Origin of the sequence: Flavobacterium sp. DG2-3 (assembly GCF_030730925.1) — a bacterium.
GTDB lineage: Bacteria > Bacteroidota > Bacteroidia > Flavobacteriales > Flavobacteriaceae > Flavobacterium.
Genome location: NZ_JAVAMB010000021.1, coordinates 1 through 85528 on the forward strand (window position 1 = coordinate 1; position 85528 = coordinate 85528).

The window sequence follows — 85528 nt, forward strand, 5'->3', positions numbered from 1 at the left end:
CTTGTGACTTTTACAACCGAACTTGCTCCATCTTCGTCGGTAAAAGTAATATCGCCTGAAGTTAGATTTTGAGTTTGAGAAGTCAGGGTTTCGTTGGCTTTAATTATCGGAATAATTTCATTTACAACATTCGTAGTATTAAAAATAGTCGTAGCATTATTAATTACACTGCTTGGGACATCAATTAATGAAGTTGTTCCTTTTTCGTTTGTATACGTATACGTTCCGTTTGCATTATCAACTAAAGTTGTAGTCGTTTCTAAATTTTTAATAGCCTGAGTTAAATCCAGCTGCGTAATATTTCCAGCTTCATCTTTATAATCGATATGAACATTATCGGGATTCATTGCAATTGTTGTCAGTACATCAGTATGATTTGAATCAATTGTAGTTTGAACTCCTTTTTCATTGGTATACGTATAAGTTCCGTTTGAATTATCAATCAAAGTTGTAATAGATTCTACATTTCGAACCAAAGTTTGAAGATTAATAACCGTTCCGTTTTTATGCTCGTCTACATAAGTTAGTGTATTTGCGGCAGCATCGTAAACCAAAGAAGTAAGCGTTTCATTAGCGGGAATATCTATCACAGTAATTGTTCCATCTTCACTTTTATACGTATAAGTTCCATCGCCATTATCAACTAATGTCGTGACTACCTGATTAATAAAATTTTGATCTGTTATAATTCTGTGCCATTTATTGTTATACCAATAATAATAACCAGGTGTAATACTGCTTGCCGTATTGGTATTATAAACCAAAAGACTTTCGATATTTCCGCTAGTAATTGTAGAAGTATCTGTATTGCTTTGCAGTGAAACTCTTGGAATCAGAATTCCTTTGTTTGATGCTACAATATCTAATTGAGCAGAATTATTAGGAGTGAAAGTTCCGACACCAACTTGCGAATAAACATCTGTAGTAGAAATTAATACTACCATCCAGAAAAGGAGTAATTTTATTTTCATTCGATCCGATTTTAAGTTTCTAAAATGATAAAAGCAGAAAATCCATTCTAAAACAGACTTGCATTTTAAACATCAAAAATGTTTAACAATCAATTATCAAAAGGGTACTCAAAAATACGAATCAACTAATCTACAATGTGTTATAAAACAAAAAAACATGTTTCACTTTTTAAAATGCAACATGTTTTTGTAAGAATTACAGCTTTATTTACATAAAAACCGAAGCAAAAAAAGTTTACCTCGGTTTTTATTATTCTAAATTTATAATGTTTAAAGCTTATAATGATTCATCAGCATTTTCTCGTACATTTTATCTGGAAGCGCTCGTTTTAAGACAATCGAAAACTTTTGCATAAATGCTCCTACTTTATAATGCACATTTGGCTTTTTAGTCTGAATGATTTTGTAAACTGCTTCGGCCATTTCATTCGGATTACTTCCTGCATCAACATGATCGTTCATTGTTGCCAAAACATCTCCGTAAACTTTTTCATAAGCAGAATCTTTAATAACTGGCGCGTGGTAACGTCCCGCTGCAATATTGGTTGCAAAATCTCCAGGCGCAACATTCGTGATTTCAATTCCGAAAGATTTAACCTCCATTCTTAAAGCTTCCGTAATTAATTCTAAAGCTCCTTTTGAAGCGGAATAAACGCTTCTATACGGCAATCCCATATAACCTGCAATCGAAGTTATATTTATAATAAGTCCCGAATTCTGTTTACGCATTTGCGGAAGCGCCGCTTTCATCACCTCAATTGGCCCGAAAAAATTAGTTTCAAAATTATTCCTGATTTCTTCGGTTGGAATTTCTTCCAAAGGTCCTGTAATTCCAACTCCAGCATTGTTAATTACAATATCTAATCTTCCAGAAGTTTCAATAATTCTGCTAACGGCAGTTTTAATAGAATCAGAATTTCGAACATCTAAAGCAACTAATGGAAAAATAGAATTTAAAACTTTCTCAGGATTTCTGCTTGTTCCGTATACAACGAAACCTTTTTGGTGTAAAAATTCACCAATCGATTTTCCAATTCCAGATGATCCTCCGGTTATTAAAACGACTTTACTCATTGTTAGTTAGCTATTAAGAGTTAAATATATTTTACTGGTTAAAAAGTGTACTTTTTATATACTTTTAATTTAACCGCAATCCCGATAGCTATCGGGATTGCGGTTAAAAAAAATCCCAGCAGGGTAAAAATAAAAAAATCTTCCATAAAGGAAGATCACAAATTAAATAATTCTAAAAATAAAAAATGGCAAGCGACCTACATCGCACCGCTCAACCACGTACCCTTGCTATGTTCCCATCCTGGGGGAGTCTGCAGGAGCTGGTCGTGTAGGACTTGCCGGTGCAAATATACAACCTTTTTATATTTTTGCAAGACCTTTGCGGCAATAAAAATATCGTCGTATATTGCCTTATTCAAATTTTAAACTATGAAAAAATATAACTTCCTAGCTGTCATTTTATTAGGAATCACATTAATTGGATGTGGAGAAAAAAATAAAGGTGAAAATTCTTTATTTACTATCGATGATTCTGCTTTTCCAGCTCATCTTACGCAAAAAGAAGCGCTTAATATTGGAATTTTAAACCCAAAATCAAAAGAAATTGACAGCGTTGCCTACTTCGTAAACGACCAAAGAGTTGGAGGCACAAAGGGTGCTGAAAATTTTAGATTTGAATTAATAGATCAAAAATTGGGTTATCAGTACCTAAAAGCTAAAGTTTATTTTGGAGGAGATTCTTCTGATGCTACTGCTAGAATTGAGGTAGTTTCAGACATTGAGCCAAAATTATTAAAATATAAAATTGTAAATACTTTTCCGCATGACAAAAAAGCATTTACAGAAGGTTTAGAATTTTATAAAGATACTTTATACGAAAGCACTGGACAAGAAGGAGCTTCCTTTATAAAAAAATATGACTATAAAACTGGAAAAGTTTTCAAACAAATTGATCTTGACCAGCAATATTTTGGAGAAGGAATTACATTTATAAATGATAAATTATTCCAATTAACTTATAAGAATAAAAAAGGTTTCATTTACAACGCTAAAACTTTAAAGCTTGAAAAAACCTTTGATTATGAAAAAGATATCGAAGGATGGGGAATGACAAATGACGGAAAACATATTTATCAGACAGATGGAACTGAAAAAATTTGGAAAGTTAATCCAGCTACTCAAAAAATGATTGATTATATCAACGTTTATTCAGGTACTTCAAAAATTAAAGCCGTTAATGAAATTGAATGGATTGACGGGAAAATCTATGCAAATGTATGGTTTAAAGATGCTATTGCTGTTGTAAATCCAAATTCGGGAGCTGTTGAAGGTATTTTAAACTTATCTGATTTAAGAAAAACAATGATAGATATTACAAAAGATGATGTTTTAAACGGTATTGCATATAATCCTAAAACTAAAACTATTTTTGTAACTGGTAAAAACTGGAGCAAAATGTTTGAAATTACCGTTTCAGAATAAAAAAAACATACAAATTAAAACACGAATTTCACAGATTTCACGGATTAGTTAGTGATAATTTGTGAAATTTGTGTTTTATAACAATTCCTACCAATGATCACATTAATCACAAACATACAAGAGCTATTACAAGTTCGCGAAACTTCAATCGCTAAAGTTTCAGGTTCTGAAATGGCAATTCTTCCCACTATTAAAAATGCTTTTTTAATTATAAAAGACCATTTAATTGAGGATTTCGGCTCAATGGACGACCTTCCAAAAATCAATGCTGACGAAACTATTGATGCTACAGGAAAAGTGGTTCTTCCGTCATGGTGCGATAGCCACACTCATATTGTTTATGCTGGAAATCGCGAACAAGAGTTCGTTGACCGCATCAACGGACTTTCTTACGAAGAAATCGCGAATCGTGGTGGCGGAATTTTGAATTCGGCTAAAAAGCTAAACGAAACCTCAGAAGAAGAAATTTACGAACAGTCAAAAATTCGTCTAGAAGAAGTAATGCACTTAGGAACTGGTGCCGTTGAAATTAAATCTGGCTACGGATTAACCATTGAAGGCGAACTAAAAATGCTCCGCGTAATTAAAAAACTGGCAGAAAATTATCCAATTTCTATAAAAGCTACTTTTTTAGGCGCACATGCTTTTCCAACACATTATAAAGAAAACAAAGTAGGTTATATTGACGAAATCATTACTAAGATGATTCCTGAAATTGCCAAAAACAAACTGGCAGAATATGTAGATGTTTTCTGCGAAAGCGGTTATTTTTCTGTAGAAGAAACCGAAAAAATCATGAAGGCCGGAATCGACTTTGGTTTAAAACCAAAAATCCACGTGAATCAATTTAATTCTATTGGCGGTATTCAGGCTGGAATTAAATTTAATGCACTTTCTGTAGATCATCTCGAAGTGATGAATCCAGAAGACATTCAGGCATTAAAAGACACAGAAACAATGCCTGTTGCTCTACCTTCTTGTTCTTATTTTTTAAGTATTCCGTATACGCCAGCGCGCGAAATGTTAAAAGCGGGTCTTCCTCTAGCATTGGCAACCGATTTTAACCCTGGTTCTACTCCATCTGGAAATATGAATTTTGTTGTAGCAACGGCTTGTATCAAAATGAAAATGACGCCAGAAGAAGCAATTAACGCTGCCACCATAAACGGCGCTTATGCTATGGGACTTTCAGAAACTCACGGAAGCATTACAAAAGGCAAAAAAGCCAATTTAATCCTGACAAAACCAATTTCTTCTTATTATCAGATTCCGTACGCTTTTGGTAGCAACCTTATCGAATCTGTTTTTGTAGAAGGCAAAATTTTAAAATAACTTTTTGCTTTCAGTCAATTTTTAAATTATTATTCCATAAAAAAAGGTCTGCAAAAAACTGCAGACCTTTAATATCTTAAGTGGTATTTTTCCCTTCGGCTTATCTTAAACTGAAACTAGTTTTAGAAACTAATTCGTCATTATCAAATACATTGATAAAGTAAGTTCCTTTAGCAAAATCTTTTCCAGGAAGATCTTCACTAACTTGAACAGTTTTGTTTTCATACTTTACAGTAGTTTTAAAGCTGTAAGTCAATGTGTTATCTCCAAAACTTTCTGTTTTCTTTTCGCCTAAAACATTGTTTTTAGCATCGATAACTTGAACATAATACGTTTTGTCACCAGATTTTGCAATTTGGTTTTCAGCAATTGTAAAACTAACTTTCAAAACATCAGCACGGCTTGCTTTATCAGTTTCGATTTGTTTACCAGAGCTTTTCAATTTGTAAGCTGAAGTTTTTGTGTTTAACACAGATAATTTAGAACCTTTTTCTACAGTTTTAGCTAATTCTTCGTTTTGACCAACTAATACTTCGTTATATTTCTTAGATTCTCCTAAAACTACAATAGTACTGTCTCTTTGAGTAGTTAAAACACCATTTTGTTTTTTCAACTCATCGTTTTCAGCAACTAAAGTTTTCATTTTACTTTGCATTGCCTGAACTTGAGATCTGTATTTAGAAACATCTCCTTTAGACTTGTTCAAATCATCCATCAAAGCTACTACTTTGTCTCTCTCTTGGATTAATTCGTCAGACATCGAAGTATTTTCAGCAATTGCAGCATCGTAAGTTGCTTTTAGCTCCTGTAAATCTTTCATTACAGATTCTTTTTCTGTTAATGTAGTGGTAAGTTCTGTCTTAACTACATCACTATCAGACGATAGTTTAAAAATATACACTAAGCTACCAATAAGTAGGACTGCTAAAACTGCGATTACCGCCTTTAGACTTGAATTGTTGTTCTTTGGGTTTTCCATATTTAAAAAATTTTCTTTAATAACAAATTTAAGAATTAATATAAGGTAATAACGTAAGTTTCTACAATTATATTATTTTTGGAAAATAAATTTTTTTCATGGAAAAATTAATCCCTTTCACTATAAATGATTTAGCAAAAATCACAAATCACAGAAGTGGTGAAATAAAGTTCGGAGAAAAAATGATTGTCATTCCTTCTGGAGTTGACAAGGTTGATTTTATTAAAGAAAGCGAAGCAAAATATGTACTTTTAGGAATTCCTGAAGATATTGGCGTGCGTGCCAACTACGGAAGACCTGGAGCGGCTTCTGCATGGCAATCTGCTATAAAAAGCATTGCTAACATTCAGCACAATCGTTTTTCTAAAGGAAGCAATATTATTATTTTAGGCCATATTAATGTTGCTGATGAAATGCGTGAAGTAGAAAACTTAGACTTCAACGACATTGACGACAGATCAAAATTAAGCCAGCTGGTTGAAAAAATAGACAAAGAAGTATCTCATATTATTTTTACGATAATTAAAGCTGGAAAAACACCTATTATTATTGGCGGAGGCCATAATAATGCTTACGGAAATATTAAAGGTGCCGCTCTTGCGAAAGGAAAACCTATAAATGCAATCAATTTTGATGCGCACTCGGACTTTAGAATTTTAGAAGGCCGTCATAGCGGAAACGGATTCTCTTATGCTTACGAAGAAGGTTTTTTAAGGAAATATTTCATTTTCGGACTTCATGAAAATTACACTTCAAAAAGTGTTTTAGATATTATTAAAAAACTGGAAGACCGCGTTCGTTATAATACATACGATAGCGTTAACATTAGAAAAGAAAAAGATTTTAATCGTGAAATGATTACCGCTTTGGATTTTGTGAAAAATGACGCTTTCGGAATAGAGATCGATCTGGATGCAATTCCGAACATTGCCAGCAGTGCCATGACCATAAGCGGATTTTCAGTTGAAGAACTGAGACAATTTGTTTCTTTCTTTGGCGAACATAAAAATGCGACTTACCTGCATATCTGCGAAGGAGCGCCAGATTTAGACAATTCTCCAAACAATAATTTAATTGGTAAATTAATTGGCTATTTGGTAACTGATTTCATTAAAGCCAACATCGAAAAAGATTGATTTAAAAATTGATTCCAGATACGAAGAAGATTGGTTTTGCCAAATAAAAGCCAATTCAAACAAACGATTGACTGAATAAACTTATCTTTGCACGGCATTTTAGAATTAAAACTAAAATAGTTAATCACCTAAGATATGTTATTCGAAGATCTATCACTTTCAAAAAGTATACAAAAAGCCGTATTTGAAGAAGGCTATTTAAATCCGACCCCAATTCAGGAAAAATCTATTCCAATTGTTTTGGCTGGCCGTGATTTAATTGGCTGTGCGCAGACCGGAACAGGAAAAACAGCGGCTTTTGCTATTCCAATTATACACCAATTACACCGCATTGTAGGTTCATCAAAAAAAACAAAACTGATTCGCGCGCTTGTGGTTACGCCTACCCGCGAACTGGCAGTACAAATCGGACAAAGTTTTGATACTTATGCCAAATATACCAATTTAACACAGCTGACTATTTTTGGAGGAGTTTCTCAGAACCCGCAAGTAGACGCTTTAAAAAACGGAGTCGATATTTTAATTGCTACTCCTGGGCGTTTATTAGACCTTCACAAACAAGGTTTTCTTGATTTTAATCACTTGCATACTTTAGTGCTTGATGAAGCCGATCAGATGCTGGATATGGGTTTTATAAACGATGTCAAAAAAATCGTAAAACTGACTCCTAAAAACAGACAGACTTTACTTTTCTCTGCTACAATGCCAATTGCAATTCGCGAACTGGCAGAAATGTTTTTGCAAGATCCAGAAAAAGTAGAAGTTTCTCCCGTTTCTTCTACAGCAGAAAATGTAGAACAGCGTATTTATTTTGTAGATAAAACTGAAAAAAGAAACTTATTATATAGTTTGATTAAAGAAGAAAATTTATCAAACGTGCTTGTTTTCTCGAGAACAAAACATGGCGCTGACAATGTTGTAAAAGCGCTTCGCAAAAAAGATATTCCTGCAGAAGCCATTCATGGCGATAAGTCTCAAAACGCAAGACAAAGAGTCTTAGACGCTTTCAAAAATAAAGAAGTTGGTGTTCTTGTAGCTACAGACATTGCTGCACGTGGAATTGACATTGAACAACTTCCGTATGTTATCAATTTTGATTTGCCGAATATTCCTGAAACTTACGTTCACCGTATTGGCCGTACAGGTCGTGCGGGAAACGGCGGTATTGCTATTTCTTTCTGCGGAAAAGACGAACTTCCTTATTGGAAAGATATTCAGAAACTGATTAAAGTAGATGTAAAAACGATTGCCGATCATCCGTACCAATGGCATTCTGGAAGTCCAGAAGCAGGAGAAAAACCTAAAAACTCCAACAGAAGCGGTGGCGCTCACAAATCGAGAAAATCGGATAATTCTAAGAAAAACAAAAAACGCTGGTATTAAACAGCGTTTTTTTCGTTTATAAGGAAATTGATTATTTTAAATAATTTAACTGGCTCAAAAGGTTTAATTATAATATCATTCATTCCCGACGAAATCGCTTCATCTGTAATTTCATCTTTATCAAAAGCTGTCAGAGCCACAATTGGCGTTTCTATACCGAGAAGACGTATTCTTTTAGTAGTTTCAAATCCGTTCATTAAAGGCATATTAATATCCATTAAAATCAAATCAAAGGTTTCTTCTTCTAAAATTTTAAGTGCTCCAAAACCATCATCTACCACTTTGCAGGCATAATTGTTCTTTTCGATAATCTTTTTGGTCACCAGCTGGTTAATTAAATTATCTTCAACCACCAAAATTTTGTAGATTTCGCTCGAAGTCAGATCTACTTCAATCTCATCAATAATACTTTTCGTTTTGGCTAAATCGTGTTCAAAAGCGATTGTAAACGAAAATGAAGTTCCTTTTCCTAAATCGCTGTCTAAAGAAATCGTACTTCCAAAAAGCCCAAGCAATCTTTTTACAATGCTAAGCCCTAAACCTGTACCTTGATAATCTTCATCTTTTCTGCCAACCTGAACAAACTTTTCAAAAATCTTATTCTGGTCAACAAGCGCGATTCCAATTCCGTTATCTTTTATCAGGAAATCTAAATAATATAGTTTTCCTTCAACTTTATTAAGTTTTACAATAATTTCAACTTGTCCGTCTTTGGTAAATTTCAAAGCATTGCTCACCAAGTTCATTAAAATCTGAGCCAGTCGCAACTTGTCTCCAATTAAATATTCTGGAATGCACGGATCAATATCAATAGAAATCCTATTATTATTTTTTTGCGAAAGAAAAGAAAGCGAATTCTTGATTACTGTAATTTCATCGGTAATATTAAAAGTCAGGTTTTCAAGTACGATTTTATTTTCTTCAATTTTATTGATTTGCAGAATATCGTTTACTAACGACAATAGATATCTCGCAGAAAATTTCAGAGAACTCAAATGCTGGCTTCTTGAAATCTCTTTGTGTTCTTCGAGCAGCATATTGGTAATCCCGACCACTCCATAAAGCGGTGTGCGCAATTCGTGGCTTATAGTAGATATAAATTGCGTTTTGAGCAGAGAAGCTTCCTCTGCAATTTCTTTTGCTTGCAGAAGCTCTAAATTGTGCTTTTTCTTGTATCTGATGTTTCTTATCAGCGTGATAATTAAAATTAAAAGAATCAGCGAAATCAAAATAAATAGAATTACAATGATTTTTGATTTTCGCAAACTTTGAGACTGCTCTACTTTTTCACCCTCAACTTTATCGATCTGTCTTTTGTATTCATCCAATTCCAAACTCAAACCTGCCTGCGACGCTTTTTTAAGCTTTTTAGCATCATACAATTTATCAGAAAGGCTATAATGATTTACAAGCGCATCGTAAGCTTCTTTATGCTTATTGATTTTATTTAAAAAATGAGAATATTCTAAATAAGCATGCGCCAAATCTGTTTTCTCCTGACATCTTTTTCCTGCTTCTATTGCGCTCAAAAAATGAGCATTTGCCGCTTTATTATCATTTTTGTGACTAGCATAAATCCCATTTAGCATATCTACAATAACTTCTGTAGATCCGTCATTGTATTTTAATTTGGTGCTATTGACATATTTCAGAAAAAGAGACCCCTGCTTATAATTTTCAATATCAAAATAAGCCCAAGCAATATTGACATTCGTAAAATAAACTTCTTTCAGATCATTAATTTTCAAAGCGTAGGCAACCGCTTTTTTATAATAGCGAATTCCTTCGTCAAACTGTTTCTTTTCGAAACAAAACATATTCCCCAGATTATTATAGAGATTACATTTTAAAGTATCATTGTTAGTTTTATTGGCGTAATACAGTCCTTTTTTATAGAAAAAAACAGCTTTATCAAACTCTGTCAATTCATTATAATTGGCCGCTATAATATTATACGAACGAGCAATAAGACAATAATCTTTTTTTGCGGTTGCAGCATTTAAAGCCGTTCTGGAATAAGTAAGTGATTTTTCGAAATTAGATTCCCTAAAATTTAAAAGTGCTTTTTTTACAATCTTATCGATCTTAGGATCAATATTACAATTAGATTGCGAGATCGCCGAATTGGCAAAGCAATTCAGAGCAAAGAGTAAAAGTAAAAAAATCCGTATTTGGGGCATTAATCGGCTAGTTTGATCAAATATACACTTTAAAATAAAAAAAAGCTGTATTTCATAAAAAAATACAGCTTGTCAAAAATTATTTCGATAACTAAGAAAAAAAATTAAATCTTAGTGCTATTATTATTCTTTGTTTTCCTCCCATTGTCCTACAACAGAAGTCGCTAATGCATTTCCTAATACATTGGTTGCACTTCTAAACATATCACAGAAATGGTCAATTGGAAGAATCAATGCAATCCCTTCAATCGGAATATCAAACATACCGCAAGTTGCAGCCACAACAACCAAACTTGCGCGAGGCACACCCGCAATACCTTTACTGGTAAGCATTAAAACCAAAAGCATTGCCATTTGTGTTCCTAAATCTAAATGCACATTGTAAAATTGAGCAATAAAGATACTGGCAAAAGTCATGTACATCATACTTCCGTCAAGGTTAAACGAATAACCAAGCGGCAACATGAAAGAAACGATTTTATCTTTTACGCCAAAACCTTCTAATTCTTCCGTCAATTTAGGGAAAACTGCTTCACTACTCGTTGTTCCGAAAGCAATTGCTAGAGGTCCTGTAATTCGTCTTAGTAATTCAGTCATTCTTCCTTTAAGGAAAATATATCCGACCGCAATCAAAATAATCCACAGCGTACTGATACCAATTAAAAACGAACCGAAAAATTTAAAGTATGTGATAACCAATTCTTCTGCATCACGTATAGCAAACACACCCGCAATGGCACCAAAAACTCCAATTGGCGCAAATTTCATTACGTAGTTTACCATTTTTAAAACAATATGCGATAATTTATCAAAGGCTCCAATAATTGGTTTTACCGTTGGCCCTAAAGAAGCTGCCGCTAATCCGAAGAAAATAGAGAAAACTACAATCTGCAGGATTTCATTAGTTGCCATTGCTTCGACAATACTTTTTGGCACAATGTGCTCAACAAAATTATCGAAAGAAAGATTTTGCGTTTTACCCGTAACTTCAGAAGCTGCCGCCATATCGACATGGTCTAGTTTTAAACCAACACCTGGTTGCAAAACATTTACGTAAAACAATCCGATTAAAAGCGAAATAAATGAAGCTGTAAAAAACCACCCAATAGCTTTTCCTCCAATTCTTCCAACAGTTTTAATATCACCCAATTTCGCAATTCCTACTACCAAAGTAGTAAAAACTAAAGGCGAAATAATCATTTGCACCAAACGGATAAAGATGGTTGCCAACATTTTTATTTTACCACTAAATAACTGCGCGGCTTCAGGCGAAATGGTATTATGCAGTATAATTCCTAAAATGGCTCCAAGAACCATCGCAATTATAATCTGCCCTGTTAATCCCGAAAGAAATGATTGTTTTTTAGTTTCTGTAACTTCTTGCATTAAATTATTTTTTAATTATTAAAATATAAGACCCTCACTGTCTTACCTTTTATTAATATGTTTTGTTGATTAAATAAAAATCTGCCAAAACAATTGCTGCCATCGCTTCTACGATAGGCACTGCGCGAGGCACTACACACGGATCATGACGTCCTTTTCCTGTCATTGGTGTAATGTTACCTTTATTATCTAAAGAATCTTGAGTCTGCATAATAGTTGCAACCGGTTTAAAGGCAACTCTGAAATAAATATCCATTCCGTTGCTTATACCGCCTTGAATTCCGCCTGATAGATTTGTTTTTGTACTTCCGTCAGGATTGTATAAGTCGTTGTGTTCACTTCCTTTCATTTCAGACCCAGAAAAACCGCTTCCGTATTCAAAACCTTTTACTGCATTAATAGAAAGCATTGCTTTTCCTAATTCTGCATGAAGTTTATCAAATACAGGCTCTCCTAAACCAACCGGAACATTCTGAATCACGCATGTTACAACACCTCCAACAGTGTCTCCCTGCTTGCGGATATCACGAATATATTCTTCCATTATCGCTGCCGATTTTTCATCTGGACAACGTACTGGATTGCTTTCTATTTTAGAAAAATCCAATTCTTGGTAAGGCGTTTCTAAATGAATTGGCCCAACAGAAGAAACATAAGCATTAATCTTAATTTCAGGCAACATCTGTTTTGCAATTGCACCCGCTACCACTCTACTTGCTGTTTCTCTTGCAGAACTTCTTCCGCCGCCTCGGTAATCACGCAAACCATATTTCTGGTCGTAAACGTAATCGGCGTGGCTTGGTCTGTAATTATCTTTTATATGAGAGTAATCGTCTGATTTTTGGTTGGTGTTCGGAATAATGAAACCTATTGGAGTTCCTGTAGTTTTTCCTTCAAATATTCCTGATAAGAATTGAACGCTGTCTGGTTCTTTTCTTTGAGTAACAATTGCCGACTGACCTGGCTTTCTTCTTGCCATATCTACCTCAATTGCTTCAAAATCTAATTGTATTCCTGGAGGACATCCATCAATAATACCGCCTAAAGCTTCACCGTGAGATTCTCCAAATGTTGTTACTTTATATAATGTGCCGAAGCTGTTTCCTGCCATTGTGTTTTGTTTTGAGCAAATGTAAGTTTTATGAATTAAATTAAAAAATTTAAAACTGGTATTATTAACGAAACATTAAATGGGATAAAAATTACAATTTGGTAAAAATATCCTCTTTTTAATAACCTTTTAATAAAGTCAAATTTCACAAACTTTCTTTCATTTGTAAAACTTCAAATCAAGAAAAATTGAAAAAAAGAAACGTCGAATTGGTCATTCTTTCTGATGTTCATTTAGGAACTTACGGAAGTCATGCTAAAGAATTAAACAACTATCTTTCAAGCATTAAACCCAAAACTCTAGTCTTAAACGGCGATATAATCGATGCTTGGCAGTTTCGAAAATCTTACTTTCCTAAAGCCCATTTGCGAGTGATCCAGCGCATTATCGGAATGGCTTCTAAAGGAACAAAAGTGTACTATATTACTGGAAATCACGATGAGATACTTCGAAAATTCAGCGATATGAATATGGGAAATTTTGCTCTTGTTGATAAATTAGTTTTAGAATTGGACGATAAAAAAGCTTGGATTTTTCACGGAGATGTTTTTGATGCTTCGGTTCAGCACTCTAAATGGATTGCAAAACTAGGCGGATTAGGTTACGATTATCTAATTTTAATGAACCGATTTGCCAACTGGTGTTTAGCAAAGCTTGGACGAGAACCTTATTCTTTTTCGAAAAAAATAAAAGCTAGCGTAAAAAAAGCAGTAAAATTTATTTCAGATTTTGAAACAACTGCAACCGATTTAGCAATCGAAAAAAACTACGATTACGTAATCTGCGGACACATTCACGAACCAAAAATTGCAACTATTCAAAACAAACACGGCTCTACTTTATATCTTAATTCTGGTGATTGGGTAGAAAACTTAACCGCGTTGGAATACCATAAAAAACGTTGGAAACTGTTTTCTTATAAAGCCAGTAATTTTGTCGAAGAAGAAAATCTGTTAGAAATGGAGGATCTTATTACCAATCAGCTCATTTCGTCTATAATCCTTAAATAGGAGGCTCAGAAACAGGTTTTTAAGGATTTTAACGCGCCTTTTTCATGAAAATGTAAATTATATAACAATTTTCAAAAATAATATACGTTCTCTATCTGACTGTAATTATACATTTGAAAAAAATTAATTAACCATTTTTATGAAAAAGATTTTATTATCTGCCATTATGCTTCTTGGTTTAGCATTTACGGCTCAATCACAAGAAATTTCGAAACACGCTTTAGGATTACGTCTGGGAGACAATAACGGATTTGGAGGAGAAATATCATATCAATTAGGACTAAATCAGAAAAACAGACTGGAGTTTGACTTAGGTTGGAGAAACAGCAGAGATGTAGACGCCATAAAAGGAGTTGCTCTTTACCAATGGGTTTGGAACATCGATGGAGGTTTTAACTGGTACGCAGGTGTCGGTGGAGGTTTAGCCGCTTGGGATCATGATTATTACAATAACAACTATAGATACAATGATAGCGGAACTTATGTTTTTGCTGCTGGAGATATCGGTATAGAATACAGATTTGATGAAGTGCCACTTACTTTATCATTAGATGCAAGACCTGAAATTGGTTCTGGATACTATGACGATGATAATTTTGGATTTGACGTCGGTTTAGGTGTTAAATTCAGATTCTAATTAAAAATAAAAAATAATTGTAAGAAGAAACCTGTCGTGTTAAAGCGACAGGTTTTTTTTATGTGCCTTATTATAAGTTTAACCGCAAAGTTCGCAAGGTTTTCGCAAAGAACGCAAGTTCTAATAAAAAGAATCTCGCAAAGTCGCGAAGTCGCAAAAAAATAAACTTTGCGACTTCGCGACTTTGCGAGATTAAATAAAAAAATGTAGCGTCCTTACGCTCTTTGCGGTTAAAAAACCACGCTATTATTTAATGATAATTTCTTTTTTAGAGTTAATTTTCACTACAGTATACGGATATGAAATAACAGACATCGTCATAGCATCTTTTGCTGGGCTGTTTTCTTTTACTGTTATAATGATATTTTTATCTGTCTCTTCAACATTTACAACATCAATAGTATAACCGCTGGTATTTTTTTCGCCCATATTCAGAATCACGTAATTTGAAGTATTGGTATCGCTGTTTTTTACCTTATCAGCCAAAAGCGGATCGTTTTCCAGCATTTTAATCTCATTCGGTTCTGTCAGAATCTCAAAAAATTTGATATTTCCGCCGCCGCTAGACTGTACCGTCAAAACTTCATATAATCCTGTTGAAGCAGAAGTTTTCTTAGCTCCGCAGGAAATCAAAACAAAAACTGCTAAAATCGAAATTACTTTTTTCATTTACCTCTTTTTAAAATTATTGCTTTTCATATTTATAATCGTCAATTGCTTTTTGATACAAAGCCTCATATTTCGGAAGAATGTTATGAATATCAAACTTCTTCGCCACTTCGAGCGCATTAGCCTTAAACTGATTCAAAACGGCATCGTCTTTCAAAATTTTAATTGCATTCTCTGCCATTTCCTCTACATTTCCGACATTGCTTAAATAACCCGAAAATCCGTCAAAATTCACTTCTGGAAGACCGCCCGAATTACTCGAAATAACTGGAACTCCCAAAGCCATGGCTTCAAGTGCAGCCAAACCAAAACTTTCTGTTTCAGAAGGAAGCAGAAATAAATCGGTCATGCATAAAATTTTATCAATTTCATGACTGTTACCGAAGAAAATCACTTTGTCTAAAATGCCTAATTCCTGGCATAAAATTTCAGCTTTTTCTTTTTCAGGCCCGTCTCCAACCATCATCAATTTAGCCGGAAGTTCTTTCTGAATATTATAGAAAATCTTAATAATATCTGGAATGCGCTTTACTTTTCTAAAGTTACTGATATGCGTTATAATGCGTTCATTTTCATTCGCCATTACATAACGATGGCAAGGCGCACCAGGATCTTTCTTTACTTTATTCAATTCAATAAAGTTCGGAATCACTTTGATTTTGTTTTTAATTTTAAACAATTTCAACGTATCATCTTTCAAACTCTGCGAAACCGAAGTCACATAATCTGACTTATTGATACTGAAAGTTACCGCAGGCTTATAAAATGGGTGATTTCCAACCAATGTAATGTCAGTTCCGTGAAGTGTTGTAATCATCGGAAGATTAATTCCTTCGTTTTTCAGCATCTGTTTTGCCATATAACCTGCATAAGCGTGAGGAATAGCATAATGTACATGCAGAAGCTCTATTTTATACAATTTAACCATATCGACCAACTTGCTCGATAACGCTAATTCATAAGGCTGATAATGAAATAAAGGATATTCAGGAACATTTACTTCGTGATAATGAACATTCGGATTTAAAAGTGCCAATCTAACCGGCTGGCTGTATGTGATAAAATGTATTTCGTGTCCTCTTCTGGCTAATTCGAGACCTAACTCCGTGGCTACTACACCACTACCTCCAAAAGTAGGATAACAAACAATTGCTATTTTCATGGATAAAATTTAATTCTACGAAAATACTCAAAAATAGCGTTTCATCAGGCTTTTAAATTGTTAGTTTTTTGACAAAATTAGATTAATCCGGTTGATAAATATTTTTAGAAGCAGAACTAAAAGTTTCAAAAGAACACCTGTCCCGCTGTCCGCTATATCTTTTCCTGGTCTCGTTTTTTGAGAACGAGACCAGAAAAAGGATGCCGCTCCCATCGGGGCTAATTTAGAAGTTTTGTTTTTCATTAGAAATTAAACACCTAAAACAACTTTGTCAAAGTTTGAAACTTTGACAAAGTTTAACGTTAAAGAAGTCTGATGTTGACGTTTCTAAACCTGTCAGGTTTCCAACTTTAAACTTGAAACCTGAAACCTGAAACAAAAAAAAGCGAAACACAAGTTTCGCTTTTTTTTTAAATCTCTTATATATTTTAGAAAAATCTACTATGCCAGCTATCCGCCGCGGGAACCTCCCAAGCATCATTAAATTCTTCAATATTATTAACCAGATTATTAAATACAATTGTATTTGCCGTTACTGCTTTGTCTTTAACCATTTTCTTAAAGTCAATTAATGGTTTGTGCGCAATATGATCTCCAAGTTTAAAAGTAACGTTCATTTTGTCTAGTAAATCAACGTTATATTTCTTTTCTAATCCTTGAATAAATTCAACAGAACTATCAATAGAACAGCCTGTAGCAGCTTGTACGTCTTGATTAACTGCCAATATAATGAATCTATTATATTTCAATAAAAATGAAGCTTCAAGACTTGTGCCGTGTGCAGCCCATTGTTCTACAAAAGCTTTTAAATCTGTTTCGATTTCAGAAAACTCTTCCTCAGAAAATTTTCTGTTCGATTGGTAAATCCAGACTCTAGATTCACCTGGTAAATTTTCAAAAGGTATATACATTTTTAAATTTTAGATTGTTGATTTTAGATTTTAGATTGAGAAAATTCAGATTTCAAGTTAAAAAACTTAGAAGCTTAGAATCTTAGCAACTTAGCATCTCTAATTAAAGATCTTGCGCATTTGCAATTAATTCTGCAATATCCAGAACTTTTACCTGACCTTCTTTTTCTTTATTTTTAATTCCGTCTGTTAACATCGTATTACAGAATGGACAACCCGCAGCGATAATATCTGGCTGCGTTTCCAAAGCATCTTCTGTACGAAGAACGTTTACTTCTTTATTTCCAGGTTCAGCGTCTTTAAACATTTGCGCTCCTCCTGCTCCACAGCATAATCCGTTTGCTTTAGAACGCTTCATTTCGACTAATTCAACGTCTAACTTCTGAATCAAATCTCTTGGCGCTTCGTAAACTTGATTTGCTCTTCCTAAATAGCAAGGATCGTGGAAAGTGATTTTTTTACCTTTAAATTGTCCACCCTCAACAGTCAATCTTCCATCGTCAATTAATGATTTTAAAAACTGTGTATGATGAATAACTTCGTAATTACCTCCTAATTCTGGATATTCATTTTTCAAAGTATTAAAACAGTGCGGACAAGCCGTAACAATTTTTTTAGCTTCATAAGCATTCAAAACCTCGATATTCATCATGGCTTGCATTTGAAACAAAAATTCATTTCCAGCCCTTTTTGCAGGATCACCCGTACAACTCTCTTCTGTACCTAAAACTGCAAAAGAAACATTGGTACGATTTAAAATTCGTACAAACGCTTTAGTAATTTTTTTTGCTCTATCATCAAAACTTCCTGCGCAACCTACCCAAAACAAAACTTCTGGCTGTTTTCCTTCGGCAAGCATTTCTGCCATTGTTGGCACTACTAAACTTTCTGACATCTCTCTCTTTTTTGTTAAATCGGTTTCCTCACAGTAAACCTCAATATATTTTAAAATCGAATAAACGGTTAAACAATTAACCCATTTAAACAATAAATTTTAATTCTCGTTTTTCCAATTTAAACGGTCTTGTTGGCTATACTGCCAAGGCGCGCCGTTGTTTTCAATATTAGTCATCATGGCGTTTAATGACATTGGCGCAGCACTTTGCTCCATTACCAAAAAGCGTCGCATATCCATAATAATAGATAACGGACTAATATTTACAGGACATTCTTCAACGCATGCATTACAAGAGGTACAAGCCCATAATTCTTCTGGCGTGATATAATCGTTTAGTAATGTTTTATTATCTGGCACAAAAGTCCCTTTGTTTGCATCGATATTTTTACCCACTTCTGTCAAACGGTCTCTCGTATCCATCATAATTTTACGTGGAGACAATTTTTTACCTGTTTGATTTGCAGGACAAGAAGAAGTACAACGTCCACATTCCGTACAGGTATAAGCATTTAATAACTGAACCCAGTTTAAATCCTGAACATCACTTGCGCCAAACTTAGCTGGATGCGTATTTTCATCAGCTGGAGCCGCCGCAAATGGATCTGCATTTGGATCCATCATTAATTTTACTTCTTTTGTAACCGAAGCTAAATTATCAAACTTCCCTTCTGGTTCAAGATTTGCAAAATAGGTATTTGGGAATGCCAAAAGAATGTGCAAATGTTTTGAGAAGTATAAATAGTTCATGAAAACTAAAATACCAGCAATGTGTAACCACCAGAAAACTTCGAATAGCAATCCTACAGTTTCATTTGACACACCATTAAAAATTGGTGCGATAAACTGACTAATCGGATAACTTCCTGCTTTATGAAAATGAGAATATCCTCCTGGCACATTTTGTAAATGCAAATCGGAAGCATTCATCAATAAAAACAGAATCATCAAAACGGTTTCAAAATACAAGATGTAATTGGCATCACTTTTTGGAAATCCAGTTAAATCAGAATGAATAAAACGTTTTAATCGGATAAAATTTCTTCTAATCCAAAAAGTAACTACAGCAATAATTACCAGTATTGCTAATATTTCAAATGAAGCAATTAGAACATCATACACTACGCCTAAATACGGCGCAAAAATTCTATGCGTTCCAAAAAGTCCATCAATAATGATTTCTAATAATTCGATATTAATTATTATGAAACCTACATATACAAAAATATGAAGGATTCCGGCAACAGGGCGTCTCACCATTTTTGACTGCCCAAGAGCAATCAAAGCCATGTTTTTCCAACGAGCTTTAGGATTATCTTTTCGATCTACATCAACTCCAAGATTAATGTTTCGGTAGATTTTTTTTACGCTCGCTGCAAAAAAGCCGAAACCTACTATAAGAAGTATGGCAAATAAAATATTATCTAAATAACTCATTTATAATTATTTTTTATCAGTTGAGTTTGTTTCTTCTGTTGGTGCTACATACGGTTTATTTTTCTTTCCGAAAAGAGAAACGTTTACGTAACGGGTTGGATAAAGACGAACATCTTGCAATAACAATTCAAGCTCTTTTGAAGTTTTTGCCAGATTATTGTACAATGCATCATCATTCAATAATTTTCCTGCTGTTCCTTTTCCTGAATTCAAGTTCGCCATTAAACCATCAACTTTAGCTAAAGTCTGGTTTAGGTTTCGAACCGTTTTCCCTAAATCTGCTTTGTTTAATGAATCAGAAATTTTATTAAAGTTGCTCGATACTTTATTAAAGTTTGAAACCATTCCATTAATTTGCCCTTTATTGGTATCCAAAATATTATTAAGACTTCCAGAAGCTTTATGAAATTGTGTCATTGTTTGGCTCAACTCAGCAATAGTTTTCTTTAGATTTTCTTGAGTATTCTTATCTAAAGTATTATTTAAACCTGAAACCAAAACATCAATATTGACAAGCATTTTTTCTAGCTTTTGCTGAATTGGCTCCAGTTTTCCGCCTAAAGATTCTGTCAATCCCAATTCGACAGTAGAAGTTAATTTCTGTCCGTCTTCTACCAATTCTTTACTAGTAAAGTCTGGAATAATTTTAATTTGTTTCCCAGCAATTAATCCAGGAGAATAAATTGCAGCTGTACTGCTTTTTGTAATTGGAAAATCTGTTTTAAGCTGAAGTTCTACTAGTAATTTACCAGTCACTTCATTAATTGTAATTTTATTTACTTTACCAATCGCAAGTCCGTTTAGCGTTACTGGAGCTGATGGTGATAAATCTTCAACATTATCATATTCAGCATATAAAATGGTATAATTTGTAAAAAGATCTCTGCCTTTTAAAAAACTATATCCCCAGATAAATAATAAAATAGACGCGATGACTAAAATAGCCGTTTTAATTTCTCTTGTTAGTTTCAAAATTCTAAGTGTTTGTACAAAATTAATATAAATATTCGAACTTGCGCTGATTATTTAATCGCGTCCTGAATACTGATTTTTTCTCCATCTTTAGTTGCCACTAAAAATGCAGCACCATATCCTTTACTTTTAGCTTCTTGCAGGTATTTTTGAGCTGTTTCGTAACTTGGAGTTTCTTCGTAGAAATATTTATAAATATTATTTTCGTATACCATTGATACATTTTTAAGCCCTTTAAAGTTTTTAGGCTCTAAAGGTGTTTTTTTAATACTTGCAATAAGCTGCACTTTAAAGAAAGTTCCTTTTGGAGCATTTTTAGCCACTGCAACTGGAGCAGCTGTTTTTGGTTTTGCAGGCGTAGTGTCTCTTACGGGCCGACTTTCAGTAGCTTCCGCTCCTGTCCCAAAATATTCGCGTTTGTAACTTAAGATTGCTTCTGCAATGGCTCTTGCAATATCATCTTGACCTTCTTCAGAATTCAGAATGTTTCCTTCTGTCGGATTCGATACAAATCCAGTTTCAACCAAAACTCTAGGCATGTAAGCTTTATGAAGTACCATGAAGGGCGCTTGCTTTACACCTCCCTGACGAAGTTTTTTTCCTAATTTTTCAAAGTTGTCTTCGATTTTTGTAGCAAGCGAAATACTATTATCTAAATATTCTTCCTGCATTAAAGTCATACCGATCATTGATTCTGGAGAATTAGGGTCGTATCCTTCGTATTTACGTTTGTAATCTTTCTCAAGTGTAATTACAGAGTTTTCCTTTTTTGCCGCTTCAAGGTTCGATGCAACTTTACTCAAACCCATTACATACGTTTCGGTTCCGTCGGCTGCTGTATTTTTGTTGGCGTTACAGTGAATAGAGACAAAAATATTCGAATTTGCTCTGTTGGCAATGTTAGCTCTTTCAACCAAATCTATAAAAACGTCTGTTTTTCGAGTATAAATAACATTAACATTCGGATTAAGCTCTAAAATCTTCCCTACTTTCAAAACAATAGCTAAAGCAATATTCTTTTCGATCCGTCCGCTATAAACAGCTCCAAAGTCATGATCTCCGTGTCCGGCATCAAGCGTAACCTTAAACACATTTGACTGACTATGAGCACAAAAGGACGATATTATTAGAAATAAAGTAAATATTACCTTAAATTTGTTAATTCTATTCATAAATCTAAAAGTTAATTTTAATAAAATGCAGCTGTTATAATTTTTAGAATTGATTATTTTTGCCAAAAAATTATATGTAAGTTTGACATGTCAAAAAACAAGCCATAATTTTACAAAAATAGCATTTAAACCTTTGCACACAAACTTATTTAATATCGTTTTAATATCATTTTTCCTAACTATAGGTTGTGGTAATTTATATTCGCAAGAGATAAAAAACAAAAAAAAGTCTTTACCTGCTGGAAAACAAACAGATAAAACTACTTCTGTAGAAAAACCAGCTATAATTCCAACAGACACTATAAAATTAGATACTGTTAGGCCTAAAAAAACTTTTTTGGATGGAAAAGTAAGATACGTAGCGAAAGATTATGCTAAAATCGACCAGAAAAATAAGCTGATTACTTTATATAATGAAGCAGAATTATACTATAAAGATGTTGAATTAAAATCGGGTATAATTGTTCTTAATTATGAAAAAGATGAAGTTTACGCTGGAAGAATTAAGGATTCTGCTGGGGTTTTAACGCAATATCCTAACTTCAAACAAGGATCAAGCGAAGTGCAGCCAGATTCTATTCGATTTAATTTTAAAACTAAAAAAGCCTTAATCTACAATTCTAGAACAGAACAAGGCGAATTCAAGATTAAAGCTGCCGTTACTAAAAAAGAAAATGATTCTGTTTACTTTTTAAAAGGTGCGCGTTTTACCACTTCAACAGATGTCGATCATCCTGAATACTATTTCCAAACGAGTAAAGTTAAATTTATACCTGGAAAAAAAGTAATTACAGGTTTAACGAATATGGTAATTGCTGATGTTCCTACTCCTTTGGCATTGCCTTTTGCCTATTTCCCAATGAGTCAGGAGAAAAGCGTTTCTGGTATTATTATTCCTAGTTATAACGATTCTAACACAAGAGGTTTTTCATTGCAGAATGGAGGTTATTACTTTGCACTGAGCGACAATTATGACTTAACCGTCCTCGGAGATTATTATACCAACGGAAGTTACGCCATGCGATTTGAATCGGCGTATGCAACGCGATATAAATACAGAGGAAACGTGAATATTCGTTTCGAAAATTTGATTAGCAGCGAACGCGGTTATCCTGATTATTCTAAACAAAGCATTTACAACATTCAGTGGTCACATTCTAAAGACACAAAATCGAATCCGAATTCTACTTTTTCGGCTTCTGTCAACATGGGTAGTAGTAAATACTTCAAACAATCGATCAACCAAGCCAATATTGGATCGAACTTGAACAATACTTTAAGTTCTTCTATTTCATACAACAGAACCTTTAATACCATTCCCGGATCACGTATTGCGTTAACTGCAACTCATAGCCAGAATACGCAGACAGAAGATATTATTATGACCCTTCCGTCTTTGCAAGGAAGTATTGACCGTATATATCCTTTTGTTGGAAAGAATGGTTTAAAGAAAGGATTAATTAAAAACATCAACTTACAGTACAATGTAAGCGGTAAAAACTATTTCAAAACAAAAGATTCTCTGTTCTTCAAACCTCAAATGTTTAATGATGCGCAGTTAGGCTTGCAGCAGACTATTCCGTTGAGCACCAACTTTAAGATCTTCAAATATTTCAGTGCTGGAGCTTCTACTACTTATCAAGAAACATGGGTTAACAAAACAATCGAAAAAGTATACGATCCTGCTGAAGGAAAAACAGTTGACAAAACAGTTAATGGTTTTGATGCTTTTAGAACATACAATTTTAGCACCAATTTAGGTACGACGATTTACGGAACTTTTAATTTCGGAGAAGATAAAAAAATTCAATCTATTAGACACGTAATGCGTCCGAGTATTACATACGCTTATACGCCTAGTTTTGAAAAATATTACGATACGTATGCTGTAGATGCTTCTGGAAGAATTACTTCTGAATATACCCGATTTGAAAACGGATTGTACGGAGCGCCAGGAAAAGACAATTCAAACATTGTTGGTTTTGCTTTAAGCAATACTTTTGAAGCAAAAGTAAGAGACCGAGACAGCACAAAAACAGAGCCTAAGAAGATAATGCTGTTAAACAATTTAAACTTCAGCACAAGCTACAATTTCAATGCTGACGGTAAATCAACATTTGGGTGGCAGCCTGTATTGGTAAGTGGTGGAACTCAGTTTTTTGACAATAAAATGAATATGAACTTTGGTGCAACATTAGATCCGTATGCGATCGATAATGGAGGTAACAAAATTGACAAATTCAACATTGACAATGGCGGAAGTTTATTTAGAATGACTAGCGCCAACGTAACCGTAAACTACTCATTCTCGAATAAAGGAACCGGAAAAGAAAAAAATACGCAGAGTCAGCGGAATGGTGGACGAAGCGATGACTTGTTTGGTACCAATACTGACTTAAATGACAGCCGTAACAGCCAGTTTGCCAATGAACCGGAAAAAGAAGATGTGATTACAGAATTCTTTAATTCTAAAGTTCCGTGGGATATGACGCTTGCCTATTCGTTAACATATTCGAACATTAAACGAGAGAGCACGATTTCTGGAAACTCGATCATGGTTTCTATCAATACCGATCTTACTCCTAAGTGGAAAGCTGGGGTTTCTACTGGTTACGATTTTGTACAAAAAGGAGTTACCTTTACGCAATTCCGTTTTGAAAGAGATTTATTAAGCTGGAGAATGGCTTTTAACTGGCAGCCTTTAGGAACAAACTCTAACTGGAATTTCTTTATCGGAATTAAATCTGGTATGCTTAGCGATATCAAATGGAACAAACGAAGCGTTTCAAATAGATAAACTACTTTCGAATCCAAATACTTTCATTATGAAAAAAATAATTTTTACCGAGAAAGCTCCGGCTCCAATCGGACCTTATAATCAAGCCGTATTATCTGGAAATACTCTTTATGCTTCTGGACAAATTGCAATCAATCCTACATCTGGAGAATTGATTACAGAGAACATTAATGACGAAACACACCAAGTAATGCAAAACATTGCTGCAATCTTAGAAGCTGCAGGAATGACTTTTGAAAATGTTGTAAAGTCAACTATTTTCATCATGGACATGAACAACTTTGGAGCAATAAACACGGTTTACGGATCTTATTTTAACGAAAAAACCGCTCCAGCTCGTGAAACGGTTCAAGTGGCTTGTCTGCCAAAAAATGTTAATGTAGAAATTTCTATAATCGCTGTGCAATAGCATCTAATAATAGTTGTGCCGTTGCTTCATTGGTTGCCAGCGGCACATTATGCACATCGCAAACACGAATCAGCATATTAATATCTGCTTCATGCGGATGGCTCGAAAGAGGATCTTTAAAAAAGAAAACCATCTGCGTAATTCCTTCCGCAACTCTTCCTGCAATTTGTGCATCGCCTCCAAGCGGTCCAGAAAGCATTCTCTGCGTTTTAAATCCAGCAGCTTCTGCTTTTCCTCCCGTAGTACCAGTCCCAATAAGCCTTATTTTTTCATTATGCAAAATAGCTTCATTTTTGATTAAGAAATCAATTAAATCCGCTTTTTTACCATCATGAGCAATAATGGCAATTTCCATAAAACCAGAACTATTGATTAGCGACATGGTAAGCAATTAATCCATCAATAGGTCTTCTTAAAACATTCCCTAATTGAAGTTCATATTTATCAAATGTCTCTTGCAATTCGTCTTTTAAATAAAAAGCAATTGAACCAACAAAATGTACCGGAACTTCTTTGCAGTTATCAAACTGTTTGATGTAGTTTTTAACGAAAGACTTCATTCCTTTGAAAATAATTTTTCTGCAGAATTCTGAGTCTTTATGTTTAATTAAAAACTTAGCGAAAGTTGCCAAATAAGCATTTGGATTTGGTTCTTTGTATAATTTATTTTTAATAAAATCAGGATCAACGTCGTATTCCTTTTCAAATTCAACCGCCAATTCTTTAGGCATTTTATTAAAATAGTATTTTCTAATTAATTCTTTTCCAAAAACATTACCACTGCAGTCATCCATTACGATATATCCTAATGACTGAACTTTTTGGTGCAATACTTTTCCATCAAAGTAACTGCAGTTAGACCCTGTTCCTAAGATAGAAACAATTGCTTCCTGCCCTTTTGGAGTTGTAGCATAAACAGCAGCATAAGTATCTTCCTGAACGTCAACAATAGCGTTAGAAAAGTACTCTTGAAAAACTTGTTTTAAATACTCTTTCATTCTATCTGTACCACATCCGGCACCGTAAAAGAACAAATGAGTTGCTTCTTTTTTATTTTGTAAAATATCAAAACGGTCGTTTAATCTGGTGATGATTTCTGGCCCGTCTAGAATTTCAGGATTTAATCCTAAAGTTTGTGTTGTGAATAATACTTTTCCATTATCATCTATCGCAATCCAATCGGCTTTAGTAGATCCACTGTCAACTATTAATTTCATTTGTTTAGTTTTTGGAATTAGGTTTTTCTATTTTTAATTTAAAAGTGTATTTTTTACATTAATTATAGAAGTAACAAAATAAGAAAATCCCGTTATTTTAAAGTAACGGGATTTTGCAAAAATATATATTATTATTTTAAACCTGCAATATGTACAGATAAATCGATTAATTTGCTTGAGTATCCGTACTCATTGTCGTACCAAGAAACTAATTTGAAGAAAGTTGAATTCAAACCGATTCCAGCACCAGCATCAACGATAGAAGTTCTTTTATCTGAGATAAAATCTTGAGAAACTACTGCATCTTCAGTATATCCTAAGATACCTTTTAATTCGTTTTCAGAAGCTTTTTTCAAAACAGCCATAATTTCTTCGTATGAAGTTTCTTTAGCTACTTTTACAGTTAAATCTACTGTAGAAACGTCAGCAGTAGGAACACGGAAAGCCATACCAGTTAATTTTCCGTTCAATTCTGGAATAACTTTTCCAACTGCTTTTGCAGCTCCAGTTGAAGAAGGAATGATGTTGATTGCAGCAGCACGTCCACCTCTCCAGTCTTTTCTAGAAGGTCCGTCAGCTGTCATTTGAGTTGAAGTAGTTGCGTGAACAGTTGTCATTAAACCTTCAACAATTCCGAAATTATCATTGATAACTTTAGCTAATGGAGCTAAACAGTTTGTAGTACAAGAAGCGTTAGAAACTACTAAATCTGAAGCTTTTGCAGATTCGTGGTTAACACCCATTACAAACATTGGAGCATCTGCAGATGGAGCAGAAATGATTACTTTTTTAGCACCACCTTTTAAGTGCTCACTTGCAGTTTCGATAGTTGTGAAGATACCAGTACATTCAGCTACTACATCTACATCAACTTCGTTCCATTTTAAGTCAGCAGGATTTCTTTCTGCAGTAATACGGATGTTTCTTCCGTTTACATATAATTTTCCTTCTTTAACTTCTACAGTTCCGTCGAAACGACCGTGAACTGAATCATATTTTAATAAATAAGCTAAGTGATCTACGTCTAACAAGTCGTTGATTGCAACAACTTCTACATTATCTCTATTGAAAGACTCTCTAAAAACGATTCTTCCGATACGTCCAAATCCGTTTATTCCTAATTTTACTTTTGACATTTTACTAAATTTTTGCTTTTGTTTTTATTACACTATTTCAAAGTCTAATTTCCTCACAATAAACTTCTCTTCTTTTTAAACTTTTATATGAATTATGTTGACATGATGTCAGCCACTTTTAATAACTCTCTATCAATTTCTGATTTTCCTTTAATAGCTTGCTCAAGTGGTGTCAAGATTACTTTGTCTTCGCGAAGTCCAACCATATAATTAGATTTTCCTTCAATTAAAGACTCAACTGCTTTTACTCCTAAACGGCTTGCTAAAACACGGTCAAAACAAGATGGAGAACCACCACGCTGCATATGTCCTAAAACAGAAACGCGTACATCGTACTCAGGTAAATTAGCCTCAACATAATCTTTTAATTCGAATACGTTTTTACCAATTTTATCTCCCTCAGCAATTACCACAATACTTGATGATTTTCCTGATGCTTTACTTTTTTGAAGTGAATCTAAAAGACGATCTAAACCTAAATCTTCTTCAGGAATAAGGATTTCTTCTGCTCCTGCACCAATACCTGCATTAAGAGCAATATGACCTGCATCTCTACCCATAACCTCTACAAAGAAAAGACGGTTATGCGAACTTGCTGTGTCTCTAATTTTATCGATACAGTCTACAACAGTATTTAAAGCTGTGTCGTACCCAAGAGTAAAACTTGTACCATAAATATCATTATCGATTGTACCCGGAATTCCCATTACTGGGAAGCCAAATTCTGAATTAAAAATTAATCCTCCAGTAAAACTACCGTCACCGCCAATAACAACCAAAGCATCTACACCAGCCTTAACAAGGTTTTCGTGTGCTTTTTTTCTACCTTCAGGGGTTCTAAACTCAACTGAACGAGCCGATTTTAAGATCGTTCCACCTTTGTTTACAATATTATTTACGCTTCGTGGTCCCATTTCTTTGAAGTCTCCTTCAATCATTCCTTGATACCCTCTATAAATTCCGATGCATTCTATATTATGGTATGCGCAAGTTCGAACAACTGATCGTATTGCAGCATTCATTCCAGGTGAATCTCCTCCTGAGGTAAGAACACCTACTTTTTTTATTGTTTTTGGCATTATTTAAGTATTAAAGTGTAAAATTAGCAAACATTCAGCACTTTTCAGGTTACGATTATCATAAATTAATAAAATCTGTTAAATTCAAACGTTTTCGTTAATAAGTTTTTTCTAGGAAAAAATTTCATTAAAAATAATAAATCGCTATTTTTTTAATTAAATCGTCAAAATTAACAATACCCTGATGAAGTGTTATAAAAATCAGAATTTCCCGCTCACATGGAAAATTTTATTAGAGGGCTTAAATTTAGCACAAAAAAAACCATTATGAGAATAATGGTTTTATAAATGTGTATTTTTAACAAAGTGTTAATAATCGTTATCAGGAATTAGTCCTTGATTATGGTTTGGAGACTGCTCTTCCTTCTTTTTCTTCTTTTCTTCTTCTTTTTTCCTTTTTTCTTCGTCTTCTTTTGCCTTTTTCTTATTTTTCTCCGATTCTTTTTTAGTTGTAAAATTCATGTAATCTGGATTTAAAGAAGAATCCTGCAGCTCGTCTGACGAAGAACCTTTTACAGCTTTCTCTATTTTATGGCTTTTAAATAGCTTATTGACAAGCTCACTAAAGGTATCAAAATCGACTTCATACGAAATACCGACTCCTTGCGTATACCCAATTCCTTGTCCTATATAATTAATGTCGTTTTCTTTATTAAACAGACGAAGGTTCATTGTACCATCTTCGTTTACACGATATAAAATCTCGATATCTCCCACAATTGCCGATTCATTTACTCCTCCAACAGGAACTCCCAATTTACCATTAATCGTAATTCGTTCATTGACCTGAGACGAAATATTAGCGACAAACTGACCATCAACCTCCTGCCCTGTTCTTCTGTCTGCGGCAATATAATTCAAATCGATATTTACTTTATCGTTATCCGACTTAATAATTCCTCCTAATAAACTTGAAGCTGTTTCTGATAAAGTTCCAGAGAAATCTCCCTGACTAAATCCGTCGGTACTCATAAACGAACCCGTAGACAATAAATACAGTGCCTGTGTCTGGCGAATATCTTTATCATCTAACTTATATTGTATCTCCGATTTTAAAACATTACTAACAGACGGGAACTGAATATCAAAATTAGGCTCCGGATTTGATAAATCTCCTCGCAAACCAATTACTACTTCTACAGGAACTTTTTTATTGAATGACGAAGTATTATCTAAAAGTACTGCCGGATTAGCCTGCGTTTTATAAACCGCTTCTAAATTCAGCTGCGCACGCATCGGGTTTCCTTCCCAAATAATAGAACCTCCTTTTTTAACCGAGAATTTTTTATCGATAAGTCCGCCGTATTTAAAATTATAAGTTCCTTCGTATGCCTGGAAATCTCCCCACATATTAAATTTCCCTAAAGTATTGATTTTAAATAAAAGCGATCCATACCCTTTTCCTTTCATGCCGTGACCAGAATTTCGATCGAGAATCACTTCAACTTCGGCATCTGGCGTAATATCAAAATCAAACTCCAACTCAAGTCCGTTGTAGTCTCTAGTTTTCTCTACAATTCCATTGGCTAGATTATATTTTTCTTGCGGTGTTACAAAATGAATCCAACTGCTTTCTCCAACACTTTGCACGTTATTAATCGGAATCTTAACTTCTGTACCTTTTTCCGATTTCGCATCTACCTTAATAAAAAGACTTTCTACCGGACCTCGTATACTTGCCGTTCCGTTTATAAATGCGGTTCCAAAATAAGCGGCATCATCACTGTCTTTTGTATCCAGCGCAACTAATCGTTTAGACGTAATATTTAAATCTAACTTCCAGTCGCCAAAATTTTTATGCTCGATACTTCCATTCAACAAACCTTTTGTACCATATTTAGTATCCGTTAACTGATTATTTCTAAACAAGAATTTTTCATTTGTCAAATCAATTACCGTTCGATCACTCAATTCATAATCGGTATTTAGGTACGGAATTGTCATTCCTGCTTTTTCTACATACAGACGTCCGTTGATTTCTGGTTTTTTCAAATTCCCGACAACAGCTGCATTTCCAGAAACAGAACCACGAACATTAGAAAGAACATCTCCGCCAATAGTTCCTAAAGTAGCCAGATTGAAACCTTCCAGTTTCAAGCTCATATCCATAATGGTTTCCTTATTTTCTACAGCAAAAGTTCCATTTGCTCTAAACGATTCGGTAAAACCATTTTGAATCGATGAATTAACAGTGAATTTCCTAAAACTTTCGTCTCCCGAAATATCAAAATTAAGCGTACCTAATTCTGTTTTATTCATTACAAGATGATCGATTTTAATGGATGCCGTGGGCTGATAAACATTTTTATTCTGCTTATAATTGACACTTCCATTCAAATTACCATCGAACACAAATTTGGAATTGGTAGGCGTAATTTTATTGATATCAACATCTTCAAATGTCAGCACCAGATCTTTATAATCTTTTCCTTTTATGACTCCGTTTAAATCAATTTTCTGATTTTCATGAGATAAAACAATATTGTCAAAATTGAAATTTCTAAAATATTGGTCAACTATAATCTGATTGTCTTTTTCGGCATCTTCATTTAAGTACCAGATATAGTCCTTAAATTTCATTTCCGATTTCTTGATTCCGATAATATTATTCTTATTCTTGTCAATCGTATGATACAAATCTAGATTAAAATAATCTTCACCCTGATTTCCACCTTTAAACTCTGAACGCACAAACAAAGTATCTTTTGCCGTAACATTAATCAAATTAAAATCACGTATTTTATAAAAAGGAGTTTTTATACTGTCTAACTCAACATAAGCATTATAAAGTGTATTCTTATTGTCGATATTAATACGGATATTATCAAACGTATTTTTGTCTGCTGTAATTTTTTTCGATCTAAAACGAAATTTAAACTCTTGTAAATCAGAATCTATTTTTCCTCTTACAACCGTAGAAGAATCTATATTGATTTGCGGATAAAGCATTTCGACTACTTTATCGTAAACACGGAAATTAAAACGCAGAAACTGTCCTTTTCTAACTTTGTAAGGTTTGTAATTCGTATATAAACTACCCACAGAATTCATCACCAATTTATCCAGCTGATCGAATCTAAATTTACCCACAATTTTTCCGTCAACCACATCATTCGAACTAATTGTAATAGTTCTCAAACGATCTGCGTCGAAAGTTGAATTCAAGTTTACCTGATCAAAAATATAAGTTGATTTTGGATTTTGATATTCTGCATCGTTTATAAAAATATCTCCCTGCAGGTTTTCAATAGAATTACCAGTTAACTGAACGACAACATCTCCTTTAAAATGAGAAATAGAATCACCGACAAACTTCAATTTTCTTAAATCTGAATTTTCGACATTAATATGAAAATCATAGCGGTTTTCTCTTTTGCTTAAATCAAGCAAACCGTCAAAACTTAAATTTAAATTCGGATCGTTGATGGCGATTTGCCCTTTATAATAAGGCAATTTAAAGTTTCCGTTTACTACTATATTATTATAAGTGTATTTATTATAATCGAGTTTCGAAATATCACCTTTAATAACGGTATTCAAATATTTTTCAGTAAAACCAACTCCGTCCACATCTAGATTCAAAGTCGTTTTGCCAATATCTTTTCTATTTAAAGCGGCGCCAATATCAAAATTATTTAAAACAATATTTCCTGCATACGAAGCCTTGTCTATAAAATCCATGTTATTCAAATGAAGATCGACTTCTCCATTTCCTAAATCTGTGGCAATTTTAAAAACGGTTTCTAAAGCTGTGGTTGATACTTTTGCTTTTCCAACAATATTGAATTTCCCAATTCGCTTCATTTCTTTCGGAAGTCTTTTACCTAAAACTCCAGGAAGCAGAATAACCAAATCATCGTAGCTAGAAAGCAGTTTATCAAATTTTCCATCCATAGAAAACTTCTGTTCTTTACTGCCTAGAAGATTCCTAAAATTGATGGTTCCGTTAATTTTTGATCCGTTGGTATCGCTTAATCGCAACTTGGTAAGTGTCATATTATTAAGCGGACCGTCTAATTTTGTTTTCAGTTTAAAATGCTGATTTTTACCTAAACCGTCATAAAAATGGCGAATATCGTTTGTCGCAATCGAAGACGAATCTATTTTTACATCAAATCGTACTTTATCGGTAAAATCAAGAAAATCTGATGGCTTATAATTTAAAATAGCTAAACCGTAAATAGAAGATCTTTTGGTTGTAATAGCTAAGTTTTCAACTTTAATCTGTTTTTTGGTATAACTGAATTTCCCAGCAAAATTAGAAACATACAAACCGCGGTGATCCATAAACGAAAACCTGTGAATGTTGGTATTTACATCTGGTCCATACAATTTAAACTCGCTGATATAAGCGTTTAGTTTGGTGAAATCGAGAAATTTAGGAGTCGTTTTATTTTCATCAACAACAGAAAATCTTCCTTTTTCGATGTAAGCATTTTTCGCCGTAAGCAAAAAATGTTTAGTCGATTTTTTCTTAGGCGTATTTTCAACTTCAAAAGCTCGTATAAACTTATTGATATTGTTTTCATCTTCGCCTTTATAGGTTTTCAGATTGAAAATCAGACCTGTTAAGCGCAAATCGCCAAAGATTAAATCTCCATCTAATAATCTAGAGAAACTCGCAATATCAGTTGTAATGATATCCGAATAAATCATCGTTTTTTTATGATGATCTAAAATCGTTACTTTCTTCAATTTTACGCCTCCAAAAATATTGATCGCCGTTTTTTCAACATTAATATTAACCTTAAAATCTTCGTTTAAAGAATTGGTGACATAATTGGCAATCTGTGTCTGAACCACAGGAAGAGAGAGTATGATAGCAAGAGCTAACAAAAGTAAAATCAACCCAATTAGGGTTCTGGATATTATTTTTTTTACTTTTTTGATAGCTTCTTTAATTTTAGTTTTCTTTTAATTTATTTTGAACAGACAAAGAACCGCTGTTTTTGATAAAAATTCTTTAATTTTGGGCACTGCTTCTATCAAAGATATTTCTAAAGATTTGACTTGTCAAATATAATTCAAAATTTGTGCCTTTATATGCAAAATCCAGAGGTTTTTATCCTAGCCATCGAAAGTTCATGCGATGATACTGCTGCCGCGGTTTTACATAACGACAAAGTATTGTCAAATGTTGTAGCCAATCAATTAATTCATAATCAATACGGAGGTGTTGTTCCTGAATTGGCCTCACGCGCGCACCAGCAGAATATTGTCCCTGTGATAGATGCTGCACTTCGTAAAGCAAATGTACAAAAAGAACAGTTAAGCGCAATCGCATTTACGCAAGGTCCAGGATTAATGGGCTCTTTATTGGTGGGGACTTCCTTCAGTAAATCGCTATCATTGGCTTTAGACATTCCGTTAATTGCTGTGAATCACATGCATGCTCATATTTTAGCCCATTTTATCGATGAAGAAGGCTATGATAAACCAGAATTTCCTTTTTTAGCTTTAACGATAAGTGGCGGACATACGCAAATCGTAAAAGTGAATAGCTTTTTTGATATGGAAATTATTGGAGAAACTACAGATGATGCTGTAGGTGAAGCATTTGACAAGAGCGCCAAAATTCTTGGTCTTCCTTATCCAGGCGGGCCTTTGATTGATAAATATGCAAAAGAAGGAAATCCGAAAGCGTTTCCTTTTACCAAACCGAAAGTTCCAGGATTAGATTTCAGTTTTTCTGGATTAAAAACAGCAATTTTATATTTCATTCAAAAAAACAAACAGGAAAATCCGAATTTTGTCGAAGAAAACCTGAATGATATCTGTGCTTCTATTCAGCATACTATTATCGAAATTTTGATCGATAAACTAAAACTTGCCGTAAAAGAAACTGGAATTACACAAATTGCCATTGGTGGCGGAGTTTCTGCAAATTCTGGAATAAGAACCCGTTTGCAAGAGAATCCATACGGCTGGAAAACTTTCATCCCGAAATTTGAATACACAACAGACAATGCTGCAATGATTGGAATTGTGGGCTACCAAAAATACTTATCTAATCGTTTTGAAACTTCTGCTGTAGTTTCTAAAGCAAGAATCGAATTTTAATCATGCAGTTATTTTTTAATCCGAATATTGACGAAACAACCCAAAGTTTTTCTTTTGATAAAGAAGAAAGTCGTCACATTATAAAAGTTCTCCGAAAAAAAGATTCAGACATTCTTCAAGTTACCAATGGTTCTGGATTATTGTTTGAAACTCAGATTACTTTAGCTTCTGATAACAAATGTACAGTTGAAGTGCTTTCTATAAAAAATGCCGAAAAACCAAAGTTTCATTTGCATTTGGCGGTTGCTCCAACCAAAATGAACGATCGTTTTGAATGGTTTCTGGAAAAAGCAACTGAAATTGGTATTCAAGAAATTACACCTATTTTTTGTGATCGTTCGGAACGAAAAGTAATCAATCGTGACCGTTTCGAAAAAATCATTCTTTCAGCAATGAAACAATGTAACGAAACTTTTCTTCCAAAATTAAATGAAGCGATTTCGTTTAAAGAATTCATCAAACAACAGCAAAATGGCCTGCAATTGATTGCACATTGCGAGGAAACCGATAAAAAATCATTGAAAGAAGTTTTAAAGCCAAATGAAGATGTTACAATCTTAATTGGTCCTGAAGGTGATTTTTCTGAAAAGGAAATTGCATTGGCTTTAGAAAACAATTACAAACCTGTAACTTTAGGAAATACGCGTTTAAGAACAGAAACCGCAGCTGTTGTGGCTTGTCATAGTGTGGTTTTCTTTAATGAATAAAAAAACACAACGTTAGGTCTGTCATCCTGAGGAACGAAGGATCACACTCGTAAATAGGCAACGATTGGCAAATTCTGTACGGAGTTTCTTGTGTGATCCTTCGTTCTTCAGGATGACAAAAAGCATCTCAAGGAAAATGAAGCAAAAAATATAATTAAATGAAAAAAATATTTTACTTATTCTTACTTTTTTCAACTGTCTCTTTCTCACAAGAAATTGCTTTGCTTAAATACAGCGGCGGCGGTGACTGGTATTCCAACCCGACTTCTTTGCCCAACTTAATCAGTTTTTGCAACAACAACATTAATACAAGAATAAAAGCAAAACCTTCGACTGTAGAACCAAGCAATCCAGATTTGCTATCATATCCGTTTGTGCACATGACGGGGCACGGAAATGTCGTTTTTAGCGATGCTGATGTAACCAATTTGAGAAATTATCTTACTGCTGGAGGTTTTCTGCATATTGATGATAATTACGGAATGGATCAATTTATTCGAAAAGAAATCAAAAAGATTTTTCCAAATAATAATTTAACTGAAATTCCTTCCAATCATCCTATTTTTCAGAAACCGTTTCCTTTTCCAAACGGATTGCCGAAAATTCACGAGCACGACGGAACTCGTCCGCAAGCATTTGGAATTTTTATCGACAATAAACTCGTTTTATTATACACTTACGAATGTGATTTGGGCGATGGCTGGGAAGATGCCGAAGTGCACAACGATCCAGCAAACGTAAGAGACAAAGCGCTGAAAATGGGCGCAAACATCATCAATTATATTTTTACCAATTAAATTTTAGAAAGTGCAGTTAACCCACGAAGAAAACCAATTTGAAAGAAAAACATTTCCCATAACTTTAGTATGCGATCACATTTACTTTCAGCAGAATATTGGTTCTTTATTTCGCATTTCTGAAGCTTTCGGAGTTGAAAATATTATCTTTTTCGGAAAAGATATTCCGCTGACACCTCGTAAAATTAATAAAACTTCACGCAGTACGCATCTTCATGTACAGCATTCAGTGATTGAAGATTATAACGAACTTCGCTCCTATTTGGTTGATCATAATTTTGAGATTATTTCTTTAGAAATAGCTTCAAACAGTAAACCTTTAAAAGAAGTTATAATTCCTGAAAATAAAAAAATCGCTCTTTTGATAGGAAGCGAGATTAACGGAATTTCAGACGAACTTTTGAAACTTTCGCATCAAATTGTGCATATCAATATGTTTGGCAAAAACAGCAGTATGAATGTCGTTCAAGCGGCAAGTATTGCGCTGTATGAGATCACTTCTGCTTAGTTTTATCGTAAGAATTCTTTCGTTTTTTACATAGAAAAAAAACAACTTTCTATTTTTCCTAACCACATCTATCTGATTATTAATCCGATAAAACGCAAATTTTGCCGTCAAAATGCTTTCAAAAAATTACAAAATAAGAAAATACATCATAATATTTTTTAGTCATTTTTTGTAGGAATCAATGTTTGTAAGGGATTGTAAAATTTCTCACAAATTATTCTTTGTAATATTTTTCTACAATACTTTTTTGTTATAAAATTGCATCAATATTCAACTAATCAACATTTTTATAACAAAAAACCCAAATTATTATGAAAAAAGTTATTATTACCACATTTGCAGCATTAATGCTGTTTGCTTGTCAAAATGAATCATCAGAATCAGCTAATGCAGATGCAACTGTTGCTTCTCGCAGAGGCTGTGCAACACAAGAAGTTTTAGAAGCTCAATTGAAAGCCGATCCTTCATTGGCTATTAGAATGAACGAAATCGAAACTTTTACGGTACAACATGCTGGTTCTACTTTTACAGGCCGTTTGGTAAATGGAAAAATCGAAATTCCAGTTGTAGTTAATGTTCTTTACAGAACGGCTGCACAAAACATTTCGGACACACAAATTCAATCGCAGATTGATGTTTTAAACAAAGATTTTAATGCGCTAAACTCTGATTACAATAATGTGCCAGCATTATTCTCAGGAGTTAAAGCTAACATCGGAATCTCATTTGTTTTGGATCAGGTTATTAGAAAATCGACTACCAAAACTTCTTGGGGAACAAACGATGCGATGAAAAAAACTGCTCAAGGCGGAATTGCACCAACTTCTCCAACTACAAAATTAAACATGTGGTCTTGCAACATTGGAGGCGGAATTTTAGGATACGCGCAATTTCCTGGAGGTGCTTCTTCAACTGATGGAGTTGTAATCGATTCTCGCTATTTCGGTTTATCTGGTGCTGCAAACGCTCCATTTAACTTAGGAAGAACGGCAACTCACGAAGTGGGACACTGGATGAATTTACGTCACATCTGGGGAGATGCAACTTGCGGAAGCGATTTAGTTTCAGACACTCCAACGCACAATACTGCAAACTATGGCGTTCCGGCTTACCCACATTACAGCACTTGTTCTGGCACTCCTGTAGAAATGACAATGAATTACATGGACTATGTTGACGATGCAGCAATGTATATGTTTTCGACAGGACAGAAAAACAGAATATCAGCAATTTTTACAACTGGAGGAGCTAGAGCCTCATTTGCACAATAATTGTTAACAAAACACAATTTAAAGCGAGATGAAATCATCTCGCTTTTTTTGTTTAACCCTAAATTTTAAAATGCTTTTTCCTATATTTATAGTCTAAATTTTAAACATGATCACGTCAAAAACTATTTCGAACGGAATTTTAAGAGCTTTAGCTACAATCTTAATAATTGGTATCGTTTTATATTTTTTATATGAAATTCAAACTGTAATTGTTTACTTGTGCATTTCTTTAATATTGTGTTTAATTGCAAACCCGCTGGTTTTATTTTTAAAAAACAAACTAAAATTCAGCAATTCTCTGGCAGCCACGACCACCATTATCTTTTTTATTTTTCTAATAGTAGGCTTCATTCTATTGTTTGTCCCATTAATTATTTCGCAAGCCAATAATTTAGCACTTTTGGATACGGCGCATTTACAGGAAAAATTTATAGAAACTGAAACCCATCTAGAAGAATATTTCAACATACAGCATATCGATTTAAATAAAGTTATAAAAGACTCTAAACTAACCTCAATATTAGATTTTAGCTATTTTACAGGATTCATAAATTCCATAATCAACTTTATGGCTAATATGGGAATGGGCTTGGTGTCGGTGTTTTTTATCACTTTCTTTTTTATTAAAGATCAAGATATTTTTAAAGATCAGGCGAGAAGAATACTTCCTGATTCAAATGAAGATAAAATCCTGAATTCTATCACTAAAATTAACCATTTACTGACCCGATATTTTATTGGATTGCTATTACAGCTAATTGTTGTATTTATTCTGTACCTAATTGTATTATTGATTTTTGGAAATAAAAATGCTTTTGTAATTGCATTTTTATGTGCCATTTTAAATGTGATTCCCTATTTAGGGCCAATTATCGGAACAACACTGGCTGGAATTTTAACTATGATCAGTATGATTGGGCAAGATTTTCAATCGGAAATTTTACCGAAAACAATTTATGTAATTATAGGCTTTTTAGTAGTTCAAGCCATTGACAATAATGTCAGTCAGCCTATAATTTCATCAAAAAGCGTAAATTCGCATCCGTTAGAAATATTCTTAATTATTTTGATCAGCGGTATTACATTTGGAATTGTCGGTATGATTATCGCAGTTCCAGCTTTTACAATGATTAAAGTAATTTTAAAAGAATTTTTTCCAAACAATAAAATTGTCTCCGTATTAACCGAAAGAATCTAAAAATTGAATACTTCTATTTTGCATCCAGATATTCAGAAATATATAATTGAAAATACTGGTGCAGATATAACAAAATTGGCGCTCCAAAAAAATCCGTTTCCAGAAGTGGACTGGATTGTAATTTTAAATCAAATTGAAGCTCGAACAAAAGCTAAGGAAAAACTTCCGACTTGGTTTGCTGCCGAAAACATTATTTATCCGAGTAAAGTCTCTGTAGAACAGACTTCTTCAGAAAAGACTGCGGCTTACAAAGCATCTTTAATTTCTGGAGAGACTTTAATTGATTTAACTGGAGGTTTTGGAGTTGACGATTATTATTTTTCGAAGAACTTTAAATCCATAACGCATTGTGAAATAAACGAAGATTTATCGGCAATTGTGTCGCACAATTTTAAACAGCTAAAAGTTGAAAATTCCACTTTTTTTGCTGGCGATTCTCTTCATGTATTAGAAAAAGAAAATCAGAAGTTTGATTGGATTTATATTGATCCTTCGCGAAGAAATGACAGCAAAGGCAAAGTTTTTATGCTGAAAGACTGTCTTCCAAATGTTCCTGAATTGCTTGATTTCTATTTCGAAAAATCAGATCATATTTTAATTAAAACGGCGCCTTTATTGGATATTTCCGCAGGTTTATCAGAATTAAAAAATGTAAAGAACATTCATATCATAGCGCTCGAAAACGAAGTTAAAGAACTGCTTTTTGAAATTCACAAAAATTATTCTGGCGAAATAACTTTAAAAACGGCTAATATTTTAAAAGAAAAAACAGAAACTTTTGAGTTTGTTTTAGGCGGAGAAACCTCATCTTTATCTTATGGATTTCCGAAGAAATATCTTTACGAGCCAAATGCTGCTATCATGAAATCGGGCGGTTTTGATGAAGTAAGCAGTATTTTTACAATTGACAAACTGCACAAACATTCACATCTGTATACTTCAGATGATTTGATTGATTTTCCTGGAAGAAAATTTGAAGTTCAAAAAGTCATTTCATACAATAAAAATGAAATGAAAAACGAATTGGCGAATAAACAGGCAAATATTACGACGCGCAATTTCCCAGAAACGGTAGAAAACATTCGAAAAAAATGGAAAATAAAAAATGGAGGTAATTTGTATTGTTTTTTTACAACTGATGTAAAAGATAACAAAATAGTTTTAATTTGCACCAAAATAAACTAATACAATGAAACAACTAATTACACTAACTCTTTTTTTATTGACTTTTACCGCATTTGCACAAAAACCATGTGAATACAGTGTAAATGTAAATGACTCAATCGGGAGCTACAAAGTGACGAATGAGTATTTAATGAGCGAAAAACATTTTGGAGGAAACTCTAATTATATTTTCTTCTCATTAGCTCAAACTGACGGATTGCCTACTTTAAATTTACAAGGAATTCAAAAAAGTAACGATTTTATTAAAGCCAATTGTTTTGATAAGAACTCTAAAATCTTTTTACAGTTAGAAAACGGAAAAATTGTAACCTTAATGCATATCGATCAAGAAAATTGCGGAACCTTAATTCGTGATGAAAAAGGGTATAATAATCGTGTAAACACAGGTATTTTCATGTTTATGAAAGACAATTACGAAGAACTGAAAAAGTCACCGATTTCGATTATGCGAGTAAAATACCTTACTAATATTGAAGATTACATTGTAAAAAGAGAACTTACATCTGAGTTAACCGGAAAAGTTACCAATCCGAATACTTATTTTATGGAAAATATTAGGTGCGTTGAATAATTAATCGCATTTCCATTTTTGGTTGGACACTTTATCTTTTAAACCGGTTTTTAAATTATAATGCCACCATTCAGAATCAAACGAATTGAAGCCATTTTTAATCATTGTCTTTTTTAAATAGGCTCTTTGCGAAAGAATCTCTTTTGAAAGCTGTTTAAAATTATGACTGGCCATAATTCCGAAAAAGTCAAAAGAAGTTCCCATATCCACTTCTTTTCCAGTTATATCTACCAAAGAAATATCAACGGCTCCTCCTCTATTATGGATGGAGCCTTTTTTTGGATCGGCAACATAGATCGGATTCGATACAATCTCCCACATTTTTTTCTGAATATCTAAAGGTCTGTAACAGTCAAATATTTTGATTCTGTAACCTTTCTTCAAAAAATCTTGATTGGCCGCAATTAAAGCTTTTACAGTTTTTAAACGAAGCATGCATTCTGCACAGTCGTACACTTTGGTTTTTAGAAAATTATCTTCGGTTGCATATTTCATGTCATATACAAAATCATTGCTGTAATCTCTCAGATTTACAAATGTCGTATCTGAAATTGTAACTTCTACTGGAGATGTATAAACTTCATTTTGAGCCTGTAAAGAACTAATTCCGAAAAGAGCAAAAACTAAGATTTTGAAAATGTGATTCATTGCCTGATAATTTTAAAAATTTGAAGTTAAACAAAAAAACTTAAAAACCGATTAATCAGATTTCCATTTTAAAATTTACAATCTGCACTAAATTAATTCTAAAGCAACATTATTTTTAATATCTTTATGAAAATAAGATCATTACGACTTTGTAAATTAAAATTATTAATTCTAAAACCAGTTGTATTATGAATTACAGAGCCACATACTTTTCAACGGTAATTTTAAGCAGTTTTGTGTTTATTTCGTGCAAAAAACAAACAATAGAAAGTATTCCTAAAACAGATTCTACTTCTATAAAAACAGAAGCTTTAAAAGAAGATAGTATTGTTATAAACCCAAATGATTCTTTATACAATTTAAATTCTACCAGCGTCATCGGAACGCAGTTTTTAACCAAAAGCAGTTTAGCTCCAAGATTAAAAAAACTACTAGGTTCTGATTACGACCAAATGGTAAAAAACTGGAATACCGAAACGCCTTTCGAAAAGCAAGATAATATCCTGCACGCTTGGGGATGCAAACAGCATGACTGCAGCACTTATTCGTATGACTTGTTTATTGATGTTAAAAACAATAAAATCAATGTCTACAAATTTTCAGAATCTAAATTGACGGTTTTTAAAGAAGATAATTTTGATATTGAAATTACAGGTTCCTTTTTAAAAGATCTGAACACCAAAAAGCAAAATGCTGAAATTAAAGAATAATACAAGCATAAAAAAGCGGTTTTAGAAAACCGCTTTTTTTATATGTACCTTTTACAGCTATATCTCACCTGTAGCTAAAATATTTTCCTTTACACCTTTGTTTTTCAGCATTCTAAAATGAGAACGAACAGCATGATAAAATGGATAAGAAGTATAAGGAAGATTATATTCTTCTGCATAACGTCTTATAATTGGCGTTATATATGGATAATACGTATGCCCAACAGCTGGAAAAAGATGATGTGCAACGTGATGCGTAAATCCGCCGTATAAAAAATTAGCCAATTTACTTTCTGTGCTAAAATCTTTTGTTACAATCATTTGATGCACAACCCAAGTGTCCGAAAGATTTCCGTCTTCATCTGTGCCTGGAAAATGGGCATCTTCGTCAACGTGAGTCGAAACCAAAGCCACCACACCAATTGCACTGCCACACATGTGCATACACAGCCAAGCCAACAAAACCATGTGCCAAGGCTGGCTCAAAAGCATCATCGGAATAAAAAGCAAATATATGAGATTGATAATCTTGGCCGCAAAAAGCCTGTAGATTTCCTGCTTTGGAATTTTGTCTACTACTTTCTTTACGTAATTATTTTTTTTTCCAAAAAAGTCTTTAAAATCTCTTATATAAAGCCAATTTAGACTGTAAAGCGGATAAATAAACCACATATAAATATGCTGGTATTTATGATAATTAAATAGTGGACTGTTTGGGAATATTCGAATAATATCACTTTGTTTGATGTCAATATCCCAATCTGGCACGTTTGGATACGCATGATGCAGGCCTATATGCCGCCGCATCCAAAGCCAATGGTTACTGCCAAAAAGTTCTAAAACATATAAAAACCATTCATTATGCTTTGGCTTTTTGAACAAAGCTCCGTGTGCAGCATCATGAAAAGCATTTATAAATAAAACGATCATTGTAATACCAGACAAAATATAAAAAAGAAACAATAAGGGGGTCTGGTTCCCGAAAATTAAAATACAGGCGTAGAACAAAAAAAATACTGCCAGAAGCCCTAAAGACTTCACAACATTTAATACATACAAGGACGAGTTTTTTAAGACCGTTTCATTCACTTCTAAACGCATCTTTTTAAAAAAATCATCCGCTCCTGGTTTAACATAAACCGGTCGTTTTAATTTTTCCATATTGGTTACTGCTAGAAATTGTTAACCAAATTTAATAAAAAAAAGCTTAACCCTTTAGCATTTATTTAGTTAAAAGTCAGCTATTTTAAAAGAAAAAACCACTCCAATAGAGTGGTTTAATTAATACTGTAAAATTTAGAATTGTTAGCCGTTTTTGGAATTCATTATGTATTATTCCTCAAACTTTGTGTCTGCCAAGCGCAACCTTATATCATGAATACGGCCTTCTATTTCTTGCAGATCATTCAAAATAGTTTGCTTTTCATAAATTGCTCCAGCTTCATTAACCATATTCTGCTCATCATGAGCAAAAAGATCATTCAAATCCACATCCGGAAAATTTTTACTTAAGCTAATAATAAATTCAGAACCAATACTAGCCGTTCCATGTAAATATCTTCCAATCATAGCAGGGCTAAATCCTAAGATTGCCCCAACTTCTTTCTGCTTTAATCCTTTATCCTTAAAGAATTTACTTAGTTTCTCGTGATACATCATCATTAAAATTCATAGAAATATATAGCCAAAATATATTTTTTAACATTAAAAAGAATAATAAATATAATAATATTCTTACATTTACATAAACCATTACCATGTAAATAATAATTAGCAAATATATGTCAAAATTAATCAATAATAGCAATTTTAAAGAAGATAATTCTCACAATAAAAAAGCTTACGAATTTATAGATAAGCATTTACCTGTAACTTATGTAGATCTTACCATTGCTTGTATGGTCAAAAAAGGGCAGCCAGCACCAAGCAAAGCATTAATTAGAAACGTTAGAAACAAAACAATTTTAAGAAATGATGTTTTACTCGCCTTAGTAGAAGTCGCTCATGAAAACAAACAAGCAATCGAAAAAATAAAACTTTTAACCTCGTAAGCAATTAAAATACTATAACCCGTTTTTCCATTTAAGTTTTAATTTTATGACAAACCAAAATACCAATAAAAAAGATAACAGACAGTCAGATTCCATTCAAAATCAATTTGAAATTTCCTCTTATAATAAAATTGATTTAGAAAATAAACCTTATTTGTACGGAATGAGTGCAGAGCAGTACAAAGAAGGACTAGAAATTCACTCTAAATGTTTCAGTCAGATGAAAAACGTGAAAGGGATAATGAATTAAAACTGTTTGCCTGCAAAAAATCACATCAAATACACATCAGCATTTTTTTATTTTTAGCATAAACGATACTAAAATTAATCTGTTTTGCAGGTTTTAGGTTTTTAGAACAAAACAATTTGGTTTAGGTAAAATTTCTCTTTTTTGTAATTTGCCTTTTCTACTAGCTAAAAAACTAAACCATGATAAAATTCAGAAAACAATTAAGTTGTGCATTACTAGTTTTGTTCTTTTCTGTTTCGGCTTATAGCAAAACGGTCATTTTTGTCAATCAAGTTGGGTTTGATCCGAAGAGTCCAAAAATTGCCATTATTGAATATTATAGCAATCTTTTAAATTCAACTTTTGACCTTATAGATGCCGATTCTGGAAAAACAGTTTTTACTTCTAAAATTGGAAAAGCAGAAAGTGTAGCCGATTGGAAACTTGGCATTTTTTATTATAAAGCCGATTTTTCCTCTTTTCAAAAACCTGGAAATTATAAAGTTACATTCAAAATTGCAGATCAAATTTATACTTCTGCCCGTTTTTCTATAGAAGAAAACATATTGGCTAAAAGAACCATTTCTTCGATTGTTCATTATTATAACAAGCAAAGAGCCAATACTCCTGAAGAACTGGAAGCGGACAAGAACATGCTATTATTTGGAAGCACAAAAAAAGTAGACGTTCACGGCGGATGGTGCGATGCATCTGGAGACGTAAGCAAATATTTTTCTCATTTAGCTTACGCCAATTTTGTATCGCCACAGCAGACGCCTTTGGTTACTTGGTCGTTAATCAATACTTCTGAAAAAATCTCAAAACAGCTTCGACAATGGAAAATAAAAGATTCTCTAGATAACGAAGCTATTTGGGGTGCCGATTATATGATGCGCTGTCTTTCTGATGAAGATTATTTCTATATGATTGTTTTCAGTTATTTCGATAAAAATCCAGCAGCGAGAAGAATTGTTGGACTCAAAGCCAATAGTGTTACGACAGATGAATACCAATCTGCTTTTCGCGAAGGCGCCGGAATGGCAATAGCCTCGCTTGCCAGAATTTCAAAATGGAATAAAAGCGGCGATTTTACTTCAAAACAATATTTAGACGGTGCCAAACGAGCTTATGCGCATCTTTTAAGTAACAATACCAAATATGACGACGACGGAAAAGAAAACATTATAGACGATTATTGTGCTTTGATGGCAGTGACAGAATTATGGATTGCGACCAATGATTTTTTTTATAAAAATGAAGCCAGAAAATGGGCGCATAAACTTGAAGACCGAATGACGGATAAAGGATGGTTTAGAAGCAACGACGGAAATCGTCCGTTTTGGCACGCCGCCGATGCAGGTTTGCCAATCGTTGCGCTTACAAGATATTTGGAAAAGGAAACTGACAATAAAGAAAGGAATGCTGCCCAAAATGTCATTAAAAAAGCTTTAGACTATAATTTATCTGTTACAAACAATGTGGCAAATCCGTTTGGGTATGCGAGACAAAGTTTTTTATATAATAATAAAATTCAAGACGGATTTTTTATTCCGCATGAAAATGAAACTGGCTGGTGGTGGCAAGGCGAAAATGCCCGATTAGCTTCATTAGCAACTGCAGCAATAGAAGGCGGAAAAAGTATTTCGATTCCAAAAAACAGCAGCACAAAAAAAGAACTCGATTTATTCGCATCACAGCAATTGTCTTGGATTTTAGGCTGTAATCCCTATTCAATGTGTTTCTTGTACAAATTTGGAGAAAACAACGTTCCTTATATGCATTCTAATTATGGACACGGTTCAGAAAAAGGCGGAATCTCTAACGGAATTACAGGCAAAGATGGAAATGGAGATGGTTCTGGAATTGATTTTAAAACAGAAGACAAAGGCAACGAATGGCGCTGGACCGAGCAATGGATTCCGCATTCAGCATGGTTTTTACAAGCCATAACCGCAATGGTTGAACCTTAATTAAACATAAAAAATGCTTTCATGAAAAATTCAATATTTTTTATTTTACTTATTTCAGGCTGTTTTGTAGAGCAGAATTGTTTAGCCCAAAAACAAAAAAAATCACGTTTTAAAGCTTTGGTTTTATATGAAAATGGCGGACATCATCTGGATTTTACAAAAGCAGCAAAACCTTGGCTAAACAAACTTGCAGCTGACAGCAGTTTTACAATTGATTATATTGAAAATACTAAAACAATCAATGAAGCACTTTTAAAAAACTATCAAGTCTTTATACAATTAGATTATCCTCCTTATACCTGGAGCGAAGAATCGATGCAGGCCTTTCAAAAATATATGAACAGCGGAAAAGGCGGCTGGATTGGCTTGCATCATGCTACTTTACTTGGAGAATTTGACGGATATCCAATGTGGAAATGGTTTTCTGATTTTATGGGAGGAATCACATTTAAGAATTACATACCCGATTTTGCAAGCGGTAAAGTTACTATTGAAGATAAATTGCATCCTACAACGAAAAATCTTCCGTCTGATTTTCTCATCAAAAAAGAAGAATGGTATACTTATGATAAAAGTCCGAGACCAAATGTTCATGTTCTGGCTTCCGTCGACGAATCTACTTACCAGCCCGATTCAAAAATAAAAATGGGAGATCATCCTGTGGTATGGACAAACGATCATTTTGCTTCCCGAAATGTATATATTTTTATGGGACACGCGCCAGAATTATTTCAAAATGAAGCTTACACTACGCTGCTTCGAAATTCTATTTTTTGGGCTGCCGGAAGAAATTAATTATAAACGAAAACGCCACTGAGTTGAGTGGCGTTTTCGTTTTATTTTTTCCAATAGCTTAAGAATAAATCGTATAAAGCTTTTGCATCAATATCTACTTCAGATGCAGAGTACATTATATTCACTCTAGAATTTTGCTCATCATGAGCCATTTTCCAAAGAAACTTAGAGACACGGCCTTCGTACTTCGTAATATTGTCAATTGTAACCGCAACCAAAGTGTCACCTCCTACTTTGTTTAATTGCACATCGGTAACATCTTGCCATTCTATTCTTCCAAAGGCTTTTGCGACTGGAGTTGTTCTTCCAGAAAACCCATTTGAATCTATTTGAATCAATGGAGACTTATCTTTTACGCTTGCAAGCATTTTAAATGTCAAAACAAGCATTATTAAAAGAATAGCGCCAGAGGCAATCGATAACTTTACTTTAAATATTCCATCAAAAGTTCCGATGCCATATAAAAATGCAATGGCTAATAAAACACTGATTCCGCTAGCATACAAAAGTAAGTTTCTGGTTTTCTTGGTATTTCTGTACAGATTTGTTTCTTCATTCATGGGGCGTAGTAAAAATTTTTATTTGTTATTAGAATTAAAATGAAGATGCAATTTACTTCAAAATATTTTTAAAAGCCAGAAACGCCCGTAAACATTGAGTTTTTTATTTGTTAAAACAAAAAAACTCAATTAAGAGCCAATGAGGCTAATTCTTTTCTCAACGATGGATTTTGCCTATTTATCGAAAATCTGATTTGTTTTATCTGTGTTATAGAGACCTTATTCATAAATAATAAAATCACCTTCCAATATTGAATCATTTTTTATAACAGGACGACAAATACTTATAAATACAGAAATTAAAACTTTTTTGAAGTTAATATCTTTGTCACACACTTATGATTTCTCTTTATGATTGAAATCATAAAAAGCAGCATATCTCCCAGATTAAATTTGTGGATGCAGGATTCAATGCAATTTGAATTACTGAATTCCAAATATTTATAAAATCTAAAAGAACACAAAATGACTGCAACTCAGAAAGAGCTTATCGCCGCAACAGTACCTATCCTCCGCGAAAGCGGTGAAGTGCTTACCAATTATTTTTATGAAAGAATGTTTAGGCACCATCCTAAACTTAAAAATATGTTCAACATGGGTAACCAAGCCAACGGAAAACAGAAATCGGCTTTAGCCAATGCCGTACTGGCTTACGCAGAAAATATAGAGAACCCAAGCGTACTGATTGGCGTGCTAAAAGGCATAGGATCAAAACATGTCAGCCTGAACATACAGCCCGAGCATTACAAAATAGTAGGAAATCATCTGATTGCTTCAATTAAGGAAGTAATTGGTGAGCCAGCCACAGATGAAATTCTAGAAGCGTGGACGGTTGCTTATTACCAGCTGGCAGACATCATGATAAACCTTGAAAAAGAGCGTTACGCTGAAAATTTATCTAAAAACGGAGGATGGAATGGCTGGCGAGAATTTATTATAAAAAAAATCGAACAGGAATCATCAGAGATTAAATCATTCTACCTCTATCCGAAGGACGGAAAAGAAATAGCCGATTTTCATCCTGGCCAGTTCATAAGTGTCCAAGTTTTTATCAAGGAACTAAATCTGCTTCAGCCAAGACAATACAGTTTGTCAAGCTCTTATAATAGAGAATACTATAGAATTTCTGTTAAAAAAGAAACTGGCATGAATTCAAATCCGTCAGGCAGAGTATCCAATGCCCTGCATTCCAAGTCCGAAGGAGATATTATTTCAATTTCTGCTCCTGCCGGTCTTTTCCACTTAGAAAAAGATTCAAAGGACCCATTGGTACTTATAAGCGGAGGTGTTGGACTTACTCCAATGTTAAGTATGCTGGAAACGAACATAAATTCTCTACAGAATAAAAAAACAGTCTGGATCCATGGATGCAGAAATGAAACTGTACATGCTTTTAAAAAACAGATTGAGCATTTTAACCAAAATTCAGAATGGCTCGAAACTTATACCTTTTATGAAACAATTGAAAATGATACAGACCTGCCATCAAATACTTCACTAGGACGAGTAGATCTTGAAAAATGCCGTAACTCAATTAAGCTCAGCGGAGCAAGATTTTTTATCTGCGGTCCAGAAATTTTTATCAGAACACAATATCAGAGCCTGCTCAATTTAAATATAAGTGAAGAAAATATTTTTTACGAAGAATTTGGTCCTCAACTGATAAATTTAAATTAAGATGCAAGTAAAAGAAGTCATCATAAAGAAATCATTTAGAAAAATTTTAAAAAATTTGATAACTACCTTCTTTATAACCCTAACATTAGCATATACAAATTATGGTGAAAGCAACAATTTTATATTCCTCTGGATGCGGTCTTGGGTGATTGCAGCTCTGATTTCAAATTTATTTTCCATTTTTATTTTTTCAAATAAAAATTAACAGCTAGGCCTTCATTTATGAAGGCTTTTGCTTTATATTCAGTACATAAGGATCATTTAATGAAGCATTTAAAATATGTAAATAGTAGAAGAGATAAGATAAGTATTCTAAGAACTTCTACTTTTAATAAATTAAAGACTCTAATTTGTCTTAACTAGTTTAGTCCAGGCACAAATTATAACAAGCAACATGGAAATCCAATTCTTTGCTGTTGCATTTGAATTCGTATATTCGGCCTTTATTTTGAAAAAAGAGAATGATTGCAAAATTGAATGAAAAAAAATCCTATCCATGGATTGTTGTTGCCCTATTATGGTTTGTTGCTTTATTGAATTATTTAGACCGACAAATGCTCTCCACTATGAAATCAGCGATGATGGATGACATTCCTGAACTGGCTAAAGCTGAAAATTTCGGTCTTTTGATGGCTATTTTCCTTTGGATATATGCGCTCATGAGTCCTGTTTCAGGAATTATAGCGGATCGGTTTAACAGAAAGAGAATAATTATAGGAAGTCTTTTTATCTGGTCAGGTGTGACTATGGCGATGGGTTATGCCACGACATTCAATCAGATTTATATTTTGCGTGGCATTATGGGTTTTAGCGAAGCCTTTTATATTCCAGCTGCACTATCCTTGATTGCAGATTACCATCAGGAAAAAACACGCTCTTTTGCAATCGCGATTCATACTACCGGAATTTATTTAGGACAGGCACTGGGTGGTTTTGGAGCCACTATTTCGAAGCATTTTTCTTGGCATTTCAGCTTTCACTCTGTAGGTTTACTCGGTGTGCTTTATAGTATAGTACTGCTGTTTTTTTTACAGGAAAAGAAAGTCTACTTTTTTGATCCTTCAAAAAAATCATCTGTCAATTATGAATTCAGGCAAATGTTTAAAGGATTGGGAATATTATTTGGAAATATCTCCTTTTGGGTTTTACTCTTTTATTTCGCTGCACCAAGTTTACCAGGCTGGGCCGCCAAAAACTGGTTGCCCACCTTATTTACCGAAACTTTACATTTAGACATGTCTTTAGCGGGACCAATGGCAACCGTCACCATTTCCATGTCTTCTTTTTTTGGCGTTTTAATTGGTGGTGCCATTTCAGACAGATGGGTGATGAAACATCTTAAAGGACGAATTTACACCAGCGTTATTGGATTATTTCTTACCATCCCGGCATTATTTTTATTTGGTTACTGCTTTAATATAGAGGCTATTATTTTTGGGGCTATACTTTTTGGACTTGGATTTGGAATATACGACACGAACAATATGCCGATTCTTTGTCAGTTTGTTGCACCTCGCTACAGGGCTACTGGATATGGAATTATGAATTTTGTAGGTATTTCGGCTGGAGCCGTTATCACTGAGTTTTTAGGAAAAGCAGCTGATAATGGAGGAATGAGAAACGTTTTTATAATGCTCCTATTTGTTGTTGTCACTGCCATCGTTTTACAGCTGGTGACCTTGCATCCAAAAACTATAGATATGACTGAGGAAAAAGATTCTACAGGCCATGATGAACATTAAAAATGCTAAAAATTTCGTCACTTTAATTGAGTTCAAAAGATTGGCATTAATTTTTTAAACCAATAAAACATCATAAATTCCGCTATCGTCAAAAATAAACTATTCGAACAGGATATTTTATTGCATATTTTGCCGATAACGGAATTTTATTATCAGAGAGGACTTACGCCACTATTTTCTTCGAATAAAATAAAGAGACGCTCCTAACAGGTAAAACATGATCTAAAAAAGAAAACCAAACCCTTTTCCTGATTTTGAAGAAAACCCATCTTCAAACTTTTTAATTTCATTTAAAAGATATTCTTCATATTGCTTTTTCATAAACTCTCGAAAAATCCCAATATCCTCTTTTTCTCTTGTATCAATCAGAGCCTGAATATATTCTTGCTTATCTTCGCTATTAACAATGGCAAGTGGAACATCATAAAATGCCTGGATATAATTCATCAGCAATCTTGAAGTTCTGCCATTTCCATCATAAAACGGATGAATACTAACAAGATTAAAATGAGCATCAAACGATAAATTTAATTTTTCATCGACTGATAAATTTGTTTTCATTTTTTCATTAATAAATCCAATCAGATCATTAGTCAATCTTTCCACTTTATCATAATTAGGAAAATAGGAAACTCCAGCAGTTACGTTTCCTTTTCTAAACATTCCTTTGCTAGCATCCACCTCTCCAAAAACAGTATTGTAAAGGCCTCCCGTATTTTTCATTACATAAGAATTAATTTCTTTAATCAATTCTATTGTTATTGGCGTTTTATTTCTTGCTTTCTCAATGATAAAATGTAGTGCATTAAAGTGATCTGTAACCATAAATGTATCATTCACTGGTTTTCCTTTAGGTGTTAAACCGTTATCTAAGAGAATTTGAGTTTCTAATTCAGTTAACGTTGATCCTTCAATTTTTGTAGAATGATGGCTAATAGAAATCAAATTAAATTTCTCATAATGCAATACATCGGCAATTCCTAAACTTTTATATTTTGATATAAGAGATTCCATTGATTTGTGGTATTAGAAAAGTTTATATAAAAATACAATTCTAAATCAATTAAATCGAAAACTCCTTAAAAATCATCGGTAAAATGAGCAGATTGTACAAAACAAAAAAGCCACTCAAATTGAGTGGCTTTTGTTGTGATCCCAGAAGGATTCGAACCTTCGACCTACGCATTAGAAGTGCGTTGCTCTATCCAGCTGAGCTATGGAACCATTTGTTTTAAAACTTTATGGCAAAGTTTCTGTCGGGGTGGCAGGATTCGAACCTGCGGCCTCCTGCTCCCAAAGCAGGCGCGATAACCGGGCTACGCTACACCCCGAGGCAAAATTTAAGCGGAGAGACAGGGACTCGAACCCTGGCGACGGTTACCCGTCGACAGATTAGCAATCTGCTCCATTACCGCTCTGGCACCTCTCCTTGCTCAAGGAATTGCTTCCGTTTTGCGAGTGCAAATGTATAACAACATTCCATTTCTCACAAGCTTTTTTTTGAGTTTTTTTAGTTTTTTTTCATCTTTTTTCAAAACCACTTCACAATCAAACGAATAGAATTAACAAAAATTTCACCTTAAATTTAAAATTCACCCGATTCAATACAAAATTTGAATTTATTCAAATAAACAGTAAATTTGCTAGATAACTATTATTAAACAGAACATGAACAAAAGAGTTGTTATCGTTTCTGCCGTTAGAACACCTATCGGAAGTTTCATGGGCGGGTTATCTACTGTACCTGCACCAAAATTAGGCGCTGCTGCCATAAAAGGAGCGCTTTCAAAAATCAATCTTGACCCAAAACTTGTTGATGAAGTTTTTATGGGCAATGTAATTCAGGCGGGTGTTGGACAAGCTCCAGCGCGTCAGGCAGCACTGTTTGCCGGTTTGTCTGAAGAAGTTGCTGCTACAACTGTAAACAAAGTTTGTGCTTCTGGAATGAAAGCTGTAATGTTCGCCGCTCAGGCAATTGCGTGCGGAGATGCTGAAATTGTAGTTGCAGGCGGAATGGAAAGCATGAGTTTGATTCCACACTATGTGCAAATGCGTGCTGGAAACAAATTTGGTCCAGCTACAATGTTGGACGGTATGCAGAAAGATGGTTTGACAGATGCTTACGATAACAACGCAATGGGAGTTTGCGCTGATTTATGTGCAACTGAATACAACATTAGTCGTGAAGAACAAGATGCTTTCGCAATTCAATCTTACGAAAGAAGTGCAAAAGCTTGGGACGCTGGAAAGTTCGATAACGAAGTGGTTCCTGTTGAAGTTCCTCAAAGACGTGGTGAACCAGTTATCTTCTCAAAAGACGAAGAATATACTAATGTAAAATTAGATAAAATTCCTTCTTTAGCACCAGTTTTCACTAAAGACGGAACTGTTACTGCTGCTAACGCTTCTACAATCAACGACGGAGCTGCGGCTTTAGTTTTGATGTCTGAAGAAAAAGCAAACGCTTTAGGATTAAAACCTTTAGCGTACATAAAAGGCTATGCAGACGCTGCGCAAGAACCAAAATGGTTTACTACAAGTCCAGCAAAAGCGTTACCGAAAGCTTTAGACAAAGCTGGAATTTCAATTTCAGATGTGGATTATTTCGAATTCAACGAAGCATTTTCTGTTGTTGGATTAGCCAATGCAAAAATCTTAAATCTAGATAACGATAAAGTAAACGTAAACGGCGGTGCTGTTTCTCTTGGACATCCTCTTGGAGCTTCTGGAGCGCGTATCATCGTAACTTTGCTAAACGTTTTAGAACAAAACAATGCAAAAACTGGAGCTGCTGCAATCTGCAACGGTGGCGGTGGAGCATCGGCAATTGTTATCGAAAGAGCTTAAAACAATATCAATAAAAATCAGGAGTTATCAATAAATGACTCCTGATTTTCAACTTATAAATTTCCATACATGTTCGGAATCTGCAATCTTGCCATAGTACCCGTTCGAGCTGAAGCTAGTGACAGAAGTGAAATCGTAACACAGCTTTTGTTTGGCGAACACATCGAAATTTTAGAACGCCAAAATCAGTGGGCTAAAATTCGGATTCAGTTTGACGACTACGAAGGCTGGGTCGATTCTAAGCAATATCAGGTAATTTCTAAAGAGCAGTTTGATCAGTTGAGCAAAGAGGCCATAATCTTAAATGCCGACTTAATTGATTACATCACAGCTCCAAATAATCTTTTGCTTCCAATTCCGTTGGGGGCTTCGTTATCTTTTCTAAACAATAACGAAATCAACACTTCTAATTTTGATTTTGAAGGAACTAAAACCAGTGGCATAAAACCTAAAAGTGCGCTTATTAAAACTGCTTTTATGTATTTGAATGCTCCGTATTTGTGGGGCGGAAAAACGCCTTTCGGAATTGATTGTTCTGGTTTTACTCAAATGGTTTACAAATTAAACGGCTATAAAATTCATAGAGACGCATCACAACAAGCACTTGAAGGCGAACCGTTAAGTTTTATCGAAGAATGCGAACCAGGCGATTTAGCTTTTTTTGATAATGCCGAAGGAAACATCATTCACGTCGGGATCATTATGGAAAACAATTACATTATCCATGCAAGCGGTAAAGTTCGTATTGACCGTTTGGATCATTCTGGCATTTATAATCCTGAACTGAATAAACACACACATAATCTACGCGTAATTAAGAAAATCATCTAGTTTAAACTCCTCAAAAAAGCAGCAATGACAAAAATTGAATTATCCAAAAACGGCTTTCAGATTAACAGCATAAACATCGAATTCCCAATTGATATAACAGTTTTAAAACAAGCTTTAGGAGATTCTAGACACATTCAAAAAAAGCATAATCACGTTTATACTTGGGACGATCAAGGCATTATGGCTTTTTCTAAAGAAGGAGAAAAAGCAGAAAGTCTTGCTATTGAGTTTGAAGTTAGAGAATATGATTATTGTGCAAAAAACATCTTTAGCGGCCAATTTATTTTCGACGGACAACAATTATTTGACTACTACGAAAACAATAAAAATCAACTTGTCAAACTTTTTAAAGGCGACAGAAGCGGTGCTTTTATCCTAAATGGAATCAGCGTTTGGTTTGATAAAGAAGACGGAAAAATCACAAGTTTAAGTATTTCTGCTCGCGAAGAAGAAGAAGAAAAAATCCAAAAGGAAAAAGTACCTCTTGATCAAGAATTCAAAGCATTTGAACCTTTATGGCAGGAATGGATTGCAGAAATCAATAAAATTGTCTCTACAAACAACGACTACTACAATCTTACAGAAGGGATTTCAGAAGAAGACATAAAAAATCATTCCATTATAGAAGACGAAATAACCATCCCTCCTGCTCTATTAAATTTTTATAAAGTTCAAAATGTCGATTACGATGCCGTAACTGCAGTTTTTCAATTTGGAGTAAACAATTGGAGTTATGATTTGATTCCGTTTGAAGATATTCAAGAAGAATGGAATTCGATACAAGATTTACAATTTGACGAAGATGATTTGCCAGACCAAGAAATAGACTTCGAAAAAATCAATACAGACAATTACGCCAATCCAAAATGGATCCCGTTTGCTACAGGAAGAAACGGCGATTATCTAGTTTTTGATACCGATCCCGCCTCAAAAGGAAAATTCGGTCAGATTATCGAACTTCAAAACGAATCTTGGTCGAGAGATATTGTTGCAGAATCTCTAGAAGAATTAATTCAAAACGAAATCAACAATCTAAAAACGGGCAAAACCGAGCATTTTGATTTTATTATTGGGAAAGAAAGCTAAAGTACGGTGATAACACAGATTCACTTCGTAAAAACGCGGATTTGAACTGATTTTTTATTTTTTTTCTCCCGCAGATTTAGCAGATTGTGCGGATTTATTCTAAAAAGAAATCTGTTTAATCTGCTAAATCTGCGAGAAGAAAATTAATAAGCTCAAAAGAGAAATCATTTTAATTCTTTTAATCTGTGGCAAAATAAAAATTAGTGGAAATTCGAGTAATTCGTGGCAAAAAAAATCCGTGCAAATTAGTGCAATTCGTATTTAAGCACTCAATCGAATCGTCTTTCTAAATTCAGATGGACTATACCCCTTTTGTTTTCTAAAGAATTTATTAAAATGGCTTTCATCCGTAAAACCAAATTCATACGCAATTTCATTAATGCGCTTATCACTGAATTGCAGTCGATGTTCAATGAGTTTCGTTTTATAATTGCTGATATATTGTTGCATAGTTTCGCTCGCATGTTTCTTAAAATAACGTCCTAGATACGTATTCGAAATTCCGAAATAATCACTTATCGATTCCGCTTTAATCTTTTCAGGATAGTAAATATTATTCTGAATGTATTGCAAAATATCCATCGCTTTAGCTTCCGTACTAATAGAAACCTGCTCCGGAAGATATTTCGCAATATTTCGCGCCACAATAATAATCAGCGTATTCACCAGCTGCTGAATCAATTCCTGATTGTAGACATCTTTATCCTGATGTTCGCGGCAAATCGCTTCAATCATCACTTTTACCAGACATTTATCTGGATCATTTTTCAAGATACAACCCGGCTGATGATTCGCATTTTGAAGAATATATTCCAATCGCTGAATATTTTCATTCTGCAGACTCGAGTTTTTCAAATAAATATCATTGAATCGTAAAAAGAAAAATTTCGTTTTCATTTCAATCGTAAAATTATGGCAATCCTCAGGCGTCAATAAAAATAAATGACCGGGATCATATGTAAAAATATTTTTATTGATACACTGAGAACCAGTGCCTTCCAAAATATAAACCAGCTCAAAAAAATTATGACGATCTCCCACATCTGGATATTCATCTAGCGTCTCAAACGAAACCGTAAAAGGCTCATATAAATTTTCTTTTTTCATGTCGAAATTATTTGAAGATGCAAATATACCTAAAAAAGACAAATATATACCAAATACAACTCGTAAAAACAGTATAATTTTGCCTTATCAATTTTAAACAGAAAAAATCACAATCATGGAATATAGAAAATTAGGCAACTCAGATCTAGAATTATCAGCAATCACATACGGCGCATTTGCCATTGGCGGAACCATGTGGGGCGGAACCGAAAAGAAAGATTCAATCGACTCGATTCACGCTTCAATAGATAATGGCGTTACTACAATTGACACCGCTCCTTTTTACGGATTTGGTTTAAGCGAAGAAATGATTGGCGAGGCTGTTAAAAGCGTTGATCGTTCTAAAGTGCAATTATTGACAAAATTCGGTTTGGTTTGGGACGGAAGCAACAACGGAAAAGGAGATTTCTTTTTCGATGCTGACGACAACGGTAAAAAAGTGCCGATTTACAAATATTCATCCAAAGAAAACGTAATCAAAGAAATCGAAGACAGCTTAAAACGCCTTCAAACCGATTATATCGATTTATTGCAAATTCACTGGCCAGACGTTACAACACCAATTTCTGAAACTATGGAAGCGGTTGAAAAACTAATTCAGCAAGGAAAAATCAAAGCTTTTGGAGTAAGCAATTACAATATCGATCAAATTAAAGAAGCTCAAAAAACAGTTCAAATTGCGTCAAATCAAGTAGCTTACAGCATGCTAAACCGTTCAATCGAAGCAGATTTAATTCCGTTTACAGTTTCAGAAAACATCGGAATCATTGCTTACAGCCCAATGGAAAGAGGTTTATTGACCGGGAAATATTTCACCGACAGCAAACTAAAAGAAAACGATCACAGAAACGGTTATTTCGGAAAATTCGATTTACAACAAGTAAAAACTTTAATCGAAGAATTAAGTTCTTTAGCAAACGACAAACACATTTCGATTTCTCAATTAGTACTTCGCTGGACGACTTTACAAAAAGGAATTTCAATTGTTTTAGCCGGAGCTAGAAACGCAGAACAAGCCATTTCAAACGCAAAAGCTATGGATTTTGATCTTTCTGCTTCAGAATTAGATTTCATCAATCAGGCAATTTCTAAAGTTAAATAATACTTTATACATAATATTTTAAACACATAGAAACATAGTTTTGCTTTGCGCTTAAGGCGTTTCACTTGCATCAATTCATCCCGAAGCTTCGGGACCATGTGTTAGAAACTAGTTTCTTTCCACTTCCTTTTCCAGAAAGAAAAAAAACTATGTTCCTATGTGTTTAAAAAAAATCTCAAACATTAAAATAATTTGGGTGTGTCCCGCAGAAAAAGCGGGTCGGGCTTTCGGCTATATCTTTTGTTCCATTTCATTTCACAAAAGGATACCGCCTCTATCCCTCACACATCCGTTTTCAAAAGAAGTAACAGTTAAAAATGAAAAAGATATTTATAATAAACGGCGGGCAGAAATTTGCTCATTCAGGAGGACAATTCAATAAAACCGTTCAGGATTGGACAATTGAATTCCTTTCAAAAAACAACAATTACGAAATAAAAACAACTCATATTGAAGACGAAATCGATCTTCAAGCAGAAGTAGAAAAATTCGTTTGGGCAGATTTAATCATTTATCATACACCAGTTTGGTGGTTCCAGATTCCGAATCTTTTCAAAAAATATATTGACGATGTTTTCACACAAGGCCATAACAACGGAATCTACAAAAGCGACGGAAGAAGCCGCGTAAATCCAGATATCAATTACGGAACCGGCGGGCTTTTACACGGACGCAAATACATGCTAACCACAAGCTGGAATGCACCTGCAACTGCTTTTACGCTCCCAGGTGAATTCTTTGAAGAAACTTCTGTTGACGACGGCGTAATGTTTGGTTTTCACAAAATGAACAAATTCACCGGAATGGAACGCATAAACGGATTTCATTTTCATGATGTTGAAAAAGGCGCTACACCAGAAAATATCGTTATCTTTAAGGAGAATTATACCAAACATCTAGAAGAAACCTTTAAAAACTTATAATTATGATTTCAATTACTGCCATCTTAAAAAGCAAACCTGAGAACTTAATTGAAGTTCAAAATCTGTTAAACCATCTGGTTACCGAAACCAGAAAAGAAGTCGCTTGTATTCGTTACGATTTGCATACTTCCGAAAATGTTTTTATTCTTTGGGAAGAATGGAAAGATCAGCCTGGCTTAGATTTACATAACGAACAATCCTATTTAAAGGAATTCATTCAAAAAACAGAAAACTTAGTTTCAAGCCCAATTCAGGTTTATAAAACTGTTCAGATTTTATAAGTTTTTCCGCCACGAATTCACGAATTTTTTTTTTTTTTAATCTATGCGCAAAGCATTTAAAATAATTCGTGAATTCGTGGCGAATAAAAAGCTAACTTACCTACGAAACAGAACTTTATCAATTATGAGCAACTACCACCTTGCCGAAATTAATATTGCCAAAATGAAAGGCGTTGACATCAACGACCCAATCATGAAAGAATTTGTAGACAACTTAGATACCGTAAACACCTTAGCCGAGCAAAGCGAAGGTTTTGTATGGCGATTAAAAGACCACGACAACAATTATAATGCAACAAGTTTTAATCCTTATAATGACGAGCAGATTATCATTAATGTCTCGGTTTGGGAAAACATCGAAACTCTAGAGCATTATATGTACAAAACCTTTCACAGCGAATTTCTCAAACGTAGAAAAGAATGGTTTCAAAAATTCGGAAAAGCACACACCGCCATGTGGTGGATTCCAAAAGGACAAATTCCAACTATGGAAGAAGCGGTTGAAAAATTAGACTATTTACAGAAAAACGGTCCATCAGAATTGGTTTTCGACTTAAGAACCAAATTTCCAATGCCTGTTAATGCTTAGATTTTTTTTATAGCCACGAATTTCACGAATTGCACTAATTTTTTTGCCACAGGTTAAAAAGGATTAAAATGATTTTTTTTAATCTGTGCTAATCTGTGTAATCTGTGGCAGAAAAATAGCCAAAGTTTATCAAATAAGATTAGTGAAATTCGTGTAATTCGTGGCTAAAAACTCTTTATTTAATTCCGCCAAAAGCACCAAAGCACATATTTTTGTGTAAAATTTCGACTTTAGAAAAACCCACTTTTTTGATCAAATCCAATTGGTAATTCATTGATCTTGGAGAATCTTCTTTTTCGATATAATCCAAAACTTTCTGGCGAGATTCAGCGCCGCCGATTCCTTCTAAATAATCGCCATAACGCTGCCAAGTATATTCATTCAATAAATCGGTGTCTTGCGTAATCAAATCCGAAATCATTAAGCAACCTCCGGGTTTCAATAATTTAAATAACTTAACAAAAGTGGTTTCCCAATCATTATCATCTCTCAAATGATGCAAAACCGCTCCTGCCAAGATAAAATCAAAATGATTTTCTGGTAAATCAACTTCTCTAATATCACCTTGCTTCACTTCTACCCTTCCTGAAGTTTCAGCAGAAACTCTTTCTAAAGCTTTATCCAACATCGGCTTACTTAAATCTACCAAAACACAATTCAAATTCGGGACTTTCGAAAGCATTTTTAAAGTATAATTCCCAGCTCCACAGCCAATATCCAAAACATTTTCAGCATTTGGAACAATTCTTTTGCAGGCTTCCGTTATTAATTCTAAAGAAATTGTCGCATCAATTGTAGCAACTTGACCTGTTTCTAAATTTGCAAAACGTTCGACATCATTGTCAAAACGTTCTCTGATTTCTTCAATAGTTGATTTTTTCATATGATTTGTTTTTAATATTTGCCACAGATTAAAAAATTAAAAAGATTAAAAATCTGTGTAAAATCTCTGTAATCTGTGGCTAAAATTTTTTCTCCCGCAGTCCCGATAGCTATCGGGAGCAGATCAGGCGAATCTTTGTGCTATTATAGATTGGAAATTGTAGTTAAAATGATTTTATCAAAAACTAATAATCTGCTCAATCTGCGGGAGAATTATTTTTTTTATCAAAACTAAAAATTCAATATATACTTTAAAAATACTATTTTTATCAATTAATAATACTTTTAAAGTATCATGGAATTACGTCATCTAAAATATTTTCTGGCTGTTGCCGAAGAACTGAACTTTACCAAAGCATCAGAAAAACTCTTTATTTCACAGCCACCATTAAGCCGTCAAATAGCCGAATTGGAAGACGAGCTTCAGGCAAAGCTTTTCATCAGAAACAATAAAAAAGTAGAACTCACCGAAGCTGGAAAATATTTCGAAAAAGAGTTAAAAGAGATTTTTCAAAACTTAGAGCGCATTTCAGTAAAAACCAAAAAAATTGCAGAAAACGTTTCGGGCGAATTTAGAATCGCTTATATCAGTTCGATTTATTCGTCTGTAATTTCAGATTTGATAAAACATTTGAAAGCACAATTCCCATACGTAAATTTTAAGCTTTTCGAAATCTCAACCACCAAACAAATCGATGCTTTAGAACAAGGAAAAATCGAAATGGGAATTATTCGATCGCCCATTCATTCACCTAAAATAAAAGCGCATTTATGGTTTAAGGATGGATTTTCATTGGTTTACAATAAAAATTCTGTTTCAATAAAATCAGAAAATGAGATTTTAAAACTGAAAGACGAAACTTTTGTTTTCTTCAATAAAGATTATGCTCCGCATTATCATGAAGTTTTACTAGAACTTTGTGCGTTTTATGGCTTTTCGCCGAAAATCATTCACGAAGCGAATAATATTAATTCGATCGTACAATTGGTTAAAAACGGTTTAGGAATTTCGATTGTTCCGTCAAACATTGCCAAAAATAATCATGACTCAGAGATTGGATTTATTGAATTGAAAAAGGTCAATTTATTTACGAATGTTTCCCTAATAACTTCAAAAGACGATCATTCTGAAATTACGCAATCAGCGGTTGAGTTTTTATTGCCGCAAAGGCGTTAAGGCTCAAAGTTTTTATTATTTAATCTCTCAAAGTCGCAGAAGCGCAAAGTTTGTTTAGCAAAGTAACCATTTAGTCTGTCATCCTGAGGAACGAAGGATCCCCTTAAGTAGCTCCGCACCGAAACCCAATCTTTGTCGAGTTTCTTGTGGAGATCCTTCATTCCTCAGGATGACAAAAATGAGAATAAACTTTGCGTTTCTGCGACTTTGAGAGATTAAACAAAACTTTGTGCCTTTGCGTCTTCGTGGCAAAAAAAATAGCTATAACAAAAAATCGTTACAATTTAGTACAGAAATCCATATTATAAAAACAGAACTTTTAAATACCTTAGCAAACTATAATTCTACAATAATACAATTTAATAAAAAATGGCTGAGCAATCTTCAATTCAGTGTCCAAACTGCGGAACTCCTATCGATGTCAATGATGTTTTAAAACATCAGTTGGAAGACAGCATCCGTAAAGAATTCCAACAAAAAGCTAATGTTCAAAACAAGGAATTAGAGTTTAAAAACGAACAATTGGAAAAAGCTAAATTGGAGTTTGAAGCGAAGAAAAAACAGGAAAACGAACTTTTTGCTGAACGTTTGGAACGCGAGAAAAAAACAGCTGAAAAAGAAATTGGCGAAAAACTAAAAGCCAAACTTGAAGAAGAAAACAAAGACCGTTTGCTTTTGATGGAAAAAGAGCTCTCTGAAAAATCGGAAAAAATCAGAGAATTGAATAAAATGGAAGGTGAAATAGCGAAATTACAACGCGAAAAACTGGAAATGAAAGAAGCGATTCAAGCCGAAGCTGAAAAGCAATTAAATGCGCAATTGGCTTTGGAACGCGAAAAAATTAGAAAGCAGGAAGACGATAAAAACGAACTGAAATTCAAAGAACTTCAGAAACAGCTTGAAGAACAAAAAAAGCTGACCGAAGAAATGAAACGCAAGCAAGAACAAGGTTCGATGCAATTGCAAGGCGAAGTAATGGAATTGGCAATTGAAGAATGGCTGGCAAACAACTTCCCGCTTGACAGTATTGACGAAGTTAAAAAAGGTGCAAATGGTGCCGATTGCCTTCAAATCGTAAATACCCGCGAACATCAAAATTGCGGTTCAATTTATTACGAAAGCAAAAGAACAAAAGCCTTTCAGCCTTCGTGGATTGAGAAATTTAAAAATGATATTCGAACCAAAAGAGCCAATATCGGAGTTTTAGTTACCGAAGTCATGCCCTCTGGAATGGATCGAATGGGAATGCGCGACGGAATATGGATTTGTACTTATGAAGAATTTAAGGGCTTGAGCGCTGTTTTACGTCAATCACTTATTCAAATTAATCAGGCGGTTCAGGCGCAGGAAAACAAAGGCGATAAAATGTCGATGCTGTATGATTTCTTGACCAGCAACGAATTCCGTTTGCAGATTGAAGGAATCGTAGAAGGTTTCACGCAAATGCAAAGCGATCTTGATTCTGAAAAAAGAGCGATGCAACGAATCTGGAAACAGCGTGAAAAACAAATCGAAAAAGTAGTTCATAATACTCTAGGAATGTACGGTTCGATTCGCGGTATTGCCGGAAATGCGGTTCAAAGCGTAAAAGCTTTAGAATTGGATTTTGTTGAAGGCGACGAAGAAGAAAACGAAGAACCTAAGGAGCTGTTTGAATAAAATTCCTCATTTTTTACATTTCCCTTAGTTGAAATACAGACTAATTGTACGTCTGCAATTCCAGCATAGCTGAAGGTTTCAACCTTGGGTGCGCATTGCAAATCATGCTACGTTTACGTTATGTACCCAAGGTTGAAACCTTGGGCTATGTTTTTGATCTTAGTTAAACCATACTTTATGGAAATACTACGCGAAGATTTCTCCTTCGTCGAAATGACAAAAAATGAAAAAATATCTGCTCAATCTGCAAAATCTGCGGGAAACAAATCACAATCAATCCACTTTCTTAAAAACAGCCAATTTCCCAGAAGGATTTGACAAAGTCAATTGATTATTACCAACAGAATACGTTGTTGTACTTTGCAAAGCTTTCAAAAACTCCCCTTCTTTATTACCTTGAGGACAAGCCATTAAAGTCGAAACAACTTTAGTAAATCGCAATAAATCCTTTTCATAGAAAATTTGTCCTGTAATTGAATTACAGCCACCATATCCCATGAATCTATTTTCTGACGAGTTAATTTCAACTCTCGGCATTTCTTTTTGAAAATCAGTAGCAAAAACTTTATAACCATTCAATTCTTCCAAAACCCAAATATCATGCAAACGATAATCGGTAAGATATTTTCCGCAACCACTAAGTTTCTTCGTTTCTAATTCTGAATTATTCTTAATTTCAACTTTTACACTATAAGGAGAAATCGTGCCAGACATCGAGTCTTGACAATCCACCTGCTGAATTGTAATCGTTGCCGAAGTGCTTTCATTACTTACTTTATACATTTTTACATTAGCATCCATTGCCCTAATTGCATCAACAGCAGGAAAAGTTATTTTTTCTTTACCAGGTATTAACGACGTAAAAACAATTTCCTCATTCCCTATTTTGATTCCCCAAAAAGGTTCATTTCCAGTTCCTTTAAAATAATATTTTAAATCTTCTTCTGTAGAAATTGTTGAAGTGGTTCCGGCAGCTTCTTTATTTGCTGTCGTTTTACAGCCTATCATTAAAAATGAAAACAACAATATTGAAAGTATTTTTTTCATGAGATCTCAGTTTAAAAATGTTCCTTTTTTCAAAACACCTATAAAATTCCTATGAATTTACGACATTTTTTTGAAATGCTTATTTAGAATGTTTTCAAATTTAAAAAAACTAAGTAACTGCAAAATCACTCAAAACCCGCACTACGTAAAAGATTAAGTCAAAATACGTAGTAACCAAAACATATATTGTACTTAAAAAATAAAATATTTACGTATTTTTATAAGTACAAATACTTATATTTGCGTAGTAATACTTAATTAAAGAAATCATGATTAGAGTAATAGTAGTTGGAAACGGCATGGTTGGTTATAAATTTTGCGAAAAGTTTGTTGCAAAATCAGGACAAGAAAAGTATCAAGTGACAGTATTTGGAGAAGAACCAAGACGCGCTTACGATCGCGTTCACTTAAGCGAATACTTTGGAGGAAAAACAGCTGATGATTTATCACTATCAACAACTGAATGGTACTTAGAAAATAATATTACTCTCAATACATCTGAATTAATTACAGATATTAATCGCGATGCAAAAACAATTCATACGCATCTAGGAAAAACACATACGTACGACTACTTAGTTTTAGCAACAGGTTCTTCTGCTTTTGTACCGCCAATTGATGGTGTAGAAAAAGAAGGTGTCTTTGTATACAGAACCATCGAAGATCTGGATGCAATTATGGCTTACGCCAAAAAGATAAAACAAAAAGGCGCTACAGAAGCGGCAGTTTTAGGAGGCGGCCTATTGGGTTTAGAAGCAGCAAAAGCAGTTAGAGATTTAGGTTTAAATCCGCATGTGGTGGAATTTGCTCCGCGTTTGATGCCAAGACAATTGGATCAAGGCGCAAGTGATATGCTTCAGTCTAAGATCGAAGAATTAAACATCGGAATTCATCTGAATAAAGCCACTCAATATATCGACGGGAAAGAATGCATAACTGGAATGATGTTCGCTAACGACGAATTGTTAAAAGTCGATATGCTAGTAATTTCTGCTGGAATTAAACCTCGCGACGAACTAGCAAGAGTTTCAGGATTGGAAGTTGGCGTAAGAGGCGGAATTGTGGTAAACAATCAAATGCAGACATCAGATCCTTCTATTTTTGCTATTGGTGAAGCTGCACTTTACAACCATAACATTTACGGACTGGTTGCTCCAGGTTATGAAATGGCCGATGTGGCAGCTGAGCAAATCTTAAATGGCGACAAAACCATGAGAGAAACCATCGATATGTCGACACAATTAAAATTAATTGGTGTCGAAGTAGCCAGTTTTGGTGATCCTTTCATTGAAAATAATGAGGTTACGGCTATCATTTATGAAAATAAATTAAGTGGTGTTTACAAAAGAATCAACGTTACCAAAGATTCTAAAAAATTGTTGGGCGGAATTTTAGTCGGAGATTCTAGCGATTACAATTCACTTTTCCAGATTTATATCAACGAAATGGCATTGCCTAAAAATCCAGAAGATTTGATTTTAGGTTCACGCGACGGTTCTGAAGGTTCTTCAATGGGAAGCGTAATGGACTTGCCAGATACAGCTGTAATCTGTTCTTGCGAAAATGTAACGAAAGGCTCAATTTGCTGTAAAATTTTAGACGAAAGCTGTGCCACTTTTTCAGATGTTGTAAAAGCTACAAAAGCAACTTCAGGATGTGGAGGCTGTAAACCAATGGTTTCAGACTTGGTGAAAGCAGCTCAAAAATCTTTAGGAAAAGAAGTAAAAGAAGTTATTTGCGAGCATTTCAGCTATACACGTCAGGAATTATTCGATTTGGTTAAAATCAACAAATACGAGAATTTCTACGATGTTCTAGATCATCACGGAAAAGGCGATGGTTGCGAAATCTGCAAACCGGTTGTTGCTTCGATTTTCTCTAGCATTTACAACGACACTGCAAACAAACACGTTACAACTCAAGATACAAACGATAGATTTTTAGCTAACATTCAACGTAACGGAACTTATTCTGTTGTTCCGAGAGTAGCCGGTGGTGAAATTACAGCTGAAAAACTAATCGTAATTGGCGAAGTGGCAAAACAATTCGATTTATATACTAAAATCACTGGGGCACAACGTGTCGATTTATTCGGAGCGCATTTAAGTGACTTGCCAAAAATCTGGAAAATATTAATCGAAAATGGTTTTGAAAGCGGTCACGCTTACGGAAAATCACTTCGTGCCGTAAAAAGCTGTGTTGGAAACGCCTGGTGTCGTTACGGAATGGACGACAGCGCCGGATTTGCAATCGAACTAGAAAACCGCTACAAAGGAATCCGTTCTCCTCATAAACTAAAAGGTGGTGTTTCTGCCTGCATTCGCGAATGCGCAGAAGCACGCGGAAAAGATTTCGGACTAATCGCTGTTGAAGGCGGGTGGAATTTATACATCTGCGGAAATGGCGGTGCAAACCCAAAACACGCCGTTTTATTGGCCGAGAAAATCGACAAAGAAACTGTAATTAAATATATGGACCGTTTCTTAATGTATTACATCCGCACGGCTGGCCCGCTGATTCGTACCTCAACTTGGTTAGAAAAACTAGACGGCGGTTTAGAGTATTTAAAACAAGTAGTTATCGAAGACAGTTTAGGAATCTGTGAAACATTAGAAGCTGAAATGGAGACTTTGGTAAATACTTTCGAATGCGAGTGGAAACAAGTATTAGAAAAACCAAGATTATTGAAACGTTTCAATCATTTTGTGAACTCAGACGAAAAAGACGACAACATTGCTTTTGTTCCATTAAGAGATCAAAAGGCGCCAAAAGCTTGGTCATAATAAAATAATAACAACAAAGAGACATAGATTTTGCGAACCCAAAAAGACATTTCACTTTCCATTTAAATGATTTTCTTTTGACAATTCTTTTTTCAAACTAGTTAAATCTATGTCTATGTGTTTAAAAAATCAGCTCCAAAAAAAAGAAAAAAAAACTTTGCGACTTTGCGACTTTGCGCGACTAAAAAATAAAGAATAGAAATAAAAAACTTAGCGCCTTAGTGTCTTTGTGGCAAAATATCAGTTCCAAAAAAAGAAAAAAATAAATTAAACGTTTGCTGTCCTTCTTACCCTCTTTTTTACTGCGCCATCATAACTCTCATGATTGTAAAAAGAGGGCTAAGAAACAGGAAATAAAACAAAAAGCATCATGGAAGAAATCTTAAATCAATACGAAACTGTACACGCGAGCGATGCGACAATTTGGTTCAAAGCGGGCAAAATTGAAGATTTTCCAACCAATCGCGGCGGCTGTATCAAATACAAAAACAAGCAAATCGCAATTTTCAATTTCGCGCGTCGCAACGCTTGGTATGCTTGCCAAAATGCATGTCCGCACAAAATGGAAATGGTACTTTCCAGAGGAATGACTGGTTCAACAGACGATATCCCGAAAATTGCCTGCCCAATGCACAAAAAAACCTTTTCACTTGTTGACGGTTCCAACCTAAACGGTGACGATTATCGAATTGCAACATATCCTGTAAAAATTGTAGAAGACGAAGTTTTCGTAGGCTTTGTAGATTAAATTTTAATGCCACAGATTACACAGATTAAAAGGATTATTTTTTTCTTTTAGCCACGAATTTCACAAATTACACTAATTTAATTCGTGCCGATTCGTGAAATTCGTGGCGAAAAAAATTATGCACAAAGATCTAATCCTTTTAATCTGCGACAAAAAATATCCATTCCTGAATTCGTGGCTAAAAAAACTTTATTCCGTATCTTTGAAATCTATTACTAAACCAAAAAATGACAACACCTTTCCAAAAAGCAAGCGAATGGATTGATGCTGAAAACGCTCAAGATCCGAACATCGAAATCGATCAAAATCAGGAATATCCTAAAGAATTGCTATATTCCAACAGGATGTACGAAAAACTGATGCAGTTTGAACCCAATGCCTCAGAAGAAGTTCAGATTGCTTCAAAAGCACAGCACATTTGCAGATGGAAAGTGGCACGCGAATCCTACCCGATGGATCGTGTTGGTTATTTAAAATGGCGAGAAGAACTGAAAAAATTCCATGCCAAAACTACAGCCGAAATTTTAGAAAAAGCAGGTTACAATCAAACGTTTATCGATCGCGTTTCTTTTTTAATCGAAAAAAAACTACTTAAAAAAGACGCCGAAACCCAATTGCTGGAAGATGTTATTTGTCTCGTTTTTTTAGATTATTACTTAGAACCTTTCGTTCAAAAACATGATGAAGAAAAACTAAAAAATATCATCAAAAAAACTTGGGATAAAATGTCGGAAAAAGGACATGCCGAAGCCCTTAAAATCAAATATTCTGAAGAGAATTTAAACCTTATAAAAGCTTCTTTAGGATTGTAAAAAGATTTAAATGAAGAAAAGCAATCAGGAAGCTGCAGAAAAAATCACTTTCAAAAATTTACGACGACTGTATTTTTTTGCGCTTCTTACTATTGCCTTAACTATAATTATCAGTCAGTTTTTGGTTCAATACAATCTGAACCAGCAATTAAGCGATTCTAAAATCATTAACTTTTCTGGAAAGCAAAGAATGCTGAGCCAGAAAATTGTCAAAGAAGTTCTCATTTTACATTACGTTTCCGATTCGGCTACAGCCAAGAAAGCTTCCCATTTAAAAGAAGTTTTACAACTTTGGAAAAAGAATCAAAATGCATTGGAAAATGGAAATGACAGCCTCGCTTTTCCGAAAGAAAAAAGTGAAACCCTCAACAAACTCTATCTGGAAATCAATCCGATTTTCAATAAAATAGCACAAACAACGGATTCTTTTCTACTGAATTTACAAGAGAAAAAATCAGTTGCTGAAAATCAAAAATTGGTTCAGACCATTTTAGAAAACGAAGGCCTTTTTCTTTCTAAAATGAATCAGATTGTAACCCAATACGATCTTGAAGCACACGAAAAAGTAACCGAACAGCGCCGAATCGAATATTGGATTTTCGGATTTACGTTGCTGGTTCTACTTTTAGAATTTTTCTTCATTTTCAAACCAACTAATAAGAAAATTGAAAGATTAATTGCCCAGCTTCTATCTTCTGAAAAGAAAGCTTTAAAACTGGCATACGACACTGAAATTATCAGTGAAATTAAAGAAAACTCTGTAAAAGAGCTGAAATCGCTTAATTATGCGATGGAAAACACTTTGCTGTACTGCCGAATTTCGCCAGACGGTTCGATTATTCATATTGGTGAAAAATTTGCCAAACTGCTTAATTACACCAAATTTTCATCCAACAAAAAATTCTCAGAAGTCTTAACCGAAGATGAAAAAGAACAGGTTAATTTTGATCGCTTAATTTTCGAAAAACAAAGAAGCGGCTGGCAAGGCGAAGTTAAAATTATCAACAAAGACGAAAAAGAAATCTGGCTCGATTTATCGATGGTTCCCGTTATGATCAAAAAAGACGAACTGGAACTTTTAATTGTTTGTTTCAACATCACCGAACGTAAAAAAGCACAGCGCGAAGTCGAACGTTTAAATCTTGAAAACACAACCGAAAAAATCAATCAGCAGAAGATTATTTCCAGTAAAATTGTTGAAAATCAGGAAAACGAACAAAACCGAATCGCCAAAGAAATTCACGACGGAATCGGACAGATGTTAACGGGTTTAAAATTCAGTTTGGAAAGCATCAATCTCGACGACAGAGAAAAATCAGAACAAAAAATTGAGTATTTAAAAAAGCTCTCATTAGACATTATAAAAGGTGTCCGCACAGCAACTTTCAACCTGATGCCGCCAGAATTAAGCGATCACGGAATCGTTTCGTCTTTATCAAAACTAACACAAGAACTTTCAAAACTTACAGGAAAAGAAATCCTTTTCTACAACAAAACCGATTTTGACCAGCGTTTAGATTCGTTAATCGAAATCAACATTTATCGTCTTACTCAAGAAGCCATCAACAATGCCATAAAATATGCCGAATCGTCGCATATTATTGTACAGCTTTCGCACAGTGAAACATTGTTAAGTATTATAGTAGACGACAATGGCAAAGGTTTCGACGTTAATTCTGTCGACAAAAAACGAAACAGCGAATCCGGAATGGGACTTTTATTTATGAAAGAAAGAATTCAATACATCAACGGCCGCGTTTTCATGAACTCCATTCCTGGAGAAGGTACGAGGATTACATTCAACATCCCCATTCTAAAATGAGATAATTGAGATAATTTGACAATTAGATAATTATTTGAGTAACCGATAATAATTATCTAATTATCAAATTGGCACATTCTCTAATTAAAATATGGGCGAGCCACCATCCCGATAAAAAGGGTAATTTTCTTTGCGCGTATACCCCTTTTTATCGGGTTGCTGTCGGGCTATCCGCTCCGCCGCGGCGGATTGCTCCTATCCCTCTCGCGGGCAAACGTTTTCAAAGGATATTCTCAATTTTAATAAACACAAAATTACATACTGTGTCAGGCTGAGCGGAGACGAAGCTCCACAAGAAGCTCCGTAATCTATATCGCCAATCTTTGTAGAGTTACTTACGAAGATTCTTCGTTCCTCAGAATGACAAACTTTGTGTAAGAAACTTTGACAAAGTTGAAACAATTCTATTGTCCTCCTGAGCGAAGTCGAAGGATCGCAAAGCATATCGGTAAAGATCCAGATTGTGGAGTTACTTTGCGTGGGCTTCGACTCCGCTCAGCCTGACAAATCTGTGACAATTAAACTTTGTCAAAATTGAGTACATCAGCAATTGGAATTTGGAATTTTCAACATTAGAAATTTTAATATTGGAATTTACTTTTAAAAAAAGTACGTATATTAGCATCTTCTTTTTAGATGAATATACGTAAAAATCGAGAATCAAAATTAAGTAAACTATGAGTAATAACATTCGTGTAGTACTGGCAGATGACCATGTTTTTGTTAGAGACGGAATCAAATCTTTACTGGAAAACGAAGCAAACATTGAGGTTGTGGGCGAAGCAATTGATGGTGCAGATGCGCTAGAAGTAGTTGCTGCGACAAAGCCTGACTTACTTATAGTAGATATTCGTATGCCTAACTTAACGGGCATTGAGGTAGTAGAAAAACTTAGAAGCGAGAATAACAACGTAAAAATCATAATGCTTTCAATGCACGAATCGGAAGAATATGTGTTGAAATCTATAAAAGCGGGAGCCGACGGCTATTTACTAAAAGGCTCAAGCAAAGAAGAATTCTTAAAAGCACTTCATAGTGTTTCTGGCGGCGGAAAATATTTCAGCGGTGACATTTCTTCTATTTTAATTGGTCAATTAACTAGTTCTTCGGCGTCATTAGAACCTAAACAAACTTTAGGCGAAGAAATGATGATTACCAAAAGAGAAAAAGAAATACTTACGCTTTTATTATCTGGAAAAGGAAACAAAGAAATCGCCGAAGCTTTAGATATCAGTAAACGAACTGCCGAGGTACACCGTTTCAACTTAATGAAAAAACTGAAAGTGAAAAACTTAATGGAACTTTCAAATAAAGCTGCTGAGTATTCATTGATTTAAAAAAATACGTATAAATACGTAATTATTTTTCAAAAACTGCGTTTTAGCAGGTTTTAACTAAGTTATAGTACTTACTTTTACATAAAAATATAAGTACTATGAAAAATTCAAACTCACTATCGCAATCACACAAAATTTTATTTTTGAACACATTGGCTTTTACAGTGTGTTTTGCCTGCTGGACATTAAATGGCGTTCTAGTAACTTTTTTAGTAGATAACGGAATTTTCCATTGGGATGTTATTCAAGTAGGATGGCTTTTGGGCATCCCAATTTTAACTGGATCTATTATGCGTCTTCCAATCGGAATCTTGACGGATAAATTTGGCGGAAAATATGTTTTTTCACTTTTATTACTGCTCTGTTCGATTCCGCTGTTCCTTCTTCCCTATGCTGACAGTTTTGCAATGTTTGCTTTACTAAGCTTTCTATTCGGAATGGTCGGAACTAGTTTTGCAGTCGGAATTGGCTATACCTCAATCTGGTACCCAAAAGAATGGCAAGGTCGCGCACTCGGAATCTTCGGAATGGGAAATGCAGGCGCAGCTATCACTACTTTTCTTGCTCCTTCATTACTAAATCATTTTTCAATTGACGATCCGCAAAATGGATGGAAAACACTCCCTATTATTTATGCTGTTTCATTAGTTATTATTGGTATTGCTTTTTTAATTTTCGCTAAAAACAAAAAAATAGAAAGCAGCGGGAAAACTATTTCTCAAATGCTAACTCCATTAAAATCGCAAAGAGTATGGCGTTTTGGAGCGTATTATTTCTTAGTTTTTGGGTGTTTTGTGGCTTATTCGCAATGGTTATTGCCAAACTTCATGAACGTTTACCAAACGAGCTTGGTTATGGGAGGTTTATTTGCTACTATGTTTAGCTTGCCTTCTGGCGTGATCAGAGCTTTTGGTGGTTACTTGTCTGATAAATTCGGAGCAAGAAAAGTAATGTATTGGGTTTTGGGTTCTTCAGTAATTTTAAGTGCTTTATTATCGATTCCTAAAATGGAAATCACCACTTCTGGTCCAGGAATACTAGCAGCTAAAAAAGGCGTTGTTAATGAAATTAATGATAAAACGGTAAAAATTGGAGATAAAGAATATCCGATTGCACAAAAAACCGCTAACACGGCTGAAAATACCATTTTTCCAACTTCGTCGAGCTGGCAGGATGTTGTTGTGTCACACAATCAAAGTGTTGCAAAAAAAGAACTGATTGCTAAAGGTGTAACAGTCATTAAATTTGATGCCAACATGTGGGTATTTCTAGTTTTAGTAATTCTGATCGGAATTTCTTGGGGAATCGGAAAAGCGGCAGTTTACAAACATATTCCAGAATATTTCCCTAGTGAAGTTGGTGTTGTGGGCGGCATGGTGGGAATGATTGGCGGGTTAGGCGGATTTTTTGGTCCAATTATCTTTGGGTATTTATTAACCGCAACTGGAATCTGGTCAAGTTCATGGATTTTCATTTTAATATTCTCTACTATTTGTCTTGTTTGGATGCATTTCACTATTGCACAACTATCTAAAGAAAAACAAATTAAAGTAAGTAAAGCAAAATTAGAGCCTGCTTATTAGACTTAAATTAAAAAAAAATTAGAAATATGATTTAAATCATATTTAAATGACGGCTTTTTCTTATAATTTTACACTAAGAAAATAAACATGACAATTTATGAAAAAACTTAAATTAGTTTTAATACTTATAATAGGATTAAGTATTGATCTTCAGGCTCAGGAATTGGATGCAAATCTGCAGATCAGACCGCGTTTTGAATATAGAAATGGATACAAAACACTTTTGCCAGAAGGACAAAAAGGAACTTCGCAAATTTCGCAGCGTTCTCGCTTGAATCTAAATTTCAAACAAGACGATTTAACGGTAAAATTAACGTTTCAAAATACCAGAACTTGGGGAGATGTTGCTCCAGCAACTACTGCCGATAAAAATGGCGTAGCTGTATTTGAAGCTTGGGCACAATATAATTTTACCGAAAAGTGGAGTGCAAAAATGGGACGTCAAGTGCTTTCTTACGATAATCAGCGTATTCTTGGAGAAATGGACTGGGCGCAACAAGGACAAAGTCACGACGCGTTAACGATTACTTATAAAACCGAAAAACAAAAGTTAGATTTTGGAGGTGCCTATAATTCAACAGCAGAAAATGTGTTTCAAACGCCTTACACTGTCGCCAATTATAAAGCAATGCAATATGCTTGGTATCACAATCAATTTAGCAGTGATTTAGGTTTAAGTTTTTTAGTATTGAATACAGGTTACGAATACGCTAATGCAGACGCTAAATTACTAGTGGATTACAAACAGACTTTCGGACCTTATTTAACTTATAAAAACAGTAAAATAGACAGTAATTTTTGGTTTTACGGACAAACTGGAAAAAGTACAGATTTAGAAGTTAGTGCATGGAATGCTGCCGCTAATTTCAACTATGCTATAACTGATTCCTTTAAAGCTGGTTTAGGTTATGAGTTTTTATCTGGAAAAGATTCAAACGACGGAAGTACAGTAATTAAATCATTCAATCCAATATTCGGAACCAACCACGGATTTAATGGTTACATGGATTACTTTTACGTTGGAAATCACTTAAACAATGTTGGGTTGCAAGATGCTTTCGTTAAATTGGGTTATAATGTAAACAAATGGCAATTTGCTTTAATGCCACATGTATTCTTATCTGCTGCTGATGTGGTTGTTGCAAACAACAAAATGGATTCGTATTTAGGAACGGAGATTGATGCAACTTTTGGTTACAATTTCAAAAAAGATATCACAGTTACAGGAGGTTATTCTCAAATGTTTGGCTCTAAAACATTAGAAGTTTTAAAAGCTCCTGGTTATGCTGGCCATACCAACAACTGGGCTTGGTTAATGATTTCTGTGAATCCAAGAATTTTTAGCTGGAAAAAATAATTTTTCTATAAAATTAGCTTCTATATTTTACCCTTTTCCTATTTCGGAAAAGGGTATTTTTTTTAATGTAATAAATACATATTATATGTTTTAATTATTTATATTTGAGCCGATTAAGAACCCCAAATTCTATCCTAATGAAACCATTTCTAAAATTATCTATGTTAACCTTTTTGGTTACCCAAACTGGTATTGCCCAAAAATTTAATGATGCCTTGATTTCAAAAGGCTCAGAAATAAATTTTGCAAAAACGCAAAAAAGAGGCATTAAGAAAAACAACATTGTTTACTATGTTGAAAATGATTTACAAACCATTTCTGCTTACAAAAGAAAGAAATTGAAATGGCAAACCAATGTGATTTCTATTTGCGGAAAGCCGAAAAAAGGAACTCCTGAAATAAGATATGTTGGTTATAATTCAGACAGGCTACTTATCGTGATGGGGAAACATCATTTTGCAGAAATTGACATCAATTGCGGTACGACAAGACTTGTTGGTTAAGATTATAGAACTACAATAAATTAATTTTACAAATAATAGAATGCCCTTTTCCTGATCTTGAAAAAGGGCTTTTTTTTGCTGTAAAAAGAAACATTTAAATATTAATAATTAGGTATATTTGATTTCACTTTTTAATTATTTTTTTAATTAATATGTATGAAAATCATTGCTTGGAATTGCAATATGGCATTCAGGAAAAAAGCTCAATATATTCTAGCTTTCAATCCTGACATTGCCGTAATTTCTGAATGTGAAAATCCTGAAAGGTTGAAATTTCCAGAAGACGCAAAATCTCCTTCAGATATTCTTTGGTATGGAACAAATCCGCATAAAGGAATTGGTGTCTTTTCATACGGAGAATACAAATTTCAATTAATGGAATGCCATAATCCAAATTTCAAAAATATTCTCCCAATTGCTGTTACGGGCGGAAACATCGATTTTACTATGTTTGCTATTTGGGCAAATAATCCAACAGATAAAGATGGTGCTTACGTCACGCAGGTTTGGAAAGCGATTAATTATTATAAAGATTTGATAAAAGAAACCAAAACAATTTTGATTGGAGATTTTAACAGCAACACGATTTGGGACAAACCAAGACGAGAAGGAAATCACACTACAGTCGTAAATAAATTAGCAGAAAAGAATATTTTCAGCACGTATCATAAATACTTCAATCAAATTCAAGGTAAAGAAGCGCACCCAACCTGGTATCTCTATCGTCATGAAAACAAACCATATCATCTTGATTATTGTTTTGCTTCAAATGATTTTATCGAAACTTTAGAAAATGTCGAAATCGGAAGCTATCAAGACTGGACGATGCATAGTGATCATAAACCTTTAATCATTAAATTTACTTTATAATTTGAGATTCGTAATTTAAAAGAGATCTGACCTCAAATAAAAATACCATATGAAGAAACTCGCATCCTTACTATTTATCATTTCTATTATATTATTTACAAGCTGTAAAAAGGAAAATTCATATTTGGAATTTGAAAAAAGTGTGATGACCGAAATTTTTCCGAGCCTAATTGATTCAACATGCATGGATACAAGGCTATTCACCAACTTTCCTCCTGAGTATGGTGAATCAATATTTGACAAAACAGGGCATTATGTGGGTGTGGACAGCACAAAAGCAACAAAAGAACAAAAGCAAAAACTACTTGAATGGAAAATTAATACCGAGAAAATCAAAAAGGATACGTCAAAAATTGTAATTGCATTTGATCCGGTAATAGAATATAGTAGAGAAGATTTAACAGAATATCTTCAAAAGCATTTTAAAAATATAAAGCCATTTATTCAAAAAGAAAAAGTCTACAATGAATTTATTCTTGACTTTAAAAATATCAAACTCAAAAACAGATTTGAGTTGCGACATATAAGTCAGTTTCCAAAAGAAAGAGGCATGATTTGGCTTGCTAAATACAACTTCAATTTTTCAGGAGCTGTTTCATTTACTAGAATACAGTTTGATCAAAATAAAAAGTTTGGAGTTTTTAATGGCTACTTTGGTTGCGGAGGACGTTGCGGACAAAGTTTTAGAATCTATATCAAAAAAGCGGGAGATAAATGGATTATTGATAATGTGGAGATAACTGCAATTGCATAATTTTTTTTAAAATTTAATATAAACAAAATGAACACCTGGACTCAAAGATGGGACGACCGTTACAAAAGCGAAGAATTTGCATACGGCGAAGAACCCAACAATTACTTAAAAGAACAAATTGAAAAATTAGAAATTGGTTCGATTCTTTTTCCTGCTGAAGGCGAAGGACGGAATGCCATTTTTGCAGCAAAATTAGGCTGGCAAGTTTCGGCTTTTGATATTAGTGAAGAAGGCAGAAACAAAGCGCTTCTTCTCGCTAAAAATAATAGTGTTTCGATTGATTATCAGGTTGGCGAATTAGAAACTTTGGATTTCGAAGAACAACAATTTGATGCGATTGCTTTAATTTATGCTCATTTTCCTGCTGTTATAAAATCTAAAATTCACAAACAGTTGGATAAACTTTTAAAGAAAGACGGAATAATTATTTTTGAAGCTTTCAGTAAAAAACATTTAGAATACGTAACCAAAAATGAAAAAGTCGGCGGACCAAAAGACATTGAATCTTTATTTTCTATTGAAGAAATCAAAGTTGATTTTCCTAATTATGAAATCATTGAATTAGAAGAAAAAGAAATTGAACTCAACGAAGGCTTATTTCATAATGGAACTGGTTCTGTGATTCGATTTGTTGGAAGAAAAAAATAAGAAATAATCATGCATCAAAAAATAGTAGTTATATTTTTATTCCTATTTGTTCAAGCTTTTGGGCAAGAAAACACATCTCTTACATCTCAAGATTTATACACTAAAGATGGACTTGTTTACAAAGTCAGTAATGACTCTATTTTTTCAGGATCAATAGAAAATCGTCGATCAAATGATGTTTTATTATCAAAAACTGATTTTAAAGAAGGCCGAATAATGCTTTATTCTGAATATTATAACAAAAGCAAAAAGGGTATTCCATGTAGAAAAATATATTATCATGAAAATCTTGTTTTAAAAAAGAAAAAAGAAGACAAATTAGATTTTGATGGAAAGATATATCTCTCGACTTATTTTGATGAAAATGAAAACAAAATTCTAGAGGAATCTTTTTCAGAAGGTAAATTAGTTTACAGTTGCGAGTATAAAAACGGGAAGAAAAATGGAAAACAATTTTGTTTATCTAAAAATGGAGAAGAATTAAATTTCATCTACGAAAATGGTAAAAAAGTAAAATAAAAACTAAGAGCGAAGTCTTAGCATCTCAGAATCTAAGTAGCTTAGAACCTTAAAAATACTTATGCTCCATAATTTCTGAGCGAAGTTTTTCGGCATGAATAATCCCAACACGTTTTCCTTCGGTTTTAATCAAAGCTTCTTTTTTAAGGCTGGATAAAATACGAATCGCCTGTTCTTCTGTAGTTCCAGCAAAGTCGGCCATTTCCTTTCGCGAAAGCTCAATATCAATTAAACCATTAGTTTGTCCGAATTTGCGATGAATATACAATAGCAAATCAATCACACGCTCGCGGACATTCATGTGTGCAATTTTGCGGATATTATTTTCACTTTTGTTTAATTCTTCGGCATAAAACAACATCAAAGTATAAGTAAATTCAGGAACGTGCTGTAAAATTTCCAGCATCGTTTCGTTGCTAAAATTACACAAAACCGTATCTTCTAAGGCATAAGCGCCAATCAGATAACGTTTGCTCGTACCGAATCCACGGAAACCAATGATATCGCCGTTTTTAGTTAAACGCACAATTTGTTCACGGCCGTTAATTCCGGTTTTGACGGTTTTAGCTTTTCCTTTGCAAATAAAATAAAGCCCTTGCAAAGGCGCACCTTCCGTAATAAACCGATCCGATTTTTTGCAGATTATATTTTGCTTTTTCGAAATATAATTGGTCATCTGCTCTAAATGCAGATGCTTCTTTATAAAACAATTCTCATTTGTACAGGAATAACATACCGCTTGCTCTTCTTTCATGAGTTCTAATATTTAGCAGATTAAAAACTAATGTGTTGTTCCTAATTTATTTTCATCAAAAATAAAAAAATAAATTCAAAAATTAAGTATTAATACGTAAAAAGTACTTATTTTTGCATAAGTACTTATCTAAAGTCAGACTATTCAATAAAAGTAGTATCTCTAAATAGAACACCAAATGCAAACTACGAAGATCAAAACTACCTGTTCCTACTGCGGCGTTGGCTGCGGCATAATCGTGACCAACGATGCTAAAAATGGTGTAATGGTCGAAGGCGATAAAGATCATCCTGTAAACAAAGGAATGCTGTGTTCTAAAGGAATGAACCTGCATTACGTAGTAAATGATACTTCAGATCGAATTTTATATCCTGAAATGCGAGGCAGTAAATCTTATCCGCTGGAACGCGTAAGCTGGGATACTGCACTTGACCGAGCCGCTGCCGTCTTTTCTTCTATTATAAAAAAACACGGCCCAGATAGCGTTGGATTTTATATTTCGGGACAATGCTTAACAGAAGAATATTACTTAGTCAATAAACTGGTCAAAGGTTTTTTGAAAACCAACAATATCGATACCAATTCCAGACTTTGCATGAGTTCTGCAGTTGTAGGATATAAAAAGACTTTTGGCGAAGATTCGGTTCCCATTGCTTACGATGATATTGAATTGGCCGATACGTTTTTAATTACAGGAGCCAATCCTGCTTGGTGCCACCCTATTCTATTCAGACGACTTGAAAAACATAAAGAGAAAAATCCTAAAACAAAAATAATCTGTATCGATCCGAGGAGAACCGATACTGCTGTTTTCTCCGATTTACATTTGCAGATTATTCCAGGTTCAGATATCATTTTATATCATGCCATCGCTAAACGCATTATCGAAAAAGGATATGTAGATCATGATTTCGTTAAAAATAATGCCGAAAACTTTAAACAATACAAAGATTTAGTTTTAGGAACTTCACTTGAAAAAGCCTCAAAACTTTGCGGAATTCCCGTAAACGATATTAAATTGGCTGCCGATATTATCGGAAAAGCAAAAGGATTTATTTCGCTTTGGGCAATGGGGCTAAATCAAAGTGCCGTTGGAGTTGATAAAAATACGGCATTACTGAATTTGTCTTTATTAACGGGGCAAGTTGGAAAACCAGGTTCTGGACCATTTTCACTAACAGGTCAGCCCAACGCGATGGGCGGGCGCGAAGTTGGCGGAATGGCGACACTTTTGGCCGCACACAAAGACATTGCCAATCCGACACACCGAAAAGAAGTTGCGGATTTCTGGGGTGTAGACGAGATTTCAGACAAACCAGGTTTAACCGCCACAGAAATGTTTGAAGCTTTAGAATCTGGAAAAATGAAAGCGGTGTGGATTATCTGTACCAATCCATTAGTGAGTTTACCAGATTCGAGAAGAGCCGAAAAAGCGCTTAAAAATGCCAAATTTGTTGTGGTTCAAGATATTTCGCATAATGCAGATACAGCCAAATTTGCCGATTTATTATTGCCTGCAGCTGGCTGGCTGGAAAAAGAAGGAACGATGACCAACTCGGAACGTCGTATTTCGTATCTGCCAAAAGGAATCAATGCGCCTGGAGAAGCGCTTCCAGATATTGAAATCTTAATTCGTTTTGCTAAAAAAATGAATTTCAACGGATTCAATTTCAACAGCGCCGAAGAGATTTACAAAGAACATTGCGCGCTTACCAAAAATACTAATATTGATATTTCGTTTTTAAACTACAATCGTTTAAAAAACGAAGGCACTTTCCAATGGCCAGTTCCAGATTACGGGCATCCGGGAACTCCAAGATTATTTACCGATAAAAAATTCTATACGCCTTCGGGAAAAGCCATTTTTAATTTGCCAGTTTCTATAGAAAACACATCAGTTCAGCCTAATGCTGATTTTCCATTTATTCTGACAACAGGGCGAATCCGAGATCAGTGGCATACGATGACAAAAACTGGAAAAGTGTCTCGATTGTTAACCCATATTCCAAGCCCAGTTTTAGAAATAAATCCGATTGATGCTTTTAAAAATGATATTAAAAATGGCGATATCGTTGTGGTTTCAAGCCATAATGGAGAAGTTCGCGTAAAAGCAAAAGTAACCGATTCGATCAAAGAAAAAGTCGTTTTCTTGCCGATGCATTGGGGAAAACAACTTGAAAATGATTTAAACAGAACGAATAATTTAACGAATACGGTTGTAGATCCAGTTTCAAAAGAACCTGATTTTAAATTCACAACGGTTTCGATAAAAAAATACGTAAAACCATTTCAGAAAATTGCCATTGTAGGTGCTGGAGCGGCTTCTTTCCGATTTATTCAAAATTACCGTGAATTCAATTCGACCGACGAAATTATTGTTTTTTCGAATGAAGTAAATCCATTTTACAACCGTGTTTTGCTTCCTGAATATATGACGGGAGAATTTACTTGGGAACAGCTTTTGAAAGTAAAAGACGGCGAAGCTTTTAATAAATTAAAAATTACCATGAAAGCTGGGGTTGCAATTGAAAAATTAGATGCAAAACAAAAAACAATCTTAGACAGTACAGGAGAAATCCACAGTTTTGATTCTTTGATTATCGCTACAGGAAGCCGTCCTTTTATTCCAGAAAATGCACAGCTTCATTTGCCTGGACGTTTTACCGTTAGACGAAAAGAAGATGCCGACCGTTTGAAAAAACATTTAGACAGCACCAATCTTCCGCCAGAAGAACAGCATGTTGTTATTATTGGTGGCGGTTTATTAGGTTTGGAATTGGCAGCGGCTTTAAAACATAAAAAAGTAAAAACCACTATAATTCAGCGTGCTTCGCGATTAATGGAGCGACAATTGGATTTAATTTCAAGCAAATTACTGGCAGAAGAAGTGCAGCTTCGTGACATTCAGATTTATTTTGATAATGAAGTCAGTACTGTTTTTGAAACTGATAATCCGAATGAAATTGAGATTGCCTTAAAAAGTGGTAAAATCATCACCGCCAATGCGATTGTATATACGATTGGAACGATTCCGAATATTGAAATAGCACGCGAAAGCGGTTTGGCCTGCGGACGTGGCGTTAAAGTAAATCAATATTTACAAACTTCAAATCCGGATATTTTTGCGATTGGCGAAATTGCCGAATTTGACAATAAATTATTCGGAATTACTTCTGCGGCAGAAGAACAGGCAGATATTTTGGCCAACTTTTTAGCCGGCGATATCAGCAGTTATTACAAAGGTTCTATTTTAATGAATATTCTAAAACTAGAAGACATAAACCTTTGCAGTATTGGCGATATTAATATTCCAGAAAATGACGATTCGTACGAAGAAATTGTTTTTGCCGATTTGAAAAAACGTTATTACAAAAAATGTATTGTAAAAGACGATCTTTTGGTCGGTGCAATTTTAATGGGCGATAAAAACGAGTTTGCCGAATTTAAAACGATGATTGAAAGCAAAATCGAATTATCAGACAAACGAAATACGCTTTTAAGAGGAAGTTCGAACGCAAAACCAGTTTTGGGAAAATTAGTCTGCTCATGTAGTCAAGTCGGAGCCGGAAACATTGAAGAGACCATAAAAAGTGGTGTCTGCGATTTTACCGATTTATGTAAAAACACAGGCGCAGGATTAGGCTGCGGAAGCTGTAAAACAGAGGTTAAAGAGATATTGGCGAAATGTAAGGTTTAAATTTTGTTTCAAGTTTTCTTTGTTTGCTTCGCCCGTTCGGCTTTCAGCCTCGGGTCAAGTTTCAAGTTATTGGAACGTGAAACTTGAAACTAAAAACAACGAAATGTCACCCTGAGCGTCCCGAAACTTCGGGAGAAGGGCGTTCCAATTGGAATCGGGCTTCGACTCCGCTCTGCCTGACAAACGTGAAACAAAGAAAACCTGAAACCTGAAACAAAAAACTATGGAACTAACAAGATTAATAGTAAAAGGAGGCGTTATTTCGCCAGGAGAATTGCGAGAAGTCGTTAATATCGCTTTGGAAGAAGGACTGGATTCAATTTCATTTGGTTCCAGACAGGATATTATTTTTCCGAAAGGGTTTAAATCTTTAGATAAAACCACTTTAGGGAAGCATCATTTTGTGTATCCTGATCAAAAAAGCGGCAACAATATTGTTTCTTCTTACGTTTCGACAGATATTTTTAGAAATACCAATTGGCTTACAGGAAATCGTTTTTTATACGTTCTAGAAGAATTTAAAGAACAGCCAAAACTAAAAGTCAATATAACCGATCCGAAGCAACAACTGGTTCCTTTGTTTACCGGACATTTGAATTTTATCGCTTCAGAACATGAAGATTATTGGTATTTATATATTCGTCTTCCGAAATGGGAAAAAATGGAAGTATATCCCGTTTTGATTTACAGCTGGGATTTGGCTAAAATTTATTACGAAATCGAGAAAATCGCAGAAGAAGATTCTATTGATGTTGAAATGCTCTTTACCTTAGTCAGCGAAGCTTTAGATACCAATAATCGAACAATTGACAAACCATTGAATATTCCGTTTTATCCATTTCCGTATTACGAAGGAATGAATAGAATGGGAATTGATCAATATTGGCTGGGATTGTATTGGAGAAATAATCTTTACGATCTCGATTTTCTGAAAGAAATGTGCGATTTATGTTTTGAATGCAAAATTGGTAAAATCTGCATTACACCTTGGAAATCTTTCATTATAAAAGGAATTCCAAAAGATAGAAAATTGGAATGGGAAAAGTTTTTAGGCAAAAGAGGAATCAACGTTCGCCATTCCCTTTTAGAATTAAATTGGCATTTGCCAGTTGCAATGGAATGGGCTTTAAACTTGAAAACATTTCTAGTTCGTACACTCGATCAATTTGACATCAGCACGTACGGATTAAATTTCGGAATTTCTGAATACAATCGTGACGGTCATTATTTTACTTCGATTGTCATCGAAAAAAATGAACTTCCCGCTGCTTTAGAATCTATTAAAATCAGAGATACTTACAATGTTTTGTTTGCTAAGAATTTCGACCCAAATACGCGCGAATACATTGTTCATTCACAAGATATTGATAAACTCGAGCTTCCTACTATTTTAATTGAATTAAGCCGAAAATATTTTGAAGGCCTTGGAAATGTAGCAGCTGAAACAGCTGAGAATCCGCAGAAAAAAGAAAAACCGCAATTGGATGTTTATCAATGCCAGGAATGCCTGACTCTTTATAATTCTGAATACGGAGATCAAACCCAAGGAGTTCCGAAAGGTATTTTATTTGAAAATCTGCCTGAAACGTATTGCTGTTCTTTATGCGAAGCACCAAAAAGTAATTTTAGAATTCTAGAAGCAGTTGAAAATTAATGACTTCGATAAAAGCACAGCATTTCGTATTCAAAAATTGCGTATATTTAGCTTAACTAAGAATTTATATTAAAGCTCTATACTTCAAAAGCTTTAAAATTACTTGGTTACTATCTATTATTCAATAAAAAATGCAGTTATGATAAAACGAAATCCAAGTACTCCTGCTGTAAACAACACTGATATTCCAGCAGAAACAACTGTAGAAAAGACTACAGAAATACAGCCAGAAACCAAGACAACGGTAAAAAGAACAACAAGAACTGCTGCAAAACCAACAGCAACAAAGGCACCAGCTTCAAGAACAACCGCTGCAAAAGCACCTGCTGCAACTGTTAAGCCTGCCGCAAAAACGCCAGTTAGAGCTGCCTCTAAAACAACGCCGAGAGCGACTGTAAAAAAAGCAGCAACAGCGCCTGCAAAAGCAGAACCTATTGTTTCTGAAATTGTGGAAATTAAAACCGAAGATATTCCAGTGCCTTTTGAAGAAAACAAACCTGTTGTAACTGTTGAGAAAATTGGCAAAGAAAAAAACGATATAAAATCAAAGCTTAAAGCTAAACTTAAAGCCAAAAAAGAGAAAGAAAAGAAAAGGGAAAAAGCGATTAAGGCGGTTATCAAAAAATTAGAAAAAGCTAAAAAAGCAAAATTAAAAGCTGCAGAGAAGAAAAAAGAAAAAGCTAAAAAGGCAAAGGATAAAGCCAAAGCTAAAAAAGTGGCTGAGAAGAAAGCAAAAGCGTTGAAAAAGGCTAAAGCAAAAGCTAAAAAGAAAAAATAATCTGACGAAAGGTTTGACTTAAAGTTGAACCTTTTTATTTTTCAGCGTAGAGTTTGTCATTCAGCGGGACGAGGGAATCTTAGCAAGAAACTCTGCATAGTAATCGCCAATCTTTGTCGAGCTACTTGTAGAGATTCCTCGTTCCTCGGAATTGTAAAAGTCATTTATTTCGGTAACAGATTTTTCATATCAATTGGTGTTTTTCCATCAATTCCCTGATGC

General features: G+C 34.2%; 74 protein-coding genes, 3 tRNA genes, 1 other RNA gene and 1 pseudogene. 48 read left to right on the plus strand and 31 right to left on the minus strand.

Annotation, left to right across the window (positions count from 1 at the left end):
• The 3 genes and pseudogenes from Q9Q97_RS20230 to ffs form a co-directional block, all read right to left on the minus strand.
• Positions 1–971: pseudogene (locus Q9Q97_RS20230) on the minus strand (hypothetical protein); the annotation flags it as partial.
• 270 nt (positions 972–1241) lie between these two features.
• On the minus strand, positions 1242–2045 hold the full coding sequence (locus Q9Q97_RS20235; RefSeq protein WP_306160442.1) for an SDR family oxidoreductase: 804 nt from the start codon (positions 2043–2045) through the stop codon (positions 1242–1244).
• Positions 2046–2228: 183 nt separating this feature from the next.
• An RNA gene (gene ffs / locus Q9Q97_RS20240) (signal recognition particle sRNA small type) lies at positions 2229–2326 on the minus strand.
• An 88-nt stretch (positions 2327–2414) separates the two neighbouring features.
• On the opposite strand from ffs, the gene Q9Q97_RS20245 reads away from it, so the two are divergent.
• Together Q9Q97_RS20245 and hutI are read left to right on the plus strand one after the other, a co-directional pair.
• Positions 2415–3467, plus strand: a complete 1053-nt coding sequence (locus Q9Q97_RS20245) for a glutaminyl-peptide cyclotransferase (RefSeq protein ID WP_306160444.1) — start codon at positions 2415–2417, stop codon at positions 3465–3467.
• 93 nt (positions 3468–3560) lie between these two features.
• On the plus strand, positions 3561–4799 hold the full coding sequence (hutI, locus tag Q9Q97_RS20250) for an imidazolonepropionase (protein WP_306160446.1): 1239 nt from the start codon (positions 3561–3563) through the stop codon (positions 4797–4799).
• A gap of 100 nt (positions 4800–4899) precedes the next feature.
• On the opposite strand, the gene Q9Q97_RS20255 is transcribed toward hutI, so the two are convergent.
• On the minus strand, positions 4900–5778 hold the full coding sequence (locus tag Q9Q97_RS20255) for a hypothetical protein (RefSeq protein WP_306160448.1): 879 nt from the start codon (positions 5776–5778) through the stop codon (positions 4900–4902).
• A 98-nt stretch (positions 5779–5876) separates the two neighbouring features.
• Between Q9Q97_RS20255 and Q9Q97_RS20260 the strand changes: the two genes are divergently transcribed.
• Together Q9Q97_RS20260 and Q9Q97_RS20265 are read left to right on the plus strand one after the other, a co-directional pair.
• Positions 5877–6914, plus strand: coding sequence for a formimidoylglutamase (locus Q9Q97_RS20260; protein ID WP_306160449.1), 1038 nt, complete (start codon positions 5877–5879; stop codon positions 6912–6914).
• A 135-nt stretch (positions 6915–7049) separates the two neighbouring features.
• Positions 7050–8297 (plus strand): DEAD/DEAH box helicase, encoded by a 1248-nt coding sequence (locus Q9Q97_RS20265; RefSeq protein ID WP_306160451.1) that lies wholly within the window; start codon positions 7050–7052, stop codon positions 8295–8297.
• Here Q9Q97_RS20265 and Q9Q97_RS20270 read toward each other — a convergent pair.
• From Q9Q97_RS20270 to aroC, 3 genes are all read right to left on the minus strand, one after another.
• A complete protein-coding gene (locus tag Q9Q97_RS20270; RefSeq protein ID WP_306160452.1) occupies positions 8294–10477 on the minus strand; it encodes a response regulator in 2184 nt (727 codons plus the stop codon). The two genes, Q9Q97_RS20265 and Q9Q97_RS20270, sit on opposite strands and share 4 nt — an antisense overlap.
• 123 nt (positions 10478–10600) lie before the next feature.
• Positions 10601–11863 carry a dicarboxylate/amino acid:cation symporter gene (locus Q9Q97_RS20275; RefSeq protein ID WP_306160455.1) on the minus strand — a complete coding sequence of 421 codons (1263 nt, stop codon included), beginning with the start codon at positions 11861–11863 and terminating at the stop codon, positions 10601–10603.
• A 52-nt stretch (positions 11864–11915) separates the two neighbouring features.
• Positions 11916–12974 (minus strand): chorismate synthase, encoded by a 1059-nt coding sequence (gene aroC / locus Q9Q97_RS20280; RefSeq protein ID WP_306160456.1) that lies wholly within the window; start codon positions 12972–12974, stop codon positions 11916–11918.
• A gap of 188 nt (positions 12975–13162) precedes the next feature.
• Here aroC and Q9Q97_RS20285 point away from each other — a divergent pair, with 188 nt between their 5' ends.
• Positions 13163–13984, plus strand: coding sequence for a UDP-2,3-diacylglucosamine diphosphatase (locus Q9Q97_RS20285; protein ID WP_306160458.1), 822 nt, complete (start codon positions 13163–13165; stop codon positions 13982–13984).
• A 139-nt stretch (positions 13985–14123) separates the two neighbouring features.
• Positions 14124–14621, plus strand: a complete 498-nt coding sequence (locus Q9Q97_RS20290; protein WP_306160460.1) for a hypothetical protein — start codon at positions 14124–14126, stop codon at positions 14619–14621.
• Positions 14622–14867: 246 nt separating this feature from the next.
• On the opposite strand, the gene Q9Q97_RS20295 is transcribed toward Q9Q97_RS20290, so the two are convergent.
• From Q9Q97_RS20295 to Q9Q97_RS20325, 7 genes are all read right to left on the minus strand, one after another.
• Positions 14868–15290: a protease complex subunit PrcB family protein gene (locus Q9Q97_RS20295; protein ID WP_306160462.1), complete on the minus strand. Its 423-nt coding sequence runs from the start codon at positions 15288–15290 to the stop codon at positions 14868–14870.
• Positions 15291–15306: 16 nt separating this feature from the next.
• Complete coding sequence (bshA, locus tag Q9Q97_RS20300; RefSeq protein WP_306160464.1) at positions 15307–16452, minus strand: N-acetyl-alpha-D-glucosaminyl L-malate synthase BshA; 1146 nt, start codon at positions 16450–16452, stop codon at positions 15307–15309.
• 428 nt (positions 16453–16880) lie between these two features.
• Positions 16881–17363 carry an ABC transporter ATPase gene (locus tag Q9Q97_RS20305; protein ID WP_306160465.1) on the minus strand — a complete coding sequence of 161 codons (483 nt, stop codon included), beginning with the start codon at positions 17361–17363 and terminating at the stop codon, positions 16881–16883.
• A gap of 103 nt (positions 17364–17466) precedes the next feature.
• The gene (locus Q9Q97_RS20310; protein WP_306160467.1) at positions 17467–18258 is read right to left on the minus strand and encodes a (Fe-S)-binding protein; all 792 of its coding nucleotides are present in this window, start codon (positions 18256–18258) and stop codon (positions 17467–17469) included.
• Between the two features lie 99 nt (positions 18259–18357).
• Positions 18358–19695: a (Fe-S)-binding protein gene (locus Q9Q97_RS20315; protein WP_306160469.1), complete on the minus strand. Its 1338-nt coding sequence runs from the start codon at positions 19693–19695 to the stop codon at positions 18358–18360.
• 6 nt (positions 19696–19701) lie between these two features.
• Positions 19702–20667 (minus strand): MlaD family protein, encoded by a 966-nt coding sequence (locus Q9Q97_RS20320; protein ID WP_306160471.1) that lies wholly within the window; start codon positions 20665–20667, stop codon positions 19702–19704.
• 50 nt (positions 20668–20717) lie between these two features.
• Positions 20718–21839, minus strand: coding sequence for an N-acetylmuramoyl-L-alanine amidase (locus Q9Q97_RS20325; RefSeq protein ID WP_306160473.1), 1122 nt, complete (start codon positions 21837–21839; stop codon positions 20718–20720).
• An 82-nt stretch (positions 21840–21921) separates the two neighbouring features.
• On the opposite strand from Q9Q97_RS20325, the gene Q9Q97_RS20330 reads away from it, so the two are divergent.
• Complete coding sequence (locus Q9Q97_RS20330) at positions 21922–24636, plus strand: putative LPS assembly protein LptD (protein ID WP_306160475.1); 2715 nt, start codon at positions 21922–21924, stop codon at positions 24634–24636.
• A 28-nt stretch (positions 24637–24664) separates the two neighbouring features.
• A complete protein-coding gene (locus tag Q9Q97_RS20335; RefSeq protein WP_306160477.1) occupies positions 24665–25045 on the plus strand; it encodes a RidA family protein in 381 nt (126 codons plus the stop codon).
• On the opposite strand, the gene Q9Q97_RS20340 is transcribed toward Q9Q97_RS20335, so the two are convergent.
• The 5 genes from Q9Q97_RS20340 to Q9Q97_RS20360 all read right to left on the minus strand — a co-directional run bounded on the left by Q9Q97_RS20340 (position 25026) and on the right by Q9Q97_RS20360 (position 33325).
• Complete coding sequence (locus tag Q9Q97_RS20340) at positions 25026–25400, minus strand: methylglyoxal synthase (protein WP_306160575.1); 375 nt, start codon at positions 25398–25400, stop codon at positions 25026–25028. The genes Q9Q97_RS20335 and Q9Q97_RS20340 overlap by 20 nt on opposite strands.
• Positions 25401–25410: 10 nt before the next feature.
• Positions 25411–26262 carry an N-acetylglucosamine kinase gene (locus Q9Q97_RS20345; protein WP_306160479.1) on the minus strand — a complete coding sequence of 284 codons (852 nt, stop codon included), beginning with the start codon at positions 26260–26262 and terminating at the stop codon, positions 25411–25413.
• 131 nt (positions 26263–26393) lie between these two features.
• Positions 26394–27398, minus strand: coding sequence for a type I glyceraldehyde-3-phosphate dehydrogenase (gene gap, locus Q9Q97_RS20350; RefSeq protein ID WP_125722828.1), 1005 nt, complete (start codon positions 27396–27398; stop codon positions 26394–26396).
• A 92-nt stretch (positions 27399–27490) separates the two neighbouring features.
• The gene (gene pfkA / locus Q9Q97_RS20355; protein ID WP_306160482.1) at positions 27491–28477 is read right to left on the minus strand and encodes a 6-phosphofructokinase; all 987 of its coding nucleotides are present in this window, start codon (positions 28475–28477) and stop codon (positions 27491–27493) included.
• A gap of 309 nt (positions 28478–28786) precedes the next feature.
• Positions 28787–33325, minus strand: coding sequence for a translocation/assembly module TamB domain-containing protein (locus Q9Q97_RS20360; protein WP_306160484.1), 4539 nt, complete (start codon positions 33323–33325; stop codon positions 28787–28789).
• 195 nt (positions 33326–33520) lie between these two features.
• Here Q9Q97_RS20360 and tsaD point away from each other — a divergent pair, with 195 nt between their 5' ends.
• The 8 genes from tsaD to Q9Q97_RS20400 all read left to right on the plus strand — a co-directional run bounded on the left by tsaD (position 33521) and on the right by Q9Q97_RS20400 (position 40774).
• A complete protein-coding gene (gene tsaD, locus Q9Q97_RS20365; protein ID WP_306160486.1) occupies positions 33521–34537 on the plus strand; it encodes a tRNA (adenosine(37)-N6)-threonylcarbamoyltransferase complex transferase subunit TsaD in 1017 nt (338 codons plus the stop codon).
• A gap of 2 nt (positions 34538–34539) precedes the next feature.
• The gene (locus Q9Q97_RS20370; protein ID WP_306160487.1) at positions 34540–35244 is read left to right on the plus strand and encodes a 16S rRNA (uracil(1498)-N(3))-methyltransferase; all 705 of its coding nucleotides are present in this window, start codon (positions 34540–34542) and stop codon (positions 35242–35244) included.
• Between the two features lie 158 nt (positions 35245–35402).
• Complete coding sequence (locus Q9Q97_RS20375) at positions 35403–36041, plus strand: DUF4159 domain-containing protein (protein ID WP_306160489.1); 639 nt, start codon at positions 35403–35405, stop codon at positions 36039–36041.
• A 10-nt stretch (positions 36042–36051) separates the two neighbouring features.
• Positions 36052–36549 carry a TrmH family RNA methyltransferase gene (locus Q9Q97_RS20380; RefSeq protein WP_306160491.1) on the plus strand — a complete coding sequence of 166 codons (498 nt, stop codon included), beginning with the start codon at positions 36052–36054 and terminating at the stop codon, positions 36547–36549.
• A 311-nt stretch (positions 36550–36860) separates the two neighbouring features.
• The gene (locus Q9Q97_RS20385) at positions 36861–37820 is read left to right on the plus strand and encodes a zinc metalloprotease (RefSeq protein WP_306160493.1); all 960 of its coding nucleotides are present in this window, start codon (positions 36861–36863) and stop codon (positions 37818–37820) included.
• Positions 37821–37926: 106 nt separating this feature from the next.
• Positions 37927–39018: an AI-2E family transporter gene (locus tag Q9Q97_RS20390; RefSeq protein WP_306160495.1), complete on the plus strand. Its 1092-nt coding sequence runs from the start codon at positions 37927–37929 to the stop codon at positions 39016–39018.
• Between the two features lie 3 nt (positions 39019–39021).
• Positions 39022–40203 carry a class I SAM-dependent methyltransferase gene (locus Q9Q97_RS20395; protein WP_306160497.1) on the plus strand — a complete coding sequence of 394 codons (1182 nt, stop codon included), beginning with the start codon at positions 39022–39024 and terminating at the stop codon, positions 40201–40203.
• A gap of 4 nt (positions 40204–40207) precedes the next feature.
• Complete coding sequence (locus Q9Q97_RS20400; protein WP_306160498.1) at positions 40208–40774, plus strand: hypothetical protein; 567 nt, start codon at positions 40208–40210, stop codon at positions 40772–40774.
• Here the strand turns inward: Q9Q97_RS20400 and Q9Q97_RS20405 are convergent, their stop codons facing one another.
• Positions 40775–41422, minus strand: a complete 648-nt coding sequence (locus Q9Q97_RS20405; protein ID WP_306160500.1) for a M15 family metallopeptidase — start codon at positions 41420–41422, stop codon at positions 40775–40777.
• A 188-nt stretch (positions 41423–41610) separates the two neighbouring features.
• Here Q9Q97_RS20405 and Q9Q97_RS20410 point away from each other — a divergent pair, with 188 nt between their 5' ends.
• Complete coding sequence (locus tag Q9Q97_RS20410; protein ID WP_306160502.1) at positions 41611–42132, plus strand: hypothetical protein; 522 nt, start codon at positions 41611–41613, stop codon at positions 42130–42132.
• 57 nt (positions 42133–42189) lie between these two features.
• Here Q9Q97_RS20410 and Q9Q97_RS20415 read toward each other — a convergent pair whose 3' ends face one another.
• Together Q9Q97_RS20415 and Q9Q97_RS20420 are read right to left on the minus strand one after the other, a co-directional pair.
• The gene (locus Q9Q97_RS20415) at positions 42190–43293 is read right to left on the minus strand and encodes a fatty acid desaturase (RefSeq protein ID WP_306160504.1); all 1104 of its coding nucleotides are present in this window, start codon (positions 43291–43293) and stop codon (positions 42190–42192) included.
• A 171-nt stretch (positions 43294–43464) separates the two neighbouring features.
• Complete coding sequence (locus tag Q9Q97_RS20420) at positions 43465–43794, minus strand: helix-turn-helix domain-containing protein (protein ID WP_306160506.1); 330 nt, start codon at positions 43792–43794, stop codon at positions 43465–43467.
• A gap of 119 nt (positions 43795–43913) precedes the next feature.
• Between Q9Q97_RS20420 and Q9Q97_RS20425 the strand changes: the two genes are divergently transcribed.
• The 4 genes from Q9Q97_RS20425 (at position 43914) to Q9Q97_RS20440 (ending at position 47177) form a co-directional block, all read left to right on the plus strand.
• Positions 43914–44183 (plus strand): hypothetical protein, encoded by a 270-nt coding sequence (locus tag Q9Q97_RS20425; protein ID WP_306160508.1) that lies wholly within the window; start codon positions 43914–43916, stop codon positions 44181–44183.
• Between the two features lie 46 nt (positions 44184–44229).
• Entirely contained in the window at positions 44230–44433 is a 204-nt protein-coding gene (locus Q9Q97_RS20430) for a hypothetical protein (protein WP_306160509.1), read from the plus strand.
• 179 nt (positions 44434–44612) lie between these two features.
• Positions 44613–46382: a glycoside hydrolase family 9 protein gene (locus Q9Q97_RS20435; protein WP_306160511.1), complete on the plus strand. Its 1770-nt coding sequence runs from the start codon at positions 44613–44615 to the stop codon at positions 46380–46382.
• 21 nt (positions 46383–46403) lie between these two features.
• Positions 46404–47177 (plus strand): ThuA domain-containing protein, encoded by a 774-nt coding sequence (locus Q9Q97_RS20440; RefSeq protein ID WP_306160513.1) that lies wholly within the window; start codon positions 46404–46406, stop codon positions 47175–47177.
• Positions 47178–47218: 41 nt separating this feature from the next.
• On the opposite strand, the gene Q9Q97_RS20445 is transcribed toward Q9Q97_RS20440, so the two are convergent.
• A complete protein-coding gene (locus Q9Q97_RS20445) occupies positions 47219–47737 on the minus strand; it encodes an STM3941 family protein (protein ID WP_306160515.1) in 519 nt (172 codons plus the stop codon).
• 465 nt (positions 47738–48202) lie between these two features.
• On the opposite strand from Q9Q97_RS20445, the gene hmpA reads away from it, so the two are divergent.
• The 3 genes from hmpA (at position 48203) to Q9Q97_RS20455 (ending at position 51156) form a co-directional block, all read left to right on the plus strand.
• Positions 48203–49414 carry an NO-inducible flavohemoprotein gene (hmpA, locus tag Q9Q97_RS20450; protein ID WP_306160517.1) on the plus strand — a complete coding sequence of 404 codons (1212 nt, stop codon included), beginning with the start codon at positions 48203–48205 and terminating at the stop codon, positions 49412–49414.
• Between the two features lies 1 nt (position 49415).
• Positions 49416–49619 (plus strand): DUF2798 domain-containing protein, encoded by a 204-nt coding sequence (locus Q9Q97_RS23290; protein ID WP_371878226.1) that lies wholly within the window; start codon positions 49416–49418, stop codon positions 49617–49619.
• Positions 49620–49875: 256 nt separating this feature from the next.
• Positions 49876–51156 carry an MFS transporter gene (locus Q9Q97_RS20455; RefSeq protein WP_306160518.1) on the plus strand — a complete coding sequence of 427 codons (1281 nt, stop codon included), beginning with the start codon at positions 49876–49878 and terminating at the stop codon, positions 51154–51156.
• Positions 51157–51378: 222 nt separating this feature from the next.
• On the opposite strand, the gene Q9Q97_RS20460 is transcribed toward Q9Q97_RS20455, so the two are convergent.
• From Q9Q97_RS20460 to Q9Q97_RS20475, 4 genes are all read right to left on the minus strand, one after another.
• Positions 51379–52170 (minus strand): Fic family protein, encoded by a 792-nt coding sequence (locus Q9Q97_RS20460; protein WP_306160520.1) that lies wholly within the window; start codon positions 52168–52170, stop codon positions 51379–51381.
• A 136-nt stretch (positions 52171–52306) separates the two neighbouring features.
• Positions 52307–52380: transfer RNA gene (locus Q9Q97_RS20465), tRNA-Arg, on the minus strand.
• Between the two features lie 32 nt (positions 52381–52412).
• Positions 52413–52487: transfer RNA gene (locus Q9Q97_RS20470), tRNA-Pro, on the minus strand.
• Positions 52488–52501: 14 nt separating this feature from the next.
• Positions 52502–52585 (minus strand) — tRNA-Ser (locus Q9Q97_RS20475).
• 239 nt (positions 52586–52824) lie between these two features.
• On the opposite strand from Q9Q97_RS20475, the gene Q9Q97_RS20480 reads away from it, so the two are divergent.
• The 3 genes from Q9Q97_RS20480 (at position 52825) to Q9Q97_RS20490 (ending at position 55920) form a co-directional block, all read left to right on the plus strand.
• Positions 52825–54003, plus strand: a complete 1179-nt coding sequence (locus Q9Q97_RS20480; protein WP_306160522.1) for an acetyl-CoA C-acyltransferase — start codon at positions 52825–52827, stop codon at positions 54001–54003.
• A gap of 69 nt (positions 54004–54072) precedes the next feature.
• The gene (locus Q9Q97_RS20485) at positions 54073–54834 is read left to right on the plus strand and encodes a C40 family peptidase (protein ID WP_306160524.1); all 762 of its coding nucleotides are present in this window, start codon (positions 54073–54075) and stop codon (positions 54832–54834) included.
• 24 nt (positions 54835–54858) lie between these two features.
• Entirely contained in the window at positions 54859–55920 is a 1062-nt protein-coding gene (locus tag Q9Q97_RS20490; RefSeq protein WP_306160526.1) for an SMI1/KNR4 family protein, read from the plus strand.
• Between the two features lie 261 nt (positions 55921–56181).
• Here the strand turns inward: Q9Q97_RS20490 and Q9Q97_RS20495 are convergent, their stop codons facing one another.
• Positions 56182–57027, minus strand: coding sequence for an AraC family transcriptional regulator (locus Q9Q97_RS20495; RefSeq protein ID WP_306160527.1), 846 nt, complete (start codon positions 57025–57027; stop codon positions 56182–56184).
• A gap of 115 nt (positions 57028–57142) precedes the next feature.
• On the opposite strand from Q9Q97_RS20495, the gene Q9Q97_RS20500 reads away from it, so the two are divergent.
• From Q9Q97_RS20500 to Q9Q97_RS20515, 4 genes are all read left to right on the plus strand, one after another.
• Complete coding sequence (locus Q9Q97_RS20500) at positions 57143–58129, plus strand: aldo/keto reductase (protein ID WP_306160529.1); 987 nt, start codon at positions 57143–57145, stop codon at positions 58127–58129.
• Between the two features lie 317 nt (positions 58130–58446).
• Positions 58447–59052, plus strand: a complete 606-nt coding sequence (locus Q9Q97_RS20505) for an NAD(P)H-dependent oxidoreductase (RefSeq protein WP_306160531.1) — start codon at positions 58447–58449, stop codon at positions 59050–59052.
• A gap of 2 nt (positions 59053–59054) precedes the next feature.
• Entirely contained in the window at positions 59055–59333 is a 279-nt protein-coding gene (locus Q9Q97_RS20510) for a putative quinol monooxygenase (protein WP_306160533.1), read from the plus strand.
• A 124-nt stretch (positions 59334–59457) separates the two neighbouring features.
• Positions 59458–59922: a DUF3291 domain-containing protein gene (locus Q9Q97_RS20515; RefSeq protein WP_306160535.1), complete on the plus strand. Its 465-nt coding sequence runs from the start codon at positions 59458–59460 to the stop codon at positions 59920–59922.
• A 175-nt stretch (positions 59923–60097) separates the two neighbouring features.
• On the opposite strand, the gene Q9Q97_RS20520 is transcribed toward Q9Q97_RS20515, so the two are convergent.
• Positions 60098–60805 (minus strand): trans-aconitate 2-methyltransferase, encoded by a 708-nt coding sequence (locus tag Q9Q97_RS20520; protein WP_306160537.1) that lies wholly within the window; start codon positions 60803–60805, stop codon positions 60098–60100.
• A 294-nt stretch (positions 60806–61099) separates the two neighbouring features.
• On the opposite strand from Q9Q97_RS20520, the gene Q9Q97_RS20525 reads away from it, so the two are divergent.
• Positions 61100–61981, plus strand: coding sequence for a LysR family transcriptional regulator (locus tag Q9Q97_RS20525; protein ID WP_306160539.1), 882 nt, complete (start codon positions 61100–61102; stop codon positions 61979–61981).
• Positions 61982–62350: 369 nt separating this feature from the next.
• Positions 62351–63640, plus strand: a complete 1290-nt coding sequence (locus Q9Q97_RS20530; RefSeq protein WP_306160541.1) for a DUF2130 domain-containing protein — start codon at positions 62351–62353, stop codon at positions 63638–63640.
• A 273-nt stretch (positions 63641–63913) separates the two neighbouring features.
• Here the strand turns inward: Q9Q97_RS20530 and Q9Q97_RS20535 are convergent, their stop codons facing one another.
• Positions 63914–64687, minus strand: coding sequence for an META domain-containing protein (locus tag Q9Q97_RS20535; RefSeq protein WP_306160543.1), 774 nt, complete (start codon positions 64685–64687; stop codon positions 63914–63916).
• Between the two features lie 269 nt (positions 64688–64956).
• Between Q9Q97_RS20535 and nirB the strand changes: the two genes are divergently transcribed.
• The 12 genes from nirB to Q9Q97_RS20595 all read left to right on the plus strand — a co-directional run bounded on the left by nirB (position 64957) and on the right by Q9Q97_RS20595 (position 78423).
• Positions 64957–67470, plus strand: a complete 2514-nt coding sequence (gene nirB, locus Q9Q97_RS20540) for a nitrite reductase large subunit NirB (protein WP_306160546.1) — start codon at positions 64957–64959, stop codon at positions 67468–67470.
• Positions 67471–67840: 370 nt separating this feature from the next.
• Positions 67841–68218, plus strand: a complete 378-nt coding sequence (gene nirD / locus Q9Q97_RS20545) for a nitrite reductase small subunit NirD (protein ID WP_306160548.1) — start codon at positions 67841–67843, stop codon at positions 68216–68218.
• 227 nt (positions 68219–68445) lie between these two features.
• Complete coding sequence (locus tag Q9Q97_RS20550; RefSeq protein WP_306160549.1) at positions 68446–69030, plus strand: DUF4202 domain-containing protein; 585 nt, start codon at positions 68446–68448, stop codon at positions 69028–69030.
• A 10-nt stretch (positions 69031–69040) separates the two neighbouring features.
• Positions 69041–70852: an ATP-binding protein gene (locus tag Q9Q97_RS20555; RefSeq protein WP_306160551.1), complete on the plus strand. Its 1812-nt coding sequence runs from the start codon at positions 69041–69043 to the stop codon at positions 70850–70852.
• 677 nt (positions 70853–71529) lie between these two features.
• Complete coding sequence (locus Q9Q97_RS20560) at positions 71530–72189, plus strand: response regulator transcription factor (protein ID WP_306160553.1); 660 nt, start codon at positions 71530–71532, stop codon at positions 72187–72189.
• 98 nt (positions 72190–72287) lie between these two features.
• The gene (locus Q9Q97_RS20565; RefSeq protein ID WP_306160555.1) at positions 72288–73772 is read left to right on the plus strand and encodes a nitrate/nitrite transporter; all 1485 of its coding nucleotides are present in this window, start codon (positions 72288–72290) and stop codon (positions 73770–73772) included.
• 97 nt (positions 73773–73869) lie between these two features.
• On the plus strand, positions 73870–75129 hold the full coding sequence (locus Q9Q97_RS20570; protein ID WP_306160557.1) for an alginate export family protein: 1260 nt from the start codon (positions 73870–73872) through the stop codon (positions 75127–75129).
• 137 nt (positions 75130–75266) lie between these two features.
• Complete coding sequence (locus tag Q9Q97_RS20575; RefSeq protein ID WP_306160559.1) at positions 75267–75632, plus strand: hypothetical protein; 366 nt, start codon at positions 75267–75269, stop codon at positions 75630–75632.
• A 156-nt stretch (positions 75633–75788) separates the two neighbouring features.
• Positions 75789–76502 (plus strand): endonuclease/exonuclease/phosphatase family protein, encoded by a 714-nt coding sequence (locus Q9Q97_RS20580; protein ID WP_306160561.1) that lies wholly within the window; start codon positions 75789–75791, stop codon positions 76500–76502.
• A 124-nt stretch (positions 76503–76626) separates the two neighbouring features.
• Positions 76627–77256 carry a hypothetical protein gene (locus tag Q9Q97_RS20585; protein ID WP_306160563.1) on the plus strand — a complete coding sequence of 210 codons (630 nt, stop codon included), beginning with the start codon at positions 76627–76629 and terminating at the stop codon, positions 77254–77256.
• A 27-nt stretch (positions 77257–77283) separates the two neighbouring features.
• Positions 77284–77904: a bifunctional 2-polyprenyl-6-hydroxyphenol methylase/3-demethylubiquinol 3-O-methyltransferase UbiG gene (locus tag Q9Q97_RS20590; RefSeq protein ID WP_306160565.1), complete on the plus strand. Its 621-nt coding sequence runs from the start codon at positions 77284–77286 to the stop codon at positions 77902–77904.
• A gap of 9 nt (positions 77905–77913) precedes the next feature.
• Complete coding sequence (locus Q9Q97_RS20595; RefSeq protein WP_306160567.1) at positions 77914–78423, plus strand: hypothetical protein; 510 nt, start codon at positions 77914–77916, stop codon at positions 78421–78423.
• A gap of 49 nt (positions 78424–78472) precedes the next feature.
• Here Q9Q97_RS20595 and Q9Q97_RS20600 read toward each other — a convergent pair whose 3' ends face one another.
• A complete protein-coding gene (locus Q9Q97_RS20600) occupies positions 78473–79177 on the minus strand; it encodes a Crp/Fnr family transcriptional regulator (RefSeq protein ID WP_306160569.1) in 705 nt (234 codons plus the stop codon).
• 178 nt (positions 79178–79355) lie between these two features.
• Between Q9Q97_RS20600 and Q9Q97_RS20605 the strand changes: the two genes are divergently transcribed.
• The 3 genes from Q9Q97_RS20605 (at position 79356) to Q9Q97_RS20615 (ending at position 85306) form a co-directional block, all read left to right on the plus strand.
• Positions 79356–82874, plus strand: coding sequence for a nitrate reductase (locus Q9Q97_RS20605; RefSeq protein ID WP_306160570.1), 3519 nt, complete (start codon positions 79356–79358; stop codon positions 82872–82874).
• Between the two features lie 223 nt (positions 82875–83097).
• Entirely contained in the window at positions 83098–84528 is a 1431-nt protein-coding gene (locus tag Q9Q97_RS20610; RefSeq protein WP_306160572.1) for a rubredoxin, read from the plus strand.
• Positions 84529–84667: 139 nt separating this feature from the next.
• Positions 84668–85306 carry a hypothetical protein gene (locus Q9Q97_RS20615; RefSeq protein WP_306160573.1) on the plus strand — a complete coding sequence of 213 codons (639 nt, stop codon included), beginning with the start codon at positions 84668–84670 and terminating at the stop codon, positions 85304–85306.
• Positions 85307–85528 lie beyond the last annotated feature (222 nt).

Bases quoted from the DNA above. Each gene is read 5' to 3' on its own strand.
- Q9Q97_RS20385 (WP_306160493.1), top strand. From the start codon at position 36,861: ATGAAAAAAGTTATTATTACCACATTTGCAGCATTAATGCTGTTTGCT.
- Q9Q97_RS20595 (WP_306160567.1), top strand. From the start codon at position 77,914: ATGCATCAAAAAATAGTAGTTATATTTTTATTCCTATTTGTTCAAGCT.
- Q9Q97_RS20425 (WP_306160508.1), top strand. From the start codon at position 43,914: ATGTCAAAATTAATCAATAATAGCAATTTTAAAGAAGATAATTCTCAC.
- Q9Q97_RS20275 (WP_306160455.1), bottom strand. From the start codon at position 11,863: ATGCAAGAAGTTACAGAAACTAAAAAACAATCATTTCTTTCGGGATTA.
- hmpA (WP_306160517.1), top strand. From the start codon at position 48,203: ATGACTGCAACTCAGAAAGAGCTTATCGCCGCAACAGTACCTATCCTC.
- Q9Q97_RS20315 (WP_306160469.1), bottom strand. From the start codon at position 19,695: ATGAGTTATTTAGATAATATTTTATTTGCCATACTTCTTATAGTAGGT.
- Q9Q97_RS20505 (WP_306160531.1), top strand. From the start codon at position 58,447: ATGAAAAAGATATTTATAATAAACGGCGGGCAGAAATTTGCTCATTCA.
- nirB (WP_306160546.1), top strand. From the start codon at position 64,957: ATGATTAGAGTAATAGTAGTTGGAAACGGCATGGTTGGTTATAAATTT.
- Q9Q97_RS20410 (WP_306160502.1), top strand. From the start codon at position 41,611: ATGAATTACAGAGCCACATACTTTTCAACGGTAATTTTAAGCAGTTTT.
- Q9Q97_RS20565 (WP_306160555.1), top strand. From the start codon at position 72,288: ATGAAAAATTCAAACTCACTATCGCAATCACACAAAATTTTATTTTTG.
- Q9Q97_RS20260 (WP_306160449.1), top strand. From the start codon at position 5,877: ATGGAAAAATTAATCCCTTTCACTATAAATGATTTAGCAAAAATCACA.
- aroC (WP_306160456.1), bottom strand. From the start codon at position 12,974: ATGGCAGGAAACAGCTTCGGCACATTATATAAAGTAACAACATTTGGA.
- Q9Q97_RS20430 (WP_306160509.1), top strand. From the start codon at position 44,230: ATGACAAACCAAAATACCAATAAAAAAGATAACAGACAGTCAGATTCC.
- Q9Q97_RS20550 (WP_306160549.1), top strand. From the start codon at position 68,446: ATGACAACACCTTTCCAAAAAGCAAGCGAATGGATTGATGCTGAAAAC.
- Q9Q97_RS20265 (WP_306160451.1), top strand. From the start codon at position 7,050: ATGTTATTCGAAGATCTATCACTTTCAAAAAGTATACAAAAAGCCGTA.
- Q9Q97_RS20305 (WP_306160465.1), bottom strand. From the start codon at position 17,363: ATGTATATACCTTTTGAAAATTTACCAGGTGAATCTAGAGTCTGGATT.
- Q9Q97_RS20455 (WP_306160518.1), top strand. From the start codon at position 49,876: ATGATTGCAAAATTGAATGAAAAAAAATCCTATCCATGGATTGTTGTT.
- Q9Q97_RS20460 (WP_306160520.1), bottom strand. From the start codon at position 52,170: ATGGAATCTCTTATATCAAAATATAAAAGTTTAGGAATTGCCGATGTA.
- Q9Q97_RS20490 (WP_306160526.1), top strand. From the start codon at position 54,859: ATGACAAAAATTGAATTATCCAAAAACGGCTTTCAGATTAACAGCATA.
- Q9Q97_RS20340 (WP_306160575.1), bottom strand. From the start codon at position 25,400: ATGGAAATTGCCATTATTGCTCATGATGGTAAAAAAGCGGATTTAATT.
- gap (WP_125722828.1), bottom strand. From the start codon at position 27,398: ATGTCAAAAGTAAAATTAGGAATAAACGGATTTGGACGTATCGGAAGA.
- Q9Q97_RS20445 (WP_306160515.1), bottom strand. From the start codon at position 47,737: ATGAATGAAGAAACAAATCTGTACAGAAATACCAAGAAAACCAGAAAC.
- Q9Q97_RS20520 (WP_306160537.1), bottom strand. From the start codon at position 60,805: ATGAAAAAATCAACTATTGAAGAAATCAGAGAACGTTTTGACAATGAT.
- Q9Q97_RS20590 (WP_306160565.1), top strand. From the start codon at position 77,284: ATGAACACCTGGACTCAAAGATGGGACGACCGTTACAAAAGCGAAGAA.
- Q9Q97_RS20525 (WP_306160539.1), top strand. From the start codon at position 61,100: ATGGAATTACGTCATCTAAAATATTTTCTGGCTGTTGCCGAAGAACTG.
- Q9Q97_RS20575 (WP_306160559.1), top strand. From the start codon at position 75,267: ATGAAACCATTTCTAAAATTATCTATGTTAACCTTTTTGGTTACCCAA.
- Q9Q97_RS20405 (WP_306160500.1), bottom strand. From the start codon at position 41,422: ATGAATCACATTTTCAAAATCTTAGTTTTTGCTCTTTTCGGAATTAGT.
- Q9Q97_RS20500 (WP_306160529.1), top strand. From the start codon at position 57,143: ATGGAATATAGAAAATTAGGCAACTCAGATCTAGAATTATCAGCAATC.
- tsaD (WP_306160486.1), top strand. From the start codon at position 33,521: ATGCAAAATCCAGAGGTTTTTATCCTAGCCATCGAAAGTTCATGCGAT.
- Q9Q97_RS20555 (WP_306160551.1), top strand. From the start codon at position 69,041: ATGAAGAAAAGCAATCAGGAAGCTGCAGAAAAAATCACTTTCAAAAAT.
- Q9Q97_RS20530 (WP_306160541.1), top strand. From the start codon at position 62,351: ATGGCTGAGCAATCTTCAATTCAGTGTCCAAACTGCGGAACTCCTATC.
- Q9Q97_RS20245 (WP_306160444.1), top strand. From the start codon at position 2,415: ATGAAAAAATATAACTTCCTAGCTGTCATTTTATTAGGAATCACATTA.
- Q9Q97_RS20580 (WP_306160561.1), top strand. From the start codon at position 75,789: ATGAAAATCATTGCTTGGAATTGCAATATGGCATTCAGGAAAAAAGCT.
- bshA (WP_306160464.1), bottom strand. From the start codon at position 16,452: ATGAAAATAGCAATTGTTTGTTATCCTACTTTTGGAGGTAGTGGTGTA.
- Q9Q97_RS20370 (WP_306160487.1), top strand. From the start codon at position 34,540: ATGCAGTTATTTTTTAATCCGAATATTGACGAAACAACCCAAAGTTTT.
- Q9Q97_RS20510 (WP_306160533.1), top strand. From the start codon at position 59,055: ATGATTTCAATTACTGCCATCTTAAAAAGCAAACCTGAGAACTTAATT.
- Q9Q97_RS20615 (WP_306160573.1), top strand. From the start codon at position 84,668: ATGATAAAACGAAATCCAAGTACTCCTGCTGTAAACAACACTGATATT.
- nirD (WP_306160548.1), top strand. From the start codon at position 67,841: ATGGAAGAAATCTTAAATCAATACGAAACTGTACACGCGAGCGATGCG.
- Q9Q97_RS20435 (WP_306160511.1), top strand. From the start codon at position 44,613: ATGATAAAATTCAGAAAACAATTAAGTTGTGCATTACTAGTTTTGTTC.
- Q9Q97_RS20535 (WP_306160543.1), bottom strand. From the start codon at position 64,687: ATGAAAAAAATACTTTCAATATTGTTGTTTTCATTTTTAATGATAGGC.
- Q9Q97_RS20310 (WP_306160467.1), bottom strand. From the start codon at position 18,258: ATGTCAGAAAGTTTAGTAGTGCCAACAATGGCAGAAATGCTTGCCGAA.
- Q9Q97_RS20375 (WP_306160489.1), top strand. From the start codon at position 35,403: ATGAAAAAAATATTTTACTTATTCTTACTTTTTTCAACTGTCTCTTTC.
- pfkA (WP_306160482.1), bottom strand. From the start codon at position 28,477: ATGCCAAAAACAATAAAAAAAGTAGGTGTTCTTACCTCAGGAGGAGAT.
- Q9Q97_RS20335 (WP_306160477.1), top strand. From the start codon at position 24,665: ATGAAAAAAATAATTTTTACCGAGAAAGCTCCGGCTCCAATCGGACCT.
- Q9Q97_RS23290 (WP_371878226.1), top strand. From the start codon at position 49,416: ATGCAAGTAAAAGAAGTCATCATAAAGAAATCATTTAGAAAAATTTTA.
- Q9Q97_RS20570 (WP_306160557.1), top strand. From the start codon at position 73,870: ATGAAAAAACTTAAATTAGTTTTAATACTTATAATAGGATTAAGTATT.
- Q9Q97_RS20485 (WP_306160524.1), top strand. From the start codon at position 54,073: ATGTTCGGAATCTGCAATCTTGCCATAGTACCCGTTCGAGCTGAAGCT.
- Q9Q97_RS20420 (WP_306160506.1), bottom strand. From the start codon at position 43,794: ATGATGATGTATCACGAGAAACTAAGTAAATTCTTTAAGGATAAAGGA.
- Q9Q97_RS20235 (WP_306160442.1), bottom strand. From the start codon at position 2,045: ATGAGTAAAGTCGTTTTAATAACCGGAGGATCATCTGGAATTGGAAAA.
- Q9Q97_RS20560 (WP_306160553.1), top strand. From the start codon at position 71,530: ATGAGTAATAACATTCGTGTAGTACTGGCAGATGACCATGTTTTTGTT.
- Q9Q97_RS20270 (WP_306160452.1), bottom strand. From the start codon at position 10,477: ATGCCCCAAATACGGATTTTTTTACTTTTACTCTTTGCTCTGAATTGC.
- Q9Q97_RS20515 (WP_306160535.1), top strand. From the start codon at position 59,458: ATGAGCAACTACCACCTTGCCGAAATTAATATTGCCAAAATGAAAGGC.
- Q9Q97_RS20325 (WP_306160473.1), bottom strand. From the start codon at position 21,839: ATGAATAGAATTAACAAATTTAAGGTAATATTTACTTTATTTCTAATA.
- Q9Q97_RS20600 (WP_306160569.1), bottom strand. From the start codon at position 79,177: ATGAAAGAAGAGCAAGCGGTATGTTATTCCTGTACAAATGAGAATTGT.
- Q9Q97_RS20610 (WP_306160572.1), top strand. From the start codon at position 83,098: ATGGAACTAACAAGATTAATAGTAAAAGGAGGCGTTATTTCGCCAGGA.
- Q9Q97_RS20440 (WP_306160513.1), top strand. From the start codon at position 46,404: ATGAAAAATTCAATATTTTTTATTTTACTTATTTCAGGCTGTTTTGTA.
- Q9Q97_RS20290 (WP_306160460.1), top strand. From the start codon at position 14,124: ATGAAAAAGATTTTATTATCTGCCATTATGCTTCTTGGTTTAGCATTT.
- Q9Q97_RS20255 (WP_306160448.1), bottom strand. From the start codon at position 5,778: ATGGAAAACCCAAAGAACAACAATTCAAGTCTAAAGGCGGTAATCGCA.
- Q9Q97_RS20415 (WP_306160504.1), bottom strand. From the start codon at position 43,293: ATGGAAAAATTAAAACGACCGGTTTATGTTAAACCAGGAGCGGATGAT.
- Q9Q97_RS20495 (WP_306160527.1), bottom strand. From the start codon at position 57,027: ATGAAAAAAGAAAATTTATATGAGCCTTTTACGGTTTCGTTTGAGACG.
- Q9Q97_RS20295 (WP_306160462.1), bottom strand. From the start codon at position 15,290: ATGAAAAAAGTAATTTCGATTTTAGCAGTTTTTGTTTTGATTTCCTGC.
- Q9Q97_RS20480 (WP_306160522.1), top strand. From the start codon at position 52,825: ATGAACAAAAGAGTTGTTATCGTTTCTGCCGTTAGAACACCTATCGGA.
- Q9Q97_RS20605 (WP_306160570.1), top strand. From the start codon at position 79,356: ATGCAAACTACGAAGATCAAAACTACCTGTTCCTACTGCGGCGTTGGC.
- Q9Q97_RS20345 (WP_306160479.1), bottom strand. From the start codon at position 26,262: ATGAAATTAATAGTTGACAGTGGATCTACTAAAGCCGATTGGATTGCG.
- hutI (WP_306160446.1), top strand. From the start codon at position 3,561: ATGATCACATTAATCACAAACATACAAGAGCTATTACAAGTTCGCGAA.
- Q9Q97_RS20400 (WP_306160498.1), top strand. From the start codon at position 40,208: ATGAAACAACTAATTACACTAACTCTTTTTTTATTGACTTTTACCGCA.
- Q9Q97_RS20390 (WP_306160495.1), top strand. From the start codon at position 37,927: ATGATCACGTCAAAAACTATTTCGAACGGAATTTTAAGAGCTTTAGCT.